The organism is Paenibacillus sp. FSL R10-2788 (assembly GCF_038003885.1).
Lineage (GTDB): Bacteria > Bacillota > Bacilli > Paenibacillales > Paenibacillaceae > Paenibacillus_AQ > Paenibacillus_AQ odorifer.
The window spans coordinates 5707915-5823257 of sequence record NZ_JBBOQA010000001.1 but is presented as its reverse complement, the minus strand read 5'-3'; the positions used below and the strand labels follow the sequence as shown (position 1 = coordinate 5823257).

At 46.1% G+C, this 115343-nt stretch carries 100 protein-coding genes and 1 riboswitch (2 of these 101 only partly in view); of the genes, 74 read left to right on the top strand and 26 right to left on the bottom strand.

The genetic code is table 11. From position 1 onward, the window contains the following. The 4 genes from NSQ50_RS25870 to NSQ50_RS25855 form a co-directional block, all read left to right on the top strand. A protein-coding gene (locus tag NSQ50_RS25870) for a DUF3891 family protein (RefSeq protein WP_051491089.1) crosses the window boundary here: on the top strand, window positions 1-675 show its 3' portion. Its footprint begins 117 nt before the window's first position; 675 of the gene's 792 nt are visible here — the last part of the coding sequence; its start codon lies beyond the left edge, outside the window; it ends in the stop codon at window positions 673-675. A 57-nt stretch (window positions 676-732) separates the two neighbouring features. Further along, entirely contained in the window at window positions 733-1662 is a 930-nt protein-coding gene (locus NSQ50_RS25865; RefSeq protein WP_081382462.1) for a metallophosphoesterase, read from the top strand. A 38-nt stretch (window positions 1663-1700) separates the two neighbouring features. After that, window positions 1701-2243, top strand: coding sequence for a GNAT family N-acetyltransferase (locus NSQ50_RS25860; RefSeq protein ID WP_051491088.1), 543 nt, complete (start codon window positions 1701-1703; stop codon window positions 2241-2243). A gap of 210 nt (window positions 2244-2453) precedes the next feature. Beyond that, the gene (locus NSQ50_RS25855; protein ID WP_256717045.1) at window positions 2454-3185 is read left to right on the top strand and encodes an NADPH-dependent oxidoreductase; all 732 of its coding nucleotides are present in this window, start codon (window positions 2454-2456) and stop codon (window positions 3183-3185) included. A 143-nt stretch (window positions 3186-3328) separates the two neighbouring features. Here the strand turns inward: NSQ50_RS25855 and NSQ50_RS25850 are convergent, their stop codons facing one another. Together NSQ50_RS25850 and NSQ50_RS25845 are read right to left on the bottom strand one after the other, a co-directional pair. Next, window positions 3329-4138 (bottom strand): histidinol-phosphatase, encoded by an 810-nt coding sequence (locus tag NSQ50_RS25850; protein WP_076147900.1) that lies wholly within the window; start codon window positions 4136-4138, stop codon window positions 3329-3331. Between the two features lie 71 nt (window positions 4139-4209). Beyond that, window positions 4210-5112, bottom strand: a complete 903-nt coding sequence (locus NSQ50_RS25845) for a LysR family transcriptional regulator (protein ID WP_038573173.1) — start codon at window positions 5110-5112, stop codon at window positions 4210-4212. 254 nt (window positions 5113-5366) lie between these two features. On the opposite strand from NSQ50_RS25845, the gene NSQ50_RS25840 reads away from it, so the two are divergent. From NSQ50_RS25840 to NSQ50_RS25815, 6 genes are all read left to right on the top strand, one after another. Beyond that, a complete protein-coding gene (locus NSQ50_RS25840) occupies window positions 5367-5822 on the top strand; it encodes a chemotaxis protein CheX (RefSeq protein WP_036679793.1) in 456 nt (151 codons plus the stop codon). A 28-nt stretch (window positions 5823-5850) separates the two neighbouring features. Continuing rightward, window positions 5851-6627, top strand: a complete 777-nt coding sequence (locus NSQ50_RS25835) for an SDR family NAD(P)-dependent oxidoreductase (protein WP_076099368.1) — start codon at window positions 5851-5853, stop codon at window positions 6625-6627. A 97-nt stretch (window positions 6628-6724) separates the two neighbouring features. After that, window positions 6725-8233, top strand: a complete 1509-nt coding sequence (locus NSQ50_RS25830) for a DEAD/DEAH box helicase (protein ID WP_036679789.1) — start codon at window positions 6725-6727, stop codon at window positions 8231-8233. Continuing rightward, a complete protein-coding gene (locus tag NSQ50_RS25825; RefSeq protein ID WP_036679788.1) occupies window positions 8230-8976 on the top strand; it encodes an ABC transporter ATP-binding protein in 747 nt (248 codons plus the stop codon). Before NSQ50_RS25830 ends, NSQ50_RS25825 begins: the two co-directional genes overlap by 4 nt. A 1-nt stretch (window position 8977) precedes the next feature. Further along, window positions 8978-10198, top strand: a complete 1221-nt coding sequence (locus NSQ50_RS25820; protein ID WP_076134205.1) for an ABC transporter permease — start codon at window positions 8978-8980, stop codon at window positions 10196-10198. A 262-nt stretch (window positions 10199-10460) separates the two neighbouring features. Further along, window positions 10461-18323: a glycoside hydrolase family 3 N-terminal domain-containing protein gene (locus NSQ50_RS25815; protein WP_256717044.1), complete on the top strand. Its 7863-nt coding sequence runs from the start codon at window positions 10461-10463 to the stop codon at window positions 18321-18323. Window positions 18324-18882: 559 nt separating this feature from the next. Here NSQ50_RS25815 and NSQ50_RS25810 read toward each other — a convergent pair. The 3 genes from NSQ50_RS25810 to NSQ50_RS25800 form a co-directional block, all read right to left on the bottom strand. Next, the gene (locus NSQ50_RS25810; protein WP_212592220.1) at window positions 18883-19002 is read right to left on the bottom strand and encodes a YjcZ family sporulation protein; all 120 of its coding nucleotides are present in this window, start codon (window positions 19000-19002) and stop codon (window positions 18883-18885) included. Between the two features lie 150 nt (window positions 19003-19152). Continuing rightward, window positions 19153-20454 carry an aminotransferase class I/II-fold pyridoxal phosphate-dependent enzyme gene (locus tag NSQ50_RS25805; RefSeq protein WP_036679816.1) on the bottom strand — a complete coding sequence of 434 codons (1302 nt, stop codon included), beginning with the start codon at window positions 20452-20454 and terminating at the stop codon, window positions 19153-19155. A gap of 111 nt (window positions 20455-20565) precedes the next feature. After that, window positions 20566-21183, bottom strand: a complete 618-nt coding sequence (locus NSQ50_RS25800; RefSeq protein WP_036679785.1) for a pyridoxamine 5'-phosphate oxidase family protein — start codon at window positions 21181-21183, stop codon at window positions 20566-20568. A 143-nt stretch (window positions 21184-21326) separates the two neighbouring features. Between NSQ50_RS25800 and pdxR the strand changes: the two genes are divergently transcribed. The 3 genes from pdxR (at window position 21327) to gpmA (ending at window position 25456) form a co-directional block, all read left to right on the top strand. Then, window positions 21327-22832 (top strand): MocR-like pyridoxine biosynthesis transcription factor PdxR, encoded by a 1506-nt coding sequence (gene pdxR / locus NSQ50_RS25795; RefSeq protein ID WP_036679783.1) that lies wholly within the window; start codon window positions 21327-21329, stop codon window positions 22830-22832. Between the two features lie 313 nt (window positions 22833-23145). Then, entirely contained in the window at window positions 23146-23931 is a 786-nt protein-coding gene (locus NSQ50_RS25790) for a helix-turn-helix domain-containing protein (protein ID WP_036679782.1), read from the top strand. A 781-nt stretch (window positions 23932-24712) separates the two neighbouring features. Next, window positions 24713-25456, top strand: coding sequence for a 2,3-diphosphoglycerate-dependent phosphoglycerate mutase (gene gpmA / locus NSQ50_RS25785; RefSeq protein WP_036679780.1), 744 nt, complete (start codon window positions 24713-24715; stop codon window positions 25454-25456). 896 nt (window positions 25457-26352) lie between these two features. Here the strand turns inward: gpmA and NSQ50_RS25780 are convergent. From NSQ50_RS25780 to NSQ50_RS25770, 3 genes are all read right to left on the bottom strand, one after another. Continuing rightward, window positions 26353-26523, bottom strand: coding sequence for a hypothetical protein (locus NSQ50_RS25780; RefSeq protein WP_340949802.1), 171 nt, complete (start codon window positions 26521-26523; stop codon window positions 26353-26355). Window positions 26524-26576: 53 nt separating this feature from the next. After that, the gene (asd, locus tag NSQ50_RS25775; RefSeq protein ID WP_036679739.1) at window positions 26577-27368 is read right to left on the bottom strand and encodes an archaetidylserine decarboxylase; all 792 of its coding nucleotides are present in this window, start codon (window positions 27366-27368) and stop codon (window positions 26577-26579) included. An 86-nt stretch (window positions 27369-27454) separates the two neighbouring features. Beyond that, entirely contained in the window at window positions 27455-28549 is a 1095-nt protein-coding gene (locus tag NSQ50_RS25770) for a YheC/YheD family endospore coat-associated protein (RefSeq protein WP_036679737.1), read from the bottom strand. Window positions 28550-28766: 217 nt separating this feature from the next. On the opposite strand from NSQ50_RS25770, the gene NSQ50_RS25765 reads away from it, so the two are divergent. The 5 genes from NSQ50_RS25765 (at window position 28767) to NSQ50_RS25745 (ending at window position 37360) form a co-directional block, all read left to right on the top strand. Beyond that, window positions 28767-33455, top strand: coding sequence for a WIAG-tail domain (locus tag NSQ50_RS25765; protein WP_076223495.1), 4689 nt, complete (start codon window positions 28767-28769; stop codon window positions 33453-33455). 632 nt (window positions 33456-34087) lie between these two features. Further along, entirely contained in the window at window positions 34088-34930 is an 843-nt protein-coding gene (locus NSQ50_RS25760) for a glycosyltransferase family 2 protein (RefSeq protein WP_305953534.1), read from the top strand. Next, entirely contained in the window at window positions 34927-35847 is a 921-nt protein-coding gene (locus tag NSQ50_RS25755) for a glycosyltransferase family 2 protein (protein ID WP_094903705.1), read from the top strand. The genes NSQ50_RS25760 and NSQ50_RS25755 overlap by 4 nt, the downstream gene beginning before the upstream one ends. Beyond that, the gene (locus NSQ50_RS25750; protein WP_036679731.1) at window positions 35844-36581 is read left to right on the top strand and encodes a glycosyltransferase family 2 protein; all 738 of its coding nucleotides are present in this window, start codon (window positions 35844-35846) and stop codon (window positions 36579-36581) included. The genes NSQ50_RS25755 and NSQ50_RS25750 overlap by 4 nt, the downstream gene beginning before the upstream one ends. Before the next feature lie 47 nt (window positions 36582-36628). Continuing rightward, window positions 36629-37360, top strand: a complete 732-nt coding sequence (locus NSQ50_RS25745) for a sugar phosphate nucleotidyltransferase (RefSeq protein WP_036679730.1) — start codon at window positions 36629-36631, stop codon at window positions 37358-37360. A gap of 65 nt (window positions 37361-37425) precedes the next feature. On the opposite strand, the gene NSQ50_RS25740 is transcribed toward NSQ50_RS25745, so the two are convergent. Next, on the bottom strand, window positions 37426-37941 hold the full coding sequence (locus NSQ50_RS25740) for a GNAT family N-acetyltransferase (RefSeq protein WP_036679727.1): 516 nt from the start codon (window positions 37939-37941) through the stop codon (window positions 37426-37428). A 195-nt stretch (window positions 37942-38136) separates the two neighbouring features. Between NSQ50_RS25740 and NSQ50_RS25735 the strand changes: the two genes are divergently transcribed. From NSQ50_RS25735 to wsfD, 10 genes are all read left to right on the top strand, one after another. Beyond that, complete coding sequence (locus NSQ50_RS25735) at window positions 38137-38424, top strand: hypothetical protein (RefSeq protein WP_036679726.1); 288 nt, start codon at window positions 38137-38139, stop codon at window positions 38422-38424. A gap of 24 nt (window positions 38425-38448) precedes the next feature. Further along, window positions 38449-38793, top strand: coding sequence for a hypothetical protein (locus NSQ50_RS25730; protein ID WP_036679724.1), 345 nt, complete (start codon window positions 38449-38451; stop codon window positions 38791-38793). Continuing rightward, entirely contained in the window at window positions 38790-39092 is a 303-nt protein-coding gene (locus tag NSQ50_RS25725; RefSeq protein WP_051491084.1) for a hypothetical protein, read from the top strand. Before NSQ50_RS25730 ends, NSQ50_RS25725 begins: the two co-directional genes overlap by 4 nt. Continuing rightward, window positions 39073-39513, top strand: a complete 441-nt coding sequence (locus tag NSQ50_RS25720) for a hypothetical protein (RefSeq protein ID WP_143760491.1) — start codon at window positions 39073-39075, stop codon at window positions 39511-39513. The genes NSQ50_RS25725 and NSQ50_RS25720 overlap by 20 nt, the downstream gene beginning before the upstream one ends. Before the next feature lie 142 nt (window positions 39514-39655). Next, entirely contained in the window at window positions 39656-40186 is a 531-nt protein-coding gene (locus tag NSQ50_RS25715) for a GNAT family N-acetyltransferase (protein ID WP_036679721.1), read from the top strand. A gap of 1838 nt (window positions 40187-42024) precedes the next feature. Further along, window positions 42025-42123, top strand: a riboswitch (purine riboswitch). A 70-nt stretch (window positions 42124-42193) separates the two neighbouring features. Beyond that, window positions 42194-43531: a 5'-deoxyadenosine deaminase gene (locus tag NSQ50_RS25710; RefSeq protein WP_076223493.1), complete on the top strand. Its 1338-nt coding sequence runs from the start codon at window positions 42194-42196 to the stop codon at window positions 43529-43531. A gap of 129 nt (window positions 43532-43660) precedes the next feature. After that, window positions 43661-44233 (top strand): RNA polymerase sigma factor, encoded by a 573-nt coding sequence (locus NSQ50_RS25705; protein WP_036679717.1) that lies wholly within the window; start codon window positions 43661-43663, stop codon window positions 44231-44233. Then, window positions 44230-45402 carry a hypothetical protein gene (locus NSQ50_RS25700; RefSeq protein WP_143767978.1) on the top strand — a complete coding sequence of 391 codons (1173 nt, stop codon included), beginning with the start codon at window positions 44230-44232 and terminating at the stop codon, window positions 45400-45402. Before NSQ50_RS25705 ends, NSQ50_RS25700 begins: the two co-directional genes overlap by 4 nt. A 206-nt stretch (window positions 45403-45608) precedes the next feature. Beyond that, on the top strand, window positions 45609-47507 hold the full coding sequence (locus NSQ50_RS25695) for an LTA synthase family protein (protein WP_036679714.1): 1899 nt from the start codon (window positions 45609-45611) through the stop codon (window positions 47505-47507). A gap of 8 nt (window positions 47508-47515) precedes the next feature. Further along, window positions 47516-48931, top strand: coding sequence for a glycan biosynthesis hexose transferase WsfD (gene wsfD, locus NSQ50_RS25690; RefSeq protein WP_036679712.1), 1416 nt, complete (start codon window positions 47516-47518; stop codon window positions 48929-48931). Window positions 48932-49076: 145 nt separating this feature from the next. Here wsfD and NSQ50_RS25685 read toward each other — a convergent pair whose 3' ends face one another. Further along, window positions 49077-49835, bottom strand: a complete 759-nt coding sequence (locus NSQ50_RS25685; RefSeq protein ID WP_038573143.1) for an AAA family ATPase — start codon at window positions 49833-49835, stop codon at window positions 49077-49079. Between the two features lie 254 nt (window positions 49836-50089). On the opposite strand from NSQ50_RS25685, the gene NSQ50_RS25680 reads away from it, so the two are divergent. The 4 genes from NSQ50_RS25680 to NSQ50_RS25665 all read left to right on the top strand — a co-directional run bounded on the left by NSQ50_RS25680 (window position 50090) and on the right by NSQ50_RS25665 (window position 54227). Beyond that, complete coding sequence (locus NSQ50_RS25680; protein WP_076134231.1) at window positions 50090-51190, top strand: CgeB family protein; 1101 nt, start codon at window positions 50090-50092, stop codon at window positions 51188-51190. Between the two features lie 54 nt (window positions 51191-51244). Next, on the top strand, window positions 51245-52360 hold the full coding sequence (locus NSQ50_RS25675; protein ID WP_036679773.1) for a CgeB family protein: 1116 nt from the start codon (window positions 51245-51247) through the stop codon (window positions 52358-52360). A gap of 53 nt (window positions 52361-52413) precedes the next feature. Then, window positions 52414-52584, top strand: coding sequence for a hypothetical protein (locus tag NSQ50_RS25670; protein WP_155288192.1), 171 nt, complete (start codon window positions 52414-52416; stop codon window positions 52582-52584). 170 nt (window positions 52585-52754) lie between these two features. Beyond that, a complete protein-coding gene (locus NSQ50_RS25665) occupies window positions 52755-54227 on the top strand; it encodes a glycosyltransferase (protein ID WP_076223491.1) in 1473 nt (490 codons plus the stop codon). A 390-nt stretch (window positions 54228-54617) separates the two neighbouring features. On the opposite strand, the gene NSQ50_RS25660 is transcribed toward NSQ50_RS25665, so the two are convergent. Continuing rightward, the gene (locus tag NSQ50_RS25660; RefSeq protein ID WP_340949799.1) at window positions 54618-55010 is read right to left on the bottom strand and encodes a hypothetical protein; all 393 of its coding nucleotides are present in this window, start codon (window positions 55008-55010) and stop codon (window positions 54618-54620) included. A 123-nt stretch (window positions 55011-55133) separates the two neighbouring features. On the opposite strand from NSQ50_RS25660, the gene wecB reads away from it, so the two are divergent. From wecB to NSQ50_RS25620, 8 genes are read left to right on the top strand one after another with little or no spacing between them, the layout of a single operon-like run. Further along, window positions 55134-56228, top strand: coding sequence for a non-hydrolyzing UDP-N-acetylglucosamine 2-epimerase (wecB, locus tag NSQ50_RS25655; RefSeq protein WP_076103696.1), 1095 nt, complete (start codon window positions 55134-55136; stop codon window positions 56226-56228). Continuing rightward, complete coding sequence (locus NSQ50_RS25650) at window positions 56218-57204, top strand: polysaccharide biosynthesis protein (protein ID WP_036679704.1); 987 nt, start codon at window positions 56218-56220, stop codon at window positions 57202-57204. The genes wecB and NSQ50_RS25650 overlap by 11 nt, the downstream gene beginning before the upstream one ends. Next, a complete protein-coding gene (locus NSQ50_RS25645) occupies window positions 57201-58040 on the top strand; it encodes a dTDP-4-dehydrorhamnose reductase family protein (RefSeq protein WP_076103694.1) in 840 nt (279 codons plus the stop codon). The genes NSQ50_RS25650 and NSQ50_RS25645 overlap by 4 nt, the downstream gene beginning before the upstream one ends. Then, window positions 58037-59008 carry an NAD-dependent epimerase/dehydratase family protein gene (locus NSQ50_RS25640; RefSeq protein ID WP_076223489.1) on the top strand — a complete coding sequence of 324 codons (972 nt, stop codon included), beginning with the start codon at window positions 58037-58039 and terminating at the stop codon, window positions 59006-59008. Before NSQ50_RS25645 ends, NSQ50_RS25640 begins: the two co-directional genes overlap by 4 nt. Then, window positions 59005-59721: a glycosyltransferase gene (locus NSQ50_RS25635; protein ID WP_036679699.1), complete on the top strand. Its 717-nt coding sequence runs from the start codon at window positions 59005-59007 to the stop codon at window positions 59719-59721. Before NSQ50_RS25640 ends, NSQ50_RS25635 begins: the two co-directional genes overlap by 4 nt. A 5-nt stretch (window positions 59722-59726) precedes the next feature. Then, entirely contained in the window at window positions 59727-60302 is a 576-nt protein-coding gene (locus NSQ50_RS25630) for a class I SAM-dependent methyltransferase (protein WP_036679697.1), read from the top strand. Window positions 60303-60336: 34 nt separating this feature from the next. After that, on the top strand, window positions 60337-61059 hold the full coding sequence (locus NSQ50_RS25625; RefSeq protein WP_076223488.1) for a glycosyltransferase family 2 protein: 723 nt from the start codon (window positions 60337-60339) through the stop codon (window positions 61057-61059). After that, window positions 61056-62093, top strand: a complete 1038-nt coding sequence (locus NSQ50_RS25620; protein WP_076223487.1) for a glycosyltransferase family 4 protein — start codon at window positions 61056-61058, stop codon at window positions 62091-62093. The genes NSQ50_RS25625 and NSQ50_RS25620 overlap by 4 nt, the downstream gene beginning before the upstream one ends. Before the next feature lie 76 nt (window positions 62094-62169). Here NSQ50_RS25620 and NSQ50_RS25615 read toward each other — a convergent pair whose 3' ends face one another. Next, window positions 62170-63237 carry a glycosyltransferase family 4 protein gene (locus NSQ50_RS25615; RefSeq protein ID WP_036679693.1) on the bottom strand — a complete coding sequence of 356 codons (1068 nt, stop codon included), beginning with the start codon at window positions 63235-63237 and terminating at the stop codon, window positions 62170-62172. 201 nt (window positions 63238-63438) lie between these two features. Here NSQ50_RS25615 and NSQ50_RS25610 point away from each other — a divergent pair, with 201 nt between their 5' ends. Continuing rightward, complete coding sequence (locus tag NSQ50_RS25610; RefSeq protein WP_076223486.1) at window positions 63439-64494, top strand: YhcN/YlaJ family sporulation lipoprotein; 1056 nt, start codon at window positions 63439-63441, stop codon at window positions 64492-64494. A 78-nt stretch (window positions 64495-64572) separates the two neighbouring features. Here the strand turns inward: NSQ50_RS25610 and nagA are convergent, their stop codons facing one another. The 8 genes from nagA to NSQ50_RS25570 all read right to left on the bottom strand — a co-directional run bounded on the left by nagA (window position 64573) and on the right by NSQ50_RS25570 (window position 73829). Next, entirely contained in the window at window positions 64573-65760 is a 1188-nt protein-coding gene (nagA, locus tag NSQ50_RS25605) for an N-acetylglucosamine-6-phosphate deacetylase (RefSeq protein WP_036679691.1), read from the bottom strand. Next, a complete protein-coding gene (gene nagB, locus NSQ50_RS25600; RefSeq protein WP_036679689.1) occupies window positions 65748-66476 on the bottom strand; it encodes a glucosamine-6-phosphate deaminase in 729 nt (242 codons plus the stop codon). The genes nagA and nagB overlap by 13 nt, the downstream gene beginning before the upstream one ends. After that, window positions 66476-67354, bottom strand: a complete 879-nt coding sequence (locus tag NSQ50_RS25595; protein ID WP_036679688.1) for a MurR/RpiR family transcriptional regulator — start codon at window positions 67352-67354, stop codon at window positions 66476-66478. The genes nagB and NSQ50_RS25595 overlap by 1 nt, the downstream gene beginning before the upstream one ends. Before the next feature lie 228 nt (window positions 67355-67582). Then, window positions 67583-68563 (bottom strand): LacI family DNA-binding transcriptional regulator, encoded by a 981-nt coding sequence (locus NSQ50_RS25590; protein WP_076141523.1) that lies wholly within the window; start codon window positions 68561-68563, stop codon window positions 67583-67585. Between the two features lie 197 nt (window positions 68564-68760). Continuing rightward, the gene (locus tag NSQ50_RS25585; protein ID WP_076223526.1) at window positions 68761-70536 is read right to left on the bottom strand and encodes an FTR1 family protein; all 1776 of its coding nucleotides are present in this window, start codon (window positions 70534-70536) and stop codon (window positions 68761-68763) included. Between the two features lie 67 nt (window positions 70537-70603). Beyond that, window positions 70604-71941 carry an iron uptake transporter deferrochelatase/peroxidase subunit gene (efeB, locus tag NSQ50_RS25580; RefSeq protein WP_076223485.1) on the bottom strand — a complete coding sequence of 446 codons (1338 nt, stop codon included), beginning with the start codon at window positions 71939-71941 and terminating at the stop codon, window positions 70604-70606. Window positions 71942-71946: 5 nt separating this feature from the next. After that, window positions 71947-72834 carry an iron uptake system protein EfeO gene (efeO, locus tag NSQ50_RS25575; RefSeq protein ID WP_076179391.1) on the bottom strand — a complete coding sequence of 296 codons (888 nt, stop codon included), beginning with the start codon at window positions 72832-72834 and terminating at the stop codon, window positions 71947-71949. Between the two features lie 827 nt (window positions 72835-73661). Continuing rightward, complete coding sequence (locus NSQ50_RS25570) at window positions 73662-73829, bottom strand: hypothetical protein (RefSeq protein WP_169744806.1); 168 nt, start codon at window positions 73827-73829, stop codon at window positions 73662-73664. A 215-nt stretch (window positions 73830-74044) separates the two neighbouring features. On the opposite strand from NSQ50_RS25570, the gene NSQ50_RS25565 reads away from it, so the two are divergent. The 9 genes from NSQ50_RS25565 to NSQ50_RS25525 all read left to right on the top strand — a co-directional run bounded on the left by NSQ50_RS25565 (window position 74045) and on the right by NSQ50_RS25525 (window position 82870). Beyond that, a complete protein-coding gene (locus NSQ50_RS25565; RefSeq protein ID WP_019908812.1) occupies window positions 74045-74269 on the top strand; it encodes a helix-turn-helix domain-containing protein in 225 nt (74 codons plus the stop codon). 166 nt (window positions 74270-74435) lie between these two features. Continuing rightward, a complete protein-coding gene (locus NSQ50_RS25560) occupies window positions 74436-75197 on the top strand; it encodes a SagB/ThcOx family dehydrogenase (RefSeq protein WP_036679680.1) in 762 nt (253 codons plus the stop codon). 192 nt (window positions 75198-75389) lie between these two features. Next, entirely contained in the window at window positions 75390-76415 is a 1026-nt protein-coding gene (locus tag NSQ50_RS25555) for a helix-turn-helix transcriptional regulator (RefSeq protein WP_051491081.1), read from the top strand. Window positions 76416-76590: 175 nt separating this feature from the next. After that, on the top strand, window positions 76591-78372 hold the full coding sequence (locus NSQ50_RS25550) for an ABC transporter ATP-binding protein (protein ID WP_036679764.1): 1782 nt from the start codon (window positions 76591-76593) through the stop codon (window positions 78370-78372). Continuing rightward, complete coding sequence (locus NSQ50_RS25545) at window positions 78369-80108, top strand: ABC transporter ATP-binding protein (protein WP_036679678.1); 1740 nt, start codon at window positions 78369-78371, stop codon at window positions 80106-80108. Before NSQ50_RS25550 ends, NSQ50_RS25545 begins: the two co-directional genes overlap by 4 nt. A gap of 32 nt (window positions 80109-80140) precedes the next feature. Further along, window positions 80141-80557 carry a hypothetical protein gene (locus NSQ50_RS25540; protein WP_036679675.1) on the top strand — a complete coding sequence of 139 codons (417 nt, stop codon included), beginning with the start codon at window positions 80141-80143 and terminating at the stop codon, window positions 80555-80557. Window positions 80558-80709: 152 nt separating this feature from the next. After that, entirely contained in the window at window positions 80710-81267 is a 558-nt protein-coding gene (locus tag NSQ50_RS25535; RefSeq protein WP_036679672.1) for a hypothetical protein, read from the top strand. Between the two features lie 146 nt (window positions 81268-81413). Next, complete coding sequence (locus NSQ50_RS25530) at window positions 81414-82313, top strand: hypothetical protein (protein WP_076223484.1); 900 nt, start codon at window positions 81414-81416, stop codon at window positions 82311-82313. A gap of 92 nt (window positions 82314-82405) precedes the next feature. Beyond that, window positions 82406-82870: a phage tail protein gene (locus NSQ50_RS25525; RefSeq protein WP_076223472.1), complete on the top strand. Its 465-nt coding sequence runs from the start codon at window positions 82406-82408 to the stop codon at window positions 82868-82870. 173 nt (window positions 82871-83043) lie between these two features. Here NSQ50_RS25525 and NSQ50_RS25520 read toward each other — a convergent pair whose 3' ends face one another. Then, window positions 83044-83577: a hypothetical protein gene (locus tag NSQ50_RS25520; RefSeq protein ID WP_076223470.1), complete on the bottom strand. Its 534-nt coding sequence runs from the start codon at window positions 83575-83577 to the stop codon at window positions 83044-83046. Between NSQ50_RS25520 and NSQ50_RS25515 the strand changes: the two genes are divergently transcribed. Further along, window positions 83578-83754, top strand: a complete 177-nt coding sequence (locus NSQ50_RS25515) for a hypothetical protein (RefSeq protein WP_218641681.1) — start codon at window positions 83578-83580, stop codon at window positions 83752-83754. Window positions 83755-83877: 123 nt separating this feature from the next. Here NSQ50_RS25515 and NSQ50_RS25510 read toward each other — a convergent pair whose 3' ends face one another. The 4 genes from NSQ50_RS25510 to NSQ50_RS25495 all read right to left on the bottom strand — a co-directional run bounded on the left by NSQ50_RS25510 (window position 83878) and on the right by NSQ50_RS25495 (window position 87664). Next, window positions 83878-85047 carry a DUF4179 domain-containing protein gene (locus NSQ50_RS25510; RefSeq protein ID WP_076223468.1) on the bottom strand — a complete coding sequence of 390 codons (1170 nt, stop codon included), beginning with the start codon at window positions 85045-85047 and terminating at the stop codon, window positions 83878-83880. Then, window positions 85034-85567 carry an RNA polymerase sigma factor gene (locus NSQ50_RS25505; protein WP_036679661.1) on the bottom strand — a complete coding sequence of 178 codons (534 nt, stop codon included), beginning with the start codon at window positions 85565-85567 and terminating at the stop codon, window positions 85034-85036. The genes NSQ50_RS25510 and NSQ50_RS25505 overlap by 14 nt, the downstream gene beginning before the upstream one ends. Before the next feature lie 233 nt (window positions 85568-85800). Continuing rightward, window positions 85801-86349 carry a hypothetical protein gene (locus tag NSQ50_RS25500; RefSeq protein ID WP_036679659.1) on the bottom strand — a complete coding sequence of 183 codons (549 nt, stop codon included), beginning with the start codon at window positions 86347-86349 and terminating at the stop codon, window positions 85801-85803. Between the two features lie 103 nt (window positions 86350-86452). Beyond that, on the bottom strand, window positions 86453-87664 hold the full coding sequence (locus NSQ50_RS25495; protein ID WP_051491080.1) for a sugar efflux transporter: 1212 nt from the start codon (window positions 87662-87664) through the stop codon (window positions 86453-86455). Window positions 87665-87912: 248 nt separating this feature from the next. On the opposite strand from NSQ50_RS25495, the gene NSQ50_RS25490 reads away from it, so the two are divergent. Beyond that, window positions 87913-88842 (top strand): aminoglycoside phosphotransferase family protein, encoded by a 930-nt coding sequence (locus NSQ50_RS25490; protein ID WP_036679761.1) that lies wholly within the window; start codon window positions 87913-87915, stop codon window positions 88840-88842. A 201-nt stretch (window positions 88843-89043) separates the two neighbouring features. Here NSQ50_RS25490 and NSQ50_RS25485 read toward each other — a convergent pair whose 3' ends face one another. Continuing rightward, window positions 89044-89229, bottom strand: a complete 186-nt coding sequence (locus NSQ50_RS25485) for a hypothetical protein (RefSeq protein WP_036679656.1) — start codon at window positions 89227-89229, stop codon at window positions 89044-89046. Window positions 89230-89736: 507 nt separating this feature from the next. On the opposite strand from NSQ50_RS25485, the gene NSQ50_RS25480 reads away from it, so the two are divergent. The 22 genes from NSQ50_RS25480 to NSQ50_RS25375 all read left to right on the top strand — a co-directional run. Next, complete coding sequence (locus NSQ50_RS25480; protein WP_076223466.1) at window positions 89737-90648, top strand: dihydrodipicolinate synthase family protein; 912 nt, start codon at window positions 89737-89739, stop codon at window positions 90646-90648. Between the two features lie 4 nt (window positions 90649-90652). Next, window positions 90653-91294 (top strand): SGNH/GDSL hydrolase family protein, encoded by a 642-nt coding sequence (locus NSQ50_RS25475; protein WP_076223524.1) that lies wholly within the window; start codon window positions 90653-90655, stop codon window positions 91292-91294. Window positions 91295-91508: 214 nt separating this feature from the next. Beyond that, window positions 91509-92915 (top strand): ABC transporter substrate-binding protein, encoded by a 1407-nt coding sequence (locus NSQ50_RS25470; protein WP_076223464.1) that lies wholly within the window; start codon window positions 91509-91511, stop codon window positions 92913-92915. Between the two features lie 147 nt (window positions 92916-93062). Beyond that, window positions 93063-93875, top strand: coding sequence for a carbohydrate ABC transporter permease (locus NSQ50_RS25465; protein WP_256719492.1), 813 nt, complete (start codon window positions 93063-93065; stop codon window positions 93873-93875). Between the two features lie 13 nt (window positions 93876-93888). Then, window positions 93889-94731 (top strand): carbohydrate ABC transporter permease, encoded by an 843-nt coding sequence (locus NSQ50_RS25460; RefSeq protein WP_080742596.1) that lies wholly within the window; start codon window positions 93889-93891, stop codon window positions 94729-94731. A 24-nt stretch (window positions 94732-94755) separates the two neighbouring features. After that, on the top strand, window positions 94756-95445 hold the full coding sequence (locus tag NSQ50_RS25455; protein ID WP_036679646.1) for an N-acetylmannosamine-6-phosphate 2-epimerase: 690 nt from the start codon (window positions 94756-94758) through the stop codon (window positions 95443-95445). Window positions 95446-95468: 23 nt separating this feature from the next. After that, entirely contained in the window at window positions 95469-96347 is an 879-nt protein-coding gene (locus NSQ50_RS25450; protein ID WP_076223463.1) for an ROK family protein, read from the top strand. 23 nt (window positions 96348-96370) lie between these two features. Next, window positions 96371-97225 (top strand): MurR/RpiR family transcriptional regulator, encoded by an 855-nt coding sequence (locus NSQ50_RS25445; RefSeq protein ID WP_051491079.1) that lies wholly within the window; start codon window positions 96371-96373, stop codon window positions 97223-97225. Between the two features lie 30 nt (window positions 97226-97255). Beyond that, window positions 97256-97729, top strand: coding sequence for a YhcH/YjgK/YiaL family protein (locus NSQ50_RS25440; protein ID WP_036679640.1), 474 nt, complete (start codon window positions 97256-97258; stop codon window positions 97727-97729). Window positions 97730-97965: 236 nt separating this feature from the next. Continuing rightward, entirely contained in the window at window positions 97966-98958 is a 993-nt protein-coding gene (locus tag NSQ50_RS25435) for an ABC transporter substrate-binding protein (RefSeq protein ID WP_094902111.1), read from the top strand. Next, window positions 98939-99715 (top strand): ABC transporter ATP-binding protein, encoded by a 777-nt coding sequence (locus tag NSQ50_RS25430; RefSeq protein WP_036679637.1) that lies wholly within the window; start codon window positions 98939-98941, stop codon window positions 99713-99715. The genes NSQ50_RS25435 and NSQ50_RS25430 overlap by 20 nt, the downstream gene beginning before the upstream one ends. Next, the gene (locus NSQ50_RS25425; protein WP_036679634.1) at window positions 99709-100461 is read left to right on the top strand and encodes an ABC transporter permease; all 753 of its coding nucleotides are present in this window, start codon (window positions 99709-99711) and stop codon (window positions 100459-100461) included. The genes NSQ50_RS25430 and NSQ50_RS25425 overlap by 7 nt, the downstream gene beginning before the upstream one ends. 471 nt (window positions 100462-100932) lie before the next feature. Next, window positions 100933-103512 (top strand): alpha-L-arabinofuranosidase C-terminal domain-containing protein, encoded by a 2580-nt coding sequence (locus NSQ50_RS25420; protein WP_081386891.1) that lies wholly within the window; start codon window positions 100933-100935, stop codon window positions 103510-103512. Window positions 103513-103587: 75 nt separating this feature from the next. Then, window positions 103588-105024, top strand: a complete 1437-nt coding sequence (locus tag NSQ50_RS25415; RefSeq protein ID WP_076223461.1) for an ABC transporter substrate-binding protein — start codon at window positions 103588-103590, stop codon at window positions 105022-105024. A 167-nt stretch (window positions 105025-105191) separates the two neighbouring features. Then, window positions 105192-108122, top strand: a complete 2931-nt coding sequence (locus NSQ50_RS25410) for an extracellular solute-binding protein (protein ID WP_076103671.1) — start codon at window positions 105192-105194, stop codon at window positions 108120-108122. Continuing rightward, entirely contained in the window at window positions 108119-109084 is a 966-nt protein-coding gene (locus NSQ50_RS25405; protein ID WP_052097291.1) for a carbohydrate ABC transporter permease, read from the top strand. Before NSQ50_RS25410 ends, NSQ50_RS25405 begins: the two co-directional genes overlap by 4 nt. A gap of 1 nt (window position 109085) precedes the next feature. Then, the gene (locus tag NSQ50_RS25400) at window positions 109086-109946 is read left to right on the top strand and encodes a carbohydrate ABC transporter permease (protein WP_036679629.1); all 861 of its coding nucleotides are present in this window, start codon (window positions 109086-109088) and stop codon (window positions 109944-109946) included. Between the two features lie 8 nt (window positions 109947-109954). Next, window positions 109955-111448 carry an NHL repeat-containing protein gene (locus NSQ50_RS25395; RefSeq protein WP_143761269.1) on the top strand — a complete coding sequence of 498 codons (1494 nt, stop codon included), beginning with the start codon at window positions 109955-109957 and terminating at the stop codon, window positions 111446-111448. After that, complete coding sequence (locus tag NSQ50_RS25390; RefSeq protein ID WP_036679624.1) at window positions 111445-112059, top strand: YIP1 family protein; 615 nt, start codon at window positions 111445-111447, stop codon at window positions 112057-112059. Before NSQ50_RS25395 ends, NSQ50_RS25390 begins: the two co-directional genes overlap by 4 nt. Before the next feature lie 18 nt (window positions 112060-112077). Continuing rightward, entirely contained in the window at window positions 112078-114450 is a 2373-nt protein-coding gene (locus NSQ50_RS25385; protein WP_076223459.1) for a DUF5696 domain-containing protein, read from the top strand. 4 nt (window positions 114451-114454) lie between these two features. Beyond that, entirely contained in the window at window positions 114455-115330 is an 876-nt protein-coding gene (locus NSQ50_RS25380) for a carbohydrate ABC transporter permease (RefSeq protein ID WP_052097289.1), read from the top strand. A gap of 3 nt (window positions 115331-115333) precedes the next feature. Next, window positions 115334-115343, top strand: partial view of a carbohydrate ABC transporter permease gene (locus tag NSQ50_RS25375; RefSeq protein WP_081382488.1) — the 5' end (the start) only. Its footprint extends 983 nt past the window's final position; only the first 10 of its 993 coding nucleotides appear in the window; it begins with the start codon at window positions 115334-115336; its stop codon lies beyond the right edge, outside the window.

Below are 115343 nucleotides of genomic sequence, written 5' to 3'. Positions count from 1 at the left end.
CGGGAAGAGGTACTGTGGGCAGTAGCCCAGCATGATAGGGGTTGGATTGATCTCGATGAGACCCCTTTCTGGAATGATGCGGAGCAAGCACCCTACACCTTTATTGATTTTCCTGTAGTGCCTAAGTTGACCTTTTATAAGCGTGGATTAGATGAGATCGAGGAACACACACCGTACGGAGCGTTGCTGTGCAGCTTGCATTTTGAGCGGCTTATTAAGATTTCGGGACTCGATTATCCAGAACTAACGTTATATCAAGAACATGAAGAGGAACGCAGAGCACGTATCCATCGGGAGCTTGAAGCTTCTAAGCCTATCGGAGAAGATGAGCTGTATTATGATGCCCGTCTTTTAGAATTCTGCGATGATCTGTCCTTGTATTTGGCCTTAAATGAGCCGGGGTGTCCGAAATCAGAGGAGCATCCATGGTGGCGTGAAGGGTTCTCAGGCACTGAAGATTTCAGTTTTACGTCAGGTCGTGTTATCACAGCGGAGTGGCAGGATAAGTCAACGTTAATGCTTGAACCGTTTCCTTTTGTAAAAAACCTGGAAGTAGCATTTATGCTGAGACGAGTTCAAAAATCAGAAATCGCAAAAAAAGGGATTGCACGCGCTTACAGCGAAACTCCGGAAGAAGAATGCCGGATTGTTCTAACTGCCCGAAATAATATATAAGTTATTATTTGGACCGTCTGTTTTTCGGGGAAAAGGTAAAGAAAGGAGAATCTCCCTATGAAGATACAATCGTCTGGGGCTTCTCCCAATAAGAATGGCGATAAGATCCACAAGGACCCCTCTAAGGGGCGTTCTGGTAGCGAGTCTACAATTACCCGCCGGCAGTTCCTGACTCGGAGTGCGGCTGCTGTAATCGGCGCAGGATTGCTTACAAGCGGATATGCATGGCAGGGGGAGCCGAACTGGATTGAGGTCACTAAGCTGGACTTGCGTTTTAAGGAGCTTCCTTCCGCTTTTTCAGGGATGAAGCTTGTTCATTTCAGTGATACGCATCTCGGATTTAATAAGGATGCCAGGGATCTGGCCCGACTCGCTAAACATATAAGCAAAGCTGAACCGGATCTTATTTGCTTCACGGGTGACATTGTGGACAGCGATCCTGAGGATCTTGTTGAAGCCGTACCGGTGCTGGCAGCGTTAAGTGCGCCATTGGGTAAATTTGCGATATTAGGCAATCATGATTACAAGAATACCCAGCTGGTTACCGAGCTGCTGGAGTCTGCGGGCTTCCGGGTGCTGAGGAATAAATCCTACCTTCTAAAAAGAGGCGGGGCAGTCATGGCGGTTACGGGGCTGGATGATCTGTTACACGGTAAACCCGACCCAGCGAAAGCCATTACTGGTGTTCCTGAAGGAACCTTTAACGTCCTTTTGATGCATGAGCCGGATTATGCGGATACCGCACAGGCCTATTCATTTGATCTACAGCTTTCCGGGCACAGTCATGGCGGACAAATTCGCCTGCCCTTTATAGGTGCGCCATTTACACCTTATGGATCTCTTAAATACATAAATGGATTGTATTATACAGAAGACAAAGCCATGCCTGTGTATGTGAATAGAGGGTTTGGAGAGACATACATGCCTTTTCGGTTATTGTGTAGGCCAGAATTAACGGTTCTGACGCTGCATCGGTCCATGAGCTGATTAGGCTGGAATTTTAGCTGCACGGAAGGGGAGAGAAGATGAGCACCTATGGAGCAGTGTTGTTAGAGACACAACATGGTTTAGCAGTTGATCTGAGGCTGATCATGCCTGAGGATGTTTTAGCTTTGCGGCAGCTGCTCTCCCATCCAGATGTGCAGCGCCATATTCTAGTACGCTCTGGCCCTGGATCAGCATCTGCCCAGGTGGAGAAGCTGGTAAACCGGATGTTATTTGCCTTCGATCCTTGTGCGCTGCATGCCGGGATCTATTTAAAGGGGCAGCAGCGGTTGATCGGTATAGTGGCTTTGCAGAATTGGAACCGCCGTGAGGGCACAGCTACCTTAGGATATATGCTGGACCCGGCATGGTGGGGATGCGGGCTGGCGACGGAGGCCGTGGGTTTGTTTTTGAACTATAGTGTTCATACCCTTGGGATAACAAGGATCGAAGGACGCTGCACAGGAGATAATATTAGATCGGAACGTGTGATGCTCAAGAACGGTATGAAGCTGGAGCGGGTGATGCCCAAAGTCGGCTCCTTGGACGATGTAATGAAAGTATTCACATTGTTACACAAATGAAATAATGCCGTTATCAAACTCTAACAGTGTGCGGTTAAACTAAGTACATGACCCCCTTTTAAAAATATACTGCTTTGGGACCCGATGATTCGGGTCCATTTTTTTTGATTGAAAAGAGTAGCGTAAGTGATTGGCAGTACCGAATCCGATCGTTTATGATTAACATACTATGGAGTGGAATGACCAAGGAGGCGTAACATTTTGAATGAAGTGGTACAAACATTAAAAAATCATCGTTCTTTCCGGCAATATTCAGACCAGCCTGTGGAGTCAGAGAAGCTACAAACAATGATTGAATCGGCTCAAGCCGCACCGTCATGGGTTCATGGACAGCAGTTATCGATAATCGCCATCAAAGATCCTGCGCGTAAGCAGCAGCTTTCAGTTTTGTGCGGAAATCAGAAGCATGTAGCGGCAGCACCGGTTTTTTTGGTATTTTGCATGGATTTTTATAGAGCTAAAGTAGCTAGTGAGCTGGAAGGCAAGTCTTTTGAAGCCGTAAAAGATGTGGATGCACTTTTGGTTGGAGCTACAGATGTGGGAATCTCATTGTCTAACGCGATTGCAGCGGCGGAATCCATGGGACTGGGCATCATTCCTATTGGGGGTGTGCGCCGCAACACAGCGGGTGTGATTGAACTGCTGAAGCTGCCGGAGTACGTATTCCCTGTCGTCGGCCTATGCGTGGGATACCCAGCGGAGGAGGTTTCTCAGAAGCCGCGGCTGCCACTGGAAGCTATATTTCATGAGGAGCAATACAATCCGGACGTACAAGGCCTCCTGGAGGCGTATAATCAAACCCACCGTGAATTCTTGCAGCAGCAGGGGATGACGGAGAGAGATTGGACCAGTACGATTGCTCATTTTTATGATATCAACCCGGAATATGGAGATGCGAAACGTACGCTGAAACAACAAGGTTTTAGCTGTGATAATCTGTAAATAAACAAAAAGATGCACCAAGCTGAGATTGGTTTAACGGAGGGTGAACCCTGCCTCTAAACCAATAACGCTTGGTGCATTATTTAATTTCTCGCTTAAACGCTTACCGTCCTTATAGGGACGGTGAAGGCGTTTAAGCTTGTTTACAGAGAAACTTTGACTTTTTGGCGCTGCTTGTAATAAACCCAGTGTGTAAAGCCTATTTCTTTAAGCTGTGCAGCTACCGCATCCCGATCCTCGGCGACCCGGGACGGCTTATGTGCATCCGAACCAAAACTAACCTCTACGCCAAAATGTAGTGCCCGCTCCAGAATATCTTCAGAGGGATACCAGCCGCCGACCAGCTTAGTCCCGCCTGAGGTATTGATTTCGATGGCCACGCCACATTCACTGATTACACGCAGACAATCGTCAATCGGCTGAGGTGCAGGGATTTCGGAAAAAGCAGGATAATTCCCCTTCATCGCATCAATATGTCCGAGTATTTGGAACATACCACTGCGTGCGGAATCAGCAATTAACCGGTAATATTCAGACTTCACGCGGATCTTCTCATTTTTGCTAAGGTTTTTCCAGCGCCCTTTGTTAAAAATGCTGACTCCACCAACACTATGTACCGATCCAATCACATAATCAAAAGGGTAGGCGGATAATGTCTTACGGTATATCTCAGCATGTTCGGGGAAGTAATCTGATTCGATGCCTAACAGTACGTCGATAACGCCTTCGTACTCTTTTTTGAGGGAGAGAACATCATCAACATAATTAGCAAATTCGGATTTAGCCATTGCGATTTTGGGAAAAGCCTGATCGGATGGATCTCCGAAATAGGGAGTATGATCGGAAATACCTATAACTCCCAATCCAGCGGCAATCCCAGCTTCGATATAATCTCTAATCGTTCCGTCAGCATGGCCACAGCGGAAATGGTGGGTGTGTAAATCAAATTTCATCAAGAACATCTCCTTTAAACAAGGTTATGCAATCAGCTCAGAAGTAATCGGTTCCACTTTGTGGGTGGGATTTATTCAGACCCGATAAATTGGGTTTCTGGCATGCCTTTAAGATCGCTTAGGAACTGCCTCATAGCAGAGTTTACGTATTTTCCTGATTTTGTGATCACGCCAACAGGATGGGTGACTTCCAGCTCAATAATTGGCACAATTTTGAGGGTGCCGGCTCGAACCTCAGCGGTTACTGACTGCTTGGAAATAATGGCGGCGCCCAAATCGAGCTCGACCATCCGTTTCACTTCCTCGCTGCTGGTCAGCTCCATAATGACCTGAGGTTGAATGCCATGTTTGTTCAGAACCTCATCCGCAAATTTACGGCCCACTGTATCTGGTGAGAGCAGAATTAGCGGGGTCTTGCTTAAGGCTTCTATCCCAGCGGTCTTCACTTGAGCGAGAGGGTGTCTGGGAGAGACCACCAGTTCGAAGGTATCATAATACAAAATGGAAGTAGACATGCCCGGGCTACGTCCAATTAAATAACCGATGCCGACATCAACAATGCCGTTTTCGACATGCTGATAAATTTGTGATGAGGACATAGAGGAAATTGATGTTTTGATATGGGGGAACTGGTCTTTAAAATAAGATAGAATACGCGGTAAAATTTGAATGGCGATTGAGGTAGTTGTGCCTAGAACTATATGACCTTGGGGATTTTCATCAAGATCTGCAAGCCGTTCCTTAAGTTCCTCGACAATCCTCACTATTTGTTCCGCATGCTCCAGAAAGACAGTCCCTCTATCCGTTAATGTAACAGGCTGGTTTCGGTCAACCAGCTGAGTCTTGAACTCTTCTTCAAGGCTCTTAATCTGTGCTGAAACCGCTGGTTGGGTCAGATTAAGCAGTTCTCCGGCCTTGCGAAAGCTCATCGTTTTGGAAATTGTTATTAGTGTCTCCAGCTGGCTGATGTTCATGGAATACCTCCTTTGGACCATCGAATTGGATGTGTAATTGCGTTAATATCTTACGTTCCACGTTGGCATTTGTTTAAATTATAGGAGATAATACCCGGCAGAGCAATGTTGCTGCGTAAACTATCTTGGGTTTGAATTCGACATATGCATTAATTTTTGCTGAATTGTGCCGATATATAAAGTATAATATATCCATATTGCTTGGGACTTTTGGTATATGACCAAAGCACGATAAAGGGGGAGACTAGACATTCATGAAAGCAGAAGTAATTAATCCGTTTCTAGAGTCTGCACGGACTGTTATAGAACAAGTAATTCAGGTCTCGCCTTCTACGGGGAGTTTAGGCATTAAAGAAATTGAACTGATCGATAATCATATATGGATTCAAGTAGGGATGACAGGCCAACTGAGCGGAAATATTATATTTGGTATCGCGGAGCAGGTAGCCTTGCGAATGGTATCGATTATGATGGGTGGCTTTGTGATCACCGAGATGGATGAGATGGGTCAAAGTGCGATTTCAGAGCTGAGCAATATGATCAGTGGGAATGCCAGTACCATTCTATATAATCAAGGTGTTTCGGTGGATATAAGTCCTCCTCAGATTATGAAGATGGAAAGCATGTCTTTTATGCCTCGTAAAGCGCTTAGTATTCCGTTGTTGATGGATGGGGTTGGAGAGATGGATATTCAGGTGATGATCTCTTAGGCAAGAGTTAGGAGCTGAAATACTTTTCATGGTACTCAAAGATAAGGTTGTTGTGATTACAGGAGCGTCCAGCGGCATTGGTGCATTAACAGCACAGATGCTTAGTAAAAAGGGGGCAATCCCCGTCCTGGTAGCACGTTCTGAAGCGAAGCTGAAAGAAACAGCGGCCGGTATCCCGGGCGTTTTTGGACTGTACACCTGTGACGTAACAGATGCTGTAGGTGTTCAGAAGACCTTCGCACAAATTTTGGCCGCATATGGCAGAATTGATATTTTGCTAAATAACGCAGGGTACGGCAAATTTGCTGCTTTTACGGAGATGGAGCCTCATGAATTTGACGATATGATGGATGTTAACTACATGGGGATTGTCCGGTGCACGAAGGCTGTTGTTCCACATATGCTGGAGCGGGGAAGCGGCCAGATTGTAAATGTGGCTTCCATGGCAGGGAAGATAGGCACAGCCAAATCCGTAGCCTACACAGCTACCAAACATGCTGTTCTCGGATTCACAAATGCGCTCCGTCAGGAGCTGCGGAAGAGCGGAATTATCGTCTCGGCTGTGAACCCGGGGCCTATCGCCACCGATTTTTTCAAAACGGCAGACCCGTCTGGCAATTATGAGAAGAGTGTAGCCCGGATGATGATGACCCCAGAGCATGTATCTTCTAAGATCGTTAAGGTTATGGAGACCGGCAAAGAAGAGCTCGATCTTCCGGGTCTGGCAGGGTTTGGCATACGGCTTTACGGGCTGTTTCCTCGCCTGGCGGACAAGCTTACTTATAATGCGATGAACAGAAAATAGACCCTGTTGTCAGCTTTATTGGCCTTCCATTTGGTGGAGAGGCCTTTTTGGCATATAATGAAGATATTATCTCAAGCGAAAAGGATGAATTACACTTATGAATAAAGCTTCTTTTGCGGCTATCGGCATTCAGGAAGACCTCATTGCCCGGTTGTCGGAATTCGGCATTAACGCTCCATCCCCGGTACAAGAGCAGACTATACCGCTTCTACTAGAGGGAAGAGATGTTATTGCAGCTTCCCAGACTGGAACGGGTAAGACGCTGGCCTATCTATTGCCGCTGCTTCAAACGATTAATCCGGAGCAGAAGGTGGTCCAAAAGCTGGTGCTCGCCCCTACACAGGAGCTGGCGATGCAAATCTTACGCGAGGCGGAACGTTATGGTGAACAGCGCGGAATCCGAGTTATGGGTCTTATTGGCGGGGCCGCAATCAAACGCCAGATTGACAAGCTGCGTGAGCATCCACAGCTAGTTGTGGGAACGCCTGGGCGGATCCGCGAGCTGATTGGACTTCGTAAATTGAAGATGCATGAAGTCAGTACAATTGTTCTGGATGAAGCGGACCAAATGTTCCAGCTTAGCGGAGCAGGCGAAGTCACAAAAATTGTTAGCAGTGCGCTGCGTTCACGCCAGCTCGTTATGCTGTCGGCAACGATCGGACCAGAGACGAAAGCGCTGGCTAATCGTGAAATGAAGAACCCGGCAGAGGTCGGAATTGCTCCAGGTGTAATGACAGCTGAAAGTTTGGAGCATCATTATGTTGTTGCTGAAGAGCGTAACAAAATGGACATGCTGCGCCGGGTGATTCGCCATTACAATCCCGATAAAGCGATTGTGTTCGTGAATGCTACAGATGATATTGCCGAGGTTGAGGCTAAGCTGAATCATCTTGGGCTTACTGCGGCAGCACTCTACGGAGATGCCGATAAGGTAACGCGCAGCAATGTATTAAAAGGTTTCCGGGAAGGTAAATTTCGTGTGCTTGTTGCCAGTGACGTAGCTGCCAGAGGACTGGATATTGAGAATCTTTCTTTGGTAGTTAGCTACGATCCGGCTTTTGATTCTGAACATTATGTACACCGTGCAGGCCGTACCGGACGGATGGGACGCCGCGGCTTATCTGTAACAATTGTTACGGAGCAACAGACCTTTATCATGCGGAAATTCGCCCGCGAATTGGATATTGCGCTTGAGGAGCGGGAGATGGTCGGTGGTAAGGTGCTTGCAGCAGATGAAGCGCGCAGCGCTTTGCGCAATGGACGGGGACGGAGTAGTGAAGGCAGTGAACAACGCCGTGATGGATCCGCTCCACGCAGCGGCAAGCCGCCTGTTAGCACATCTGGAGCCTCCAATGTTCAGTCGCCAGCCGTTGGAGCAGGTACACCGCCTGCCAAAAGAATGGCTACGATTAACACAAGTGAAACAACAAGCGGAGAACAACAGCGCGATCCACAGCGCAGCGCGAATCCTTCTGCGGGAGCACGCGGAGATGCGACACCTGCACGGAGCAAACGCAGCAGCAATGCGGAACGTGAGAAGAACCGTAAAAATAAAGGAGCTCCAAAGTGGTTGAAAGACAAAACTCCGAGAGGTGACGGTCAATGAATAATGCTCCCGTATTGCAAATTACGGGTCTCAGTGGTGGGTACAGCCTGAATAAGCCAGTGCTGCATGATATTGCACTTCAGGTGCAGCCTGGCGAAATGGTTGGTTTGATTGGTTTAAACGGAGCAGGAAAAAGTACGACGATGAAGCATATTCTAGGATTGATGTCGCCCCATAAGGGCGATATCACCGTACAGGGCAAGACGCGTGCTGAAGATCCCGTTGGATACAATAATGCGTTGTCTTTTGTACCGGAATCGCCGCTACTGTATGACGAAATGACGGTTCGTGAGCATGTTGAATTTACTGCCAGAGCTTATGGGGTAGATCAAAAGGATTATGAATCCCGCACCTCGCATCTTGCCAAGCTGTTCCATATGGAGGATAAGATGGACACCCTATCGACCCATCTATCTAAAGGGATGAAACAGAAGGTTATGATCATGTGCGCTTTCGTTGCACGACCTGCATTATATGTCATCGACGAGCCATTTTTAGGATTGGATCCGCTAGGTATCCGCTCCTTGCTTGATTTCATGATGGATCTAAAGAACTCTGGATCGTCGATTCTGTTAAGCTCTCATATTCTTTCCACAATAGAGAATTATTGCGACCGTTTTATTGTATTGCATAAAGGTAAGGTGATTGCACAGGGTACGTTGGCGGAAATAGCGGCAACTGCCGGGCATCAGGGGCTGACTTTGGAGCAGCTGTTCTACGAGCTGGTTCAGGGAGGGAAATAATATGGATTTGAAAGAGCTGCGGCGCACGCGGCGCGGTCGATTCATGGGAAGCATGCTTCCTTATGTGGGATATATCATTCAAAGCGGCGTAGCCATGGTCTTCCTGTTCGTGTTGATCGTCTTCTCTGCTTGGTATACATCGCTGTTACAAAATGTACCTGAAGGCATTCCCATTCGCTGGATTATGTTAGCATTACTGTTGCCTGCGACAGTGCATAGCGGCTTCCGAACCTATTTGCAGACACCGGATACGATCTTTCTGCTGCCTCAGGGTCACCGCATGAAGGAATATTTTGCACCCTCCTGGGTCAGTGGAAACGTGTGGAAGATCATTCGTTTGTTATTTGTACTGATTACCCTTTGGCCGTTGTACATACGTACAGATGATTCTCCCAAGCGACTTTTATTTACAGTATTGATCCTGATTGCTGTGAAGCTGATCGCGAGCTATGGATTATGGAAAGAGATAGCTATGCTGTCACGTCCGATGGCGGGTGTGTTTGCTTTCTTGCGCTGGGCAGTTGGAGGTTTGATTATTGCCGCTTGGCTGTGGCAGCCTGCCGGCCCAAGCCTGATATTTATGGTGTTATTGGCAGCAGCCTATCTTGCTGCACTGTCTGTGCCTGGGCGTCACGCTGTGCCATGGGAAAGACTGATCGCCATGGAAAACAATCAAGGTGCACGTGCGCTGATGGTTCTGGGCTGGTTCGTGGATGTACCGGGCCGTGAGCAACGGGTGTATTCCCGCCGTTATCTTTCCAAATGGGGCGCTAAGCTGCCTTGGCGTAAGGATACTGCTTATCGGTATCTGCTGACCAAAAGCTTTGCCCGGGGCGATATCTTTGGAATCATTATGCGGATATCGGTGCTGGCTCTGCTGCTGAATTGGTGGAACCGTGATAGTTACTTTGGCACCGGAATTTATTTGTTCTTCCTGTTCATCATTGGTGTTCAATTGTCGGCACTCCGCAAATTGCATAGCGAGTCTTTTTGGCTGACAGTGTATCCTTTTCCTGAAGGCAGTAAGGCGGACAACACGACACAATTTGTATTCCGTGCGCATCTGGTTGTGGCATTGATTCTTGGATTACCTTTCTTAGCTTCCATAGGTGACCGTCTGATGCCAGTGATCTTTACCTTAGCGGCAGGTGTTGTGGTAGTCTTCCTGTTTAAAGGATACTTGTCCCGCAAAGCGGCACGATTGGATGACGACGATTTGTAAAGCAATTTCATAGTCACAATAAAAAGGCTGTCTCACAGTAGAGAAATTCTACGAATGAGAGAGCCTTTTTTTGCTGGAAGCATAATTTGAGCCGGGCAAGTCCTTAAATTTGCAAAAACGGAACAGAGTATTTAAAAAATGCTGTATGTCTTTTACCAGATAGCTCCAGCATAATAAGCCTGTATCTTACATCATGTATACGCTTCCATTCATAGGCGTAGTCATCCGTACCAACAAAACAGTATTGGGGGAGGATTCAGGCGTGAAAAGAAGATTATCAATATTCATGGTGGCGCTTTTACTATCATCCTTATTCTTGAATGTGCTTGAGGCGGGTATACCACGGGCCGCAGCGGATGCCGCAGGAGTTCCAGTGTACTATGATCCCACAAAAAGTGTGGAGGAGCGCACTGCGGATCTATTATCCCGAATGACGCTGGAAGAGAAGATTGGGCAGATGGTTCAAGCAGAAAGAGCTGCCGTCACTCCTGAGGAGGTACAGAAATATGCTCTTGGCTCTGTACTCAGCGGGGGAGGCTCATTCCCTAACGGAAAAGAAAGTGACAGTACCCGCGTTAACTGGAGAGACTTGATAGATAGCTATCAGGATGGTGCATTGTCTACCAGATTAGGCATTCCGCTGCTCTATGGGGTGGATGCGGTGCATGGACATAACAATGTCAAAGGCGCAACGCTTTTTCCGCATAATATTGGCCTAGGGGCTGCTAATGATCCCGCATTGACTGAGCTTATTGGTGCAGCTGCTGCTAGGGAAGTAGCCGCAACAGGAGCGAACTGGACATTTGCCCCAACGATAGCCTCCCCTCATAATGCAAGATGGGGTAGAACCTATGAAGGTTTTAGTGATAATCAGGATATTTCAGCAGAACTAGGTGCGGCTTATGTGTTTGGACTGCAAGGACGGACTGCTGCTGCATTGGCAGGGACAGATACAATCACGGCAACAGCAAAACATTATCTAGGTGAAGGTTATACAGATAATGGTGTAAATCAAGGCAACATCACTAAATATACCGAGCAAGAGATCATGGATAAGGATTTGAAAATTTATAAAGCAGCTGTAGACGCAGGGGTGCAGACGGTTATGGCCTCCTATCACAGCATCCAAGGTCTTAAAATGCATGCCCATAAACATTTACTGACCGATGTTTTGAAGGGTGACAAGAAAAATGGCGGGCTTGGCTTTACCGGTTTCGTGATTTCGGATTATAACGCTGTGCAGCAAATCACAGTGGATAGCGAGGGCAAAGCAGTTAGCGGATTGAAGAACCAGCTGTATGTGTCCGTAAACGCCGGAGTCGATATGTTCATGATGCCGACCGTTTGGAAGGATACGATTAAGTACATCACAGAACTTGTAGGCGAAGGTAAAATTACTACTGAGCGCATAGATGATGCGGCAGAACGTATCCTGCATGTCAAAATCGCTTCAGGATTGTTCGAGCATCCCAAAAGCGAACCGGATCTGTTGAGTGCATTTGGCTCAGCAGAAAGCCGCAAATTAGCCCGCCAAGCTGTGGCGGAGTCGCTTGTTCTTTTGAAGAACGATGAGGTAAATGGAAGTCCAATTCTATCGCAATTAAGCGGGATGGATAAAATATTCGTAGCAGGTAAAAACGCTAATAATATCGGTAACCAAGCCGGTGGTTGGTCGATCACTTGGCAAGGGAAGTCGGGCAATATAACTGAAGGCACGACGATCCTCGAAGGGATAAAGGAGGCTGTTCCTGCTTCTACAACGGTCAAATATAACCTGAACGGGCGGGGAGCTGCGGGTTATGATGCGGCGATCGCTGTTATCGGTGAGACACCTTACGCCGAGACCGATGGCGACCGGACCAGCTTGAATCTGGATGAGCAGGATCTGGCGACACTTGCGAATATACGTGCTGCTGATCCTAATATTCCGCTTATCGTCGTATTGGTGTCTGGACGTCCAATGACGATAGCCAGCCAAGTGGAAGATTGGGATGGGCTTGTGGCAGCTTGGCTACCAGGTACAGAGGGTGCTGGAGTAGCTGATGTGTTATTTGGTACTAAGGATTTTGTAGGCAAAAATCCAATTCGTTGGCCATTCACTTTGAATAATTATCCGGCAGACAATAACAGTACCAATGTGTTGTTCAAAACGGGATATGGCTTGACCAAAAATGAGAAAACACCAAAGCTTCCAACCGCTCCTGTCGATCCGGAAGCTCCAGAGATTCCTTCCCTGCCGGTTCCCGGCAAAATTGAAGCAGAGGACTTTTTGAACAAAAGCGCAGGACTGCAAACTGAAAACACGCAGGATATAGGTGGCGGTCTCGATGTCGGCTATACCTCGGCTGGACAGTGGCTCGAATATAACGTGAATGTGGCGCAAGCAGGTACGTATCAAGCCGATTTCCGCTATTCCGTTAATAGTGGCACTACAGGCATCAACATCAAATCAGCAGAGGGAACCAAGCTAGGAACATTAAGCGTGACCTCAACAGGTGGCTGGCAGAATTGGCAGACGAAAGCTGTAGAAAATGTTGTGTTTAAGAAGGCAGGATTGCAAAAGATCCGTCTGGAATTTACCGGTGGGGATATCAACCTGAACTGGGTGAGCTTCACTCGAACAGGTGATGTGCCTGTAGATCCATCAAATCCCGGAGATGGCGGGGAAAGCATTAAACATGTTATTAAGTCAGATGTAGTTAGCTCCTGGGTATCGAGTGAGCGAGATCCTTCCGATCGGAAATGGTATTATGCTGACCGTTATCAAGAGGGTGATTTGAAGCTGGAAGAGCAGGCGAAGCTGGATATTATGGTTCCCGATGTGAAGGCAGGTACAGAGATCCATATTGATCCTGACCGGAAATATCAATCTATTCTAGGGATCGGTACCTCCATGGAGGAATCGACGGTTAATAATCTGGCGAAGATGTCTGCGGCGAAGCAGGAGGAATTGCTGCGGAAAATGATTGATCCTGTATCAGGGATCGGAATGAGTATGCTCCGGTTGACGATTGGGACGGCTGACTTTACAGATAAACAATTTTATACCTACGATGATATGCCTCCAGGACAAACGGACATTAATTTGGAGCATTTCTCCATCCAAAAGGACATTGACTACCATATCATCAGCACGGTTAAAAAAATTCAAAACATCAATCCGGACATTAAGTTTTTTGCTTCACCTTGGAGTCCGCCGGGTTGGATGAAGACTACAGACAGTATGATCAAAGGCCAAGTGAAGGATGAATATCTGCCTGTACTGGCCAAATATTATCTCAAATTCGTACAGGAGTACGAGAAGCTGGGAATTACCTTTGAAGGTTTGACCTTGCAGAATGAACCTCTGCTGGAAATTGAATATCCAAGCACCAAAATGCCGTGGGAGCAAGAAGCACAGCTGGCTAAACTGCTGCGGAAGGAATTAGATGAACATGGTTTCAAAGACGTAAAGCTGTGGACATTTGATCATAATCCTGGTGACACGATGGCCTATCCAGCACAAATCCTTGGCAATCCTGAATTAGGTGCCTACGATGCGGTGGACGGAACTGCTTTTCATGATTATGGCGGTGACCTTGGTCTGATGACCCAGCTCCATAATCTCTATCCTGACAAAAATGTATATTTGACCGAACGCGCAGTCTGGGGTACCTCAGGCGCAGACCGCATTGCTCAATATTTCCGTAATTGGGCCCGCAGCTATAACTCCTGGGTAGCGATGCTGGACAGTGATATTGCCTCTCATCAGTGGACCGGAACGCCAGACCCAACCCCGATTGTGCAGGATTCGGGAGACCGTAACCATTACTGGCTGCTGCCAGAATATTATCTGATGGGCCAATATACGAAATTCGTTAAACCGGGGTACGTGCGGATTGATAGTGACTACGGCTCAAGCAGCACTGTAACGAACGTAGCTTTTGCTAGTCCGGATGGAAAAGAGATTGTGACGGTAGTGATCAACCAGACGTCGGATCCACAGCCGTTCAAATTGCTAGTGGACGGTGCGCAAATTAGTGCTGTGCTGCCGGCGAAATCAGTGGGCACTTATAGCTGGGAACGTCTGAATGGTATACAGACGGTGCCGGGTGTAGTGAATGCTGTTGATTTTGAAGAAGCGCAAGGGGTTTACACTGTAAATGAGCAGGGTTATATTGGCGGGTTCGCGCCAGACGCCTCGTCCACCTTCGACTATGTGATTGATGTTAAAGAAAGCGGTAAATATTCACTTCAATTTAAGCATGCCGCTCAATTCAGCGATGGCGCCGGAAAATCGGTGGAAATTAGTGAAGATGGTAAGGTTATCGCTACGCTTCCAATTGTGCAGCAGACGGAGAGTATGACAGATTTTGCAGATTATCAATCCTTGATCTTTCTGAACAAGGGCATTCACAAGCTCACCTTGAAGACGAACGGGAACGGTTATAATATCCGTTCATTAACTTTACGCCAAGCGCCTTCCGGATCACATGAGCTTCCTGGTGTGCTTCAAGCGCAAGACTACACTACAGCTTCAGGGGTGTTAGTGACGGGTGGTGCAGTGGGTTATACTGACCCCGGCGATTGGATGAAGTACAAGATTAATGTACCTGCCAGCGGTACCTACCCACTCTTGATCTCCTATGCTACTAATCAGGATGATGCAGAACTGGAACTGCTGACGGGAGAGGATGGAGCAACAGTAACGACAGCGACTTATGCTTTGACGAAGACGGGGGGATGGTCCAATTGGCAAATAGCTAATGGAACGGTAACCTTGCCTGCCGGGGAGCAGACGCTGACCATGAAAGTAAATGGAGCAGGATTTCATCTGCAGTCGCTTACGATCGGACCCGCGCTTCAATCGGAGACTGCTTTGGTAGAAGGAAATGAGGAGGGTGCAGAAGTTATCGTCAAGCTAGTAAATGACAAATATGCACCTGAACTGGATACCGCTTATTGGTCTATTGAAGGTTACGAGGGAACGGTTGTGGATAGCGTATACCGGGTGGATGATTATACAGCGAAGGTCGTATTAGCGGGGACGCGAGCTATTGATTTCGACACTGATCGTACGCTTACGGTTACCGCTGATGTGTATCAGACAGAATCAAATCAGTCTTTTGGCAGCGTCCATGTTCTGAAATTGCCACTTATAGTTACAGCAATCAACGACGAAGAGAGCATCAGTCTTTCTCCGAACACGCTTCCTTATCAAGTGAACGGGAATGAATTGGTAGTTAGCCTTATAGGAGGAACGTTTAATCCTGATGCCATTCAGAGCATTTCTGTCTCTGGCCCAGGTAAGGATCAGGGGCATGTAAGTATTGGGGCAGCTGCCTTACTTGACCCAACCCATGTGAAGCTGACGCTGGCATGGAATGATCATACCCCGTATTATAGTGATTTGCAGCTTACCGTGAATGTGCCTGCAAATGCTTATGCCGATTCAAGTGGTGGCGGCGTGCTGCGTGCGGAGGTTAAGCTCTTAGGAACAACTAGTGCTACAGCACCTATAGAAGTCACAAGCTTGAACGGATTGGATCAATTCTACCAGCTTCAAGGTATCACAGTCAGCGGCCAAGGCAGTGGAGCGAAGCTGACCGGCATTGATGCTGGAGACAGCATTGATTACTGGGTAAATGTGCCGCAGGATGGAAACTATGCTTTTACGCTTACCGTGACTTCCGCGAATGGTGCTCCTAAGGGCATTATTTATAAAACGGAGGATGGGAAGACATTAAGAACCGTTGATGTGCCGAATCTTTACTCGCAAACCGTTGGCATACGCACCGTTCTTCAATTGAAGGCTGGTGAACAGAAGCTGCGCCTGCAAGCTGGATCAGCAGGATACGAGCTTAGTGGTATTAAAATAGAACCTTATACTGAAGTAATCATGGATGGCACTGGTTCTTTGAAAGTGGAAGCCGAGAATTATTACGATGCTACACCCAATGGAATTCAGAGTACCTTGACTGGCGGTGTGCTGGATTTTAGAAATGTCGGGTTTACCGTTGCAGGTGGTTCCATGGATTATATGCTTGATATTATTGAAGCCGGATTTTATAAAATCGTATATCGGTATGCTACAGCACAAGGCGGAGTAAGCACTACGCTATCTGTAAATGGTACAAAACTCTCGACAGTGCCTATGCCTACTACAGGTGGCTGGTCGAATTACACGCTGGCGAGTGGTGTCGTACAACTTGCGCAAGGAAAACAGGTAGTACGGATGAACTTCAATAATGACGGTGCCAATCTAGATTGGTTCACGCTTGAACGGACGGAAGAAGGAGAGCAGCCGATTCATTCAAAGACTTCCTTACCTGTTTCTTCTTTGAAACCGGGAGCTTACAGCGGATTACAAACGATCAGCCTTACTACAGCGACATCAGGAGCAGAGATTCATTACACAACCGATGGGTCGTTGCCTACAGCAGACAGTCCACTTTATACCGGAACTATTGACGCAGCAGGAGTCACAGTTCTTCGTACGATAGCGGTAAAAGAGGGCATGGAGAACAGTTTTGTAGCTCCATTCACGTATGTGATCAGCGGAGCGGTTGATATGAAGACGGTGTCAGCACCGCAGGCTGATCCTGCCGGGGGAACTTATACAGGGCAGGTTGCTGTGAAGTTAACTACAGCTACAGCTGGAGCGTCTATTCACTACACGTTGGATGGCACTGTACCTACAGCAGCCAGCGAACTGTATAGTGGAGTGATTTATGTAGGCAAGAACAAGACGATTAAGGCGATTGCTGTAAAAGAGGGCTGGAAGCCAAGTGATATTTCCAGTTTTGAATATATCGTTTCTGCGGATAAACCTGAACCAACACCAACACCAACACCAACACCTACACCAACAGCAACGCCTGAACCAACCCCAAGTCCAACCTCTGAACCGACTACTCAGCCAACGACAGCACCAACTTCCGGAAGCGGGGGTACCTCAGGTGGTGGCAACAGCGGAACAACAGGGGGGGATTCAAGCGGAAATGCAGGCAGTGTAACAGGCAGCACCATCCTTACAGCAGCACCAGTGCTGAACAGTAATACCGGTGCGGCAAGAGCAAGTATAGACCTGGAAAGCTTGAAAAAGGCTGCTACAGCAGGCTTAAGTGGAGCAACTTCAGCGGTTACTGTTGATATACCGGCAGTAGCTAAAGCTAAGGGTTATGAGCTACAATTGCCAAACGGTATAATCTTTGCAGATGATAAGACTTCATTGGTCGTTCATACTGAATTTGGTGTGCTGGAGCTGCCAGGTAGTCTGCTGAAACAAGCGGCAAAAGAGGCAGGAACCCCATGGGTAATTACGATAACCAAGGTGGATTCAGATTCTCGCCCAGAATTTAAACTGAGCGTAACTATCAATGGCAAGGAAGCCGTATGGAACAGTTCTGACATGCGGGTTAAGGTGTCCCTGCCGTATACTCCACAATCAGAAGAACGTGGTAAAGAAGGACATATAACGATTCATAGTCTGAATTCGTTGGGGATTCTAACGGTTGTTCCAAGTGGCAGATATAACGCTGCTACGGGGATGGTTTCCTTTACAGGAATTCTCTCTGGTACGTACAGTATCACCTTTACGGAGAAGACATTCCGGGATATCGGCAAATTTGAGTGGGCCCGCAATGCGATTGAGGTGCTTGGCTCTAAAGGCATCATCAACGGAATGACAGAGGATCAATTTGTGCCTCAAGCGGAAGTGAAGCGGGGAGATTTTGTGCTCCTGCTTATAAAAGCGTTTGGCTTGGAAGGAGATAGTGCAGAAAGCTTCACAGATGTGCAGCCTGGCGATTACAGATATGAAGCGTTGGCTATGGCGAAGCAGTTGGGGATCACCACTGGTCGTCCAGATGGAAGCTTTGATCCTAACGCTTCTGTTACGCGGCAGGAAATGATGACACTGGCTGCAAAAGCGATTGCAGCAGCCGGCAGACAGCTTCCAGCCGGCAACGGAGCTTCAATGTCCAGTTTCACGGATAGCCAGCAAGTATCAGCATTTGCACGTGACAGTGTGGCAGCACTAATACGTGCTGGCCTGATCAAGGGAGACGGCTTGCGGATTCATCCACAAGGTGTTACCACCCGTGCAGAGGCAGCGGTTTTGATCTACAACCTGTACAATCTGTAATACATCAGTTGTAAAGATACTTTTAGCTTTTGGGCTGTCGCATCCGTAGATTTTCTACGTTTGCGACAGCCTTTTTTAGGTGTGGTTATTGGGTGAGTATCTAAGTTTAGAAGTTCGCATTAGCTAGATCTACATTAAGCCTGCAACTCCGCCGCCGATCATAATTATCCCCGGAGGCTTACGGACCCCGCAGACGTTATTTGCCAATATATAACCTTTATCGGGGAAATTCGGACACCAGTGGCGTTATTCCCTATGAAGAGGTTCATATTTGGGGTTTGGCATGCTAATAACGGCTTTGGGGTCCGTAAGTAAGTAAAATATGGGATTATACTGCCTTTAGGGTCAGGGGTGTCCGATAGCTGCTTTGTGCGGGCAAATGTGATCTGCGGTAACGAAGGTTGGTGCGGTTGGTGCTTAGACCAAGGTGGAATAAAAAAAGACGCGGACGTCACAGCGGCCATTATCATGACCTACTGGACACCCACGTCTATTGTAAAAAAAAGGGATTGAAAATAGGAAAGAGCTTAAAGCTCTCTCCCGAGACTGTCATTAATGGTTAGACAAAAAGTGAACGGCTGATGATAACCAGCAAGATAAAGAGAACCAGGATGGCGCCAGTGCTAGTGAATGGGCCACCTCCACAACATCCATATCCGCCTCTAACTTCTTCGCTCATGTTCATTCCCCTTTCGGTGTGTGTGTTGTACTTGAGTACATCGTATTGTATGTGCGGAGAGAGGGGCGTGTATAGGCCAATGTCGGAGTCGTGTACAAAAAAAATCAGCTCCATGAAAACGGAGCTGATTGTAAGCTATATAAAGTTCAGTTAGGCTTTTTCTAAATCGCGAACACCTGCGTATACAAGATCGAAAAGATCTTCGAGCTGTTCCTCTTCGATACATGAGAAAGCAATACGTAGGTCAGTTTCACCCAAAGCAATAGTGCCTAGTCCGTAATTATGAATCAGGTGAAGCCGGAGATCTTCAGCCGCAACTGTGTGCAGCTTCAGACACATAAAGTAACCGGAGTTAAAAGGATAATACGTCCATACATCCTCGCCGTATTTACCGCTATCCAGCAGTGCTTTTACTTTATTCGCACGGCCTTTCATGATCTGGAACTTCTCTTCCTTCTGTGCTTCGAATTCCGGAGATTTCAAGGCGTCTAGTACGAAGGTCTGCGAAGGATGCGCACCGCTGGAAATGGTGGCACGGATGATACCTAGTGTTTTTTGCTCCAATGCTGCCAGCAGGTCTTTGTCCTCCGAGGCATAAGTGATGAAACCCACACGGAAGCCCCAGACAAATTCTTCTTTGGTCGCACCGTCAATCTTGATTGGAAGCACACGAGGATGCAGATGAGCCAGTTTGCCGAACAGCGATTCTTTTAGTGAATCCTCAAAGAATAACCCGAAGTATGCATCATCACTTACAACAACAACGTTGATGCCTTCCTCAGCCGCACGAAGGATAGCTGCGACGATCTCATCGCCTTCCTTAATTCCTGGAGTATATCCGGTAGGATTGTTAGGGAAGTTCAGCAGCACAATCGCTTTGCCGCGTTCTTTTTGAGCGAGCAGCGCGTCTTCCAGACCTGCACTGTTGAAAGTCATTTCTTCTGTGAACAGCGGATAGTTAACGGTCTCCCCATGGCGGCGGATTCCGAAGGTTAATTCGTAGTTCTCCCAGTTCTTGTCCGGGTAGATAATCGCGTCACCTGGCTCTGCGAAGAGGTCAGCGACAATGCTAAGCCCGTGAGTCAGGGCATTGGTTACAACGGGATTGCTGATGGTTTTACCTTCTAGCGATGGATTTTCGCGCAGCATCTTTTCACGCCATACAGTACGCAGCTCTGGTTTACCTGCCGGAGGGGCGTAACTATAAAGATCCTTAGGACTGTAAGCGGAGAGTTTATCCTGAATGACGCCGAGGTGCATAGGTACGCCACCTTCAGTAGCAATACCGATGGTTGCGTTGTATTTCTTGGCGTGAGCTCCTGCTTCAGCGGATTGGCTCAGGATGCCCTCTTTTGGGAAGTAAATCTCTTTGCCAAGCGTAGAGAGCATATCATACACATGTTCATTTCCTGCTTTGATACTTTCGTTTAATTGTCCAGCTAGTGGATTCATCAGTTTCATCCTTCCAGGGTTCTTTGGGGATAACATACTGTTAACATTGCCTAACATTATATCACCGCCAATTGCAACCGTCACTTGGAAAGATACGATTTTTAAAAAATATCATTCGGCGTGGAAAGGGCAGTATTTTTTCATCATTTCTATCGTTTCTTCATCCCGTGGATTATTTCTTTCGGACAGGCCGGAAATGATGCCGGAGCGCTCTTCTTCTTTTAGGTTTTGCCCAAACTTAAACTTCGCAGTGATCTCCTCGGGGGTAATGCGCACAACGGCAACTCCCTTTAGACGGGGACGGTATCTAGGGTCCTCTGCATCGATGGAATCATACCCCCCCTCGGGCTGGAGCTTTTTCATAAATAAGGAGAGTACGCCGGCTTTTTCATTAATGTCTTCGACAGGTTCGGCTGTGCCGTAGGCGGTCACACTTTTAAAATAGGCGGTTGCAGGGCATGCCAGCTCGGGATCGCTAAAATAAGACGGGATAAGAGCATACTCATCCGCTACCGTAAAGCAGACCTTCTGCTGATTGCGGATCGACTTCATTTTGCCACCAGCATGACTGCCATGGAAATAGAAACAACCATCTGTATATACAAAATTCAGCGGTGTCACCCGCGGTTGCCCCTGTTCATCGCTTGTCCCGAGAAAACCAAAACTCATTCCGTTTAGAAAAGAGACCAATTCTTCCTCCTGATCTACTTTAAATTCTTTTCTGCGCATAGGGATCACGTCCTCTTTCTTTTTAGTCTAGAGCGTCTGCTCCAATGTAATTGTTCTTTAAAGAATAGTAGAGTGGTTGACAATTAAAAAGGACCAATTAAGATAGTTTTTAATGGACCACTTGCTGGTCAAGGAGGATAACGATGAATATCACGCTGGCATACGATCAATATCTGGCGATACACCGCTACAAATATTTAGCGTTATATCACGCGCTCCGCGCAGGAATATTGGAAGGAACACTTCCGGGAGGCACTCCGTTGCCGTCTACACGAAGTCTTGCTAAGCACTATGAGCTGTCGCGCGGATCGGTCTCGCAGGTGTATGAAATGTTGCTCGCTGATGGGTATGTAAGGACTGAAACGGGGCGGGGGACATTCGTATCGGAAGATAGCTTTGCTTCAGCTGCCAGTCGCAGTGACGGTGAGAATCAGGCTTTGGGTGAAGCCACAGATGCTGCTGGAGGAGATTGTGAAATCGAGACTACGATTCCTATTTCAGCATGGGGAAAGCGGCTGCTTGCGCGCCCGATACCCTTTTATGAAAAGAGTAATAAGAAAGCAGTGAGCTTCCAGAGTAGTGGTATGCGGATGGAACATTTTCCTTACTCCGAATGGCGCAGTGCGCTCTCTTATGCCGGAGGGAAGGAAGGTGGATTGCTGCAAAGCACTTGTCCACCTCAAGGCGATGAAGGACTTCGGAAAGCTATCGCTGCACATCTGCGGATTACCCGCGGGATTCGCGCGGATGCAGAGCATATCGTATTGTTCAGCGGTTCGATGCAAGGCATCGTTATTTTGACGCAGCTGCTGCTGGATGCAGGGGGCTCAGCGGTCGTAGAGGACCCGGGCTTTCACGGGATCCGGCGAGCCGTAGAGATCACTGGAGGCCGATTGCTGGCAGGGAAGCTGGATGGCAACGGCCTTATTCCGGAGGATTGGGATGCCCGGCTGTTGTTTGTTACGCCGAGCCGTCAATTTCCTACGGGTGTGGTACTGCCTTTGGAACGACGACGGACCTTGTTGGAATGGGCGCAGCGGCATAATGCAGTAATCATTGAAGATGATTATGACAGTGAGTTCCGTTGGGCTGGGCGTCCTATTGAGCCCTTAAAAGCACTGGATCGCGAAGAGCGGGTCGTGTATGTAGGCTCCTTTTCAAACACGATGTTTTCGGGCCTGCGGCTAGGCTTTGCAGTGCTTCCGCCCTCTCTGGTAAAGCCGACTATCGCCGCCAAGGCGCTATATGAGCCCTTGCCGGTAGGGCTGCTGGAGCAGCGTGCCTTGGCGCGGTTCATGAATACAGGCGGCTATGGCCGTCATCTGCGCCGGATGACACGCATCTATGGTGAACGCGGACGCATCCTCAGGACGCTGCTGTCGGAACGGCTTAAGGAGCTCTTCGAGCTGCTGCCTGGTGATGCGGGCTTGCATGTATATGCCCGCTGGCTGCGCAGCAGTGAAGAGTTTGTTGCTTTCCGAGCGGCAGCGCTTAGGCGCGACACGGATTTTAGAGATGCCGCGTTATATCAGCTATCACCGGGAGCACCGGCCGCTTGTTTTTCTTTTGCCCATCTGAATGCCGAGGAGCTGGAGGAAGGGATAACAAGCCTGCATCTGGCGTGGGAAGATGTACAAAATGCAACATGACAAGGTATGATAAAGAAGATGAAATGCAAAACTAAGCGAATACTTACGAATTTTGACGAAGAAACTCGGAGTAGATTAAGCTAAACAAAACTATATGGACGCTGCGAAGTCAGAGCAGATTTTGCTGACAATACTAAGCGAATGTTTACGAGGCAAGTTTTGCTAACAAAACAAAGCGGATGCTTACGAAGCAAGTTTTGCGAAGTGGTTCAAGGTAGTTTATGCTAACAAAACAAAGCGAAATGCTTACGAAGCAAGTTTTGCGAAGTGTTCAAGGTAGTTTATGCTAACAAAACTTTTAGGAGGGAACGTTATGCTGCATGCATCGCCGTCCTCTTTTGTTATTTTACCGGCTCTGGCTAAGATTGTATGCGAGCCGGGCTGGAAATGGCAAAAAAGAGAGAAGTCGCTGCAAAATTATGATTTATTTTATGTATGGAGCGGGGAAGGGACGGTTGTGCGTAACGATGAACCCTTTCAAGTAGGTAAGGGAAGCTGCTTCCTTTTTCGTCCGGGTGACCATACTAGTGCTACACATAATCCGCAAAAGCCACTTGTACTTACATATATTCATTTTGATGTCTCCGAAGAGGTGACGGATATTCCGCTGCCCTATCGTGAGCTTACAGAAACCGTTGAATTTGAACATCTGCTTGCTAGGTACGTTCGACTATTTCTGGTGGATACTTACGCCGCTGAGGAAGAAGGGCAGCTTGTACTGAAGCAGCTGATGATTCATCTGCTGAGGGAGGACCGTGTGAAGCCAGTAGAACGTTATGTTAGCAACCATTTGACAGAAATCATTCACGAAATAGCGAACTATGTGAGCCAGCATCCGGGGATTGCACATCGTGTAGAGGATCTTGCTGCTCGTGCGGGGCTTTCGCCTCGGTACTTTTCAATTAAGTTTAAGGAGCTTACGGGCTCTTCTGTGCAGTCTTATGTCATCCGAGCCCGGATTGAGCGTGCTCAGCATTTACTGCTGTACGCAGGAATGAATGTTACTGAGGTCGCAGATGCGCTCGGATATCGTGACATTTTCTTTTTCAGCCGCCAGTTCAAGCAATATACCGGAAAAAGTCCATCTGAGATCCGCTGATTCTCTTTTTTTGTTTCAGTTTGTTCAACCAAGGGTAAATACTTTGCAGTTTAGTTTACAGAGAATTTACATAACTTCTTGGAAGGAGACTCTTGGCATGATCATCAGACGCAGAATCTGCAACACGGATTGTAAGAGTGGAGGCGGAGGTATTTTTAGAAACCGCTTAAAACGGTTAAAGCAGGCGAACGCTTTTGTCGTGGACAGCTGGTTCTAAACGGAACAAGCAAGCATACAATCGCATGATATGACTAAAAATATAAATAGCCGGGGCCATGAGGCATCCGGTTTTTTTGTGTTGTTAGAAATTGATATATATAATGAACTTAAGTCGAAGACTAGAGTAACTGATGGACATTACATCGTGCCTCACGTTGTATTTTGTACAATGGGATTGAGTCTAAAAGCAGTCGGATTTGAATTCTGTTGCACATCTTACATTCAAATTCAGGAGAAGCAGCCTTTCTAGAGATCATCACGATAATCTATTGCACAAAGTACAATGTAATGTATTTTCAAGTGAGAGTTAAGATTTTCTGTTGCACATTCTGCAATGAAGCGTAAGCTCATGTACCGCACTATCTACACGCCGTTCACGGTCCATGCACGCCTCATTCACGTACCTTTGAGGATGTTTAATTGGTCTAACTATGAGGTAGCGGTAGATATTTATTTCTACGATTGGGTTATTACTAAGGTGAGAGCTTTCCGCGATACGTTTCGCATAATGTTGTTCGTCGGTAGAATATATAAGGTCCATAGTTGGAAGGAGAGAGAGAAAATGTACGAAATCGTACTAATACGTCATGGTGAGAGCCAGTACAATGTACAGAATTTGTTCACAGGCTGGAGTGACCCGGATTTAACTGAGAAGGGTATCCAAGAGGCAAAGACTGCTGGCAAGCTGTTGAAGGACGCTGGGTATACATTTGATCTGGCTTTTGCTTCGGTACTCAAACGCTCGATTAAAACTCTTAACTATGTACTGGAAGAGATGGATTTGCTGTGGATACCCGTGCAAAAGTCTTGGAAATTGAATGAACGCCATTACGGGGCATTGCAGGGATTAAGTAAAAGCGAGACAGCGCTAAAATATGGAGATGAGCAGCTGCATATCTGGCGGCGGAGTTTATCGGTGAGACCCCCGTTGCTGGAGCTTGATGATCCTAGGTATGCCAGAAACGATATTCGCTACAGCGGTGTTCGTCCGGAAGATATCCCGCGTGGAGAGAGCCTGGAGGACACTGTACATCGTGTAGGCGATTTCTGGGGAAACCGGATCGTACCTCTTTTGCGTAAAAAAGAACGGGTGCTTATCTCAGCCCACGGCAATACGCTGCGTGCATTGATTAAATTTATGGAGGATATTGATGAAGCGGCATTACTGGAGCTCAATATTCCTACCGGAGTACCGCTCGTGTACAAATTGGATGAGGACATGAATCCTATCAGTCGCTTTTATCTAGGAGATCCGGAACAGGTAGCGGCCAAGGCGCTTGATGTTGCTAAGCAGGGACATGTGTAATTGGCGTGTAATAAGCGTATAGGCGTAGCAGGTGTATTGAGTATAACGGGTGTACAGGTATAGTAAGCAAAACAGGCGGCGTAATAATCACATTAGGGCGTAGCAGGTTAATAAGCGTAACAGGCGTATTAGGTGGGTTACATGAAAAGATAAAAGGACAGCCTCGGGGCTGTCCTTTTTGCTATTAGTGTGTTTGTGACCAATCAAATGTGCGAAAATGGCGCGTATAAGGTCAGCTGGGTGCGAAAGCGTTGAATGTTAACCGTCGACCAACGCTCCGTAGATCCTCGACCAACGCTCCACTAGCCCTCAAATCCTCAACTAACTCTTGACCATCCCTCCACCAACTCTCGGCCAGCCCTTAACTAACTTTCGACCAACCTCGACCAACGCTCTAGCAAATGCTTACGGACTCAGCAGCCGCTATTTGCCCATTTATCACCATTTGAGCGGAGTTTCGGACTCCAGCGCCGCTATTGCCTAAGATCTAGCGCAAATAGGGTGTTTTTCATGCCAATAGCTGCGGTGGAGTCCGATAGAATTGCAAATGTGTGAAAAAGTCGCGTATAAGGTCAGCTGGGTCCGATAGCGGCGAGCGCACACCTTCCACTAACGCTCGACCAGCCCTCCACTATCTCGACCAGCCCTCCACTATCTCGACCAGCCCTCCACTATCTCGACCAGCCCTCCACTATCTCGACCATCCTCAACTAACGCTCGACCAACCTCGATCAACGCTCTGCAAATGCTTACGGACTCAGCAGCCGCTATTTGCCCATTTATCGCCATTTGAGCGGAGTTTCGGACTCCAGTGCCGCTATTGCCTAAGATCTAGCGCAAATAGGGTGTTTTTCATGCCAATAGCTGCGGTGGAGTCCGATAGAATCGCAAATGTGTCAAAAATCCGCGTATAAGGTCAGCTGGGTCCGATAGCTAACGATAGGTATACGATAGCTAACGATAGGTACACGATGGTTAGACGATAGGTATACGATAGCTAGAGGGTTCGTGTCCGCAACTGTGCTCCACACTAAGTCCCCAAAATTAGAGGGCACCTCAGCAGCCATTTTATGGCTTTTGAGGTGCCCTCTAATTTTTCTTGGAATTCGCCTAACTCTCCCTACAAAGGTCGATGCAACGTTCCCAGTAGCTCGCCCATTTTTACCTTCGAGTTGACCTCAAGCTTGGGTCTCGGGGTAAAGGTACCGCTTTCCGTGAGCAGCACTACGGTGGAGCCAAACTCAAAATAAGCCAGATCATCGCCTATTTGCCACTCGGCAGCCGTAGCATCCGTATAACGGATGCTGCTGACGTTCATTGCGCCTACCTTTACTACCGCGGTTTCCCCGTAACTCCCGGCAATATACGTAATGAGACGTTCGTTGCGGTTCAGGACACCCTTCATATGTCGCATTCCGAAATCGTTGACAGGATAGGCCCGTCCGCGAATATAATCGCTCTCCACCTTTTGTCCGGTAAGGGGAGAGTGAATCCGGTGATAATCGGTAGGACTCAAATAAAGAACGAAGAAAAAACCCTTCTTGTACAGCTCCAGATGCGGGGAGTGATTAAGGAGATCCTCGATCTTATAATCCTGCCCTTTTACATTCATAATCGTACCGGCGGTAATGTCACCCATAGCAGTAATCGTTGCGTCTACGGGACTAACCAAAGCGTCAGCATCGGTTGCAATAGGCCGCATGCCCGGCTTCAGCCGGCGGCTGAAAAACTCATTAAGAGTGAGATATTCTCCAGGATTTTTCTCCGCTTGAGCGGAGGGGATTTGATAAGTCTTAATAAATGCCGGGATAAGAAAACGGCTGATTCTACTATGAGAAAAAGATCCCATTAACCGTGAAAGCCACCGGTGTGAGGATAGCTCGGTCATCAGCCGTAGCAATTGTTTTACCATGCCCATCTCCCTTCCATAATGCAGCAGTACGGTTGTATACGGGTCGTCTCTGCTCTGCATTATATTGACATAGAATAGGAGACAAATCAATAACTGTTATATACCGTACTGTTCGTTTCTATTAAAAAACGCGCGTATCCCATAGGTCTGCGATAGCTGTCTTTCCAAATTTCCGTAAGGCCGGCTTTATGAAATCCGTAGCGTTGGTCGCGACCGTTACATTCTATGAAGAAGAGTCGTCCGTCCTTAGTAATGCCTATATCCAGTCCGATATCGGCCAGTCCGGGAAGGTCTTGCTCCAGACACCGTGCGATTGCAAGGCTAAGTATTTCGACAGACATACGGATGTGGGCCGCTGTGGATCTTGAAAAGGCTTTTTCGAGCGCTAGGGAGGAGCTTAACGCTTCTCCTCCGCGGGCTATATTGGAGACAAAGCCCCCTGGGGCAGCCAGTTTGGCGAAGAGCCCAGTGACCTGCCAATCTCCTCCCCAGCCGCGCTGAACGGTGACGCGTAGATCAAAGGGACGTCCTCCAATCTCAGCAAGGGGAATACGTTCTTGAACAAGATAAGGCACGGAGGTTAGGCGTGCGCGGAGCGCTTGTGGCAACGCCGCCTGATTTACGGGAATATTTCTCCAGCGCTGCATCGAAGGGGAGAGGTAGCTCAAGGTCCAACGCTGAGATCCCTTGCGGACCAGCCGCATGACCCCATTCCCTATACTTCCACGGCAAGGTTTAAGAATGAGATCGGGATAAAGATTCATCATTTCTTTTAGGCCTGAGACTCTCGTTGTTACGGGTAAATATTCGCGAAGCTCCGTATTTTTTTCAAGCAGCTGATGGATCTCATCTTTGCCGTATCGATTACATGTATTGAAAATCAGGGGATAGTGCTTCAGCAGACGCTGCATCCCAGGGCTGTTTTTGCTGTATATTGCCCGGTTATGGATAACAGCAGGCGTAGGAACAACTACGCTTTTATATCCGTTGGCTCCCTTTATATAGGCGGCACTAAAGCCTGTGTCCGTATCGATGTCCGCGAGCTTCAGGAAGCAAGGGACTAAACCGTATGCCGCCGCGGCCTCTTCATAGTTGGATAGAGACTCCTGTCCTGTTTTTAGCCGGGGAACGCCCCGGTGCATATCGGCATTTAGTAATATTCCAACGAGCTTATGCCCCATGTTTGTTCCTCCTGTTTCATCGGTTACATGATCCCTGCTTTTTCTACTCTTGTCATAGTATGTTTGTACCCGCGTGTCAGGGTGGACGAATGCGCGAAGGCAGATGCCTTTTTTTATACATAATCTTATGAAGGCCTCATCGCAAAAGGGTGTCATAAGCCCATACCGCTGCATATGATGCCTAGGAGAAACATTAGATGGAAGGAGGAGACTGCTTGTGAGGGGTTCCAAAAAAAAGCAGCCGCGCAGTCCACAGAAACGACTCTATTTTGTAGATAATCCCAATAAAGAGGAACTGAGTATGCTGGATACCAAAAGCAGCTCTAGAAGCTCGGGGAATAACAGTGACGGAGTCAGTGAAGCAGAGATCGCGGAAGTTCAGGTAAGTGGGGGAGCAATAGCTGAAGTCGTTCTAGAGGAGCCAACTTCTGCTCCAGTTCTACAATTGGAGCCGGAGCTTATAGAGGAAGCGCAGCTTCAGAAACAGGCGGATAATCTTCCTGAAACCGTATGGTTCGCTCCTCCAGAGAAAGAACGTTTTCAGCCCGTTTATACAGATGATCTTTCGGATGCAGCGGTGACCGGAGCCAAAATCGCTCCACGTACCATTGACGGTTCTAAGCTAAAGTTCGGCATTATTGGTACACCTTGGCTGCAAGATTACGCTGTACAGAGTATCAATATCGCGGACAAGGCAGTCACTTCTGCAAAAATCGCACCAGAATCGATTGTGGGCGAGCATTTAGCAGAAGGAAGCGTTAGTGGCGGTAAGCTGCTGGATCATTCGATTAGTGGAGAGAAGCTGAAAAATGGCAGTATTAGTCCAGAGAAGCTGGCTGATCGGATTATAGGCGGCGGTCAAATTGCAGATAAAGCCATTGAGAGCCGCCATTTAAGCGATTTGATTATTACTGCGGATTTACTGGAAGATGGAGCCGTTACTAGTGACAAAATAGGAAGCAGCAGCATCACAAGTCGCCACCTAGCTAACGGCAGTGTTGACCGTTCCAAGCTGGCCGATGCAGCGGTATCTGGCGATAAAATTGCTGATGGTGAAATCAGCAGTTCAAAGCTAGCGGATGCTGTTATTGAAGGCCGCCATCTTAGCGACGCTTTGATAACCGCCAGACATCTGGCCCCGGGAGCGATTGGTTCTGATCAGCTTGCCAGCAAATTGATCGGTAAGGAACAGCTGCAGTCGGGTATTATCGAAGGCGGGCATTTAGCTGATGGAGCTATAGGCTCTAAGCAACTTGGTGCAGATGTCGTGAGAAGCGTCCATTTAAGCCCAGAAAGTGTGAATGGTAATCATATCGGTGATGGCGAAATATCGAGTCGGCATTTGGCTGACCGCAGCATCTCTTTTTTAAAGCTGGCTGAGGGTGCAGTAGGAACTGCACAGTTAGTGGAGCAAGCGGTAACCTCGTCCAAAATTGCTGACCAAAGCATTCTCCCACATAAGCTGGCAGACGAAGCAGTGACCACAAGACATATTGCTAAATCCGCCATTCGCGGACCGCAAATTGCTATGCAAGCCATAACTTCTATTCATCTGGAACGCGAAGCAGTGAATCATTCGCATATAGCGGCGGAAGCGGTCGGCTCGGAGCAGCTTAAGGAAGAAGCTATTCAGACTCAACATTTATCTTCCGGTGCTGTGACTGGAGAACAGCTGGCTTCAGAATCTGTGGGCGGGGAGCATCTTCGTGCACAGAGCGTTACTTCTGCCAAGTTGGCAGATGGAAGTGTAAATGCAGCTAAGCTGGCAGCAGGTGCAGTGATTGGGAGCACGATTGCGCGTGAAGTAGTCAGTGGTGAACATATCGCTTTTTGTACAGTGGAGGAAAAGCATCTGGCGGATGCCAGTGTGAGCGGCCGTGTATTGCAGGATGCTGTGGTAAATAAGGATCATTTGGCCACGGGAGCCGTGGAACGAAGACATCTTGGTGAAAATAGTGTGACTTCCGCTGCGATTCAATCGGGCTCAGTTTCAGGAGATAAGCTGGCTTCCGCTGCGGTGAGAGAAATTCACCTGGCAGCAGGAGCTGTGCAGCCTCATCATCTGGCCGATCATGCAGTGACCTCGTTGAAGCTTTCACCGGAAAGTGTCTCAACGGATAAAATCAGTGATTTAGCAGTCACTTCGGCTAAGCTTGCAGACGGTAGCATAGAATCCAGTAAACTGGCAGCGTCAGCAGTTCATGCTGAGCATTTGTCGGTAAATGCTGTAAGTTCGAAAACCATAAGCGAAAGTGCCGTTCAAAGTAGACATTTGAATCCCGGCAGTGTCAGTGGGGCGCATATCCGGCCGTTGTCTATAGGGAATGGTCATATCCTTCCGAATTCTATTTCTGCGGTTCAAATCCAAGAGGGCAGTATTAATAGCTCTAAGCTGGTAAAAGGTGCCGTGGATTCTCAGCATCTTTCACCTGGTAGTGTAGACGGCAGCCATTTGTGTACCGATACGATTGAAGGTCGTCATATCCTACCTGGTGAAATCACGCTGGCTCATCTGGCGGAAGAGGTACGTAGCTCTGAGTTGCTGCCAGACGGCTGCATAACTGGGGAGAAGCTGGCTGAAGGATCGGTAGATTCCAACCATCTCCTGCCTGGAAGTGTGAACGGAAGCCATTTGAATTCGGGTTCTGTCGAAGGTCGACATATCCTACCGGGTGAGGTCACGCTTGCTCATCTGGCTGCAGATGCATATACCTCCGACTTGCTGCCTGAAGGCAGTATTACCGGGAAGAAGCTGGCGGGAGCATCCGTGGATTCTATTCATTTAGTGTTTGGAAGTGTGGAAGGCGGACATCTGAGTTCAGGTTCCGTCGAAGGACGTCATATTGGAAAAGGTGAGATTACCCTGGCTCATCTCGCCGATGAAACCCGAAGCGCTGATCTGCTGCCAGACGGTAGTATTACTAGAGAGAAGCTGGCGGAGGAATCCGTAAGTTCTATTCACCTAGTGCCTGGCAGTGTGGATGGCAGCCATTTAGGCCCAGACACAGTAGAAGGCCGTCATATCCGATACGGTGAGATCACGCTGGCTCATTTGGCAAAAGAAACACGCAGCTCCAAATTGCTGCCAGACGGTAGTATTTCTGGTGTAAAGCTGGCACATGCTTCCGTAAATTCAAATCATCTAGTACCTGGCAGTGTGGAAGGCGTTCATCTAAGTTCAGGTTCTGTCGAAGGGCGCCATATTGGAAAAGGTGAGATTACGTTAGCTCATCTGGCCGAAGAAACACGTAGCGCTGACTTGCTGCCAGACGGTAGCATCACTCGGGAGAAGTTGGCGGAAGAATCCGTAAATTCTAATCATCTGGTGCCTGGAAGCGTAGATGGCAGTCATTTGAGTCCGGACACAATAGAAGGACGTCATATCCGATATGGTGAGATCACGCTGGCTCATTTGGCCGAAGAAACACGCAGCTCCAATTTGCTGCCAGACGGTAGCATTACTGGGGAGAAACTGGCGGAAGCATCCATAAATTCAAATCACCTTGTACCTGAAAGCGTGGAGGGAACTCATCTGAGTCCGTCTGCAATAGAAGGACGCCATATTGGAAAAGGTGAGATCAAGCTAGCGCATTTGGCGGATGAGGTACGCAGCTCCGAGCTGCTGCCGGACGGAAGCATTACTGGGGAGAAGCTGGCGGAAGCCTCCGTAGAAGCAATTCATCTAGTGCCTGGCAGTGTGGATAGAACTCATCTGAGTCCGTCTGCAGTAGAAGGTCTCCATATTGGAAAAGGTGAGATCAAGCTAGCACATCTAGCGGATGAGGTACGCAGCTCCGAGTTACTGCCGGATGGCAGCATTACCGGTAAAAAGTTGGAGGGTGGATCTATTACTGCCTACCACTTGGCTCCTGGCAGTGTTTATGGGGGACACTTAGGGGGGAATGCGGTAGATAGCCGCCATATCCGTGCTGGAAGCATTACTCTGAATCATTTGGCAGAAGAAGTGCGCAGCGCTGATTTGTTGCCGGAAGGCAGTATTACAGGCGAGAAGATTGAAGTCGCGACGATTCAGTCTTTCCATTTAGCCCAAGGCAGCGTCTCTGGAGGTCATTTGGCCGGGGATGCGGTGGATGGCCGCCATATTCGATCGGACAGCATCACCCTGAAGCATTTGGCAGAAGAGGTACGCAGTGCGGATTTGTTGCCGGATGGCAGTATTACTGAAGAAAAACTCGCCGAAGGCTCCGTGAGTTCTTCACATTTACAACCATGGAGTGTTTACGGAGAGCATCTTGCTGACAAGAGCGTGGCAGATCGGCATTTGCAGCCTGGCATCATCAAATTAGAGCATCTTGCGGATGAAACACGCAGCTCAGCACTGCTCCCGGATGGCAGTATCAACGGAGCTAAGCTGAAGGAAGGCAGTATCGAGTCCGCTCATCTGACAGAAGGTGCAGTAGGGACAACAGAGCTTCAGGATGAAGCGGTAGTAGCATCCAAAATCTCTTCGTTTGCGATTCAAGCCCGCCATCTGGAAGAAGAGAGTGTTCAGGAATATCATATTTCCCCAGGTGCAGTAAACGGGACTCATCTGGCACCGAACTCTGTAAATACAGATCATCTGTCCTTCAGTCCGATTCAAACAGCTGGGAAGCGAGAAGCACTACAGCAGTTTGGAATGACAGCATTTATGTTCAATGGGGATGCAGAGAGTGTAGAGGTGACCGTATCGTTTGATGAGAGCTTTGGGCATACGGGTTATGTGCTTGTTGCCATGACCAATCAGCCTTACTTCTACGCTTCCTTAAAGAGCAGAGCCAATGGAGAAGCAGTGATTCAAGTAGTGCGGTTGCGCGAGACTCCGCATTTCTATGGGGTTATCTCTTGGATTGCTATAGGCGCTCCCTTAGCTAAGCCGGCAGCAGATGATCGCGTATTTGATTGAACCTTAAGCAGTTCCTCTTAAAAATAGCAGAGTAGCGAATCTCCTTATTGGAGATCGCTGCTCTGTTTTTTTGGGGGGGAACGGTACATGTCAGCATCGCCGGGTTCTAATCATTCGCTGTGGCTGCGGCTCAGTCCGATAGCCTGGTAGTCTAAACATCCGCTGCTACTTACGGACCCAGATGGCGTTATTTGCAGGTTTGTCGTTTTTTAAGGCTGGTTTAGGACTCTAGTGAAGCAATTGTATAGAAATAGAGCATTATTGAGTTCTTTTCATGCCAATAGCTGCTACGGAGTCCGTTAATAATCTAAAAGTGTGATAATGCGGCGAATAGGAGCAACTGTGTCCGATAGCGCTAATGTCTAAACATCCGCTGCAGATTCGGTTTTGTCCGATACTGTCCTAACCTAATCGCCCTGCCGCGGACACAATCTGCGTTCGTTACCGCCACAGATTGTGTCCGCGGCAGCTGGCTATGCGCAATGTATCTAAGCTGAAGTTTGGTGGGGAGTACATTTGTCCTGTTTTCAGAACGACAGGAGACAATTGCCGTTACCCTGTGCGTTGTAGTACATAAACTGTGATGTAACCCTCAGCCTGAAGAATTGGCTCTGTAAGGAAGGTGGATGAGCATGAAGCCCAAACGAACTTCTGCCCGCCGCACAGGACGGCGGGTCTCTCGGATGAAGCGGCGGACTTCACGCCCAGTGCGGCAAGTCGCTGTAGTCCCTATAGTTAACCATCCTAATCCCTATGTTTCGGTTATTATTCCAGCCATGAATGAAGCTCAGACCATTGCGGGAGTGATATCTGGAGCCAGAGGGGTCCATCCGCGCTGCGAGGTAATTGTGGTCGTGAATGGATCCACTGATCAAACGGCAGGGATTGCACAATCGCTAGGTGCGCGTGTTATTTCCTATGAGTTGCCGCTTGGACACGACGCTGGCCGTAGTGTGGGAGCTGAGGCAGCCAAGGGAGAAATCCTATTGTTTACAGATGGAGATTTGGTGATACCTGCTTCGGGGCTGCGTCCTTACGTCACTGCTGTTAGTGGTGGAGTGGACATAGCGCTTAATGATTATTCCGGTCCGGTCCGGAAGCTGTCCCCCCATCCGGTGGTGCTGTCTAAACATGCACTGAATATTCTGCTTGGCCGTCCAGATCTGAAGGGATGTTCGATGACGGCAGTTCCGCACGCAATCAGCCGCAGAGCACTTGATATTTTAGGGAGCGATTCATTATCACGTCCTCCACTGGCGCATGCCCAGGCAATTCTTAGTGGACTGCATGTGGTAGCCGCTCACAAAGTACCTGTAGGGAAATTGAATGCGGTAAGGCGCAAGGAAGACGGCAAAGATCCATTGCAGCAGTTGATTACAGCGGATCATATGGAGGCTGTATCCCTGTTGCTGGAACATCGGGGGATCAGAGCGGGCTTTGGCGACGGAGCCCGGCGCAGAGAGATGGTGAGATGATGGTTGCAACTTTACGAGGCACAGCAGCTCGAACGGCAAAGAAACGCCCAATCCGTCACAGGTCAGCCAATCGCTCTGTAAAAGGCAACGCTGCTACTCGCCCGCTTCTGTCTCGGCAATCGAAGGCAGGCAAGGAGACTCTGAAGTTACCGAAGTTACGCGGGACTTTGTCAGTCATTATCTCCGCGCGTAATGAGGAGCAGACCTTGTCACGTCTGCTGCATCAGGTTGCACGGCTTGAACCTGCAGAAATTATCGTCGTACTTAATGGCTGCAGTGATAACTCTTTTCCTATTTCTAGACAACATCGTCAAGCCATTGTAGTACACTGCCCAGAGTCTGTCGGACATGATGTGGGTCGGGCTATCGGTGCGAAGCTGAGTCGCGGGGATATATTGCTTTTTCTGGATGGAGATATGGTCATTCCGGCCTCTCAGCTCGTTTCATTCACGGCGGCTGTAGATCGTGGGATTGATGTAGCTCTTAATGATTTAGACTCACTGATGCCTTCTTTTGGATTATGTGATGATGTCACCCGCAGCAAACTGTTTCTGAATTATGCTCTGGATAGGTACGATCTCGGGGTTAGCTCTATGACAGCTGTTCCTCATGCGCTTTCGCGGCATGCGCTTGAGACCATAGGCTACCGTGAATTAATGGTTCCACCTAAAGCCCAAGCTCGTTCTGTATTAGAAAAGTTACGGGTGGAGAAGGCTGGGACGGTAAATGTTATTAAACATAATCGGCTGCGCAAGGCAAATACAGGGGTTGGAAATGCTGTGGAAAAACTGATCATAGGAGATCATGCTGAGGCCCTACATGAGGTTCTTTCGCGGCGAAAAGCTGGCGGTCTGCTAAGTAGTGAGACTCAGCGCGAGTACCGCAGACAGGTAGCCGCTTGGAGGAATCGCATATGACGCTGACGAGTATTATTATTCCAACCTACAATGCGCTGCCCTTGCTGCGGGCCTGTGTGGAATCTATTCTTGCCTACACTCCGCCGCCTTATGAGATTATCGTAGTGGACAATGCTTCAACGGACGGAACAGACACTTATTGCCGTGCGAATCATATAACGTTTATTTCATTGCCTGACAATCGCGGCTTTCCAGCTGCATGCAATATGGGGCTACAGCTAGCTTCAGGTGATGAATTACTGCTGCTGAATAACGATGTAGTGGTATCTCAAGGATGGTTAACTAATCTGAAGAGAGCTCTATATAGTGCTCCTGATGTTGGTATTGTTGGGCCAGTCACAAACTATGCTAGTGGACGTCAACAGGTGAAGACTGATTATGAAGGTCTGATAGATTTTCATCAGGCTGCTGAGAGGGCGAACCTTCCAAATCCCCAGAAATGGTTGGAGACGAGACGGCTGGTAGGATTATGTTTTTTATTCAAAAGAGAGCTGCTTACTTCCGTAGGTCTACTGGATGAGAGATTCTCACCTGGACATTACGAAGATGATGATTATTGTTACCGTACCAGGATAAAGGGATATCGGTTGCTTATCGCCGGGGATTGCTTGGTGCACCATGAAGGAAGTGCAAGTTTCAAGCAAGTTTACAATACCGGACTGCAAGAACTGGTGGAACGAAATCGCAAGATTTTTATAGATAAATGGAATGTAGACCCTATAAATTTCATATGAAGTGCAGATCCGAAGGCAAAGGACGTAGATAAAGAGGAGGAAAGTAAGTGAAAGGAGTCATACTGGCGGGCGGAACAGGATCTAGACTTCAACCGCTGACCCGGCTTATGAACAAACATTTGCTTCCGGTCGGCAAATATCCTATGGTCTGTTACGGCATAGACCGGCTTCGCCGGGCAGGAATTACCGACATTCTTCTGGTTATTAGCAAGCAGTCTGCTGGCCTGTACACAGATTTTTTAGGTAGCGGTGCTGCATTTGGTGTATCTCTGACCTATAAAATTCAGGAAGCTGCCGGAGGCATTGCCGAGGCGCTTGATTTAGCAGAAGGGTTCATTTTCCCGGGGGAACGATTTGTTGTATTGCTCGGGGATAATCTTTTTATGGATGATCTGAAGCCTTATGTGGAGAGTTATCTCCGTCAGCCAGCGGGCACAGCAAAGGTGTTGCTGAAGCCGGTGGAGGACGCGCGCAGATACGGTGTACCTGTGTTTGATAGTCAAGATGCGGCATGGATTGCTTATATCGAAGAAAAGCCGGAGCATCCGAAGACCAATTATTGTGTAACTGGTATTTATATGTACGATGAAGCTGTATTTGATATCATCCGGCGGGTATTACCTTCCAAAAGGGGGGAGCTGGAGATTACTGATGTAAATAATATATACGCCGCTGATCGCAGACTTAGTTATGATGTGCTTAAGGATTGGTGGAGTGATGCGGGGACGTTCCAGTCTTTGCACGAGGCGGGGGAAAAGTTAAAGGATGCACTGCCATAAGGCAGTGCTTTTTTTGATGTAATCTTGCTATAGATAGCCGCAAGGGCTTTGAAATCACGCGTTACTCAGAGGGCTCGGGGGTTGGAAATTCTCCACCAGATTAAATCCTCAGTTTCTTTGTATCTCTCAGAGCCTAGACGCTCCAATACTTTGTGGGAGGCTGTATTATCTTTTTCAGTGTCAGCGATTACATAGACAGCTTGGGGATGGGAGAAAATCCATGCAGTAATTGTGCGTAGTGCCTCTGTTGCATACCCTTTTCTTCTATATTTCTCATCAATCCCATATCCTATAATAACCTCGCCTTTCTCATTCGGGTAACCTTTAAGGATAATGAATCCTATAATACATTGATCTTCCCGATGGACGATGGCCCAGTTCGTTAACCATAGGTAATGGTCGGGGTCCTGCTGCACCTTTTTTAGCCTGATCTGCATAGCATATTGCATTTCATCATCAAGCGCCGCACTGATGGCAGCTAAGCCTAATTGTTGCTGTAGCTCCGAATAGTTATCTATTGCTAGTGAGAGCTCTGGGGCAGTTAAAGGTATTAGATCGATCCGCTGGCTTTCAAGCTTCATATATTCCCCACCAATCATTGGTAAACTCAGGATTGCGCATTTCACATTTTAATCCTTTTAAATGTACTTAGCAATAACGTAATCTTTATGTCATCCAGTCACTTATAGAGCCTTAACTTGTCGAGGATCCCCGGCACCGTAACGACTCCTGCCGCATATGCTGTAGCAGGGCGTTTGAGCAAAGGAGACATGAAGGTGCAGAGTAAAATAACTAAAGTCCTGCAGCACATGGCCCATACGCACGAACAGATGGCGCGGATTCTAGACGCTGAGCGCCATGTGGCTGTCCGTATGTCGCAAATTGTCCACGATCTGCCAGATGCGGAGCCTGATTTTGATGGGATCAGCGGGATGATCGAAAGCTCAACTCAGGTAAACAAGAATATTATTGCTTACTTGAATGCACTTGCAGATCTGGAAGAAGCGATGGCTGATGGGGTAGGCAGAGTGATTAAGGAATTGAACGGTCAAGAAGAAGAGTAACGCTATAGGAGCGGGAGGCGGAAGATGAGCAGAGAAAAGGCTTATCTGCAAATGCTGGAGTCCACCGCCGCCATCCAGTGGAACGTTGCGTTGATTCTGGAAGCTAAGGCGGTTGAAGCTGAAAAGGTAAAGCAGTGGGCACAGCATCATATCCACGCTAGAGCCTTTGATTCCCACAGTGAGCAACTGAAGGAGTCCCTCTCTATACACGAGGTCATCGTGGAGATGGTCGAAGGGCTGACCAAACTGGAGAACGGACTCTACAGCAATTTAAAAGCAGTGCTGGGCAGTGGTGAAGACGATGGTGGCGGGGAAGGTTTTGGAGACATGTCAGGTGATGGCTTTAGTTTTGGAGAAGACAGCAAATGAGCGGGGACCGTCTCTCTGAACATGCCGTCAAGCTGGAGATGATTCGCTCCATTTCGCGCAGTCAGGCTGCTTTGGCGGCCATCTTGGAGAGCATCGCCGAATTGACGGAGCAATCTGAGTTGACGGCCCGCAAATTGAGCGACAATATCAGGATTTTAAGTGGGTATCAGAGTGCGATGTGCCGGATGATGTCCGGGATTTCACTACATCGTCCTAAACGGGGAATTCCTGCTGCGCCATGGCTGAGTAAAGCATACGCCGTAGGAACCTCCAGAGAACATGGAGCACAGGAGGAGTAGAAGCATGAAGAAGAAAAGCCGCAGAACGCTACGTTCAGGCAGAACCCGTAGACGCACATTGCTGCTCTCGCGGAAAGCAAAAGTTCGTAAAGGGCTAGCCCGTAAAACCCGCAGAGTTCTTGCCCGGAAAACTGCTCGTTATGGGAAGTCAAAAAAAGGCCTATTGCTACGCAAGAAAAGAAGACTTCGTCGTAAGCTTGTTCGTAAAGTAAGGGTTTCACAGCCACCGGTGCTTGTGGTACCCGTGAGCGAGGCTCCGCCTGCTCCACAGGTAATTCCGCTCCCCCCGGAGCTGGGCGTTTCGCCGGAAACGCCCCCGGCAGACGCCTTTCAACAGGGCTACACCGAAGCATACAACGTGGGGTTCGACGCCGGTTTCGCCAAGGGCTTCGAGGACGGGCATAAGCTGGAATTCAGCTAGGGGACACAGATGACAAGATCCGCTCCGCCCGTGAGCGGGTCTTGGGGTTTTCGTGCGGACTGGTTTGCTGCGCTGCCGATGTGATAAACTTCATAATGAAAGTGAAAATAATATGAGGTTAAGATGAAGGCAGGGATGATTCATGGATACTGAGATTCGCAGAGCACGCAAAGATGAGATTGATGAAATTATGGAGCTGATTGCCAAATGCGTACAGGTGATGCAAGCAGGTGGCAGCGATCAGTGGGACGAGCATTATCCGAACCGGGAGATCATCTCCCTTGATATTGAACGTGGCAATCTATGGGTATGTGAGGAGAACAATGCGGTGGCCGGCATTCTAGTGTTGGACGAGCACCAATCCGAGCAGTATGGGAAGATTGACTGGACAGAAACGCAAGGGCCTCATTTAATTATGCATAGATTGGCTGTGCATCCTGAAGTTCAAGGAAAGGGAGTTGCACGCCGTCTTAGCACTTTTGCAGAAGAATATGCTCGCCAGAATAGTTATTCAAGTATCCGTCTGGACACATATGCTAAGAACACTGGGGCACTCGCCCTATATCCCAAGCTGGGTTATGACCTCAGGGGTGAGGTAACTTTTCCAGGGCGTACCGCTAATTTTCCGGTGTTCGAGAAGGTTCTAGAAAAACACGGGAATTCGGAAGCTTAACATAGCGAGAGAACCAGAGGATATCTCATGAGCCATCTAATGGCTACTGAGATATCCTCTTTTTGTGGAAATAACACCGTTTTCTAAACAAAAACTTTGTTTGATTAGGTAGCAATTTGCGCTTACGGAAACCCTGCTCAAAAGGCGATAAGTGTGCAAATAGCGTCATTGGAGTCCGAAACCCTGATCAATAAGCGAAAATGTTCAAATAGCGTCATCTGGGTCCGAAAGCATCAGTGACTGAGTGTGACTCGACAGTAACGGACCCAGCAGACCTTAAATGCGGAATTTCCCCACACTTGGAATGCTATCGGACTCCAGAGCAGCTATTGGTATAAAACACACTGCATATGGGCCTGTAACGAGGGAATAGCGCCACTGGAGTCCGAAATCTTGCTCAAAAGGCGATAAATGTGCAAATAGCGTCATCTGGGTCCGAAAGCATCAGTGACTGATTGTGACTCGACAGTAACGGACCCAGATGAACTTAAACGTGGCATTTCCCCACATTTGGGAGGCTATAGGACTCCAGCGCAGCTATTGGTACAAAACACACCGCATATGGACCTGTTTCGAGGGAATAACGTCACTGGAGTCCGAAACCATGCTCAAAAGGCGAAAAATGTGCAAATAGCGTCATCTGGGTCCTTAAGCATCAGTGGCTGAGTATGACTCGACAGTAACGGACCCAGATGACCTTAAACGTGGCATTTCCCCACATTTGGGATGCTATCGGACTCCACCGCAGCTATTGGTACAAAACACACCGCATATGGACCTGTTTCGAGGGAATAGCGTCACTGGAGTCCGAAATCTTGCTCAAAAGGCGAAAAATGTGCAAATAGTGCCATCTGGGTCCGAAAGTATGGAGGATTATGACTCACCAGTGGTGTGGACGTAGCGAGAGCAGTAGAAGCAGAAGTAGATGTAGCAGTGGAGTAGGCGCATGGGGAAATTATCGGTGAAGAAGAAGGAGTAGTGTAGTAGTAGAAGTAGATGTAGCAGTGGATAGGCGCAAGGAGAAAGTAGAAGTACAGAAGTAGGAGTAGTGTAGAAGCAGAAGCAGAAGCAGAAGACGTAGCAGTGTAATAGTCGCAAGGGGAACATAGAAGTGCAGAAGTAGAAGTAGTGTAGGGACAGTAGTAGCAGAAGCAGTAGAAGTAGCAGTGGAATAGGCGCAAGGGGAACGTAGAAGTGCAGAAATAAGAGTAGTGTAGGAGCAGAAGCAGAAGCAGAAGCAGTATCAGTAGAAGTAGCAGTGGAGTAGGCGTAAGGAGAAAGTAGCGGTGCAGAAGTAGGAGTAGTGTAGGGGCAGTAGTAGTAGCAGAAGCATTAGACGTTGCAGTGGAGTGGGCGCAAGGAGAATGTAGGAGTGCAGAAGCAGTTGAGTAGCAGTAGGGAAGGCATAGGTTCAAAAGATGAATAGAGCTAGACGTACACTTTCGGGCTCTAACCTGTCCACCATACCGCGCTATATGCACAGCGGTTTACCACAAGGCGTTAGAGTAAGCAGAGATTGTCCGAAATGGCTGATCTAATCATTCGAAATGGCCGACCTAATCGTCCGAAACGACTGTCTCTTAAGCCATGAAATAGCTCTCGGATAGCTTATTTTCCATGTTTTCCTGACAGTAAGTCTGACACGATGCACAGCGTAGCATAATCGAAAATATTTTAACGTAAGAATTCGTGATCATAAAACGAATTAATGTTATTTTATGTAACGCAAAACGCTGATTTCCTTTTATAAAACACTATTTAAAATACATAATCGATATTGTGTGTCATGTATATTGACATGTAACCTGTCTTTAGATTATTATTGGACTATTCAAATTACAAATGAATAGTCTTTTTTTCGTATATCCTTAATAATTGGTTTAAGGGTCTCTACCGGGAACCGTAAATTTCTGGCTACGAAAATATGCTCAGGCATATTTTTGTGGCCTTTTTGTGTTACAGGCGTGAAGTTGTGCTGGAATTAACTCAATGAGGGGGAGAAGGGCTATGGGAAATATTTTGATCAAAAATGCCGAAATCATTACGATGAACAAGCAAGAGGAAATTTTACACGGGGATGTCCGGATTAAGGATGATCTCATCGTTGAAATCGGCACTGGCCTGATCCCGCAGGGTGACGAGAAGATCATTGATGCTACGAACCGTACATTAATTCCGGGTTTTATCCAAACTCATATTCATCTATGCCAGACGTTATTCCGTGGTAAAGGGGACGATCTGGAGCTGATGGATTGGCTGCGCAAACGAATCTGGCCATTAGAGGCCGCGCATGATGAAGAATCCTTATATTATTCGGCTATGCTTGGCATCGGCGAACTGATCACCAGCGGCACGACGACGATTGTGGATATGGAGACTGTCCATCATACGGATTTTGCGTTTCAGGCTATAGCTAAAAGTGGAATCCGGGCCTTGTCCGGCAAGGTGATGATGGATCAAAAAGGGGGAGATGTGCCTGAGGCGCTGCAGGAGGATACCGCATCTTCTTTGCAGGAAAGTGTCGATCTACTGGAAAAATGGAATGGTTATGGAAACGGCCGGATTCAGTATGCATTTTCTCCACGTTTTGTGATTTCCTGTACAGAGCTTTTATTAACCGAGGTGCGAGATCTGTCCGCAAGATACGATGTGAAGGTGCATACTCATGCGTCTGAGAATTTAGGGGAAATTGAGATTGTGCAGGCCATGACTGGCATGCGTAACATCGTCTATCTGGATCATCTAGGATTAGCCAATGAAAGGCTTATACTGGCGCATTGCGTGTGGCTGGATGCTGAGGAGCGGCGGATTTTGCGGGATCGAGGGGTGCATGTAAGTCATTGCCCGGGTTCCAATCTGAAATTGGCCTCCGGAATTGCGGACACACCAGGGATGCTTCATGAGCATGTTTCTCTTAGTCTGGGAGCGGATGGCGCTCCATGCAATAACAATCTGGATATGTTTAATGAGATGCGATTGGCGGCGATTATTCAAAAGCCTCATCACGGACCCACAACCATGGATGCCCGCAGTGTATTCCGTATGGCTACTATTGGTGGGGCGAAGGCCGTAGGGATGGAGGATAAGATCGGGAGTATCGAGGTAGGCAAAAAAGCAGATCTAGTGCTCCTGAATCTCTACAATTTTCATACCTTCCCCTCTTACGACGTAGATCCCATCTCTAGAATTGTATATTCCGCTACGCGGGCAGATGTGGAGACAACGATAATCGACGGGGAGATCGTGATGGAAAGAGGTTTGCTAAAGACTGTGGATAAAGAAATTGTACTAAATGAAGCTAACCGTTCTATTAAAAGATTACTTACGCATACCTCGATCGTTTGAGGAGAGAGGGCGATTCGGATATCTTTATTTGCAGGGGATCACTGGACCCCCTGTTTTTTTATGAGAAAATATGAACATAAGGGAACTAAAGTGCCTTTTATGAGGTCGTATTAAGTGAGGTGAAGCTAATTGGAACTGGAAGGTCTTCAGCATAGCGAGACGATGAATGAACAGCAACTAAGAGAAATCATGAGCCGTTACGGAGAGGATATATGGAATTATATCTATTATCTTACCAAAAATTCTGAACAGGCCGATGATCTGGCCCAAGAAGTATTCATTAAATGTTATTACCGGATTGGCACGTACCGGGGGAATTCTTCATTTAAAGCATGGTTGCTTGCGATTGCCAGGAATACTGTTTTTTCGCACCGGAAATCGCGCTTTTTTCGTTCGGGCTTATGGGGTGGTGTACAGCCATTGTCCACGGTTGATGTGGAGCAGCGGGAAAAAACTATTGAACCTCTTGGTATAGCCCGATCTGCGGAGATGGAGTATTTGGGTAATCAGTCCATTGGTGAGATATGGGATTTAATTATGGCATTGTCTCCCAAGCTGCGCGAAGTATTGGTCCTGGATTTGAAATATGAGCTCTCTATAAAAGAAATAGCTGAACTGATGAACTTGAGTCACGGAACGGTAAAATCAAGATTGCACCGAGCGCGGCAAAAAATTCAGAACAAATTAAAGGGGGTAGAATGATGGAGGATCATCAACCGGAATGGTATGCTCAGGCCCGAAAAGGACCTTTTGGAAATGAAAAGTTTACTATGAGGCATGCAGACAACGTCATTCGCCGTATTCAAGAAGATCAACAGGGAACGAAATCTTTTTCAGGAAAAAGACTATCTGTGCAAATGTGGGCTGTGGCAAGTTTTATTGTACTGTTGGGCTTAGGCATATTCTTTCTGAACGGAAGGTTCCTTGGTAATGAATCAAGCAACCCTGCGCAAACTGAGGTTTCGTCGCATTTCACGGAGGCTGAGCTACAGCGGAACGCAGATCAGGTGATGCAGAGTTTACTTGGAAAGACTTATCCGCTAGATCACCGGGAATGGCTTAAGGAGCAACAGCAGATATTTTACTCTTACCAGAAAGATGAGGACTCCGCATATATCTGGATCAATTATGTGACAGGAGAACTGGTGCAAACGAAGATGAGTACGATTCTGACAGCTGCGGAGATCGACGCTGAAATGAAAACCCGTGCGGAAGAGATCAAGGGCAAACTGGGTTATGCGAATGATTCAGCTTATGATGTGCTCAGATATGTTGAATATGATGCTACACAAAATTCTTCTGGCGTGAAAATTGAAAATAACTTTAGGGCGGAGAAATGGCGTATCGGATTTGTAAATGGTGAATTCGATTACGCATCAGCCACGCTTGAGGCCTCGGCGGTATCAGAAGAGATGCGTCAAGCTGGGGAAGAGGCATTGAAGATGTTGAGAGGTAACGGAGGTGATGAAGAGCTTAGTTTAGTATTTCGGGCTATGGACATGGATCAGGATAGACTTACGCTGCAATACGGATCAAAGGTTTCGGTTACGCTCGATACTGTTACTAGAAGGATTGAGCAGATTAGTGATACAAATCCTCGTGCTAGTGATAAAACAGATCCCAAACAACTAACGGTATTAGACCGTGAGCTGTCTCTAATTGATGGGGATCGCCTACGTGAGAAGGCAGCACCTCTGCTGACTAAGATATTTAGCGTTGCTGATGTGGGCGAATATAGCTTGCTTAAAAGAGATCAGGAGCCCGGGAATCTCACCTTTCATAAGCTTGGCAGTCCTGAGATCACTGTATATTATGATAGTGATTTAACGATCTGGAAGGTGAAAGAGGATTCGCCAGCAAGCCAGTCTTAGATTGAAGGGCATAACATAATAGGCTTAAATAGGGAGCTTCCACAGCCGAAAAGGCGTGGGGTTTCCCTATTTGTAGTGGAAGCGAACGGTGCACATTTTTGATAAAAAAAGTAAGTATTGTTATACTAGAACAATCTGATATTTTACAGAAAAGATGAATAGATTTCATAATCAGAACAAATGAAAAGGTAAGAGGGGATTAAAACGTGAAAAAGCACGGGCCGAATCGAGCTCAGTTCTATATTGTTGTCCTGCTGCTATGGTTGAAGCTGCTCCTGCTAAGAGTGCTGTTCTTTGATAGAATTGCTTGGGAGTGGATGGCAGCAGATGTTGCTCCAGTCCTCTTCATCATGGGGATTCTGACGGTCATTACTCCTTCGCGGGTGAGAACAGCCGTCTATTGGACATTTAACGGGATATTATCGCTGCTGCTGTTCGCAGCCAGTGTATATTTCAATCACTTTGGTTCTGTTCCGACGTATCTGGCTTTATATGAACTGAATCAGGTATTTCAAGTGAAGGCAAGCGTAGAATCAACGATACAGACTATTGATTATTTATTTTTCGCTGATCTTGTGATCATGGTGATCTATGTCTTGATCCGCAGATGGAAGCATGGAAAAGCCTATCCGCATGAGCGTGAGCGATTCAGCTCCCGGAACACACGATTGGCACATATGATGGTGATTCTGGTGGCTATTCTTGGAGGTTTTGCTTTTTCGGCCAATTCTGTCAATTCTGCGCGGGGAATTACAAATGAACTTGTGCAGGCAGAAAGTGCCGGATTCCTGAATTATGAGGTCGTTGCCGCAATCAAGGTCAAGGAAGATAACAATCTCATTGGAACCGGAGATATTAAGGATACAATCGCGAAGATTGATGAGCTGCAAGCTTCCTATCCTTATAGTAGTAAAGCCGCGGGCACAGCACCTGAGTATTTCGGCTCGCAAAAGGGCAAAAATGTAATTGTCATTCAAATGGAAGCTTTTCAAAACTTCCCGTTGCATCAATCCCTGAAGGGTCAAGAGCTGACTCCAGTGTTGAACAAGTTGGCAGATGAGGGATTTTACTTTCCCCATGTCTACCAGCAGATTGGTCCGGGCAATACTTCTGACGCTGAATTTATGAGCAACACGTCGATTTATCCAATCGGGACGTTGGCAATGTCCACTGGATTCGGGGACAGAGAACTGCCGAGCCTACCACGTCTGCTGAGAGATAAAGGATATGAGGCGTACACCTTTCACGTGAATCAAGTAGGCTTTTGGAATCGGAACGAGCTATATCCAGCGCTTGGCTTTAACGGTTATTATGACAAAGATTATTTTACTAATGATCATTTTAATGCGTTTGGTGCTTCCGATGAACAGCTTTATATTACGGGTGTCGAGAAAATGGCAGAATTGCAGAAGAAAGGAACTCCTTTCTACGCACAACTGGTGACGGCGTCCAGCCATCATCCCTTCCAAATTCCGGACTCTTTTAAGAAGATCTCAGTGCCTGATGAGTTGAAAAACACGATGCTTGGCGATTATTTGACTGCTATTAACTATACTGATTATGCCATTGGAACTTTAATAGAGGGTTTGAAGAAAAACGGAATGTGGGATAACACTGTGCTGGTGATGTATGGTGATCATTTTGGCTTGCAGCCGCAGGATGTTCCACCGGAGCAAGTGGAAAGTGCACTGGGGATTCCATACGATTCCCGGATCAGCCGCTTTAATATTCCATTGATTGTACATGTACCAGGAATGGAGCAAGGGAAGGTAGTAGAGCGAACAGGTGGACAGTTGGATATTCTTCCTACAATAGCTAACCTATTGGGGGTTTCTTTAAGGGAAGAAGGTTATACAGCATTTGGTCATGACCTCTTGAACATTGATCGTAACGTGTTAGGGATGCGGTATTATTTACCTTCCGGTTCATTTTTTAATGATGATATTCTCTATGTGCCTGGTAGAGATTTTGCTGATGGTGAAGCTGTGTCGCTGGATACGCTTAAGCCAGTATCGGATTTTACAAAATATCAGACTGATTATGATTATATTTTGAAGCTAATGAATTTGTCCGACGAATATGTGAAGCTGTTACCACAGAGATAGGGGGAATCATGAAAAAGTTCTGGAAACCGGAGTATCTCGTAGGCCTTGCCGGCTGCGGTATCATTATTTATTTGCTATTCGTAGGGCCATTTATTGGTGTTGCCGATAATGGAGATTTTCTGCGTATGATGAATACCATCGGTCTGAACTACTACGATACTGCTGCATCGTATGCCGATCAGTTTTTCAGCTTTAGCCATTCTCGTTTTGCGTATGAGGATTTGTTTAGGGGCTTTTATCCTTCCTCACAGATTTTTATAGTGCTTGTGCCGAGGTTGATCGGCGGGCTCATCCATGGCAGCTTTTTTGATGTTCGTTTGCTGGGTGCAGTTTATGGGCTTCTTTTACTGGCGGCAACTTGGCTGCTGGTGAAGTATAATGCTCGTGGCTCTTATGTTACAGGGCTGCTGTTGGGTGCAGCTATCTTATTTGTATTTTACGATATCGGGTATGTGGCCTATTTCAACTCCTTGTTTGGAGAACCGGTGTCGATGGTGTTTATGCTGCTGACATTTGCATTAGGATTAAGATTAACTAGCCAAGAGAAGCCAACCACTAAAGGATTAACTTTGTTTTTTATCGCGATTCTGTTTCTGGTCACCTCCAAAATCCAGAATGCACCGATTGGGATTGCCTTTGCTCTGATTTTCTTGCGGTTTATGATGCTTGACGGAGAGGGCAAATGGAGGAAGCTGGCTTTACGTTTTTCGATTGCCATCTTTCTTGTATCCATCGTTTTGTATGTGGCAGCGCCAAAAGATCTGAAGCATATTAATCTGTATCAAACGGTGTTTTTTGGGATTTTAAACGAATCGCCGGATGTGAAGGGAGACTTGCAGGATCTCGGATTACCGGAGCGGCTGGAGGTACTGGCGGGTACGAATTATTTTCAGACCGATACAGCGATTAAGCAGGATGATCCTTCGCTGGTTCCGGACTTCTATGACCGTGTATCTCATAAAGATGTGTTGTTCTTCTATCTGAAGCATCCGGACCGTTTGATAGATAATATGAAATATGCTGCGAGTAACAGCATGGCGATTCGCCCGTATTATCTAGGAAACTACGAGAAAAGCGAGAATAAACCAGCAGGTGCATTATCCTATACTTACAGTGGATGGAGCCAATTCAAAAATAAACATATTCCGCACACGCTCGGATTTCTCTCCATATTCTATCTGGTGTATTTTGCGGGAGCCTTGTTCCAGTATTTCCGCAGCAGAGATATTCGCGGCAAAATTGCCGGCGAGCTGCTGATGCTGCTAGGGCTAATAGGGATTTTCTCCTTCTTGGTTCCGATTCTTGGGGACGGAAGGGCTGACATCGGTAAGCATTTATTCTTGTTTAATGTGTGCTTCGATATGATGGTTGTGGTCATGTTTGGGTGGATTGTTCACAAGGTAGTGGGATTTGTAAGACGTTAGCTTATGGAACAAATCAAACAGCAAGTTTCCGATTATGGAGACTTGCTGTTTTTATTAAAATATAAGAATTTATATGTTCCATATTGTAAATTATCCTTATATTTCTCGCTTAAACGCTTACCGTCCTTATAGCCGTCGAAGGCGTTTATGCTTGTTCATCCTCAAATAACTCACGCAGCATCCCTTGACGATCGTTCATAAACGCTTTGGTCACGGTATAATGTTCAGTTTCCTCCAAGGCGACGGAACGTATTCCCTCCCCCTCCAAGAGAAAAATTTCAGCACCGGGATAGGACATCAGAATCGGCGAATGGGTAGCAATAATAAATTGTGAATCCTGCCCGACCAGCTCATGCATACGCACCAGCAGAGACATTTGACGTAAGGGGGAAAGCGCTGCTTCAGGCTCGTCGAGGATATAAAGACCGCGGCCGCCGAAACGGTGAACGAATGTAGCTAAAAAAGACTCTCCGTGGGACTGCTCATGCAGAGATTTGCCTCCGTAGGAGTCTTTGATCGGTGGGCCACCGGGTTGTTCATCCAACTCATCAATATAAGAAGCCACATTATAGTAACTCTCCGCACGTAGAAAAAAGCCGTCCTTCGGCCGTCTAACCCCTCTAGCAATTCTAAAATACTCATAAAGATTCGAATGCGAGGAACGAGTGTTAAAAGAAAAGTTTAGCGTTCCACCCTCAGGGTTAAAGCCCCAAGCAGCAGCAATTCCCTCTAACAAGGTTGATTTGCCCGTGCCGTTCTCTCCAACAAGAAAGGTCACTGGTTTTTGAAAAGTCAGGCGATCCAGCGTTCGAACAGCAGGCAGATGAAAAGGATAGGTTTGAAAGGATGGCACCAGATCACGCAGCAGCTCCGCGTGTCGCAAATACAACGTGGTGTTATTCATAGTTCCCCCCTTGTGAATTTCAAAAAATAATCATCTTCGGACAGATTGGACAGAGATGACAAGTTTAGTGCCTCTAGCTAGACCTTTATAGTATAACAGCATCCAGCGAGTGGATGAAATCTTGACGGGGTTCGGGCAAGCCGGGCAAAAGACAGGGTACATCTGCCAATTTAGTTCTAGTAATGACAGATGTCCATGAGGCGAGTGCTGACTCCGCATATAGTTATACTGTCTTGAGAATACAACGGGGCAGGGTGAAGGCCGTGAAAGCAAAAAGGAGAAAACACAAGCGTCCGCGAGATTATCGCGACGGTTATCACGAAGGATATCGTCTCGGCATGTGTGAGGCTGTGCAGCGTCGGAGTACTGTAGAGGTCGAAGCCTGTCGGCCATTTAAGCTAATGTATGTTCCTCAAGGGTTCCATGCAATCGATACTGGGGTAATTGAGGCGCTTCAGCAGCTTGTAAGTGAGCTTGTGATAAGCACTCCAGAAGCTATGCTGGAGACCGCGGCTCGGGAGATGCCCGGGGCAGTGCTGGTTATGAATGGACTGCATGTTTTTCCGGAAAATCATTTAGAACAGATTACAGAAATCAGAAAGCTGGGCATTCGGACTGCGATCTGGTTTGTGGATGATCCTTATTTTACAGAGGATACTTCAGTGATTTGCCGGCATTATGATCACGTCTTTACGCATGAGCTCGGTTGTGTGGAGTTTTATCAATCCTTTGGGGTTCCATCCGTTCATTATTTACCGCTTTGCGTCAATCCAAAGATGTTCTATCCACGCCGTACGGCACCGCAGTATAAGTACGACATTGTGTTTATTGGCAATGCATTTCATAATCGGACAGCGCTGTTTGATGAACTTGCCCCCTATCTAAAGGATAAGAAGGTGCTGATCGCTGGGGGGTTCTGGGAACGGCTTGCGACTTATGACCAGCTTGCCCCTTTTATTAGCAATGGCTTTATCCCGCCTGAGGAAACTGCGAACTATTACAGTGGCGCAAAGCTAGTCATTAATATTCACCGTCCGTGGGAGGAGGGGCAGGATAACCGGAATAGCTTCCGTTTACCATCACGCTCTATCAATCCGCGTACTTATGAGATCAGTGCCTGCGGTACTATGCAGCTTACGGATGTTCGTGAGGATCTGGGCAATTATTATCGACCTGGTTATGACTTGGATACTTTTGGCTCTGCTAAGGAATTGCAGGAGAAGATTGAGTACTATCTGAAGCATGAAAAAGAGCGCCGAATTTACGCTTTACGGGGACTACAGACAACCATGCGCAACCATACATTCACTGCGCGTTTGCCTCATTTGCTGAATGTGATTGCTTCAAGTGTATGAAATCTATAACGGGACAAAGGAGCGAGGATGATGATGAACAACAATGAATTTATTATGCCTGCACCACCGCTACCTCTGACACCTCCAGAGGAAGAAAAGCTTCGTGGTCGTCTGAGTGGTTTTAAGGGCGGATATGATGAGGGATATTTACGGGGGCGGCTTGCGATTTTGGATGGTCGGCCAGAAGAAGTATTTCCTGTACGGAATATTCATGTAATGTATGTGGCTTCTGGTAAAGGATATCCCTACTCTCCATTAGACGATGCAGTCCTCTACGCGCTGCAAAAATTAACCGCACAAGTCACGATAACGGATGTACGCCAAAACTTAGTGGAGTTAGCCGCCGCTCAAAGACCGGATCTGGTACTTGTGCTGGACGGTATGGATTTACCGCTTGAGCAGATCTCCGTTCTTCGGGCTAGCGGGATTAAGACAGCCATTTGGCTTACAGATGATCCTTATTACACTGATTTTACAGTTAAAATTGTGGCACATTACGATTTTGTGTTCACGCTTGAGCGTAATTGTATTGATTTTTATAAGGGACTTGGCTGCCCTGAAGTTCATTATCTTCCTTTTGCCGCTCACCGCGAGCATTACCGTCCAACTACAACACGTTCACCATTGAATCGCGAAGTTAGTTTTATTGGCTCTGCCTATTGGAACCGGGTTAATTTCTTCCGTGAGATTCTTCCGGATTTGATGAACTATAACACGGTGATTAATGGCATCTGGTGGGACCGTCTGCCTGAGGCGGCACTCTATGGAGATCGAATTGAGATTGGCAAATGGATGTCACCACAAGAAACCGCGGTAGCTTACAGCGGATCCAAAATCGTCATCAACCTCCACCGCTCGCACATTGATGAAGTAGTGAACAACAATACGCTTTCGATTCCGGCGGTATCTCCTAATCCGCGTACTTTTGAAATCGCGGCAACGGGTACGCTGCAATTAGTGGATGCCAGAGATGATATGGGATCCTTTTACAAACCTGGTGAAGAAATTGAGACTTTTGCAAGCCCTCAAGAAATGATGGATAAAATCCGTTATTACCTGACTCATGAGGAAGAACGCCGTGCGATAGCACTGCGCGCTTTTGAACGGACGCTTAAGGATCACACCTACACTAAACGTATACACCAGCTGTTAACAGTAATTTACGGCTAGGTCATATGCCCGAAAATGGAATGGAAATGTGCGCTTACCAGGGGACAGGTGTCGTGCCGGCATCTGTTTTTCCTCGATATACTGTAGAACCGAACCTCAGCTTATGCCTGTGGCCTGATGAAAAGAAGCAACGTCTGGAGCGGGCTTGTATAGCGGAGCGGAAGCGACTGGCTAGATTCGAGAGCAGAGTGGAAGCGAAGGGGCGAAGCTCGGGAGCGAAGTGAATTGACTGACGAGATTCTAGAGCTAAGCGGAAGCGATGTTGCGAGTCACAGGAGCGACCATTTTCAAAGAGAGTTTTACTGCGAAGGATAGAATTTAGCGCAAAGTTTGTAAATTTTTTAAGGAGGTGAATGGCTGCTCCAGGCCCCTCGTTAGGGAGCGCCGAAACGCCATGGCTGACAAAGCTACAATCGTCCTCTTTTCACATGTATCCAATACACGCAGTATTACGGGAGCGGAGAAGCTATTGTTGTTTTTCGCTCAGGAGCTTTCTCCGTACTTTAATTGTATCCTCGTTGCGCCTCAGGACGGCAAGCTGACTTCTCAGGCTCGAAGCTGTGGAATAAGTGTACAGTTGCTTTCGATTCCTCTTTTATATGGAATGTACACTCCTTATGCAGGGTTGGAGGCAGATGCTCAGAAATTCCAGGAAAGCAGGGAGTATCACGAGTTAACAGACTGGCTGAATTCCCTGCGCCCGGCGTTTGTTATTACAAGTACCTGTGTGCATGCTCTGCCAGCAATGGCTGCAAAGTCACTGGGCATTCCGGTGATATGGAAAATATCAGAGACGATAACAGACAATGAATATACACCTATTAGTGTAGGGCTGATTCATCGGAATAGTGATGAGATATTAGCTATTTCACAAACAGCTGCAGCTTGCTTTCCAGAGGACGTGAGAGCGGAAAAAGTGATCCAGCTGCCTCCCTCTTGGAATGATAAAGAGATGATGATTGAGGCTTGGAGCAAGCTTCGGAGCGAACGGCGGCGGGAATTGCGGGTTAAACCGCATGAACAGCTGGTCGGTTATATTTCTTCTTTTATCAACAAGGAAAAAGGGCTAGAACATTTTGTGAAAATGGCTGTGCTTGTGCACGCGGTTCATCCAAGCTCGAAATTTGTTGTCATTGGGTCTGCTGGTGATAAAAGCTACTATGAGCGTTGTGTCCGCAAGGTGAAGCTTGAGGGACTGTACACCCGGTTTAAATTTGTTGGTTATGCTGAATGCCTTCCATCCGCTTATTGCGCCATGGATGTGCTAGTGGTTCCTAGTCTGATCCGCGAAGGCTTCGGCATGACTGCTCTGGAAGGAATGGCTTTTGGAAAACCCGTGGTCGCTTACGACTCTGGGGGTTTACGAGAAATTCTGCACGCAGCGGGCTGCGGCGAAAATCTCGTGCCAGCATCGGACATTTCCGCGCTGGCAGAAAGAGTCAACGTCATGCTGGCGCAGCCAGGAATGGCGTTAACTATAGGCAGTCAAGCGCGGGAGCGCGTCGACGCCGTCTATGGTCCGGCGGCTTATCGGAGCCGCCTGCAGGGTCTTGCGGAGATGTGGAACCTCCGCTATTGCAGCGCACCCGCGGTGCGCGAGGCTGACAGAGTGGTGGTGGTGGAACCACCCGCTGTCCAGCCTGACTTACCCGCAGCGTCGCCGGCTTTGCCGCCGCGAAGCAAGGGCCTGCCGAGCCGCGTCGCCCGCAAGCGGCGCGACAAAGCCCGGGCGCGCCGGCGAAGCGGGCGCCCGTTGGTTTTGCGCCGCGTTGCTCGCAAGCGGCGTAAAGGTTCTGCCCGGCGGCGCAGCACCGCCGGGGGCAAGCGCCGCCGGGCCCGCCGCGGTGGACGGCGGCGCGCGGCGTAAATGCCTCGATTGCAGCGAAGTGGCAAGCTGAGTACAAAGAGAGATAAAAATGCTCTTCATTGAGCTCAATCCAGTAACCAGAGCAAAATGAACGGTAAAAATCCCGCAAAAAGAGCTCAATCCAGCAACTTGAGCGCAATGAACGGTATAAGTCCCGCAAAATGAGCTCAATCCAGCAACCTGAGCCAAATGAACGGTAAAAATCCCGCAAAATGAGCTCAATCCAGCAATCTGAACTCAATGAGCGGTATAAATCCCGCAAAATGAGCTCAATCCAGCAACTTGAGCTAAATGAGCGGTATAAATCCCGCAAAATGAGCTCAATCCAGCAACCTGAGCCAAATGAACGGTACATTTCCCGCTAAATGAGCTCAATCCAGCAATCTGAACTCAATGAGCGGTATAAATCCCGCAAAATGAGCTCAATCCAGCAACCTGAGCCAAATGAACGGTACATTTCCCGCTAAATGAGCTCAATCCAGCAATCTGAGCCAAATGAACGGTATAAATCCCGCAAAATGAGCTCAATCCAGCAATCTGAACGCAATGAGCGGTATAAATCCCGCAAAATGAGCTCAATCCAGCAACCTGAGCCAAATGAACGGTATAATTCCCGCTAAATGAGTTCAATCCAGCAACCTGAGCCAAATGAACGGTAAAAATCCCGCTTATAGAGCTCAATCCAGCAACTTGAGCTAAATGGACGGTACATTTCCCGCTAAATGAGCTCAATCCAGCAACTTGAGCGCAATGAACGGTAAAAATCCCGTTTAAAGAGCTCAATCCAGCAACTTGAGCGCAATGAACGGTAAAAATCCCGTTTAAAGAGCTCAATCCAGCAACCAGAGCACAGTCCGCTGACTGAGCCAAGTCAGACCATAATTAAACAGGCAGGGGAGTGAACTCATGAAGATCATGACGATTTTAGGCACGAGGCCTGAAATCATTCGCCTCAGTGTAATCATTCCGCTTCTCGACGAACATGCTGAGCGGCACATCCTGGTGCATACAGGCCAGAACTTCACCGCCAGTCTCAGCGGCATTTTCTTTGCTGAGCTGGGACTGCGGGCACCGGATTATGTGCTGCAGGATAAACAAGCAGGACTAGGCGGTCAGCTTGCCGCCATGTTCGGAGGGTTAGAAAGCATTTTACTAAAAGAACAGCCAGATCGTGTCTTGCTTCTGGGCGATACGAACAGCGCGTTATGCGCGATTTTGGCTGAACGTATGGGAATTCCGGTGGTGCATATGGAAGCGGGCAACCGTTGCTATGACCTCCAAGTACCAGAAGAGAAAAACCGCCGTGTCATCGACGCCGTTTCGACCATTAATATGCCTTATACGCAGCAGAGCAAAAGACATCTAATCAGCGAAGGTTTCCCCAGCAGGCGTATCGTGTTAACAGGAAATCCGATCCATGAGGTCATGACCCATTTTGAGCACAAAATCCAGACTAGCGACATTCTGGAGCAGCTGAAGCTTACCTCAGGACAGTATTTTCTAGTCACGGCCCACCGTGCTGAGAATGTAGACGATCCAGAGTCCCTTGTACAAATTATGTCGGGTCTTAACGCAGTGGCTGAGCATTTTGGAATTCGTTTAATATGCAGCATTCATCCTCGCACTCGCTCCAAACTTACCGAGCAATTTTCCCTTCCAATGAACCCACTAGTTGAATTTCATGAACCTTTCGGATTTTTTGATTTTGTCTATTTGGAACAGCACGCCTTATGTGCCATCACCGACAGCGGGACTGTACAGGAGGAATGCTGCTTGATGAAAGTGCCAACAGTTACGATTCGCAGAACGACGGAACGTCCAGAAACAGTGGATTGTGGCAGCAATGTAGTCTCAGGTGTAGATCAGAAAAGTATTCTGCGCAGCGTCAAGCTGATGACGGCGCTCAATCGGGATTGGGAGGCACCGGAAGGATACATGACTCCGGATGTTTCGGTCAAGGTAGTTAAATTCTTGCTTGGAGGGAACCTGCATGTTCAATAATAAAAGGATTGTGGTCACAGGCGGAACTGGTTCCTGGGGGCATGAACTGATTAGGCAACTTCTGCCACAAAATCCTAAGGAAATCATCGTATTCTCCCGCAGTGAATCCGCTCAAGTGGCGATGAGCCGGGAGTTTGAAGATCAACGTCTCAGCTTTATCATTGGCGATATCCGTGACAAGGATGCGCTGATTGCAGCCTGCCGTGGCGTTGATTACATCTTTCATCTGGCGGCGCTCAAACATGTTCCAGTCTGTGAAGATCAGCCTTATGAAGCACTCAAAACCAATGTAGTGGGAACTCAAAATGTGATCGAAGCTGCCATTGTAAATGGCGTTGAAAAAGCAATTTACATCTCTACCGATAAGGCTGCGAACCCATCCAACTTCTATGGAATGACCAAAGCGATCGGGGAAAAATTGTTCGTTTATGCCAATCTGATTGGCTCAAACACCCGGTTCGTTACTGTACGCGGAGGTAATGTGCTCGGAACGAACGGCAGCGTCGTGCATTTGTTCATGAAGCAGATTAAGGATAAGGGTCAGGTACGCATTACGGATATGAAAATGACCCGCTTCTTTTTTACCCTACGCGATGCTATTACATTATTATTTAAAGCTTCTGAGGTTAGCTTGGGTGGAGAAATCTTCGTCATGACTATGCCTACCTGCCGAATTATCGATCTTGCTGAGGTGCTGATTGAAGCTTCCGGAGAGTCCAATGTGAGTATTGTCGAAACCGGGATTCGTCCGGGGGAGAAAATCCACGAGATTCTGATGAGCGATTTCGAAAGCTTAACTACCGTTGTCTACGATGAACAGTATCTAGTAATTCTCCCTACGCTGAACATGCCGGAATTAAAGGCACATTATAGCGCTTATCCTCATGTCTCTTTCAATAGCTTCAGTTCAGAGACGAATCTGATGGATCGGGAAGAGATCAAAAGCATCTTGATCCGGGGAGGGTTCCTGCAATGAAGCTGCTTATCCTAGGTGGAAACGGTATGGCGGGGCATATGCTGGCGGATTATTTTCGCCGCCAGGGCAAGCATCACGTCTTCCATACAACCCGGGATAAGAGCGATCTTGGCGGGCTGTATGTAGATGCGAACGATATAGCCGGAGTTGAGAAGCTGGTCGATATCGTTTCCCCTCATTGCATTATCAATGCAATGGGGGTTCTCAATCAATTCGCGGAGCGTGACAAAATTGGGGCTTACCACGTGAATGGCTTCCTCCCTCATCACTTGTGGCGAAAGGCGGAGGATGTTCAGGCAAGGCTCATCCATATCAGTACCGACTGCGTGTTCGAAGGAACACGCGGAGGGTACACCGAAGAGGATGCTCCTGATGGAACCTCTGTATATGCAATTTCGAAAAGCCTCGGTGAGGTGCAAAAACCCGGGCATCTTACGATTCGCACTTCCATTATTGGCCCCGAAATCCGCTCAGGCGGTATTGGTCTGATGGATTGGTTCCTGGCGCAGAGTGGTAAAGTTTCAGGATACCGGCGGGTGATGTGGAACGGGGTCACAACGCTCCAATTAGCCAAAGCAGTGGATGTAATGCTGGATTCCTCCGTATCGGGGCTGATCCATTTAGCGCATCCAGAGCCAGTAAGTAAATATGAGCTGCTTCAGCATATTCAGGCGGCTTTTCATAAAGAAAATGTGGAGATCATCCCTGAGGATGAACATATTCAGGATCGTACACTAGTGAATACAAGAGCGGATGTCCTCTTGCCGCTGCCTTCATATCCTTTAATGCTGCAGGAACTGGCTGACTGGATGAAACAGTCAGAGATGTATTTATGACAGGGCAAAGACTTCTGATTACCGGAGCCGGTGGATTCACCGGGCAACATGCGGTTCGATTATTTTCGGCAGGAGGGGCTGAGGTTATCGCTGTATTGCGGCCGCAATCGACAGCTGCCTCCACTCTTTTTCCAGAAGGAGTAAAGATATATGTTTGTGATTTAAGTGACCGGAAAGCAGTAGCTGAGATGATCAAGCAAACTGCGCCGGACGCTGTCCTTCATTTGGCTGGGAAGAACTCCGTACCCGAGTCATGGCTTAATCCCTTGCTTTATATGGAGACAAATGTGATGGCCACCTTATATTTACTAGAGGCAATGCGAAGCTTGCCGAGCAGTCGGATTCTAGTGGCAGGCTCCAGACTTAAGTTCAAACCGGGTGTGGTGGCTGGGCCACCACACCCGTATAGCCTTAGCAAAACAATAGAAGAGCTGGTGTCCCTCGCATGGGGCACCTTATTTAAACAGCCGGTTCTGCTGGCTGAACCGTGTAATCTGATTGGTCCCGGTCCTTCCACCGGCTTCTGCTCTTTATTAGCACAGCACATTGTTCGAAGTGAAGTCCAGCCAGATGAGGAAATACCTCCATTTAAGCTCTCTTCTCGTTATGCGCTGCGTGATTTTTTAGATGTTAGAGATGCCGTTAGAGCTTATGACTACATTTTGCGTAAAGGTACAAATGGAACCATCTATCGCATCGATTCGGGGAAGCAGCGGGAACTCGGGGAGATCGCGGAGCAGCTGCTCAGTCATTCTGTAGGACCAGTGCCAATGGACTGGGGACCTGCAGATGCTGAACGGGCTATTTCAGAGATCGCAGCCACAGCGGATAAGAAGGTTCATTCAGAAGCATCAACCCCTGAGGCTGATGTGTCTTCACTGGGCTGGCGCCCGGAGATTGGGCTTAGACAATCGTTAATGGATATTTTGAATTATTACCGAGTTAACGGGGAGGGGAGGTTGTTATGAGACCGAAGGTTTCGGTAGTGATTCCTTTTTATAATTGTCCTTATATTGAACACGCCCTGCAAAGTGCGCTCTCCCAGTCTTGGGAACCTTACGAGATCATTATTGTCGATGACGGCTCGCACGCTCATAGCAATCTAATTACACCGTATCTCTCCCGAATTCATTATTTGGGCAAAGGCAACGGGGGAACCGCCTCCGCACTGAATCACGGCATTTTGAATGCAACAGGGGACTATGTGGTCTGGCTTAGTTCAGACGATTTATTTTATCGGGATAAGATCAACAATCAGGTTCTGTTCATGGAGCAGAACCACTTGTTAATCTCCTATACCAACTTTAATTATATTAACGCTCAATCGCAGCTGGTTCAGCTGAATGCTGCGCCATTGTTTCCTAGTCACCTGGATTACTTACGTTGTTTTTTACACGGTAATCCTATTAATGGCTGTACGGTGATGTTTAAACGAGAGGTGTTTGGAGCCATAGGGCTTTTTGATGAATCACTTCCTTACACACATGATTATGACTTATGGTTCCGCGCCATTCTGAACGGATATCCACCTGTGATGTTGAATCAATCACTTACAGCTTACCGGACTCATGATGGCATGGGAACGATCAAATATTTTGATGTAATTATGGCAGAGGCAGCTGCGACCAATGCCCGCTACAAGAATTCGCTGCAGCACTTGATTTCTTCTATGGGGGGCTGAAGGTAATGTACCGGGAAATTGAAGTGAATGACTTTCTGCCAGTCTTACTGGAACAGTTGAAATTCTGCGAGAGTATTCTGGATATCGGCAGCGGCACCGGTACCCTGCTTGAACGATATGAAGCCGCAGTAGTGCTTGGATTAGAAATTCACAGGCCGTACCTGCTGCATCGTCAATATAAGTCACCTCATATTATTCCGGTACATGCAGATGCCAGTCATATGGATAAATTGTTCCTCCCCAAAACATTTTCAGCGGTTACCTTTATTGATTCAATAGAGCACTTTAATAAAAATGAAGCGAAGACACTGCTCGGGATGGCCGAAAGAATCGCCAATAACCGAGTAGTTGTATTTACCCCTCGGGGCTTTTTTCCACAGGAGGGTATGGATCATTATCATTTGCAGGGGGAGCATTATCAAAAGCACCGGAGCGGATGGGAGCCGGAGGATTTTATTGCACTCGGGTATGAGGTAACGGTACTGAAAGGCTTCCATCATGCCCAAAACCCATCGTTTCGAGAAGCATTCGGTGAAGACCATGCACCAGTAGATGCCTTGCTTGCTTGTAAAACAGTATAAAAAGTTGAGCTCCGGGTGAAGGAGGTGAGCGCGTATGAGTGAAGTACCTAAAGTATCGGTGATCATCCCATTTTATAACTGTTCGTATGTGGATCTCGCCATCCAAAGTGTCTTGAATCAAAGCTATCCGAATATAGAACTCATTGTAGTCGACGACGGTTCTACCCTATGGCTGGAGAAGTTGACTCCCTTCCGTGACAGGATCATTTATATACAAAAGGATAATGGCGGGACGGCCTCTGCTTTGAACAAAGGGATAGAAGTGGCTACCGGAACGTATTTTGCCTGGCTCAGTGCAGATGATCAATTTCACCCGGATAAAATCAAAAACCAAATAGAAAAGCTCAAAAGTACGGGCACTTTGTTTAACTATACAGCCTATTATTATATAAATGAGCAGGGAGAACGGATCTCAGATACGGTAAGTATGCTTTTTAGCAGCAGGGCCCATTTTATTGAGACTATGATGTTGGGTTGTCCGGTGAATGGGAGTACAGTTCTTCTTCATATGGATATATTTCGTGCTGTAGGAACGTTCGATGAAATGTTGTTATATACTCAAGATTATGATTTATGGCTGCGTATTTTACCGCATTTTAGCTGGTCTTATATTGAGCATCCGCAGCTTGATTATCGAGTGCATCAAGAGATGGGCTCAGTGATTCATAGTGAGGCGCAGAAAAGAGAGATAGAACTGGTACAAGCAAAACATCACGGGGTTCTATCGCATCTGCTGCTAAAGGAGAGAGGGGAATGAAATTAATATTTCCTGTTCTAACTCTATCTAGGGGCGGAGCACAACGGATGCTGGCAGAACTGGCTAATCGTCTGTCAGAGATCGGTCATGAAATTACGATCCTCTTGCCCAGCGATGGTGTCGTTGAATACGAGATAAATTGTGAATTGCGTTATGCGGCAGATGATGATTTGTCGGCCAGCGATTTTCCAGTGGGGGACGTGATTGTCTCCAACTTTTATACCACAGTCGAGGTATCGCAGCAGGCAAGTAATGAGGGAAAAGGGATTCATATTCGCTTAGCACTTTGCTACGAGCCCACTTTTTTACCTGACAATAGCCGTTCTTTTGCATCTTATAGTTTAACCAGCAATCTGCTCGTACTTTCCCGCTGGCAGCAAGAAATCGTCCAGATGAATCATGGCATTAAGGGGACAATCGTGCCCATTGGTGTGAATCCTGTTTTTAGAAACCTGAACATTCGTGAACCTGAAAATAAGCTTGTAGTTTCCGCGGTTATGCGAAAGCCGGAGGGAGGATTCTCAGGTCATCGTGAACAAGATTATTTGCTTGAACAGTTAAATCGGGTCAGAAGACTTCATCCAGAAGTTGAACTTTATTTGATTATTCCTCCTGGTGAATTTGCTGAGTCGACTACACTGCAAACTTTATTAATGGATGAAAGATATCATATAAGGACTCCTGCAAATGATACTGAACTTTGTTACCATTATAGTGAGAGTGATATTTTTGTAAGCTCAAGTACGTATGATACGGGATCGCTACCAGGCATCGAGGCTATGCGTTGTGGAGCAGCACTCGTTACTGTTTACTCCGGTGGGAATATGGAATATGGCAGGCATGGCCACAACTGCTTAATGTCCTACCGGTTTGAGAATCGGCTCGCGGATGATATCATAACCTTAATTAAAGACCCGGATTTACGCCAGCGGCTGGCTCGTAAGGGGGAGCAGGATTCACAGCATTTCACTTGGGAAAAAAGCACACAATTGTTTCAGAATGCACTGTTTGAGATCGTAGCGAGGAGCTCTTAGTAATATGTCCTTAAAATATAAAAAACCTTCAGTACCACTTGAGAAGTGGCTTGAAGGTTTTTTTGCTTGATTTCGGTTAGAAGATGGCATATGAATTCATCATTTCACGAAAAGACTGCGCATACTTCTCGGTTCCGAAGCGTGAGACCATATATCCTCTTCCTTGCTGACGGAGACCCTCTCGCAGAGGAATATTGTTCATAAGCTCCAGTCCTTCGTTGACGGCAGTTGGAATATTGCCAAGCGGGTAAAATTTACCTGTGACATTATGAACAATAAAGGATCTGACACCATCGGAATCTGTACTAAGTACTGGACAAGTGCAGCAAATCGCTTCGGCAACAGCATATCCAAATCCTTCTGTAATGGAGGTGGCTAACAGGAATCCACCAGAATTGGCTATCGAGGAATAATAAATCGGCATTACATGATTAGGAATATTGGTAAAAGTACTTAGACGATCATTCAGCCCTAAGGCGTGTAGCTCCTCCTGAAAGGATTGTTTTTGATCCTCTGCGGCTAAATTAGGATCATGGAACATCCACAAATGAAGATCTGGTTTATAAAGGCGAATTTCATGGGCGATTCTCAAGTATTCCCGCCAATTTTTATTGCTCTCTAGCCGGCCTACCCAAGCGATAACCGGATTAGCCGGAGGTTCAGCAGGGATATGCTGAAAGGACTGGACATCAACAATATTCGGAATTACATAACGATGCAGCCAGGGACAGATTTCAATAAACAGCTCCAACAAATGATCGGTTGGCGGGATTAGTACCGCATTACAATAAGAACGTAAATAAGGGACAGCATCTCTGATCAGAGTTTCCGCATGACTGCGTTTTCCAAGGCCTTGAGATTCGTATATCATAATACCGCGGTAACCGAGTTCACGCAGACGTTTCAGTAATAAATAATCTGATGTAACAATAATAGCATCGTAATTATGGGTATCCAGCAAATTTTTAATTTCTTCATCTGAAGATGAGACAAATACCGGAAAATTGGTCGTATTCTGGCCTGAACCCGGCATTAGATATAAAACATGGCATTCGATCCCACTTCGCTGGAGACTTTCACATCGCAGCTTATTTAATGTCTCCACCCCGCCACTCGGTACATAAAACGTAAATAGAACTTTCATGCACAAGCCTCCTGACTTTTGCGGAGCAATACCGACTTGTTGAGATATGGCTTACTGTTTATAAGATACGCCGATCTGCACTCGCGGGTGACGGTCAAAGTGGCATAGTTCCAAATCCTTTCAGGATAGCTTGTTCTTCAGAAGGTCATCCTAACGATCGTACACTGCACACATACAACATTAGAGATGGAGGATGAATTCATGTTGCGATCCAAGATCAGTATGTCAGTCTCAGCTGCATTGCTTCTCGGCTTGGTGAGTATTACAGGGTGTGGAACCAATACGGCAGAAAAATCTAATGTGCAAACCAATAGTGTCCGGGGAGTAGATGATGGGCGTATTGGTGTAAATTCCGTACGCGGTGGCACGCATAACATCACTAAGATGGAAGTTAGTCAGGAGCTTGCAGACCGGATTGCTGCTATGCCTGAAGTCCGTTCAGCGAATGTAATGCTTGCAGGTAAAAGCGCGTATGTAGCAGTAACTTTAAATGATGCAACTGCTGGCTTGCGTGCCAAAGGGACTCCATCGTATCGGGCAAAATCTTCAACCACTCCTCACAATTATGGACCGACTGGCGTAATGTCTGGTACAGGAAGAGTGAAAATTGGCCGTGATGGAATGAATGATACTGGAGCCGTAACAAATGGTATGAACGGAGCCTTAAGAGGTACTGTAAATACAGTTCCTGGTACAACAAGTACTGGACCGGCAACCAGAAATGGAATCAATGGTATGGGTAATTTGGGAGCGGGTATGTTGGGTACAGGTACAGGTACAGGTACAGGTACAGGTACAGGTACTATGGGAACAGGTACGACAAGAAACCATACTTATAATAATGGTCCTCTGCTGAACAGCGATGGCTCGAAACATGATGTAGATATGGGGATGGGAAAAGGTATGGGAACTGGAATGGGTATGCGCAGTACCACTCCTAGTACCCATGACACGAATTACAGAAGTAATTCGACGCATATGTACAACACCAATAGCACGAATAACTCAAATAACACAAATAACACCATAAATACAAGAGAAACAGAAACAGTTACCAAAGCAATTAAAGATAAAATTGCTGCAGAAGTTAAAAAACATGATGCGAGAATTAAGGATGTATACGTATCAGCAAATCCTGACTTCGTGGAACGCGCTAATGTTTATGCTGAAGAGGCTCGTGCTGGTCATCCGATAAAAGGATTTGTGGATGAATTCCGTACCATGGTTGAACGAATTTTCCCAACACGTAATTATTAATGATTATTGTGATCTAAATAAAAAAGCAACAATCTCACCATCTGGAGAGAATTGTTGCTTTTTTGTTTGGAGCTAATTTTATGAAGTGGTGATTGGACGTCCGCCGATCCATACGCCGCAAATATTAAATTCAGCATCAAGGCGCAGGATATCGCCGCGTTTTCCAGCCTCCAAGGAACCAATGCTACGCTCCATTCCAATGGACGCCGCTGGCGTAAGGCTTGCAGCACGGGAGGCTTCTTCCAAGCTGAGTCCTACCTCTTGGATCAGATAACGGAAGCCGCGAATCATCGTTAGTGTGCTTCCAGCTAGAGCAGCAGGATTATCTTTAAGGGTGGCGATGCCATCTTGAACGAGTACAGGTAAATCACCAATTGTATATTCACCATCACTAAGTCCAGTTGCAGACATGGCGTCAGTAATCAGTAATAAATTGTTCTCTTTCTTGAGACGGGTCAATATAGAAATGGCTGCGGGATGAACATGAATCCCGTCGGCTATAATCTCTGCGCGAATGCGTTTATCGAACAAAATAGCTCCAGCCGCTCCAGGTTTACGGTGATGTAGGGGTGTCATCGCATTGAACATATGCACAGCTTGGTTAAGTCCAGCATCTGCTGCGGCAATAACCTCTTCAAAGGAAGCATCCGTATGCCCGAGCGCTGCAGTTATACCGTGCTTGCGCAGCCAGAGAATAGCTTCGAGGGCACCTTCACGTTCCGGAGCAAGCGTGACTTGCCGGATCATTCCTGGATAATCGTTCTCCCATTGTGCTAGCCACTCAATATTGGCAGGAACAATATGCTCTGGATTTTGTGCGCCGGACCATTTCGGGCTGATGAAGGGTCCTTCCAGATGCATGCCTGCAATTTGTGTGTAAGGCATTTCAGCAGCACGATAAGCGCTGACTTCGGAGAATACTTGGTCAATAGCAGACTTGGAAGCGGTCATGGTTGTAGCCAGCATTGTTGTTGTTCCTTGGGAACTATGGAACTTAGTGATGGCATTCAGCGATTCAGTATCACTGTACATAAAGTCGTGGCCAGCTCCACCATGAACATGTACATCTACAAATCCGGGGATCAGAAGATCCGTTGCTTGACCACTGGCAGGCCAATGAGCGTAACGCTCTGGGAGCCAAGCCGCATCGCCAGCATAGTGGATCTGCTCTCCAGATACGGCAATCACACCATGCTCAATTAAACCTTGGGGAGTCAGTACCTTACCGAACAGCAACTGTTCTAGTTCTTTATTTATTTCAGCCATTTGCCTGCTCCTTCATCTACGAGAACGATTACATTTGGATGGCTCTGCAGCAAGGATGCAGGGCATTGGGTTGTAATCGGGCCTTCAACAGCATTGCGGATGGCTTCAGCTTTGCCGGCACCACGAACTAATAAGAGAATTTGGCGTGCTTTTAGGATGCCTCCAATGCCCATTGTGATCGCTTGCCGAGGTACCTCGTCCAAACTGTCGAAGAATCTGGCATTCGCTTCCCGGGTATCATCAAGCAGGTCAACGACATGGGTTTTGCTGCTGAGGTTAGCATCGGGTTCGTTGAATCCAATGTGGCCGTTGCTGCCAATACCGAGAATCTGCAAGTCAACGGGTCCGTTTTCTTCCAGCATTTTATCGTATGCAAGGCATTCTGCTTCCATATCCGCTGCGTTTCCGTTAGGGATATGTGTCTGTCCTGGATCAATATCTATATGGTTAAATAATTGCTCGTTCATGAAACTGCGATAGCTCTGTGGATGGTCGACAGGCAAGCCGATATACTCATCCAGATTAAAGGAAGTTGCTTTAGAGAAACTCACAAGTCCTTTTTGGTGCATTTCAACCAATTTGGCATAAACACCAACTGGGGAGCTTCCGGTCGCAAGACCGAGCACGGCTTTAGGATTGCTTTGCAGTAGGCTGGCGATAAGATTCGCACCCGTTTGTACGAAATCTTCATCACTATGGAACTTTAGAATATTCATTAGGATTGTCCTCCTCGTTTGTTTCGGTATTGTTGGACATTGAGATAAGATTGCTCCAGTCTAGGAATAAAATCCCCAAAACGGGTGCTGACCATTCCAGTGAACAAAATATCAATGATGTGAAGCTGAGCTATGCGTGAGGCCATGTCTCCCCGGCGCATACCTTTCTCCAAAGATGAGGAGAATAGGGGGATATCCGCCAGAGTAGCCAAGGTGCTGCTGCCATAAGAGGTTAGTGCGATAGTGCTTGCTCCGCTAGCCTTCGCACACATCAAGGCATCAATGGTCTCGGGAGTCTCTCCCGAATAGGATACTGCGAACACGACATCACCTTCGGAGAGTGATGAAGCAGAGGTAATCTGCATATGGGAATCAGCAAAAGCAGTGCAATTTACGCCTATGCGGATCAGCTTCTGATAGAAATCCTGAGCAACAATGGAAGAGGTCGCCATCCCGTATAGATCAACGCGGCGTGCTTGGCACAATAAATTAACTGCTGCCTGCAGTCGCTCCAGATCTAACAGGGAAGTAGTGTCCCTGATGGAGGTCAGATGGTTCGTCTGCATCGCTTCCACAATCACGGAGAGTGGGTTGCCTGCTACAATATCTTGATAAGAAGAGCCACCATCCTGCGGCGCGGCATCACTATGAGCAATTTCTGCTGCCAGCTTCACCTTGAAGTCGGGGAAGCCTTTAAAATGAAGCACCTTACAGAAACGTGTGATCGTTGCCGGGCTTATTCCGCATTGTTCTGCTAATTCTGTAATGCCCATATGAACGATTTCGCCTGGTGAGGAGAGAATTCGTTCAGCCAGCTTTCGTTCCATTTGAGAGAGCTTGGCCTTCTCATGCTCGAGTGCATGCAGTATTGGGGACATCCATTCATCCACCTCGTTTCAATGGGGTATTGAAATTATTTTTATAATTATTAACTAAATGTAGAAAATTATTTTCATACTTAGGATAAAACAAATTCCATTCGGAAGCAAGGGATAAAAATGAATACTTGAGGGGAATATGCAAAAATAAAAAACGGCCTACTCGCAGAAGGCTGCAAAGTGGACCGTTAAATGATGTAATTACGGAGATATAAGATAAAAGGGATGCTATACTGTATTGCGTTCTATAATACGGTACTCAAGCTTGCGGTGAACGGGTTGTCCATCATTTCGCTGGATCTGATCATAGATAATCCGAAAAGCGGATATGCCCATTTCAGTTAACTGATTATCTACAGTGGTCAGACCTAACGTTCGGCCGATAGGCTGATCATCAAATCCGATGACGGCCAGATCCTCAGGAATGCGGATACCCTTTTTCCAAGCTTCGATGATTAAACCGGCCGCTATATGATCGCCTGCTGAAATAATCAGGGCATCAGGACGATTCTTCATCTGCAGCAGTTGGTGTAGTACGCGGGCACCGTCCTCTTCGGTCACACAGTTATAGATCATCCATTCATCAATGTAAGGATGATCTGTAGCCGCCAGAAAGTCTCTAAAGGCAATTTGTCGGATAGAGCTGCTGCTGCCGTATGGTCTTCCTTCACAGTAGCCAATATGGCGGTAACCTTTATCATTCAAATATTGAAGGCCGCTGCGAAAAGCAGAATAATGCTCAATATATACAGAAGAAAATTGGCGTTCTCCTCTATCCTGACATACCACAATAGGGCCATAAGCTGTATATTCTTCAATAGCTTCTGAGCTCATTGTTGAAGAGACCATAACCACACCGTCAATTTCTTTATTGCGCAGCATCTCAAGCACCTTAATTTCTTCTTCAGTACGATAATCGGTTTGGCACAGAACGAGCCGGTATTGAGCCAGCAGTGCTTCTTGAGCCAAGCCTGCTATAATGACTGAGAAATAAAATAAGTTGGTATACGGAATAATAACAGCTATAGCTTGAGTCCGCCCAGTGATCAGATGCACAGCGTTCATATTACGCGTGTAGTTTAATTTTTCAATTGTAGTTAGAACTGCGGTTCGTTTGACTTCACTTACATAAGGGTGATTATTGAGCACCCGCGAGACTGTTGTCACGGAAACACCAGCCATACGGGCAATTTCTTTAATATTAGCCATTAGAGTACAACAGCCTCCCTTTGGTGCTTGTGTATAGTCATTTTATTTTATCATATTGTCCGCAAATAACCTCCCAAATAAAAAGCTTGCTATGGAATCCATTTCATAAATTAGACTGTAAATGCAAGAGATTACCGGACTAAACCGGCGTAACCACAAGGGCGTGACGGACCGGTAGATCTATTGTATTAATAAAACTAAGCTGTTCGTGAAGCTTTTGGCGATCTGTTCCGAAGCAGCTCCCACACAATAAACAGCAGGACAAGCAGCTGTGGAAGCAAGGTTTCCCAAGTTGGATACATGCCAAGCCAGTTAATTGAAGGCAAGCCCTCTTGTACATGCGCAGGAAGTTTGCCAGCGACCTGAAGCGAGTGAATGCTCTCCCCAAGAAAGCGGAATACTAGGTAATAAATAAGAATTGTAGCTGTACGGAAGAAGGCGGCAATCGGTAATTTTGCACTCAAGGCAATCATTGCATAACCTACAATACCAAGAATAATCAGAGCACATCCAATCCCAAGCAGTAATTGAGACAGCTTGATGGATGGAGCCATGCCCACATAAAAAATAGTAGTCTCTGCACCTTCACGTAAAATCGCAAGCGCTGCAACGGAGGACAGTGACCAAAGGTTTCCTTTGGCCAGCGCGCCATCAACTTGCCTACCCACGTAGTTGTTCCAGTTCGCAGTGTTTGATTTGCTATGCAACCAGCGTCCGATGGTGAGCATCATAACTACCGCGACAAGACCAGTAATCCCTTCAATCATCTCCCGCGCTCCCCCGGAAGCTGCCCGAGAAATGGTATAAGTGAGCACAACAGCCAATCCGATACTTGCGGTGAGGCCGACAGCTGCACCGGACCAGATCCATTTTTGCGCTTTGGCGTTGCCATCACGTTTCAGGTAAGCAAGAAGAGCTGACAAGACGAGAATAGCCTCAAGTCCTTCGCGCAACAGAATCAAAGCGGCATCCCAAGCATTATAAGTGGTCTCACCAGCCAAAGGCGTTAGTTCACTAAGCATATTGTCCATGATGGTTAAAGCTTGATCCAGTTTAGGTGGATTTGAGAGCAGGTAACCTGTGACAGCCGCACTCTCGTTTTCGATATTGTTGTAGACTGTTGGTGAGGCGATCTGGACTTGCCCTTCGGCAGAAGGCCAGGCTACGATGAATTGCTCCATGATGTTAGCGGCCTCTGTGCTGTTATTGTCTTTGGCAGCGGAGGATGCTTTGTTCAGGTAGTTGATTAATCCCTCTATAGAAGCTGGTTCACTGGAAGTGTCCCCAGCGTCAATGGTTTTGCCTTCACTGTAATCAGCCAGCAGCTGATATAGTGCTTCTGCTTCCGATTTCGCCGACGCTTCACGGAGCGGTTCAGCCTGCAGCGCAATCCGCAGCAGGCTTATTCGCGTCTCCAGCAGGCTGTAGACGGCGGAATCGTCCGCCCGGATGTTGCGCTCCGCCGGCTTCCATCCGCTGACGATGTCGCGGTACGCTGCCGCTGCCGCGCTCCAGTCGGCGCTGCGCGCCGCATCCCGCGTGCGTTCCGCCGCGGGCAAAAGCTTCGCCGCCGTCTCGCGTCCGGCGGCTACAGTATCACCGCCGACCGTGCCGGAAGCGGCGGTGACGTACGCGTCCACGCTTCTCGCGAGCGTGGACAGTGCGGTTTTGGCGGGCTCGCCGCCGCCCGCTGCAAGGGCTTTCGCCGCGTCTGCAAGCGCGGCGTCAACGGCAGCAGCCGGACCGGCGAGTGCCGGGTCCGGCGTGCCTGTGTTCGCGGTGCGCCACAGCGCAGCGAACACTTCTACATCGGCGGCGGCCGCGTCCCAGCGGCTCTGGCCGGTTTCGACGAGCGCGCTGCCGACCGGCGGCAGGAGCTCGTCGACCGTGCCATCGCCCTCCGCCCCCGCGGGGCTGGAGAGCAAAAGCATACACAAAAAGCCAAAAAGAATCAGCAAGGCAACCTTTGGCATTTGCCGTTTAGGATGCGTAAGAGATAACATCGGGATAATCCCCCTTCAATAATGGACAGCCATAAATTTAGCTTAGTAGTGTTTCCCCGATAAAGCCGCCACTGCGGATACCCGGGAAGCAGGCAAATACCGCGCTGCCGGTGTGAGTCATATATTCGTTCAGGAGATCAGTCTTAGAGAGGCGCTGCTGAATGGCAACGAATTGTTTCATTAAATCACGTTGAAAGCTTATGAATAACAAACCTGCATCAAGCTGGCCCGTGGTGACGTCCAAACCGCTGGAAAAAGAGTAGGAGCGGCGCAGCATTTTGACTGTACCGTCACCATGCGCCAATGCGGAGTGTGAATTCGCCGGAATGACAGGTTTCCCGAAAGCGTCCGCCGCTGAAAGATCCAACTCATCGAATTCATCCTTAGCTCCGAGTGGAGCTCCGGTGTGACGATAACGCCCGAAGGTAGCCTCCTGATCACTTAGCGAAGACCGATCCCAGACTTCAATACGCAGACGCACCCGGCGTACCGCCATATAAGTGCCGCCGCTCATCCAAGAAGGACCGTCACTGCTGCTGTTCCAGACCACTTTGTTCATTTCAGCGTTATCAGTTGTATCGGGATTGCCCGTGCCGTCTTTGAAACCCAAAAGATTGCGTGGCGTAGCCCCCTTGGGATCCGCTGCTCCAGTACGTTGAAAACCTTCCTGTGTCCAGCGTAGTACAGCAGTCCCCCGGGCGATACGAGCCAGATTGCGGATCGCATGAAATGCAACCTGCAGATCATCGGCACAGGCTTGCACACAAATATCCCCGCCACACCATTTCGGATCAAGATTGTCACCCGCAAATGCCGGAAGATCGGCCAATAGGGCTGGGCGTTTCGAAGCTAAGCCGAATCTGTCATCAAAAAAGGAAGGGCCAACACCAAAGGTCAGCGTACACCGTGCAGGGTTTAGCCCGTCCGCTTCCCCGGTGTCTGAGGGCGGAAGATTGGGATTGTCATTTACTTCACCAATAAGCTCGCCAGTAGTAAGAGCGGCAGCGGCAGTGGTCCATGCTTGCATTAGTTTTTTCACATCGGCCAGTTTGGTTGTGGTGAAATCAAAGGCAGCAAAATAAATAAAGTTTTGTGCAGGTGTCAAAATCCCCGCCTGATGGCTCCCATAAAAAGGAATGGAACTGGAATCACCTTCTGCGGCTTTCGTTGGCTCAGCTACAGCATTACGCGCAGCTATAATTCCACCGACACCTCCGCCCCCTAACAAAAGACCAAGGCCAGTGGCGCCAGTAAGCCGCAGCATATCGCGGCGGCTTAATTTTTTACCAAATATAGGCTCATTCTTCGATTGATCATTAAGAGGGGGACTTTCAGGATTACCTGGTACTCCAGTGAACTTGTTATGTTTATTCATGAGGGTCACACTCCTAGAATAGTTCCCATGTTGGACAATGGCTCAGCCAAGGCGTCCAAATTCTGACTCAGTTTACGTACTTCATCTTCTTTCAGCTCTTCATAGGAAACATATCCATCTCCGGATTTGAAAGGGGCAAGCTCAGCTTGCAAGGCAGCGAATCGTTCACCAATGGTTTTTTCAAGCTCGGCATCTTTTTTTGCTAGTTCTGGTTTTAACAGCTCGTATATCTTTTGCGCACCCTCAACGTTTGCGACGAAATCATACAGGTCTGTGTGCGAGTAACGTTCTTCCTCTCCGGTTACTTTGGAGGAGGAGACTTCATTTAAAAGCTCAACAGCACCAGTTACGAGCAGATTCGCGTCGATCTCAACGGTCTCAACTTTCGCACGTAACAGCTGTGCATCCTTCAACAATTGGTCAGCAACTTCTGTCATATCTTTAGTTGTATTGTCCTGCCAGAGTGCTTTCTCAAGCTTGTGGAAACCGCGCCATTCTGCCGCATCTACATCATTTTCCCGGGCATCGATATTTGGGTCCAAATCGCCAAGTGCTTCTGCAATAGGCTCAATCCGTTCATAATACATGCGGGCAGGAGCATAGAGCGCCTTAGCCTCATCAATCTTGTCCTCTTTTACAGCGTTGGTGAAACTCTCTGTTTGCTTCACGAATTCATCACATTGCTGGATGACGTATGTGCGATATGAATCTATAGCTGACGTAAAGTCAGCGGTGGCAGTCTCCGGTGCATTGGTAGCCGTAGCAGTCTCCGGTGCAGTGGTGGCTGTAGTGCTGTTAGCAGCAGTATTTGTAGAATTGTTGTTATTGGCACATCCGGTAAATAGTATGGAGGCTGCAAGCAGACCTGCAGGCACCGCATAAGTAAATTTCATTTAAAAAAAACACCCCTTTTTTATATCTAAATGATAATCGTTATCAATTATGCTGGACTTATCATAAGTCCGTATACAATTACTGTCAATATAAAAATGTGATGTATCTCATTGTAATAATTGCACGACAAAAAACTCCCAGGGTTGGGAGTATGGTTTGTGGTAATGTATCCGATTAAAATTGAAAAAAGCAGAATAGTAACCGACCCAGCGAACGTACACAGTACTATGTAATCGGCCCAACTATTCTCTTCGCATATTCAGCAACAACGAACTCAGCTCTAGCCCTAGCGAACCTTTGCGCGTACGCAGCAGTAAAGGCCCCAGCGAACCTTTGCGCGTACGCAGCAGTAACCGCCTCAGAGAACGTTTATGCGTAGTCAGCAGTAACCGACAAGTTGATCTTTGGGCATACGCAGTAACTAAAGGACCCAGATGACACTAAATGCAGCATTATTTGATATTTGAGTCGCTATCGGACCGCATAGTCGCTATTGGCTTGAAAAGTACCGAATATGAGCCTGTTTCTAAGGAATAGCGTCACTGGAGTCCGAAACTTCGCACAAAAGGCGATAAATTTGTTAATAACGCCATCTGGGTCCGAAAGCCTCAGTTGGGGCTGGTGAATACACTATTGGAGCGGGCAGCCAACAGCCTACAACATAAAGCAGCGATTCCCATTAATGGCGAATCGCTGCTCTAAGTCGTTTACGATGTTTAAATGAAGCGAACCATCTCATTTATAGTTAATTAAGCTGTTAATGTGACAGTTCCATTCTTTGAAGGTTTGATCTGCTTAAGAATAAGATCAAGGCGTCATCCGCTTTTTATCGTTCATTATGGGATTCATGATCTGCAGAGGGTTGGTTTTCGAACACTTCTGCAGCTTCCTCTGCAGAAAATTCAGGTTCGAATTTACCTACGAGTGGTAATTTGTTTAATTTCGTTGTTTGTACTTCTGCTTTGGTAGGTTGATTGTTTTTTGAATGGCTCATACATACACCTCCTTTAATAAGGAACAACAAACCGTAGTTTGCCCTGAAAAAAGATGTTCTTATTCATGAAAATTTCAGGCTTTTGCATTTGAATGAACTAAGCCCATTTTATAATTGTGACAGCACCATTAACATCAACAATACATAATATGTTTTGACTGTATCCCTTTACCTTGTTATACCAAACAAACCCAGGGCAAGGAGGGGTGACACCATTGAAGGGGAACGAACACCACAGCAAATTTCTGTTGACTCATCGTGAGCGCGAAGTTTTTGAGCTTCTCGTGCAGGACAAAACGACTCGTGATATCGCTGGCTTATTATTTATCAGCGAAAAAACAGTTCGAAACCACATTTCCAATGTAATGCAAAAACTAAACGTTAAAGGCCGTTCACAAGCGGTTGTCGAGCTGATCAAGCTTGGGGAGCTGAAAATATAGCTGGCCATGTCTTCGGAAGTGACGCGTTTAAGCCTTCTTTTGCCCTTCGGGGCAAAGGGAGGTTTTTTGTTTACTCACCAAAACAACTGAAGAGTGAGTTAGATCACCGTATGATTTTTATGACATGATAAATTAGAGCTATTAAGGTAGTTCAGGAGGATCTGTTATGACCAGATATGAACAACAAAGAAATTTTCTGAAATCCAATTTTCATGAATTCAAACATATCAAAACAGATAAGATCAAGGGAATTGCACAACCGCCAATTGTTAAGCCATTTGATTCAGATGCACTAATTATTGATTTGCCCAAGGTCAGCAAAGACGTTGTGAGTAAAGAAAATATTTTTGATTGTATAGATCAAAGAAGAAGTACACGGTTCTATTCTGAGGATACTGTGAGTCTGGAGGAGTTATCCTATTTATTATGGGCTACCCAAGGGATTAGCGGTATGAATAAGAACGGACTTACGCTGCGGACTGTACCCTGCAGCGGGGCGACGCACACCTTTGAAACCTATTTAATGATTATGCGTGTAGAGGGTATTGGGCAAGGGATCTACAGATATCTGCCTGTGGAACATAAGCTCTTATTTATGTTTGAATTAGATCAACTTGAACAAAAGATTGATGCTATTACTTTGGATCAGCCCTTTGTCCCTAACTTTGCCAAAAAGGCTTCTGTATTGTTTGCCTGGAGTACCACACCCTACCGCTCCGAATGGAAGTACGATATTTCTGCTCACAAAAAAATCCTCATCGATGTTGGACATGTCTGCCAGAACCTTTATTTAGCCAGCGAATCCATCGGTGCAGGTGCTTGCGCAATTGGAATCTATGATCAAAAGTTGATAGATGAGATTTTAGAATTAGACGGCGATGAAGAATTTGTCATCTATCTTGGTGCAGTTGGCAAGAAACGAGAATAGCTAGGAATGCTAGATATGTCTTTGAAGTGATGCGTGTAAGCCTTTTTCACCCTTCGGGGTGGGGAAGGTTTTTTGTTTATATTCCAGCTTATTTGCCCAACTGCTCAGTTTGAACGAAGAGGAAATCGTAATGTTTAATTGATAATCATTCTCATTGCATATATAATTAACCCAAAGTAAGAGGAAGCAGGGATGAGCATGGAGCGAAGCAATGGACTGAAAGAAGCAGAAACGATTGATGCCCATAAGACGCTTACATGTGAAGGGGTAGATTATAATTACCGTTTTAATGGGGCTCATTTTGAGATTAAACCCCCAGTCGAAATAGGGGAAGGCAGTTGCCGCAGCCTGCTTAGCCATGGGTATATCCAGATGACAGATTTTAATCTCCGGTTTAATCGGGATATCGAAGCAAAGGGCAATTTTAGCACTCCGCGTACGGAGCTGGCTTTCTGCATAGGGCATGGCATTGAGTGGGGGACTTCGCTGAAATCGGACTATTTTATTATAGATACGGGAGAAATTGCGCTGTTTCATGGCGGGGTAAGAAGTGAAAACTGCACATACCTGAGTGGGGCGGGGTACCGATTCATCAGCATAGATATGAGCCCGGCACAATTTGAGCGGATGACCAGTGGTCTGACCGAAGATACACGGCTTCGCATTGGAGCTGGTGCGGGTTTGTTTTTTGGAAAAAATAACATCACACCATCCATCCGCTTCATTCTGTCGCAGATTGCGGATTGTTCCTATAGCCATGGCATGCGTGAACTTTATCTGGAGGGCAAAATGCTGGAGCTAATGGCTGTCTATCTCAATGAATCTTTATATGAAGCAGAGCGGATTCCGTGCTCGGTCAAGCTGTCCAGAGAGGATATGGAGAGCCTGCGGCTCGCTAAGGAGATTTTGCAGCGTGATTATTTGCACCCGCCAACGCTTGCAGGCCTTTCTCGCATTATATGCCTCAATGAGTTTAAGCTGAAAAAGGGCTTTAAGGAAATGTTTGGTTATACCGTGCATGCTTACGTTATCGAACAACGGATGCAGAGAGCGCAGCAGCTGCTGGAACAAGGGAGTATGACTGTAAGTGAAGCAGCCTCCAGGGTTGGATACGGTAATGTGAGTCATTTCTCGGCAGCCTTCCGCAAAAAGTTCGGTGTGCGTCCAGGAGAATATCTGATCAGCGGCAGGCAGCGTCTCTTCGGTATTAAGTTGTAAGTCCGTATCCTCCTGCACAGATGCTCCTGTTTTGGTTAATTATAATCCCTTAAACGGTAGCAATCGTGAACAACGTTCCTATACACTAGTGCACAGAGAATCATTCTCAGTGCACTTTTTTTTGTGCGTAATTACCAAGAGTGGGGGAACAGCTGTGAGTAAAACCAAAACCGGCATGCCAAGGCTGCTGGAGATCGCCGGAGAGAAGCGAGGTTTGCTGCTCTTGTCCGGAATATTGTCATCTGTCAGCGCTGTATTAATGCTGATTCCGTTTTTGTCTGTTTATTTCATTTTGGCAGAGCTGCTGCGCCATGCTTCATCGCCTGGACAGGTCGACGGTACGTATATGATCCGCTGGGGGTGGATTGCACTTGGAGGGTTAATCGGAGGGCTGGTGACTTCGTATTGTGGTATTATGTGCTCGCATATTGCGGCTTTTCGAATTCAATATAATTTGCGTGTGCGAATGACCGAGCATTTGGGCAGATTGCCGCTCGGTTTCCTGAATGGGACATCAACTGGCGTGGTCAAGAAAACGCTAGAGCAGAATGTCGACAAGGTGGAAAATTTCGTAGCGCATCAGCTTCCCGATTTAGTCAGCGTGCTGGCTTCTACGGTGCTGATGATCGTGGCGATGTTTTGGCTTAGTCCGCCGTTGGCGGTAGCTTGCCTGCTGCCGATAATTATAGGATTAGGTGTGCAGTCAGCGCTTATGATGAGCAGCAGAGGCAAGGCCAGTGTGAAGCAGTATCATGATTCGTTGGAGCAGATCAATACTTCGGCGGTGCAGTATGTACGGGGGATGCCGGCGGTTAAGGTGTTCGGGCAGACGGTGCATTCTTTCAGAAAGTTCTACAGTGATATGACCAGCTACCGCGATTATTGTCTGGAGTATACGGACCGTTATCAAACAGGTTATATCTTATTCAAAACATTGCTGGCGTCACCGTTTACCTTTATTTTGCCGGTGGGCATCTTCATGCTAAGCGGTCGACCGGATTCCATGTCTTTTGCGCTTGTGCTGCTGTTCTTTCTAATTATGGCGCCCGGCGTTTCATCTCCGCTCTACAAGCTACTTCTGCTGGCTTCAAGCACTCGGGATATTGGCGAAGGCGTGGAGCGGATGGACCGTCTCTTGGCACAGCAGCCTGTACCAGAAATAGCAGAACCGCTATCCCCGCATACTTTTGACGTTGAATTTGTGGATGTAACCTTCTCCTACAGTGAAGATGCAGGGACTGCAGCGGCGCTCAGCGAAGTCTCATTCCGTGCGGAACAAGGGAAGGTTACAGCGCTGGTAGGGCCGTCAGGTTCGGGAAAATCGACGGTGGCCAGCTTGGTGCCGCGGTTCTGGGACCCGCAAGTGGGTGCGATCCGTATCGGTGGAGTCGATATTCGCCATATGGCAATCCATGAATTAATGAATACAGTTGCTTTTGTATTTCAGGAAACCTTCCTGTTCTATGACACTTTGTATGAGAATATTGCTGTCGGCAAACCGGGAGCGACTCTGGAGGAAGTCCAGGCTGCAGCCAGAGCGGCACAATGCGACGAGTTCATTACTCGGCTGCCGCAGGGATACGATACGTTAATTGGTGAAGGCGGTGTCTATCTCTCGGGTGGTGAGGAGCAGCGCATTGCGGTAGCTCGGGCTATTCTCAAAAATGCACCAGTGCTCGTGCTCGACGAAGCGACTGCTTTTGCCGACCCGGAAAATGAGTTTCATATGCAGTTAGCACTTACGGAGCTTATGCGCGGCAAGACGGTTATTGTCATTGCTCACCGACTCTCCTCTATACGTGAAGCTGCACAAATTCTGGTGCTGAGGGATGGAGAAATCGTGGAACGTGGAGAGCACGCAGGTTTGATTGAGGCGGACGGGCTTTACGCCAAAATGTGGCATGCCTACAGTGACGCCGGAGATTGGCATATGGAAAAAGGAGGGGATCAGCTATGAAGGTATTGCATAATATTACTGCCGGCAAACCGCAGCAGTTGCTGAAGCCTGTACTTTTTTCCTTGCTGGCTAATCTAGTTAGTGTGCTTCCGTTCGCGCTTGTAATTGAGGCGGTGCGGTTGATTTTTGCTCCTTATATTACTGTGGGCGCAGAACTTCAGACAGAACGCCTTTGGTGGATCTGCGCAGGGCTTGTCGCCGTCATGGTGCTGATGTTCCTGAGTGAGATTCCCGCCTATCGTACCGCTTACCGCGGGGCATACAATGTTGCTGCACAGGGACGTGCGGAATTAGCAGAACATCTGCGGAAGCTTCCGCTGGGTTACCTGACTCGCCGGGACCCAGGTGATTTAGCCAATATGATGATGGGCGATTTCACGCTCGTTGAGACGGGCATTTCACATCTGCTGCCACAGCTTGCGGGGGCTTTTGTACTGCCGATATTTGCACTTGCTGGTTTACTGTTTCTGGACTGGCGGATGGCGATTTCCATGTTCGTAGCGCTGCCGGTTGCTCTTCTGATCATGTATATATCGGGCAAGCTTCGGCGGAGACTCGGAGCGGATCATATGAAGGCCAAGCTGAACGCTGCGAACCGATTGCAAGAATACTTGAACGGCATACGGGTGATGAAGGCCTATAATCTGACGGGAGAACGATTTGTCCGTCTGGATAACTCTTTTAAAACTTTGATGAAGGAAAGTGTGAAGCTGGAAGGGATGTTCGGTCCGGTTATTCTAACCGCTATGGCTCTTCTCCGTGCGGGGCTGACCTTAATGATATACGTAGGTGTTCATCTATTATTAGGCGGGGAGCTCGGTATTTTGCAGTTGGCAGTATTCCTTATTGTCGGCACACGAATCTATGATCCATTGACCACGGCGCTAGCCAATTATGCCGAATTCCGCTACAACGAACAAGCGGGTGAACGTATAGTAGACCTGCTGCGCCAGCCGGTAATGACAGGTGCTACGAGTCCTCTTCCTAAAAGCAGCACCATTAGGTTTGACAATGTAACCTTCAGCTATGGAGGAGAGCCTGTTCTCAAAAATTTAAGTCTGGAAATGCCGCAAGGTTCACTGACTGCGATTGTGGGTCCGTCAGGCAGCGGCAAGAGTACAGTGCTGCGTCTGATCTCACGTTTCTATGATCCTGAAGAAGGGAGCGTTCTGCTAGGTGGACGCAACATCAAGGATATTGATCCAGAACATCTGCTAGGATCCGTATCGGTGGTGTTTCAGGATGTGTACCTGTTCCAAGATACAATCGGGAACAACATTGCTTTTGGGTGGCCGGGGGCGTCGCAGCGGGATATTCAGCAGGCAGCGCAAATGGCTCACTGCCATGATTTCATCATGAAATTACCGCTTGGTTATGACACGCCGGTAGTCGAAGGCGGCAGCACGCTCTCCGGAGGGGAGAAGCAGCGAATTTCCATTGCCCGTGCGATTCTCAAGAACGCTCCAATTGTGCTGTTGGATGAAGCTACTGCATCGCTTGACCCGCAGAATGAGGCCGAAATCCAGAAAGGAATTGATGCGTTGATTACGGGCAGGACCGTCATTGTTATCGCTCACCGGCTGAAAACCATACGCGGTGCGGACAACATTATCGTACTGGAAGACGGTCAGCTGGTAGAGCAGGGACGACATGATGCCTTACTGCTGCGCGGCGGATTGTACGACCGGCTCTGGAAGCTGCAACAGCAGTCCGTCGGATTCCGCATCACATCTTAGGCAATGCTCAGCACATTTTAGGAGGGAAACGTATGCCTATAACAAAGGATGAATCCACTTGGCCGATCATAAGCCTTAGTTTGGGGGAGGCGTTTGATCAGGAGACAGTAGAAGAATATATCGCTTATTGGGAAGAACTGCTCGCGCGCCGATCTGCCTTCGGCCTGCTGATGGTGCATTCTGCTGAGAAAAACACACGTCCAGAGCGTGCGGTCACACAGCTGTATATGAACTGGTGCAAGATGAACAAGCGGGAAATCGCCCAATATTGTTCAGGCATCGCGGTCGTAATGCAGAATGCTAAGTTGCTTGCTGTCTACAAGCCAGTTACAGCGTTGTCCACTAAAAGAACCTACGGCTGCCCCGGAGGTGCTTTCTCCGGAGAGGCTGAGGCGATAAGGTGGCTGGAGGAGCAGTTGGCTAAGGCACCCTCGGGTACGAAAACCTAATATAGCTGCCCATAATTTGGGGAAACACATTTAAGCTTTCTTCACCCTTTAGGGTGGGGAAGGCTTTTTTTGTCTAGAAAGATAAGAATCCGCCAACCCCTCACAACCAACGTGTCAGAGTAAGCTTTTTAAATATAAACGGGGTGTGTTGGATGAAGATAAATAATAATTATTTGAAAGAACAATTAAAACATGTATATTGGCTAAATGGTGGACCTTGTGCTGGAAAGACTACTATGACCAAGAAGTTTGTAGAGGAATTAGGTTTTCAAACATTAGGGGATGATCTCTTAAAATATAGACCATTCTCTAGCCCTGTTGAATATCCTGCCCTTCAATTCCCTAATCCTAGTTTAGATTGGAATAAGTGGTTTAATAAACCTGTAGATGAACATTGCCAATGGTTATTTCAAGTGGTCGAAGAGATACCGTTTATCCCGGAAAAGAGAATGATATGTTTTTATACGTCCGATGCGGAGATAGAGAGATTATATTACTTTAGAGAAGACCATAAGATGATTCTGGACTGCATTAACGCTTATACGTTAAATCCAGAGGAAACAATTAAACACAGTAATAAATCTATGATTAAGTTCTCCAATGAAATAAAGAACGCTTGCACTAAGCTGGGCATCAAAACCATAGAAAGAACACTAAATATGAGCGTAGAAGAACAATTTAGGTTAGTTCGTGAACATTTTAAAATGTAGGGATGACTGTAAGGTATACCTACTCAAAGAAACCATTCCTTTGTCAGGAATGGTTTTTTTAATACCTAGAAAAGTACACAGGTGTGCCCGTATAATAAATAGGAGTAAGTAATTGGAAGTAGACTGATGATGAGGGGAGAGAAGACATGTTTTTCTTTAAGAAAAATAAAGGCATCACAAAAGAGGAACTGCAGGCCCTGGTTGAAGGCTTGGAGCAGGCTTATATGGATAAGGATGAAGAAGGTTTGAGCAAAAGATTTCATCCAGATAAGAGGGGAATGTCCTTTTTAAATCACTTTCAATTAATGATGACATTTCAAATCTATAATATAAAATCTGAAATTCTCGAATTTGAATTGCTGTCAATGGATGCTACTAAAGCAGTCTTTACATACACTCGGAAGCATATTCATACCTGTATCAACCCCGCCGATGAACGTGAGGAAAAAAGAAATCAAATTATCAGTTATTACGTTGAGGCTGTGAAGGAGAATGGTTCAATTTGGATTACGAGGTACAGCCCTTATAGCACGATTTTTGTAGATAAGAAGGGTGATTTCCTTAGTGGTGTGGATGCGGTCATTCCTCCTGGAGAAGAGATCAATTCAGGCATTGCGCGATTCATCCCTTATTTTCAGCTTGATAGTTATGTACCTGCAACATTCCATGTCTACAGTAACAGTCAATTTATCGGATATTATCCGTTAGGAGAATATCATCGGTACGAACCTTCGCATACGTTCACGATTAATTATTTTGATAAGATAGAGGCATCTTCTGTAGAGAAGCATACAGCGGATTATATCTCCCAAGAGACTTTGTTGACCGCTCAAGTATTGCATCAGACTGATAATAGCTCTGTAGTTGAGACGCAGTTGATGAACAATAATGTATTAGAGCATGAACTTGTTACCAGCCTGCTTACGAAGGATGGGTTCTATATGATTAGATTTCTGTATGACAAAGGGGAGCCGATACCGCCAGAGGAGCGAGAAAAGTGGAAGCGTGAGATGGTCACTTTAATAGAAAAAGAGCACAGCAGTTAACACAGAAACTTGCAGTTACAGACAGCACGCGAACTGTATCCTAAGTAACGATAAGTTTTTTTGGGAATAATGAGAGAAAAGGAGAGATGGAAATGTCCTATATCGTTGATTTTAAAAATGTGTCTACGGTTGGGTTAGAATCTTCACCTGTAGTAGATGCGCTTGCTGGTCTGCGTGCTAATGAGGCCCGTTATTTTATGAATAAATACAAGCATGAATTTACGGTTGTACAAGCCAGCGAAAGCCAGGAGACCCTTGATTATGTGAACCGAATTTTAAAAGAAGAACGTGATATTGAGTTTGCGGCCAATCCTTTAGAAACGTCGCGTTTTCAAGTGGAAAATATTAAATTTGCTTATGTCTTTTATGAGGATGGCCTTGCGGTCAACGTTATGTATACGGTTGATGACCCAAAGAAGCGGGCTGTTGGTTTTAAGCTTTCTGAGGGGATGGAGATCCCAAAGGAGCTAGAAGAGAAGTTTAAGTTTGCCAGGCAGAAGTCCAAGCTAGCTGGAACAATTCGGGGTTCGTTTTTTGTAATTAAAGGAGAGTATTAAGGTAAGCAAAATTGCAACTTAATCAATGAGAGGGCCATCCTATAAAAGGATGGCCCTAAATCTTTTCGGTATAGATAATTTGCGTGGGTTATCTATGGGAATGGACTCTCATTCAAGAGGCCGAATTTATTATATAGAGCAACGAAAACTGGAGTAGCGTGCCTACTTCACAATTATTTTGCATGAGTAGCTGAGATGCTGGAATGTACGGTATAAATCCCGCAGATAAGAGCTGAGGTAGCTGGAATAGTGAAATGTACGGGATAAATCCCGTAGAAATGAGTTGAGGTGGCTGAGATGCTGGAATGTACGGGATAAATCCCGTAGAAATGAGTTGAGGTGGCTGAGATGCTGGAATGTACGGTATAAATCCCGTAGAAAAGAGCTGAGGTGGCTGAGATGCTGGAATGTACGGTATAAATCCCGTAGAAAAGAGCTGAGGTGGCTGGAATAGTGAAATGTACGGGATAAATCCCGTAGAAAAGAGCTGAGGTAGATGGAACGGTGAAATGTACGGTATAAATCCCGTACAAATGAGTTGAGGTGGTTGAGATGCTGGAATGTACGGTATAAATCCCGTACAAATGAGTTGAAGTGGCTGGGACGGTGAAATGTACGGGATAAATCCCGCAGATAAGAGCTGAGGTGGCTTGGCTATATCGACTTGGTTGGAGACTCTCCGGGGGCATCAGATTTGATCCATTCAAATGTGTTCGACAAGCCACCTATCATTTGACAAAACATGGAAGATGTTGGATGCGGTCAAAAACAATCGAATTATTGAGATTGATATGGAAAAATATTTTGCAGCAGATTCATACTCCTCCTTGTTACAAGCTGAAGATATTGCCGACAAATTATCGAAGCTGGCTTCATCGAAATAATCTTATTAGATTGAATCTACCTGAAGTCATTTAAATAAAAAGACGAAGCCTATTATGGCTTCGTCTTTTGTAGTTTTGCATACCCTTTTCATCCTAGAAAATAAGGTCCCTTTTACAAATGAACTATTGGACCGAAAGTACAGTCTCCAACTCAGGGATATATTCCTTGACCATATTGTTGTCTTCCCACAGTCCTTTAGTCCCAGCTGGGGCTTGACCTTCGGAAACGACTAAGTACGGTTTGATGGTTACGGTACTCGGTATAGTCTTGAAGGGTTCAAAATGAACATTATAAGATTCGCTTACGGGGTGAGCACCGACAGGCTTCAGTTGAACGCCACGTTCATCCACAATGTCAAATTGAAGAGCGATGACGCCCCCGTTAGCACCCTTATATTTCGAAGGGATAGAAGCGAGCATTTCTTCTACGCTCTGGCCCGGTTTGGTTTTGTACTCAATGGATACCTGCGTTGTGATTGGGGTGATTTCTACCTTACTGATCTGCAAGTTAATGTTATCGTGATGCTTGGTCTCCTCTGAAGTTAGGGCGGTAACAGGCGTTGATGTGGTAACAGGCAGAACGAATTCGAACGGGACATCGTAACCCTTTAACGTTACATTTACAGTCAAGTCAAACTGATCAGGGAACTGGACAGTCTGTGTTGTTGTGCTCGGCTCATAATAAGTGTTCAAAACCTGAACCATTATGCTGGAAGCAGTCTCACCATCCATGTGTTCGTAACTCCAGAGCAGAGGTTGGCCTTTATAGAGAACCTCAAACTTATCCACCGCCCCTTTATTGGCATCGGAAGGCGGCGAATTGGGCTCCGAAGCCAGACGGTTTCCAGGAGTGGTTAGGTTCATAAGAATTCGGGTTCCGTCAAATAACAACGTTGGGATATTCATGGTCACCTCGCTATGGGTCACGCTTTGGTTTACGTTTGTGATGAAATCCTCGGCTTGTTGAACACCGGGATCTAAGTTTTTTTCGCCCCATAATGAATAGATTTGTCCCAGAACCGGAATTTGCTTGAGTGCATCAGCTATTGCGGGCGATACAAAGCCGGAAACAAGGAGTGTAACTCCCAGGATTGCAGCGGCTGCAGTGGAAACCCACCATTTATTAAAAGTTCTTGATACATCTATCTTTCTCTGAATGGGGGAAATAGAATTATCGGTCTCCCTGATGATTTGGTAAGTCTCATTCAGCTTGGAGCGGGCAATATCCGATAACTGATCGGGAAGTAAGCTTTGGCAGTTCTTTAATTGTTCTTCTAACTTAGTGTTTACCATGTCGCAACTCCATTTCTTGATTGAATTGAGATGAATGCTTTAGCTTTTTGCGGGCGCGATGCAGCCGGGTCTTCACGGCTACCGTAGAAATTTCGAGAATGTCGGAAATTTGATTGATCGGCATGTCCTGTAGGTAATGAAGGTGAATGACAATCCGGAGGTTCTCCTCAAGATGTTGAACGGCATCCCATAATTCGATTTTCTCATAATCCTTGGAAGTGGAAGGGACTTCGGGAAGCTCTCCATAAGGGAGGGCTCTTGCGTTGTTTTTGAGCATTTTATTGCATTCATTAATCAGAATCCGGAAGATCCACGTTTTGAAAAAAGCGGGCTCTCTGAGTGTATGGATGTTCTTAAAGGCTTTAAGCATCGTCTCCTGCAGGGCATCTGCACAATCTTCTTCTTTGTTGACGATGGACCTTGCAGTTCTGTATAAAGGTAACTCTATCTCCTGCATCAACTGCACGAATGCTTCAGAGTCCCCAGCTTTGGCTTTGACGACAATAGGATCTATATGCAAAGATTTACCTGCTTTCTTGACTAGAAGTCTTAGGATGTTCGTAACGTTACTTAAATATTAGATCGGGTAGGTAGCTAGAAGGTTACCACAAACATGATTCTATTCTCCTCATCTCGCAAAGCTAGCAAGGTGAGAAATTGGTTTTTTTCACAAAAAAATCGCCGTTCGAATTCCCTGTCGGGAATCGGACGGCGATTTTCATAAGCTAATTAATCAATCAATCAATCAATCCATCAATCAATGATATAAATGACCCATTCCCCTTGATCGTTTGGCCGAATAGCGTATAGCATTTTTACATTTTCAACGGTCTTTGCTGCCATATCCAAGCGTTGTCCGATTACCGTTATATTCACCTGATGTTCGTTGGGTAACATGGAATCGATGCTTTCGATGTCTGTGAATTTGTACTGATAATGTTCGTCATAATAAGGCTCCATAGCATCTGCTAGTTTTTTGTTTACGAACCCGGATTGATAAAGTGTGTGGTCATGCTCAACCAAAGCAGTTAGGTTTTTTTCCAGCACTTCAAGTGCGGGAAGATCATTTTCTGTCAATTGATCTGAATATGATTTCAGATTTATCGACAATTCTGCTTTAAAGCTGGCTTCATTTGGCTGCTTAGGTTCTGTGTTTTGCGGCTTCTGCGTACTAATCGCTGAACTTTGGGTTGGCGTATTTGCTCCTATGCTCGGCTCCTCGATTGGTTTAACGTCCCCTCCACATGCTGCCAGAAAGATTAAAGACATCAACATGACCATTCTTGCAATAGTTTTTAACATCTAACCCCCACCTTTTTTTGAGGATATGTTAGTAAGTCGCGAGAAGATATGGAGAAATTTTAAGGGCTGAATGAAGCCCGAAAAAGCGGATTAAACCGCTAGATTAAATCGCTAGTTTTTGTGGATCATCTACAGAGTAACGTCCGCTTACCGCAAGCATGATTGTAGAAATAATGACGAGTATGAAACAGAGCACAAATGAATACCGGTACCCAACAACACTAGCTAATAACCCGCCAACAAGACTGCCAATCAGTCTGCCAATCGTGGATGAGTTAGAGTAGAGCGTGGATGCATACCCAGGCATGTTTGGAAGCAGATCCTGAATGTAGCTAATGCCAATCGCTGAAATAACGGCAACAAAAAAGGCAAGCAAAATTTGGGCTGCAAGCATTTGCCACATCGCGCCTGAAGTAATGACAACGAGATAATAAGCTCCTCCGAAAATGGCTCCGCACATCATCAGGATGCGGTTACTGTATTTCGCACTAAGTAGTCCCAGCATGATCATAAAAGGAATTTCCAGCGCAGCACAAATACTGCTGACTAAACCGACATCGCTTGTTGTTCCCCCTAGATTGTTGGTAATAAAGAGGGCAGTATTGATGCTACTCGTCCAGTGGGCTACATACATGAGTATCATAATCAGAAAAGGAAGCAGAACATTACGGTTCTGACCCAACCGGAAACTTTTTACTTTTACTTCTGCAGTACTGCTTTTCACTTCTGTATTTGATTTCAGGAATAGTGAAATAAGTAAGGCAACCAGCAGGAATACTCCGATGGTGCCCGAGAAAATCCCCTTAAACCCAACAGCAGCAATTAGCAGAGTACCGATTAAAGGACCTGTAATAAAGCCGAGAGAGAAAGCAGAACGCAAGGTAGAATTTGCAAACGCAGTATCTGTAAAATCGCTCTTATTCACTGCTTCTCTAGCTATGGCGAACAATTGAGGCATCCCTGGTGCACCGAGTGCGGTGAACACAATCATGTAAATGAATAAGATCGTAAAATCCCCAATGAGCAAGTATCCGCTATAAGCAAGGGCATTACAGAGCGTGGAGACAAGGTAAATGTTTCTTCGATTTAAGCCAAGGTCAGAGCGTCTCCCGATTAGTGTACTGATCCATATTCCGGCAATTAACGTGGTGGCCAGAAAAACACCAAACAGCCCGACAGATACTCCAAGCTGTTCCGTAAAATAAATGGATAAAAAGGGTGCGCTGAGTGAAATCCCCACCCCCTGCAGTAACATACATAAAAAGAGTAAGCCATAAGAGGGAATCGAAAATAGTGCAGTTAGTCGTTTGAACATGTTGTGAAAGTACTCCTCTATATTTGTTTAGATATTTCATAAAAAAAAGCCGTTGAAATTGATTCCAACGGCTTTTTGTATGCTTGTTTTTTTCAAGACCTTATTCAACATCATAATTGATCGGAAAGAATAAGTCTATACTTTCGGCTGGATTTTATTTACTATTGTGAAGCCGGCAAAACCTAATAAATGGAGTGTTGTTAATGGACGTTACTTGTCATCTCGATAAGGCTGACTTACAGGATTATATTAGTAGGGTTTTTGGCAGCAGTTATTTCGTTGCTCGTGTTTCGCGCATGCATGGCGGTGCACAAAAGGTGGTCTACAAGATTGAGTGCAGTAATGGATTTTCCTGCGTTTTGTATGTGTGGGATCTTTCGATGAATTATTTTAAAGAAGAAAAAGCAAATGAAGATATAAATGAACAATCCTATGGAAGTCATTTATTCGAATTAAATAACAGGTACTTAACACAACATGGAATTCAGACCCCTGCTCTTTATGATCTGAATAAGGCAAGAGATCGTTACTCTTTCGATTATGCTCTGGTTGAATATATAGATGGAAGAATGGCAGAAACCTATTTTCATCATCCCGATTCACGTGTTCAAGATAAAGTTTTTCAGCGTGTGGGGGAAATGCTTACTGCTATGCATACCAACGAGAGGCATGTTTTTGGGAAAGCAAATGCTAACGAGAGCAGCATGAGCGAATGTCATTTATTACAAATGGAAAATGCGAAAGTGCAGCTAGCCTATGCCTCCCAACATATTGAGAAGATCAGGTCTAATCAAAGCAAACTGCTCGATAAGTTGTACGAGCTTGAATCAAAAATTCAACCCAGACAGCAATATGGGTTTATTCACGGGGAACTGGGACCTGACCATGTTATGGTTAATGATAAACTGGAGCCCTTTCTGATAGATATTGAAGGGGCAATGTACTATGACATTGAGCATGAACATAGTTTTTTACAGATGAGATTTGGGGATTTCTACCGGTACTTAAAGAACGATGCTCTGGATCATGATAGGCTGTTATTTTATCAATTCCACCATCATGTCTCCTTAACTTCAGGTGGATTAAAGCTGCTGCATAGAGGATTTCCTGACCAACAATTCGCCCAAGGCCTAGCTGATTATCAATCGGAACGCGCGCTGAGGTTTATCGAAGGATGAACTAAACAAGGCGTTTGGATTGATAACCTACTGCCAAGTCCTCGAAAGTAACCTATTAGCCTTCTTCACCCTTTAGGGTGGGGAAGGTTTTTTCGTTACACAACTATAAGGCATAATAAAAGACCGCATCCACTGGAATTGCTTCCGGAACTGGCGGTCTGATGTCTTAGTTATGAATCAATCTTTATCTGAAAGGGTTAGTTAATGAAATTTAACGGTCTTGATGCGAGCCTCTTCTTCATAGCTAAGTGGTTTCGGAGATTGCGGAGTGTGGAGATGACGCTCCACGGAGTACTCCATTTTCCGGTAGTCCTCATTACCTGTATTCAATGTTGGATTCCAGTTTTCTGTCACCCAATTTTTAAGTTCCTTAAGTCCTGCTAGCATTTCCTCCAGCCTCCTTTGGCGAAGAAACAAAATAGATTTTGTAGTTCTTTGTTTACGCTTTCATTATAATCCTAAACTCCATTTTTTAAAAGGTGTGTCCGTCTGAAAAACACAGATTATTCAGTGAACATTGTGTGTTATTTAGGTTTTGTGCTTCATCTGGAGAGAAGTGTCTCCCTGTAGGAGACATTTTTAGTGGAGCTGAAAGGATACTCATTAGTACCACTTTTTTAAATTTTTTTACATCCGTATATCCAACAAATACTAACCTGAAGAAATAAATTTAGGGTGGAATATTTACAGGATTATTTTCTAATGAATATGGAAAAATAAATGATTATTAGCTGCGAGTTGCACTGAAAACCATTATTGTGCTAATCATAAATAAGATTGGTGGAAATAAATTTTATTTTTCTAAAAATAGAGAAAATAATTTACAAAACCAAAATATAATGATATTTTGTTTATGTAGAAAAGAAACCGCTCACAACTTAAGGGGGATTAACAATGACACTCACAAAGTTCCACGGAATTATACCTGCCTTTTATGCCTGCTATGACGATCAAGGAAATATTTCGGAATCCCGGACGCATGCTTTATGTGATTACTTATTTGAAAAAGGAGTTCAAGGTGTATATGTGGGAGGCAGCTCAGGAGAATGTATTTACCAGAGTCTCGACGAACGCAAAGCGGTACTAAGCTACGTAGCTAGTAACCTGAAAGGTAAAATGACACTGATTGCCCACGTGGGTGCCCCTTCGACTAGAGATAGCATTGAGTTAGCGAAACATGCTGCAACCTTAGGATACGATGCATTATCCGCAATCCCGCCTATATATTTCAAGTTACCTGATAGTGCGGTCTATAAATATTGGAGCGAGATTATGGAGGCAACCCCTCTTAGCTTCATTATCTACAACATCCCTCAGACTACTGGATATACACTGACTCCTTCCTTATTTGAGAAGCTGCTTGCGAACAAAAAGGTGATTGGTGTGAAGAACTCCTCCATGCCGACTATGGATATTGAAAGATTCAAAAGAGTGGGTGGAAAAGATGTAGTGGTATTTAATGGACCGGATGAACAATATGTTGCGGGAAGAATCATGGGAGCGGATGCGGGAATCGGTGGAACCTATGCCGTTATGCCTGAGCTGTTCCTGCAAGCTAATGAATTTGTTAAGGCTGGTAAGTTCGAAGAAGCTGGACAAATTCAAAGCGATATCAACGATATTATCATCGCCCTTTGTTCGCTGAAAGGTGCCATGTATGCCGGAATAAAAGAGATTCTAAAATTAAGAGGCGTAAACATTGGCAGCGTAAGAGCACCGCTTGAGGCAGTAGCCGTTGAGGATGCTGGTCCGATCGCAGACATTATGAAATTGATTGATCAAGCTATTGAAAGATATTGCGGTTAAGATAATGAAGAAATCCATCGTATGCTTTGGCGATTCTAATACTTGGGGCTACGACGCAGAGACAGAACGCAGATTTAAGGATGATATTCGTTGGACGGGAATTCTTCATACAGAATTGGGTGACGCCTACCGAATGATCGAAGAAGGGCTTCCCGGCAGAACAAGTGTCAGTGAGGACCCTCTATTTGAAGGACTTTCTGGAATCTCCTATATCTATCCCTGCCTGATGTCACATTCGCCATTAGACTTGGTTGTGATCATGCTTGGGACCAATGATACAAAAGAAAGATTTGGACTAACTTCTTATAACATCGCACAAGGTATTGTTGGGTTGGCTCTTAAAGCTAAAGATAGCGGTGCAGGACCCGAGGGGAAGGCTCCAGAGGTTCTAGTAATCGCGCCCCCTCCGATTGGAGCAGAGTATATTCATACCCCTATTGGCAAACCAATGGGTAGCGGATGTAGTGAGAAGTCTATGGAGCTCGCTGAGCATCTTGCAGCGTTACTAACGGAAACTGGCATCCACTTTATAGACTCCAGAGATCATGTATCGATGAATGAAATTGATTATATGCATCTTGATCCGCAAGGACATCGCAGCATGGCCGATTTAGTGCAATACCATACCAAACGGATTTTAAATTAAGGGTTCTATACTTTCGAAGCAAGTTTTGTACGAAGTGATTCAAAGAAGATAATGCTTACAAAACTTTAAGCGTATGCTTTCGAAGCGAGTTTTGTACGAAGCGATTCACAGAAGATAATGCTTACAAAACTTTAAGCGTATGCTTTCGAAGCGAGTTTTGTACGACGCGATTCAGAGAAGTTAATGCTTACAAAACTTTTAGGGAGGTTTATAAATGAAGAAAAAACGTTTACTCTCGACAATGCTTGCGCTAATGGTGATTATTTCTTTAATTTCAGGTTGCTCAGGTAACAATGCTGCGAGCTCTAATACATCCGATAATTCTTCTGCATCTGGGAAGGAAAAAGTGGGGATCAGAGTATGGCTGACTCCACAGTGGAAGGGTGTTGTGGATGTCACGGAGGCAGGCGCGGACTATGATAGCTTCCTAAAGCACGCCGCTGAGAAATTCAAAGCACAATATGATAAATATGATGCGGATATTCAAATAGAGGTCATTGCTGGAGATCAGCGCGATCAATTGCTTAACGTTAACTTAAGCGGAGGAACACCTCCAGATGTGTTCTTTGAGAGTGTATTCCCGATGGGGGATTACGTTCACCGTGGAGCATTGGTTCCTTTGACCGACATCATTGATGAAGACGCGAAAAGCGATATTGCTCAAAACTACTGGGACGCTGTAACGTTCGGAGAAGATATTTATTTCTATCCATTCCAGCACAACCCAGGCACCTTGGTTTACAACGCGGACATGTTTAAAGCAGCAGGCTTAGAAAAGTTTGTGGGTGAAGAATCCGAAATCAAAACTTGGAACTTGGATGAATATCAACAAATTCTTGAGGGTCTGAAAAACAATCTGCCGAAGGATAAGTATTCGAATGCATATCCAATGGCATTATTCGCTGTAAATAATCAGGGCGATACATGGAACCTTGCCTATATGAGAATGTTCGGCAATAAGTTCTTTGATGATCAAGGCAACATTGTCCTGAACGATGAGAACGGAGTTAAAGCTGCAACTTGGCTGAAAAACCTATATGACGGCGGATATACAAATCCAGGAGCAGAATCTGTTTCTTCTAATGATGCCAATGCTATGTTCCAAAATCAGCAATTAGCGATCAGTTTCACTAACCCGATTCTGTTTAATGGTACGAAAGCTAATATGGCGGATGGTACGGCAGCGAAATTTGATATGAGACTTGCTAATATTCCGTCGGAAAGCGGCGATCCTCTATCCTTTACTTATGTAGTAGGCGCTAGTGTATTCAAGTCCAAAGATGCTAAGAAGACTGAAGTAGCTAAAGATTTCGTGAAGTTCTTCTCAAGCGATCCTGAGTTAGTTAAATCCTCTAAGAATGGTATTCCTGTAAGAAGTTCTGTAGCCGAAGCACTTAAAGCGGAGAATCCACTGTTTGCAGCTTACGATGCCAACTCTAAATATTTGTTCAACTTCACAGGCAACGTTCCAGGATACAGCCAATTAAGAGAGGTCTTATATCCAGAGCTACAAGCACTTTACATGGGAGCTAAGAAACCGGAACAGTTTGTGCAAGATTATCAGGCAAGTGGCAACAAGGTGATTGAGACCAATAAAGCTGGCTCTGTAATTTTCCAATAATCTAAGACCAGATAAACAATACACGATTGACAGCCTTTAGGGTCTGAAGAGACTCTGGGGCTGTTAATTAGAAAGGTAAACGATATGAAACTACGTAGTAATTACCTAAAAGAGAATATTACAGGTTATCTGTTTATTTTACCTCAGATGATAGTATTCTTAGCCTTTCTTGTCTATCCGATCTTAGAAGGGATGCGGCTGAGTCTATACCAGATTAATTATGACAGTGAGAAATTTGTGGGTTTTGCCAATTACACCACATTGTTTAATGATCCGGTATTTTTTAAGGCTACCATCAACACCGTTGTGTTCGTAATATTTATCGTTCTACTTACAGTGGGGTTTGCATTGTTCGTAGCCTCTGCGGTATTTGATAAAAATGCTAAGTACGTTTCCTTTATTAGAGGAAGTTATTATATCCCGGTAATGGTGTCCATGGTGGTTATGAGTATGGTCTGGAGCTTTTTGCTGAATCCGGCTAACGGACTTATCTCTTATCTATATAAAGATATGGGGCTAGGGACGATTAATCTGCTGGGAAATCCAAAGACGGTTCTGCCAGTCGTGATATTTGTAACCTTCGCAACTAACGTGGGCCAGGCAATTATTCTGTATATAGCTGCGATGATTGGTGTCTCGAAAGAGCTTTTTGAAGCAGCCGAAATCGACGGTGCTAGCAGATGGCAAGTGATATCAAAGATCCTGATTCCTTCGGTAGGACCTACAACAACTTATATTACGATTATCAATATTATTGCCGTATTAAAAATCTTTGTAGTCATTCAGTTACTGACCGGTGGCGGACCGAACAATTCCTCCGTAACACTGATGTACTACCTTTATAATAATGCCTTTAAATATAACCAACTCGGCGTAGCTTCTGCGGTAGGGGTTATCATGTTCGTGATTACATTGATATTGTCTGTGCCACAGCTACGAAGCATGATTAAGGTGAAGTGAGGGGGAATACAACATGTCGAAGATTAAAAACAAGAAAAAGAGAGAGAAGTTTGATGTGATATCGAATGTGATCATTATCCTCTTCGCACTCCTTAATCTTTTTCCACTATATTGGTTATTCACAAGTTCACTCAAGAACAGCTCGGATGTTGTGAAGATGCCTCCAGACTGGTGGCCCAAATCGATTACATTCTCCAACTATGTGGATGTATTTCAGAACCAGCCGGCTTTAAGATGGACGTTTAATAGTATTTATGTATCAGGTGTTTCTACTATTTTGGTTATTGTTGTAGGCTCTATGGCCGCCTATGCATTCTCAAAGATTAATTTTAAAGGTAAAAATATAATCTTCATTATCTTTATATCAAGCTTGATGATTCCTAAAGAAATTATGATTGTACCCTTATTCCGGATCACCCAACAATTTGGAATGGTAAATAGTTATAACGGTATGATTTGGCCGAACGTGGCGGGTGCATTTGGAGTGTTCCTATTAAAGGGATTCTTCGATTTAACTCCTAATGCCTTAAGAGAAGCCGGGAGAATAGATGGTGCAAATGAATGGAGAATCTTCACGCGCATCATGTTGCCTATTGTCAAACCTGGTATTGGAGCCTTATTTATTCTAAATTTCGTGCAAGTCTGGAATGATTATTTGTGGCAGCTGGTTATAGGCCAAGAGAACAAAATGAAAACATTAATGGTTGGTACTGCGACCTTAATGCAGGATTTGAATCCTAATTTCGCTTATAAAATGGCCGGAGCTACCATCGCTGCAATTCCGATGTTGCTAGTGTTCATGTTATTCCAACGGTTCTTCACCAATGGGATTACGGCAGGAGCAGTTAAAGAATAAATAAAAATGTGGAGTGGGTTACTGATGAATACTGAAAATAATGTACTTAAAAAAATAAAACATAAATTAGTCGTCTCCAGTCAAGCCTTACCAGAAGAACCGCTGCATAGCCCGTTTATTATGGGGAGAATGGCTTATGCTGCTTACTTAGGCGGGGCTTCTGGAATTCGGGCAAATAGCGTAGCGGATATTCAAGAAATCAAAAAGCAAGTGAATCTGCCGATCATTGGGATAATCAAAAAGGTGTATGAAGGCTCTGAAGTCTTTATTACACCCACTCAAAAGGAAGTCGATGAGCTGTACCGCGAAGGGGTAGATATCATTGCTATGGATGCTACAGACCGTATTCGCCCGGATGGATCTACCATTTCTGAACTTTTTCCACTTTTAAAAGAGACTTACAAAGATCAACTGTTTATGGCGGATTGTTCTACATTTGCGGAAGCTGCGAAGGCTGTTGAGCTGGGATTTGATCTGATTGGAACTACCTTGAGCGGTTATACAGAGGCTACTAAAGGGCGCAACTTGCCAGATTTTGAATTGGTTCAACAAATCGTCAACAACTTCTCTGTTCCCGTTATAGCTGAAGGTGGGGTTTCCACTCCTGAAGAATTAAAGACCATGTTTGATTTAGGTGTGTATTCAGCAGTGGTTGGCTCTGCGATCACGAGACCGATGGAGATTACGAAACGGTTTGTGAACGCTATTCAGTAGAACGCCAGAGAGGGTAGATGGAAATGAGGATTGTAGCCGTAGATGTTGGCGGTACCAATACCAAGATGTGTATATGCGATAAACAGGGGAATGTACATGACTTCAAGGAGTATGCAACAGAAAGCTACTTGGGGGGACCTCATGTAATCTCAAGAATGCTGGAAAAGATTGCAGAATACGATCATTTTGATGCCATTGCCATAAGCACCGCGGGCCAAGTTAATGCAGAAGAAGGATTTATTGTCTATGCTAACGAAAATATACCTAGATATACTGGAATGAAAATTAAGGATATTGTCACCCATCATTTTCATAAACCTGTTATGGTAGAGAACGATGTGAATTCAGCTGCATTAGGCGAAGCTTATTATGGAGCTGCTCAGAGCTTTAACAATTTCTTATGTCTAACCTTTGGCACAGGCATTGGCGGTGCAATCGTCATTAATCGCCAAATCTACAAAGGGGCTAATGGGGTAGCGGCTGAATTTGGCCATATCTTTACTCACCCATTGTCGGCCACATCCGGAGTAGAAGGACTGCCATATTATGAAAAATACGCTTCAACCACAGCTTTAGTGAAGCGAGCTCAGCTGGCAGATCCCGAATGCACGGATGGAAAAGCCTTATTTGATAAAATACAGAGCGGAAATGAGCAGCTTGAACGTATTTTAGATCTATGGATTACTGAAGTGGCTGTTGGTTTAGCTTCTATCACTCATATCTTCAATCCATCCGCGATTATTATTGGTGGCGGCGTAATGGAACAAGAAGATTTGGTTCGAAGGGTAGAAGAACGAACGAAGTCTTTGCTTATGGAAAGCTTTGCGGGAGTGAGAATTGTTAAAGCCTCATTAGGGAATAAGGCAGGTCTGCTGGGAGCTTCCTCCTTATTCGTACATTAATTTATTGAAAAGGAGGGGCTTTTTTGCGGACAATCAGTATTTTTTCTTCAATTCATTCTAAATACAATAATTTGACGAATACGGAGAAGAAGGTAGCGGACTACGTACTGGAGAACACGAGAAGTGTAGTCTACATGTCGATTACTGATCTTGCAGATGCATGTGATGTTGGGGAGTCAAGTATATTTCGATTTTGCAAATCTTTAAGTTATAAAGGGTATCAAGAGTTCAAGATTGCATTGGCACATAGCATCACTGTGGAGAATGAGATCCCGCAGCTTACCGATCAAATTCTGATGGATGATACGATTGAAGCTGTTGCTTCTAAAGTGCTGACCACGAATGTAAGTGCACTCAACGAGACCTATAATTTAATTGATATACAGAAGATCAGTGAGGCCATTGAGTATTTGATTAATGCAGAACGTGTATTGTTTTTCGGTGTGGGCTCTTCTCTAGTCACAGCTATGGAAGCCAAGATTAAATTTATGCGCATTACGAACAAAACGGAATGTTTAATGGATTCACATCTGCAGATGATGTCGGCAGCGCTGATGTCTAACCGGGATGTCGCTGTTGTGATTTCTTATTCCGGCTCGACCAAGGATAGCATTGAGGTTGCGAGAAAAGCAAAGGAAAGAGGAGCCAAAGTAATATCCATTACTAGGTTTGAAAAGTCACCGTTAACCTCGTACTCCGATCTGACCCTGCTATGTGGTGCTAATGAAGGACCGTTGCAAGGGGGTTCATTATCTGCAAAGATATCGCAGCTCTATCTGCTTGATATTTTATATGTAGAATATTTCAAGAAGACTAGTGAGCAATCCATAATTAATAAAGAAACAACAGCTTCAGCAGTCAGTGAGAAACTGGTTTAGTACATTAAGATGTGAGGGGAATGGAAAGCTATGATCTTAGGTTCTTTGTCATCTTGGGAAGAGCATATCAAGTATGAGAATCCTGTCTTTGTTGAGGCTATCGAGGAATTGAAAGTAATCTTACAACATGATCCTGATCTTGGACGAATCGAAATTCGCGGGAACGAAATGTATGCTTCGATTATGGCTCTTGAGGCAAAATCGCTGGAGGAACAAGTCGCAGAGAAGCATGAGGCCTATATTGATGTGCATTATCTGATCGAAGGTGAAGAAACGATTGGCTGGGCAACCCTGCAAGAAGGGATCGAACCCATTAAGCCTTACGATGCCGAAGGAGAATATGCGCTTTATCCCCCATCAGCAGATGAAATATTGTTATCTTTGAAGCCTGGCATGTTCGCGGTCTTTTTCCCTCATGATGTTCACAGACCGGGTATGGGTCAACCGGGGCAGCAGATTAAAAAGGCTGTCATTAAAATCCACACAAATCTACTAACTCCATAACATTGAGATTGAGGCTGGTAGCGGAACCATTCCGCTGTCAGCTTTTTTTGCGTCGCTTCTATTTACTTATATCTAAATTTATAAATATACAAAATATAAAGATTGGTGGTAAACTTAACATGCCTAAAGCTTTTTTTGTAGAGCTTAAGGATTTTTTTGCATGCACATTTATGAGTGAGCAAAGAATATTACAGAGAATTACACTATAGAAAGAATAATGGAGGCAGGAGAGTTAAATGAAGAATAAAGGTCTAAAGAGAATGTTGTTGTTATCTATGATGGTTGTTGTCATCGCTGCACTTGCAGTCGGCTGTGGTTCGAAAAATAATACAAATACAGAATCGTCAGAGGGAGCTGCTCCAGAAGCTGCAAAAGAAGTTACCTCCTTGTCGCTAGGTTTATTGCCCTCGATTGATGCTATTCCTTTTATCATCGCACATGAACAAGGTTTCGATAAAAACCACGGTGTGGAGCTGGATATCCAAACATTTAAAAGCGCCAAAGATCGGGATGTAGCTTTTCAAGCAGGCAAGCTGGATGGTCTAAGCGCTGACCTGGTTGCGATCTCCATTTACAATGAGGCTGGACTGGATGTGAAGATCGCCAGTACAACTTTTGGAGAGTTTGATTTGCTGACTGGAAATGAATCCATCCAGGATGTGAAGGATTTGAAGGGTAAAACCGTGATTTTGTCCAAAAATACCTCCACACAATATACAGTGGCAATGATGCTGAAACAAGCGGGCCTGACCGAAGATGATATTACAGTCACAGAGGTTCCACAGATTCCGACCCGTTTAGAATTGCTTAAGAATAATAAGGCGGATGCGGCTATTTTGCCGGAACCTTTTGTAACTATGGGCAAAACCTCAGGGCTGCGTGTACTGAGCTCAACGCTAACTGCGGGAGTAAATCCGTTCGTTTTAGCTTTCCCGCAAACTGCAATTGATGCCAAAGCAGAGGCTATCCGCAGTATGTATGCTGCATATGATGAAGCAGTAGCTTATATGAAATCCCATGAGCAATCCGAATATATCGATCTTGTAATCAAAGAAGTAGGATATCCGGAAACATTAAAAGATGAAATCAAGGTACCAGATTATGTACCAGCTTATCAAGTGGATGTGAAGGAAGTAGAGGCCGCATTTGCTTGGGCAAGGGAAAAAGGTTTGCTCAGCAAAAATATCTCGGCTGAAGATGTGATTTCTGATGTCCAATTCAAGAAATAAAGGACTCGTTATAAAGGATCTGAAAGTAGAATATAAGAGCGGACAATTGGCCTTGGGTCAGGTAGATTTAACTTTGCCGGAGCACGGGATTTACACCATTATCGGACCCTCCGGCAGCGGAAAATCAACTTTATTACGGGCGATTGCGGGTTTGCTGCCTAGCTATCAGGGACACATTCTTTTTAATGAGAAATCTGTGCATGGGAAAGAAACGTTAATCGGGCTGGTGCCGCAGAACTACGGGCTTCTTCCTTGGAAGACTGTACATGATAATATTCAGATAGCGATGAAGATTACGCATACGGCAAGTTCATCCAAGCAAGAACGGGAGACGCAGATTAAGCAGTGGCTTTTGTCGATGGCGATCTCTGATTTAGCAGAACGTTATCCCTTATCCCTTAGTGGAGGCCAGCAGCAAAGAGTGGCGATTGCCAGAGCTTTTGCCATTTTGCCTACTATTCTGTTGCTGGACGAGCCATTCTCTGCACTCGATGCGATAACAAGGGAAACGCTGCAGGTCCTCTTTTTAGATAACTGGCTGGCTAACCCTACGACTACATTATTTGTCACTCATGATGTGGAAGAAGCGATTCTGCTGGGGCAAAAGATTATTGTCATGCCTTCCAACAAAGAAACTAAACCTGAGATTATTGATAATCAGTTGGTGTTTCATATGAAGCATGAGGATAAGCGGGACAGTGTAGATTTCTTTGAGCAGACTAAGCGGATTAGAAAGGTAATGCAGGAGATATGGTAAACAAACGTCGACTTCATCATCTAGTAAGGCTTCTATTTGTATTTGTCTGTATGAATGTAGTCTGGTATATCGCATTTTTACTTATGAATCATTCGATTTTGCCAAGTCCCTTTGCTGTATATAAAGCGATGTTTCAGTTAGGGGCGCAGGATATTGCTATAAATGTAGGGTATAGCTTGTTCAGAATTTTTGCAGGTGTGGTAATGGCGTTAATTATTGGACTGCTTATAGGTCTTCTAATGGGACGTTCGTTGACCTGGAACAAACTGCTGGACCCTGTGGTTTACTTGACCTATCCGGTTCCCAAAATTGCCCTGCTTCCAGTAGTGATGCTGTTCTTCGGGCTTGGGGAAACGTCCAAAATCCTAATGATCATGCTGATTCTATTGTTTCAGATCATCATCTCTGTAAGGGATGGGGTTAAGGCTATTCCGGACAATACCTATGATGTCTTAACTAGTATAGGTGCCAGCGCTGTGCAGAAGTTCTGGCATGTGACACTGCCGGGTGCATTGTCAGTGATTCTGAGTACGATTCGTATTTCGCTAGGGACAGCGATATCTGTACTGTTTTTTACGGAGATTTATGGAACAGAGCACGGCATGGGCTTTTTCATCATGGATGCGTGGTTAAGATTAGATTATCCGGAGATGTATGCGGGAATTATGTTGTTCAGCTTGGTCGGTTTTATTCTCTTCTTGCTTGTTGATTTTCTTGATTACAAGTTTATGAAGTGGCGGAACTAAATTTAGTTGAGATATAACTATAGCTTTCCTTTGCCCGAGTTTAGGCAAAGGGGAGCTTTTTTTATATGATTTTTTGGGGGCAACAAAATTAATTTTAGTTTCATTATTATTTGAATGGAAAAATAAAACAGTAAAATAAATGGAGGAAAAAATGAAAATTAAACATACTTAGGGCTGTAAACCCCCGTTTATTTTAGAGAAATATAAAGATGGTGAGATGAAAAGAGGGAATTTGTTTTAAAAAAACTAATAAATCTCTTAATTTCTTGCAAATCTATTGGAAATTATATTCATAAAAGTATAAAAAGGTTTAGTTTAATTTATTTACAACCAGATTTTAGTATGGTATTTTATCAATGGAAACGGATTCATTTAGGTTTTACGGAATGATTTTAAGTTTTTGCGAATGGAAGGATTTATTCGCTTCATAAGAAAATGAAAATGCTAATAAAAAGTTGGGGGTAAATATCTTTGAATAAATATGGACGAAAACTATGGCTTACGGTGCTGATTTTCGTGATTGTAGTTGGTGGTCTGACGTATTATTGGGCTTCTAAGGGAGAAAACCCCGCGCCACCGTCTCAGTCTAAGGAATCTGCCGTAGAAGCAACGGGTGAAGCTGGAAAGGAAACTGTTCCACCGGCGACAGCAGCTAATACAAGTAGTGGACCCGCGTATACGTTGACCGTGGATACGGAAAATCCGGGAGCTAAGATAAGCCCGATGTTGTACGGAGCCTTTTTCGAAGAGATTAATCATGCGGGAGATGGAGGGCTATATGCAGAGCTGATTTCCAATCGTTCCTTTGAGGATAGTTCGGTCACATTGTTCAATTGGTGGATTGATGAAAAAGGAGGCAGTAAAGGGAAGCTTGCTCTGACCGGCACTAAGCTTTTGAACGATGCTCAGACCCAGGCAATGGCTTTAACAGTATCATCTGCTGCCGAGGGCGGTTCGGTATCTGCTGTGAATAACGGTTACTGGGGGATCGCTTTGACGAAGGATGCCAGTTACAAGTTGTCTTTCTATGCGCGGCCAGAGCCAGGGGACAATATGCCACTGCGTATAACGTTAGAAAGCCCGGATGGCAAAGAGCTATATGCAGAACAGACCGTTGATAAGTTAAAAGAAGGATGGAACCCATATACATACACACTGACTTCTACAGGTACTGTAGCAAACGCACGAATTGTAATCTCTGCTGCAAATGTAGGTACTGTTTATCTCGATATGGTGTCTTTGTTTCCTGAGACTTGGAACAACAGGGAGAATGGACTTCGCATCGATTTGGCTGAAAAGGTAGCTGCGATGAAACCCGCATTCGTTCGTTTTCCGGGGGGATGTTTTGTGGAAGGAAAAACGCCAACAGATGCTTATCAATGGAAGAATACCATTGGACCGATTGAGACGCGTCCCGGTCATAAGGGATATTGGGATTATCGCTCCTCAGATGGGCTGGGCTTCCACGAATATCTGCAATGGGCTGAAGATCTGAAAGCGGAACCATTATATGTAGCTTATATCGGGATTTCACATAACGGAGATCCTATAGCCAAGCAGAATACCGTTCCAGTCAGTGAAATTCAGCCGTGGATACAAGATGCGCTGGACGCCATTGAATATGCAAACGGACCGGTTACTAGCAAATGGGGGGCACAAAGAGCCGCCAATGGTCATCCGGAGCCTTTTAATATGAAATATGTAGAGATTGGTAACGAAAACAATTTCCAGATGAGTGAATATATTAAGCGTTATGGCCTGTTTTATAAGGCAATTAAAGAGCAGTATCCAGAGATTCATCTCATTGCCAATGCGGCAGTTGAAGGTGAGCCTATCGAAATGGTTGATGAGCATTACTATGAAACCTCTGAATGGTTCCTCAGCAACTCGAACAGATACGATACTTATGACCGTAGTGGTCCTGAGATTTATGTTGGTGAGTATGCGGTGACCAAGGGTGCCGGAGAAGGCAATCTGAACGCTGCAATCGGCGAGGCCGCTTTTATGATGGGTATGGAACGGAATTCTGATATCGTGAAAATGTCCTCCTATGCTCCGTTGTTTGTGAATACGAAGGATCGTACTTGGAACCCGGATGCTATTGTGTTTGATTCATCGACTAGCTACGGAACACCTTCTTATCATGTGCAGCAGATGTTCGGAAGCAATAAGGGGGATGTAGTTCTTCCAACCTCACTTGTGGCTCTAGGACAAGAAGAAACCTCCGGTAAGCAATCCATTCAAGGTGGAATTGGTTTGGGGACTTGGGCCACCCAGGTAGAGTACAGCGATGTACGAGTAGCGAAAGGTGATGACGTTCTTTTTGAAGATCATTTCAAGAAGGATTCCGGAGCCTGGACTCTAAACAATGGGGACTGGGAACAATCCAAGGGTACTTTTAAGCAGACTTCTAATGATATTGATATTCGCGCAGTTGCCGGTGAGGCTTCATGGAGTGATTATACACTTTCTCTTAAGGCGAAAAAGACTGGCGGAGCAGAAGGCATGCTCATTATGTTCGGCTCTAAAGATGAAGGCAACTTCTATTGGTGGAATCTTGGCGGCTGGGGAAATACGCAGAGCGCGATTGAAAAATCAGTAGGTGGAACAAGAGCAGTCATCGGAAGAACGGTTCCTGTAAGGATTGAGACTGGTAAATTGTACGATATCCGCATTGAATTATCCGGTTCTAATATCCGGCTCTATCTCGACGGCAAGCTTATACAAGAGGTGAATGATGAAAGTCCGGCAGGGCCGCTGTTCCAAACTGCGAGCCGTGATCTTGCCACAGGTGAGCTGATCGTTAAAGTCGTTAATGCAGGTGACACTGCTCAGCGCACGGATGTTTCTTTTGCCGGACTTGCCACATCAAGCCTGGAAGGAACAGGTACCGTACTTCAGTCGGACGATTTAAATGCTGAGAATAGCTTCGCTGAACCTGACAAGGTGGCACCTGTAACTCAAAAGATAAGTGTAGACAAAGGTAGTCTGGAGTTTGAATTCCCGAAATATTCCGTGACCGTGTTAAGACTAAAGGAAGGGGGGGAATAGCTGGTCACGGAGGGAGGTTCACTCCTTCACTATAAACAAGCATTTATTTGTTCAATTTAAGAGGGAGGTTAGGTTATGATTTCGCAAAGAAAAACGAGCAGTTTAGTCGTATGTATGTTAATGGTTTTTGTGCTTATTCTGTCAGCCTGTAGCAGCGCTGGAAGCTCAACGACGAATCAAAATGCATCTAACAACGTAAAAACGAACACTGAAAAAACCAATAATGCTAGTGAGCCAACCAATGCAACAGCTACAGAGGGCACGGAAGCAACAGATCCTGCCAACGACCTGCCAAGCAAAGATATTCAAGGTGAGGTTACGGTTTGGGCCTTTAATGAAAAAGTATTTGATGAAGTCGGCGCTGCATTTATGGCTGAATATCCTGGTATTAAGCTGAAGACGGTAGTTATGCCCTTTGGCGACCTGCATGACAAGCTGCAAACCACAATCGCCGCAGGTAGCGGGGCACCGGACGTAGCAGAAGTAGAGATGTACCAGTTGAACCGTTATATGGCGGGAAATGTTTTGGAGAATCTTTTGGAAGAGCCTTATAACGCTGGAAAATATAAAGATCTGGTTGTTCCGTATAACTGGGAACGTTGGATGACACCGGACAGCTCACAGCTGCTTGGTATGCCTTGGGATATGACCCCGGGGGTTTATTACTACCGTGCAGACATTTTTGAAGAGCTTGGATTGCCAAGTGATCCTGCTGAGCTCGGTGAATACATGCAAGATGAAGAGAATCTCTTGAACCTGGCTCAAATTTTGAAAGCTAACGGTAAATATTTTATGGAGTGGAGCGATGGCCCGATCGTATGGGCAGGAGATGAAGTCGGTTACTTTGATAAGGATATGAACTGGACACGTAATACGGACAAAATGGTGAAGGTTCTCGATATTACAAAACGTGGACAACAGCTGGGCTGGGCACCACATATCGGTTATGGCTCAGACGAAGGTAAACAGCTAGTTCTAAAAGGTGATTTGGTTGGTGTCGTATCGGGTTCATTCGGAGCGCGCGGACTTCAAGAAACATTCCCTGAGCTTTCCGGAAAGTGGAAAGTAACCCGTTTGCCAGTAGGCATTAACGTGGGAATGGGCGGATCAAGCTTTGTTATCCCTTCGCAAAGCAAAAATAAAGAAGCAGCATGGGCTTACATTCAATGGAGCATGAGAAGTGAAAATGCTTGGAAAATTTGGACAAAACATTCCATTCAGCCAGGTTACAAGGATATTTCCAGTCTTGATTGGTACGCAAACACTAAAAATGAATATCTGGGTGGGCAAGAGGAATTTAAACTATATGAACAATTAAGCAATGATATTCCTGTCAAACACCTTACACCAGTAGATAACAAGGGCTGGGAAATCTTTATAACGGCGATCGGTGATGCACTGGCTAAGAACACAGATTCCAAGACGGCTATTCAAAAAATTGGTGATGATGTCTTGAAGCAAGCTTCCAAAGAAATTGCTGCCTTTAAAAAGGCAATGGGAATGCAGCCGTAAGGAAATCTAATAACAGGAGGGGCAGCCTGCAATTGCCAGAGCTGCCCTGCTTGTATTCACTTAAGTCCGAGAGGCCCGTAAAGATGGGAGGAGACCGATGCGTGTTACGCATACTGCGAAAATATAAGATTAGTTTGTTGTTACTGGTACTTTTAGGAGTCTCCCTAGTGTGGTGGAATCAATCACGAGGGTTTGATAATTCAGCGATGGATGGCATCCCCGTTTATGCGGATGTTGATGAAAGCTCTATTTTAGAAAGCGATAGTGTGAATTCAAAACTCGAAGCCTCTTACTTAAGCTATTACGAGGAAAAACAGCAGGATGGAGCAAAGGACTCATCGGATTTTACGCTTGCTATTCCTTCGGGGGATTATAAGGCCATTAGTTCTGAAGGTACAGAGGTAATGACGGATCTTGGTGGAAAACCCGGCAAGGTACTAGCGCTTAAAGCAGAGGATAGCTGGGTGGAATATAAATTTACGGTTCCGGCAGATGGGTTGTATCAGATGGGGATGGAGTATTATGCCCTTCCTGGTAAACGATCCTCGATCATTCGAAGCGTAAAGATTGATGGGGAGTATTTATTCTCTCAAGTAAAAAAAATGGAATTCCAGCGGATGTGGAAGGAAAGTGCAGAGCCATGGCTGGACAATCAAGGGAATGAATTTAATCCCAAGCGGGAAGAGGTAACAGGCTGGCAATATCGGGAGTTTCGAGATGCCGAGGCCAGAACTGCGGATCCCTTTCGCTTTTATCTGACCAAAGGGGAGCATACGGTGAAGCTGGAAGCCATCCGGGAACCGGCTGCACTTAGTGAACTGAGAATATTTTCTCCAGAACCGCTCCCGACTTATGCGGAAGTGAAGCAGGAGTATGAGAATAAGGGTTACAAGCCTGTTCAGAATCAAGTGATTAAAATTCAGGCAGAAGAATCCTCCCTTCGTTCAGATCCAACGCTGAAGCGGATCGAGGACCGGGAGCCACTCACCGAACCTTTTAACAAAGATGCTATTGTGCTTAATAGTTTTGGGGGTGTCGGGTGGCGTACGGGTGGACAATGGGCGGAATGGGATTTCGAGATTCCTGAGTCAGGGCTCTACAATATCGCAATTCGTTACGGCCAGTGGTTCCTAAACGGGATACCGGTGGAACGCCGGATTATGATTGATGGCGAGGTACCGTTCCAAGAGCTGAATGCCTTGAAATTCCCTTACAAAGCGGAATGGCAAGTAAACAAGCTGGGGAATGAGGACGGAGAATACTTCTTTTATCTCGAACAAGGCAAGCATACGTTGCGGATGGAGGTTCAAGTATCGGGTGTAGGCGGAATGATTGAAGCTGTGCTGAACACTACACATAAAATGTCTCTTTTGGGACGTGAAATCACGCAGGTAACGGGAACGAACCCCGATCCAAACGGGGATTGGCAGCTGGAGCAGAACATTCCTAATCTTGTGCCACGTTTACATTTGATGGCGCGGACGTTGGATGATGCCGTGCAGGATATGTATGCTTTTGGCGTTGCTGATGGAAGCTCTGAGCTGAGTACGCTTTATGAAGCACGTGACCGGTTCCTGGAAATGGCGAAGGATACCTCAAGTATTCCAGGTCGTCTTCAGCAATTTACGGATCTGCAGTCATCGCTGGGCTTATGGGTCAACGGATTAATGAAGCAGAGTATTGTAATGGACTATATTGAAGTGAAGTCGGAAGATCAGCCATGGCCTAAAGACGCGGCTCCTTGGTATACCCGTGTAGGGACGATGACGTATGACTTCTTTAGTTCTTTTACAAAGGATTACAGCGGCATAGGAAATACGTACAAAAATGAAAAGGTGCTGGATGTCTGGATCTCTCGTGGACGTGATTGGGCGGAGATCATTAAGCAAATGGTGGATGAGGACTTTACACCAAACACGGGCATCAAGGTGAACGTCAATATTATTCCTACGCTTGCAGCGGATCAGAAGCAGATTCTGTTATTAGCCAATACTGCCGGACTTGCTCCCGATGTGGCACTGGGGGTTGAGGGTGAAGTGCCGATTGACTTCGCGGTGCGGAATTCACTCGTGAATCTGAATGAATTCTCAGATTATCAAGAGGTTGCTGAACGTTTCAGAGCGGGTGCACTGATTCCTTATAAGTATGATAACGGAGATTTTGCCTTACCTGAGAATCAGAACTTCACGATGCTCTTTTACCGGAAAGATATTATGGCACAGCTGGGCATTAGCGAGAAGGATATTCCGGATACGTGGCAAGAGGTTATGGAACTGATTCCTGTGCTGCAACAAAACGGGATGGACTTCTATTATCCACATGCCCCGAACAATCCAAGTCTAGCAATTAATGAGTTTGCGCCGTTCTTATTCCAGTATGGCGGGGATTTCTATAAGAATAATGGGATGTTGTCTGATCTGGATTCACCAGAAGCACTGACAGCTATGAAAATGTGGACGGGACTCTTTACGAACTACAAGCTGCAGAAACAAGCGGATTTCTATAACCGTTTCCGTTCTGGAGAGATGCCAATCGGCGTTGCTGATTATTCCACATACATTCTGTTATCTACAGCCGCACCTGAATTGACAGGCTGGTGGGGCATGAAACCAATGCCGGGTATTGAACAAGCAGATGGACAGATTAACCGTTCTACAGGCGGGCTTGCACAGACAGGAATTATTTTTAAGGATACGGATATGAAAGAAGAATCTTGGGAGTTCCTGAAATGGTGGACCAGTGCGGATGCACAGGAGAACTTCGGCTCAGAGCTTGAGTCTTTGCTGGGTGTTGAAGCTCGTTGGAATACAGCCAATGTTGAAGCACTCAAACGTCTGCCGTGGCAGCAAGATGATATCGACGCCATTATGGAACAGTGGGAGTGGTTTAAAGAGCGCGAAGTGGTGCTTGGAGGATATTACACGACCCGGCATATCGCCAACATCTGGAATGAAATTGTGCTCAACGGTAAATTCCCGCGGGAGGCGATGGAGCAAGGTGTGCGTGAAATCAATAAAGAGCTTAGTAAGAAACGCGAAGAGTTCGGAATTGAAACTTCCCAGACTTCAAGCGCCAAAGAGGAAGGAGGTCAGAAATGAGTAGTGAAATAATTACACCGGCACAGAACGAAGCCGTACAGATGCAGCCGACGAAAACTCCCGGGAAATGGACTCAGCTTTGGTTAGATATCAAGAAAAATAAAGTTTCCTATTATTTCTTGGCCCCTTTCCTGATTCTGTTCACCGTTTTTACTATTGTTCCTATTATCATGTCCGTCGTTCTAAGCTTCAGCTATTACAACATTATTGAGACACCGAGATTCATTGGCTTCTCTAACTATAAGCTGTTGTTTGTAGACGATGATATCTTTCTTAAAGCTGTTGGGATTACGCTGAAATTTGCCATTATTACAGGTCCGATAGGTTATATTATGGCCTTCTTGCTGGCCTGGCTGATTAGCCAGATTCCGCAGAAGTTCCGTTTTTTCTATACCTTATGCTACTATGTGCCATCGATTACAAGTGCAGTAGCGATGTCCGTGGTTTGGTTGTATTTGTTCGCCGGCGACCGCAAGGGGTTGCTTAATCACTGGCTCATTCAGCTGGGGATTATCAATGAACCTTATTTATTTCTGCAAAATGTGGATTCGATCGTACCGGTGATCATCATAGTTTCCTTATGGATGAGTATGGGGGTAGGTTTCCTTGCTTTTCTGGCCGGACTTCAAAATGTACCGACAGATTTATATGAAGCTGGCTCAATTGATGGGGTCAAGTACCGCTGGCAGGAGCTTTGGTACATTACGATTCCATGCGTCAAACCGCAGCTGTTATTCGGTGCGGTGATGCAGGTGGTCGGTTCGCTTACCGTATTTGACGTCAGTATGCGGCTTGTTGGATTTCCGAGTCCCCTTTATGCAGGCCATACGATTATGGCGCATCTGTTCGACTACGCATTTATCCGCTTTGAGATGGGATATGCGTCAGCGATTGCTGTATTACTGTTCGCTTTGATGCTTGGGCTCAACCGTCTCATCTTCAAAGTGCTGGGGAGGGATTAGGATGCACAAAATAAATTTACGGCGTATTGACTATGGAGGCATCTTTTTGTATCTGTTCTTAACGGTGTTTGGCCTAATTATGCTGCTGCCACTTGTCTATATGGCAGTGACTGCTTTAAAACCAACAAGCGAACTATTCCTGTTCCCACCACGGTTTTTCGTAGTGAATCCGACGTTGGTGAACTTTCGTGATTTGCTGTTAATTACCGGAACCTCGGCGGTGCCGTTCTCACGGTTTATTTTCAATAGCGTGGTCGTTACATCAGGGATTGTGGTCGGGGGTGTCTTAATTTCAGCAATGGCGGCTTATCCGCTTGCCAAGCACAATATGCCATTTAAAAGCGCTATCTTTAGTATGATTGTGGCGGCGCTGATGTTCTCACCCTTAGTATTGCAAATTCCGCAATATTTGCTGATTAGCCGCAGCGGATTAATGAATTCGTATTTTGCAATGATCTTACCTTATCTGGCTGCACCCATGGGAATGTTCCTTATGACCCAGTTCCTGCGGCAGCTTCCAGACGCTTTATTAGAGGCAGCCCGTATAGACGGTGCTTCCGAATGGAAGGTATTCTGGGTGGTTGTGATGCCAATGCTTAAGCCGGCGATTTCGACTTTTGCTTTATTTAGCTTCATTTCTGCTTGGAATGATCCGTATCCTTCAATGGTCTATACGACTGTTCAGGAAATGAAGACATTGCCGCTCGCCATCCAAACTATCAGTGGTGGAGCCGGAGTCGTTGCTAGGGTAGGCACTTTGGCAGCAGCAAGCTTCTTGATGATTCTCCCGACTATTCTTGTCTTTATATTAACGCAGCGGATGGTGCTTCAGACAATGGCCCATTCGGGGCTGAAGGAATAGGGGGAGTCATGATGATAGGACGTAATATGAAAAAAATGCTGCTAACAGGGCTACTGGTGACGCTGACACTGCCAGTGCTGCTGCTTCCAGGGCAGGCGCTAGCTGGTGAAGCCCCATATGAGGGGTATACGTGGAATCAGTCCGGCAATGAGGTCCGCTCGATTAATGGTTATCTCTACGATTCTTCTATCGATCCAACAGGAACAGATACGGGGTCCTTCAAAAATCCGGAATCTCTCTTTATTAGTGATGACGATTCACTCTACGTAGTAGACACGGGCAATAGCCGTATTGTTCATATGGATAAGGACGGTCGTCTGCTAAATCTGATCGGCGATACGGAAGGCAGCGGCAAGCTGCAAGAGCCGAAGGGTGTATTCGTGAAAGAGGATGGAACGGTATATGTAGCAGATACAAAAAACGCGCGTATTGCTATTTTTGATAAAAATGGCAAGTTCGTAAAAGAGTTTCTAAAACCGGACAGCCCATTACTGGGTGCTAATTTCTCTTATTCTCCTTCTAAATTAGTCGTAGATAAGCGTGATTATATGTATGTGGTGAGCGATGGTAACACGCAGGGGTTGCTGCAAATTGACTCGGGCGGTAAGTTCAAGGGGTTCTATGGGGCGAACCATGTAGGTTTCTCATGGACACGTCTCTTAATTAAGCTGGTGGCTACTAAAGAGCAGCAGAACCAGCTGGCGACCGTTAAACCTTCTGAGTTCTCGAACGTGGATCTGGATGAAGAAGGGTTTATCTACAGCACAACCTTGGGCGAAGAGTACAACCAGATCAAACGGTTATCTCCGGTAGGCGTAGATACGCTGAACATTGGTAAACGCTGGTACGGTGATTATTACTCTGAGGGTCCATTCAGTATGGCTTCCTTTATGGGGATCAGTATTGATAAGAACGGATTTATAACTGCGCTGGATTTGCAGTCCAGTAAAGTCTTCCAATATGACAAGCTGGGGAATTTGTTATTCAGCTTTGGCGGGATTGGGGATCAGAATGGACTCTTCGTGACTCCTTCCGCCGTAGATCAAACCGCTGATGGCCTGATCTATGTAGTGGATAAAGGACGGGGCAGAATCGATCGCTTCCGGACCACGCCCTTTGCGGATTTGGTTCATCAGGCGTCTTTGCTCTATGTAGATGGCAGCTATGACGAAGCGCAATCCTTATGGCAAGAGGTGCTGCGATTGAACGCCAATTATGATATGGCTTATCAAGCTATCGGCAAAGCGCTATATAAAGCAGAGCAATATAAGGAATCTATGAGCTACTTCAAGCTTTCAAATTCCAAAGCTGACTATTCATCTGCTTTCCGCGAATATCGTAAATTGTTTATCCGAGAGCACTTTACTTATTTCTTCGCCGGCGGAATTGGACTGTTCTTAGTACTGCTCTGGAGTGTGCCGAGATTATACCGGAGATTCCATACCTGGCTGTATAGAGGAAACAAGGCAGTATTGGATCCGGCAAAGGGGGAGATTGGATGAACACTTTGCGAATGATTCATCAGGTTGTAGTTCATCCTTATCAGTTCTATAACGATATTCAAGGAAAGCAACGTATCCGCTGGATACAGGGGATTGCCATCGTTCTACTGACCTTTGTGGCACGAATGATCTCGATTCTGATTACAGGGTATGCTTTTCAAACAAGAGAGCCGCATGAAATCTCCATGTTTCATGAGTTTATTTGGCTTATCGTTCCTTGGTTGACCTGGTGTGTCTCGAACTGGGGTGTCAGTACGATTATGGATGGTGAGGGGAAATTCAAAGAGATTTTTGTGGGCAGTGCCTTTGCCCTTGTTCCATACATGCTCTTTATCCTTCCAGTCACACTGTTAACGTTGGTCCTTTCGCTGGATGAGGCTTCAACCTTCAATCTGCTGCACAAGTTTGTGATTCTTTGGGTGGCTTGGTTGATTTTAATGAAGGTGAAGATCCTGCATGATTTTGAGATTCGCAAGGTTATTTTTATCACCATAATCAGTGTAATAGGGATCGCCATTATCTGGTTCGTAGGTATTTTGCTGTTTGGTATTTCCAATCAATTTGTTTCATTTATTGTCGATCTGCTCAAAGAATTGAGATTGCGCGCGTAAGGAGGGAAAGGTAACACGATGAGAAAAAAAGTTAAAGTGCGGGGCATTCTCTGTATTGTTGTGATGATGCTGTTCGCAGTGATAAATGTTCAACCCCTACACAGTTCCGCCGATCCGTCCACCGCTGCGCAGTCTGTTCAGACTGAAGAAAGCAAAGAGGTTGGGCAAGAGCAAACATCGGTGGTGACTGAACCAGTTGAAGGGCAGGCCACTGCTGTGAAAGAAAAGGAGACTGCGGTTCCTGCAGAAGAGCAGACTCCAGCCGTCGTAGCAGCACCTGTTCAGAAGGTTGAGCTGCAGCCGGTCACGCCTGGAACAAAAGCACTGGAGAACGAACGCTATATTTTGTATGTAGATGAGAAATCGGGAAATCTTCGCATCACAGACAAAATCACAAACAAGGAGTGGCTTGGATCTCCACAGCTGGAGCGAACAGCCATGCCAAATATTAAGAAATACACGACCGCACCGATTTATGCAAGATACACACAGGGGGCTGACATTACACAGGTCTACCCACTTAAAGATGAGGACTCCACGGTTACCGTAACGATTGAGCAAGATGTCGTCCGCGCGGAGTTTGCTTTTATTAGCCTGAAGCTTTCTTTTGCTCTGGAGTACAGACTGACGGCTAATGGATTTGAGGCTTCCATTCCACAGGAGTATTTGAAGGAAGAGGGGAATGCGAAATTCACGAGTCTGGAGGTTCTGCCATTTTTTCATGCGGCTAGAGAAGATGCAGAGGGGGCAATGATGCTTCCAGATGGTTCAGGGGCATTGCTGGAGTTTCGTAAAGAACATCCCGTTTATTTGAAAGGTTATTCTGAGTACATTTACGGCGGGGACGAAACCTTCGTGAAACAAAATCATGAAATTACGGATAACTCTTGGCAAAAGGCGGCACCTCTTAAAAAAGCCATCGCTTTGCCAGTGTTTGGGATCTATCAGGGAGACACCGGATATTTAGCAATTGTTACTAAGGGAGATACCGACGCTAAAATAAACGGTGTTCCATCAGGCATTCGCGCTATTTCGCTTTATAGAGCATCAAGTGAATTTACCCTGCGCAAGGATGATGTTATTTTTGTCGGCAATTCCGGCCAAATTCCTTATTATCAGGGTGAGATGATCAAAACCGATCGTAGCGTACGTTATGTTCTGCTCCAAGGCGAGGAAGCTAACTACGTTGGGATGGCGAAGGAATACCGTAATTATTTAATGGAAGAGAAAAAGGTCAAGGAAGTAGTTCTTGAGAACACGCCATTGTATCTTCAAGTGCTCGGTGGGATTTCTCGTGATGAAGTCATCGGTTCAACTTTTATAGAAGCAGCTACGTTTAAACAAATCAAGGACATGATTGATCAATATCAGGCAGAGGGTGTTACTCAGCTAGAGATTACGATCGAGGGATGGTCCAAAAATGGTTTATACGGAAACCAGCCAGAACAATTTCCGGTTGAAAAGAAGCTGGGAGGTAAAAAGGGACTTAAAGAGCTTCAGGAATATGCCGCAGGCAAGGGCGTAAATCTTTATTTGAAAGCTAACTACGTGAAACCTTACCAAGATAGCAACAGCGTGAAGGCAAGCAGAGATGCTGTGCGCGGCATTAATCGTGAAGTCTTGAAGCAGTACGTTTATTATCTCTCTACCCGGTGGAATACGGATGATTATTTCTATTTAATGAAACCTAGTGTTATCGCAAAACGCAGTAATGCTGAGCTGAGCAAGTTCCAGGATTTGGGTGTGAAGGGTGTACAGTTTGAACACTTTGGAAGCTTGCTATACTCCGATGAGGATAATAAATCCAATACGGACCGCCAGCTTACAGAAGATACTTATGTTAATGCATTGGATAACTTCCGTAAGGGTGAGCTTAACACGGCAGTAGATTATGGTTTTGCCTATACATTAGGACATGTGAACCGGATTGATCAAGTGCCGCTCGACTCCAGTCAATTTGTCTATACAGATCGGGCGATTCCTTTCTATCAACTAGTGTTACACGGCTTAGTGCCTTATACAGCAAGCCCGGTTAATCTGTACGATGATTCCCGTAACCAAACCTTACGGGCGCTGGAATATGGAGCCCTTCCAAGTTATGAATTAACTTATGCTCCGACTAGCGATCTTCAGAGAACCATGGCAGACCGGCTGTTCAGTTCTAGTCTTGAGAACTGGCTGGCACCTTCTGTACAGAATTATCTCGCATTGAAAGAGATCTATGACAGCATTAGTAACCAGCAAATGACGAATCATGAGCAGCTGCAAAGTAAGGTCTTTCGGACGACTTATGCAAACGGTGTGAGCATTATAGTCAACTATAATGAGCAGTCTGTTGACGTGTCTGGTCAGACCGTCGAGGCATTCAGCTATGCGGTAACAGGAGGATGATGAAGTGAAAAAATCAAAGCTATCGATGCGAGCGCGTTATTTCGTTGAAGGATATTCCTTCATCGGCCTGTGGCTGGTCGGATTTCTGGTGTTTATGGCTGTTCCGCTGGGCCGTTCCTTGTATTATTCCTTTCAGGATCTCCAAGTGAGCAAAAGCGGCTTACTGGCCACTTTTGTTGGGATGGAGCATTATCGCGCCGCTTTTACTACAGATGTTAATTTCTTGCCTCTGCTCAAATCGACGATGGTGTCGACGGTGACTCAGGTTCCGTTAATTCTTATCTTTTCGCTCTTTTGTGCGATTCTGCTAAATCGAGGACTCGTAGGAAAAACCTTTTTTCGTGGCGTGTTCTTTTTGCCGGTCATCATTGCTTCAGGGGCGATCCTGGGCAAATTGATGGATCAGGGTGCCGCAAATTTACCGATTTTTTATAATCAGGATTTATATGATAAGCTCCATAACTTTATCCCCGGCGACATTTTGAAGTCGTTGCTGAAATATGCAGAATCTTTAACGCTGGTGATGTGGGATTCTGGCGTGCAAATTTTGATTTTTCTAGCGGGGTTACAGACGATTTCTGTTTCACTGTATGAAGCGGCCAAATGTGATGGAGCAACCGCGTGGGAAAGCTTTTGGAAAATCACCTTCCCGATGATTATGCCGATGATGCTCGTAAACACATTGTTTAGTATCGTCAGCTCATTCACGAAGGCAGATAATCAAATCATGAGTCATATTTTGAATGTCGTCTTTAAGAATAATGATTTTGGATATGGCTCAGCGATGGGTTGGATTTATTTTGTGTTTATTTTCTTGGTTCTGGGTTTGGTCTTCCTGTTATTCAGCAAGTCGCTCGGTGCCACCGAAGGGAGGAAGTAGAAGATGTTGAAGG

What these genes read in the sequence shown, in the direction of transcription:
- NSQ50_RS25865 (WP_081382462.1), top strand. Translation starts at nt 733, where the DNA reads ATGAAGATACAATCGTCTGGGGCTTCTCCCAATAAGAATGGCGATAAG.
- NSQ50_RS25860 (WP_051491088.1), top strand. Translation starts at nt 1,701, where the DNA reads ATGAGCACCTATGGAGCAGTGTTGTTAGAGACACAACATGGTTTAGCA.
- NSQ50_RS25850 (WP_076147900.1), bottom strand. Translation starts at nt 4,138, where the DNA reads ATGAAATTTGATTTACACACCCACCATTTCCGCTGTGGCCATGCTGAC.
- NSQ50_RS25845 (WP_038573173.1), bottom strand. Translation starts at nt 5,112, where the DNA reads ATGAACATCAGCCAGCTGGAGACACTAATAACAATTTCCAAAACGATG.
- NSQ50_RS25840 (WP_036679793.1), top strand. Translation starts at nt 5,367, where the DNA reads ATGAAAGCAGAAGTAATTAATCCGTTTCTAGAGTCTGCACGGACTGTT.
- NSQ50_RS25835 (WP_076099368.1), top strand. Translation starts at nt 5,851, where the DNA reads ATGGTACTCAAAGATAAGGTTGTTGTGATTACAGGAGCGTCCAGCGGC.
- NSQ50_RS25830 (WP_036679789.1), top strand. Translation starts at nt 6,725, where the DNA reads ATGAATAAAGCTTCTTTTGCGGCTATCGGCATTCAGGAAGACCTCATT.
- NSQ50_RS25825 (WP_036679788.1), top strand. Translation starts at nt 8,230, where the DNA reads ATGAATAATGCTCCCGTATTGCAAATTACGGGTCTCAGTGGTGGGTAC.
- NSQ50_RS25820 (WP_076134205.1), top strand. Translation starts at nt 8,978, where the DNA reads ATGGATTTGAAAGAGCTGCGGCGCACGCGGCGCGGTCGATTCATGGGA.
- NSQ50_RS25810 (WP_212592220.1), bottom strand. Translation starts at nt 19,002, where the DNA reads ATGAGCGAAGAAGTTAGAGGCGGATATGGATGTTGTGGAGGTGGCCCA.
- NSQ50_RS25805 (WP_036679816.1), bottom strand. Translation starts at nt 20,454, where the DNA reads ATGAATCCACTAGCTGGACAATTAAACGAAAGTATCAAAGCAGGAAAT.
- NSQ50_RS25800 (WP_036679785.1), bottom strand. Translation starts at nt 21,183, where the DNA reads ATGCGCAGAAAAGAATTTAAAGTAGATCAGGAGGAAGAATTGGTCTCT.
- pdxR (WP_036679783.1), top strand. Translation starts at nt 21,327, where the DNA reads ATGAATATCACGCTGGCATACGATCAATATCTGGCGATACACCGCTAC.
- NSQ50_RS25790 (WP_036679782.1), top strand. Translation starts at nt 23,146, where the DNA reads ATGCTGCATGCATCGCCGTCCTCTTTTGTTATTTTACCGGCTCTGGCT.
- gpmA (WP_036679780.1), top strand. Translation starts at nt 24,713, where the DNA reads ATGTACGAAATCGTACTAATACGTCATGGTGAGAGCCAGTACAATGTA.
- NSQ50_RS25780 (WP_340949802.1), bottom strand. Translation starts at nt 26,523, where the DNA reads ATGGCTGCTGAGGTGCCCTCTAATTTTGGGGACTTAGTGTGGAGCACA.
- asd (WP_036679739.1), bottom strand. Translation starts at nt 27,368, where the DNA reads ATGGTAAAACAATTGCTACGGCTGATGACCGAGCTATCCTCACACCGG.
- NSQ50_RS25770 (WP_036679737.1), bottom strand. Translation starts at nt 28,549, where the DNA reads ATGGGGCATAAGCTCGTTGGAATATTACTAAATGCCGATATGCACCGG.
- NSQ50_RS25760 (WP_305953534.1), top strand. Translation starts at nt 34,088, where the DNA reads ATGAAGCCCAAACGAACTTCTGCCCGCCGCACAGGACGGCGGGTCTCT.
- NSQ50_RS25755 (WP_094903705.1), top strand. Translation starts at nt 34,927, where the DNA reads ATGATGGTTGCAACTTTACGAGGCACAGCAGCTCGAACGGCAAAGAAA.
- NSQ50_RS25750 (WP_036679731.1), top strand. Translation starts at nt 35,844, where the DNA reads ATGACGCTGACGAGTATTATTATTCCAACCTACAATGCGCTGCCCTTG.
- NSQ50_RS25740 (WP_036679727.1), bottom strand. Translation starts at nt 37,941, where the DNA reads ATGAAGCTTGAAAGCCAGCGGATCGATCTAATACCTTTAACTGCCCCA.
- NSQ50_RS25730 (WP_036679724.1), top strand. Translation starts at nt 38,449, where the DNA reads ATGAGCAGAGAAAAGGCTTATCTGCAAATGCTGGAGTCCACCGCCGCC.
- NSQ50_RS25725 (WP_051491084.1), top strand. Translation starts at nt 38,790, where the DNA reads ATGAGCGGGGACCGTCTCTCTGAACATGCCGTCAAGCTGGAGATGATT.
- NSQ50_RS25720 (WP_143760491.1), top strand. Translation starts at nt 39,073, where the DNA reads ATGGAGCACAGGAGGAGTAGAAGCATGAAGAAGAAAAGCCGCAGAACG.
- NSQ50_RS25715 (WP_036679721.1), top strand. Translation starts at nt 39,656, where the DNA reads ATGGATACTGAGATTCGCAGAGCACGCAAAGATGAGATTGATGAAATT.
- NSQ50_RS25710 (WP_076223493.1), top strand. Translation starts at nt 42,194, where the DNA reads ATGGGAAATATTTTGATCAAAAATGCCGAAATCATTACGATGAACAAG.
- NSQ50_RS25700 (WP_143767978.1), top strand. Translation starts at nt 44,230, where the DNA reads ATGATGGAGGATCATCAACCGGAATGGTATGCTCAGGCCCGAAAAGGA.
- wsfD (WP_036679712.1), top strand. Translation starts at nt 47,516, where the DNA reads ATGAAAAAGTTCTGGAAACCGGAGTATCTCGTAGGCCTTGCCGGCTGC.
- NSQ50_RS25685 (WP_038573143.1), bottom strand. Translation starts at nt 49,835, where the DNA reads ATGAATAACACCACGTTGTATTTGCGACACGCGGAGCTGCTGCGTGAT.
- NSQ50_RS25675 (WP_036679773.1), top strand. Translation starts at nt 51,245, where the DNA reads ATGCCTGCACCACCGCTACCTCTGACACCTCCAGAGGAAGAAAAGCTT.
- NSQ50_RS25665 (WP_076223491.1), top strand. Translation starts at nt 52,755, where the DNA reads ATGGCTGACAAAGCTACAATCGTCCTCTTTTCACATGTATCCAATACA.
- wecB (WP_076103696.1), top strand. Translation starts at nt 55,134, where the DNA reads ATGAAGATCATGACGATTTTAGGCACGAGGCCTGAAATCATTCGCCTC.
- NSQ50_RS25650 (WP_036679704.1), top strand. Translation starts at nt 56,218, where the DNA reads ATGTTCAATAATAAAAGGATTGTGGTCACAGGCGGAACTGGTTCCTGG.
- NSQ50_RS25645 (WP_076103694.1), top strand. Translation starts at nt 57,201, where the DNA reads ATGAAGCTGCTTATCCTAGGTGGAAACGGTATGGCGGGGCATATGCTG.
- NSQ50_RS25640 (WP_076223489.1), top strand. Translation starts at nt 58,037, where the DNA reads ATGACAGGGCAAAGACTTCTGATTACCGGAGCCGGTGGATTCACCGGG.
- NSQ50_RS25635 (WP_036679699.1), top strand. Translation starts at nt 59,005, where the DNA reads ATGAGACCGAAGGTTTCGGTAGTGATTCCTTTTTATAATTGTCCTTAT.
- NSQ50_RS25630 (WP_036679697.1), top strand. Translation starts at nt 59,727, where the DNA reads ATGTACCGGGAAATTGAAGTGAATGACTTTCTGCCAGTCTTACTGGAA.
- NSQ50_RS25625 (WP_076223488.1), top strand. Translation starts at nt 60,337, where the DNA reads ATGAGTGAAGTACCTAAAGTATCGGTGATCATCCCATTTTATAACTGT.
- NSQ50_RS25620 (WP_076223487.1), top strand. Translation starts at nt 61,056, where the DNA reads ATGAAATTAATATTTCCTGTTCTAACTCTATCTAGGGGCGGAGCACAA.
- NSQ50_RS25615 (WP_036679693.1), bottom strand. Translation starts at nt 63,237, where the DNA reads ATGAAAGTTCTATTTACGTTTTATGTACCGAGTGGCGGGGTGGAGACA.
- NSQ50_RS25610 (WP_076223486.1), top strand. Translation starts at nt 63,439, where the DNA reads ATGTTGCGATCCAAGATCAGTATGTCAGTCTCAGCTGCATTGCTTCTC.
- nagA (WP_036679691.1), bottom strand. Translation starts at nt 65,760, where the DNA reads ATGGCTGAAATAAATAAAGAACTAGAACAGTTGCTGTTCGGTAAGGTA.
- nagB (WP_036679689.1), bottom strand. Translation starts at nt 66,476, where the DNA reads ATGAATATTCTAAAGTTCCATAGTGATGAAGATTTCGTACAAACGGGT.
- NSQ50_RS25595 (WP_036679688.1), bottom strand. Translation starts at nt 67,354, where the DNA reads ATGTCCCCAATACTGCATGCACTCGAGCATGAGAAGGCCAAGCTCTCT.
- NSQ50_RS25590 (WP_076141523.1), bottom strand. Translation starts at nt 68,563, where the DNA reads ATGGCTAATATTAAAGAAATTGCCCGTATGGCTGGTGTTTCCGTGACA.
- NSQ50_RS25585 (WP_076223526.1), bottom strand. Translation starts at nt 70,536, where the DNA reads ATGCCAAAGGTTGCCTTGCTGATTCTTTTTGGCTTTTTGTGTATGCTT.
- efeB (WP_076223485.1), bottom strand. Translation starts at nt 71,941, where the DNA reads ATGAATAAACATAACAAGTTCACTGGAGTACCAGGTAATCCTGAAAGT.
- efeO (WP_076179391.1), bottom strand. Translation starts at nt 72,834, where the DNA reads ATGAAATTTACTTATGCGGTGCCTGCAGGTCTGCTTGCAGCCTCCATA.
- NSQ50_RS25570 (WP_169744806.1), bottom strand. Translation starts at nt 73,829, where the DNA reads ATGAGCCATTCAAAAAACAATCAACCTACCAAAGCAGAAGTACAAACA.
- NSQ50_RS25560 (WP_036679680.1), top strand. Translation starts at nt 74,436, where the DNA reads ATGACCAGATATGAACAACAAAGAAATTTTCTGAAATCCAATTTTCAT.
- NSQ50_RS25555 (WP_051491081.1), top strand. Translation starts at nt 75,390, where the DNA reads ATGAGCATGGAGCGAAGCAATGGACTGAAAGAAGCAGAAACGATTGAT.
- NSQ50_RS25550 (WP_036679764.1), top strand. Translation starts at nt 76,591, where the DNA reads ATGCCAAGGCTGCTGGAGATCGCCGGAGAGAAGCGAGGTTTGCTGCTC.
- NSQ50_RS25545 (WP_036679678.1), top strand. Translation starts at nt 78,369, where the DNA reads ATGAAGGTATTGCATAATATTACTGCCGGCAAACCGCAGCAGTTGCTG.
- NSQ50_RS25540 (WP_036679675.1), top strand. Translation starts at nt 80,141, where the DNA reads ATGCCTATAACAAAGGATGAATCCACTTGGCCGATCATAAGCCTTAGT.
- NSQ50_RS25535 (WP_036679672.1), top strand. Translation starts at nt 80,710, where the DNA reads ATGAAGATAAATAATAATTATTTGAAAGAACAATTAAAACATGTATAT.
- NSQ50_RS25530 (WP_076223484.1), top strand. Translation starts at nt 81,414, where the DNA reads ATGTTTTTCTTTAAGAAAAATAAAGGCATCACAAAAGAGGAACTGCAG.
- NSQ50_RS25525 (WP_076223472.1), top strand. Translation starts at nt 82,406, where the DNA reads ATGTCCTATATCGTTGATTTTAAAAATGTGTCTACGGTTGGGTTAGAA.
- NSQ50_RS25515 (WP_218641681.1), top strand. Translation starts at nt 83,578, where the DNA reads ATGTGTTCGACAAGCCACCTATCATTTGACAAAACATGGAAGATGTTG.
- NSQ50_RS25510 (WP_076223468.1), bottom strand. Translation starts at nt 85,047, where the DNA reads ATGGTAAACACTAAGTTAGAAGAACAATTAAAGAACTGCCAAAGCTTA.
- NSQ50_RS25500 (WP_036679659.1), bottom strand. Translation starts at nt 86,349, where the DNA reads ATGTTAAAAACTATTGCAAGAATGGTCATGTTGATGTCTTTAATCTTT.
- NSQ50_RS25495 (WP_051491080.1), bottom strand. Translation starts at nt 87,664, where the DNA reads ATGTTCAAACGACTAACTGCACTATTTTCGATTCCCTCTTATGGCTTA.
- NSQ50_RS25485 (WP_036679656.1), bottom strand. Translation starts at nt 89,229, where the DNA reads ATGCTAGCAGGACTTAAGGAACTTAAAAATTGGGTGACAGAAAACTGG.
- NSQ50_RS25480 (WP_076223466.1), top strand. Translation starts at nt 89,737, where the DNA reads ATGACACTCACAAAGTTCCACGGAATTATACCTGCCTTTTATGCCTGC.
- NSQ50_RS25475 (WP_076223524.1), top strand. Translation starts at nt 90,653, where the DNA reads ATGAAGAAATCCATCGTATGCTTTGGCGATTCTAATACTTGGGGCTAC.
- NSQ50_RS25470 (WP_076223464.1), top strand. Translation starts at nt 91,509, where the DNA reads ATGAAGAAAAAACGTTTACTCTCGACAATGCTTGCGCTAATGGTGATT.
- NSQ50_RS25465 (WP_256719492.1), top strand. Translation starts at nt 93,063, where the DNA reads ATGATAGTATTCTTAGCCTTTCTTGTCTATCCGATCTTAGAAGGGATG.
- NSQ50_RS25460 (WP_080742596.1), top strand. Translation starts at nt 93,889, where the DNA reads ATGTCGAAGATTAAAAACAAGAAAAAGAGAGAGAAGTTTGATGTGATA.
- NSQ50_RS25455 (WP_036679646.1), top strand. Translation starts at nt 94,756, where the DNA reads ATGAATACTGAAAATAATGTACTTAAAAAAATAAAACATAAATTAGTC.
- NSQ50_RS25450 (WP_076223463.1), top strand. Translation starts at nt 95,469, where the DNA reads ATGAGGATTGTAGCCGTAGATGTTGGCGGTACCAATACCAAGATGTGT.
- NSQ50_RS25440 (WP_036679640.1), top strand. Translation starts at nt 97,256, where the DNA reads ATGATCTTAGGTTCTTTGTCATCTTGGGAAGAGCATATCAAGTATGAG.
- NSQ50_RS25435 (WP_094902111.1), top strand. Translation starts at nt 97,966, where the DNA reads ATGAAGAATAAAGGTCTAAAGAGAATGTTGTTGTTATCTATGATGGTT.
- NSQ50_RS25430 (WP_036679637.1), top strand. Translation starts at nt 98,939, where the DNA reads ATGTCCAATTCAAGAAATAAAGGACTCGTTATAAAGGATCTGAAAGTA.
- NSQ50_RS25425 (WP_036679634.1), top strand. Translation starts at nt 99,709, where the DNA reads ATGGTAAACAAACGTCGACTTCATCATCTAGTAAGGCTTCTATTTGTA.
- NSQ50_RS25415 (WP_076223461.1), top strand. Translation starts at nt 103,588, where the DNA reads ATGATTTCGCAAAGAAAAACGAGCAGTTTAGTCGTATGTATGTTAATG.
- NSQ50_RS25405 (WP_052097291.1), top strand. Translation starts at nt 108,119, where the DNA reads ATGAGTAGTGAAATAATTACACCGGCACAGAACGAAGCCGTACAGATG.
- NSQ50_RS25400 (WP_036679629.1), top strand. Translation starts at nt 109,086, where the DNA reads ATGCACAAAATAAATTTACGGCGTATTGACTATGGAGGCATCTTTTTG.
- NSQ50_RS25395 (WP_143761269.1), top strand. Translation starts at nt 109,955, where the DNA reads ATGATGATAGGACGTAATATGAAAAAAATGCTGCTAACAGGGCTACTG.
- NSQ50_RS25390 (WP_036679624.1), top strand. Translation starts at nt 111,445, where the DNA reads ATGAACACTTTGCGAATGATTCATCAGGTTGTAGTTCATCCTTATCAG.
- NSQ50_RS25385 (WP_076223459.1), top strand. Translation starts at nt 112,078, where the DNA reads ATGAGAAAAAAAGTTAAAGTGCGGGGCATTCTCTGTATTGTTGTGATG.